Source organism: Ruminococcus sp. RTP21198st1_G1_RTP21198_201120, assembly GCF_040924265.1.
GTDB lineage: Bacteria > Bacillota > Clostridia > Oscillospirales > Ruminococcaceae > Hominimerdicola > Hominimerdicola aceti.
This window is the reverse complement of sequence record NZ_JBCOMH010000008.1, coordinates 1-99,509: the sequence shown is the minus strand read 5'-3', so window position 1 is coordinate 99,509 and position 99,509 is coordinate 1. Positions and strand designations below refer to the sequence as shown.

89 protein-coding genes, 1 tRNA gene and 2 pseudogenes are annotated in these 99,509 nt (G+C 46.2%); 36 read left to right on the top strand and 56 right to left on the bottom strand.

The annotated features are described in order from the left end of the window. Window positions 1-2,366, bottom strand: a pseudogene (locus AB5627_RS06895) (hypothetical protein); the annotation flags it as partial. A 225-nt stretch (window positions 2,367-2,591) separates the two neighbouring features. Here AB5627_RS06895 and AB5627_RS06890 point away from each other — a divergent pair. Continuing rightward, window positions 2,592-2,668 (top strand) — tRNA-Pro (locus tag AB5627_RS06890). Window positions 2,669-3,061: 393 nt separating this feature from the next. Then, a complete protein-coding gene (locus AB5627_RS06885; protein ID WP_022288043.1) occupies window positions 3,062-3,307 on the top strand; it encodes a hypothetical protein in 246 nt (81 codons plus the stop codon). Between the two features lie 223 nt (window positions 3,308-3,530). On the opposite strand, the gene cas13d is transcribed toward AB5627_RS06885, so the two are convergent. Beyond that, window positions 3,531-6,299 carry a type VI-D CRISPR-associated RNA-guided ribonuclease Cas13d gene (cas13d, locus tag AB5627_RS06880; RefSeq protein ID WP_368369751.1) on the bottom strand — a complete coding sequence of 923 codons (2,769 nt, stop codon included), beginning with the start codon at window positions 6,297-6,299 and terminating at the stop codon, window positions 3,531-3,533. Window positions 6,300-7,070: 771 nt separating this feature from the next. On the opposite strand from cas13d, the gene AB5627_RS06875 reads away from it, so the two are divergent. Then, window positions 7,071-8,249, top strand: coding sequence for a hypothetical protein (locus tag AB5627_RS06875; RefSeq protein WP_368369750.1), 1,179 nt, complete (start codon window positions 7,071-7,073; stop codon window positions 8,247-8,249). Between the two features lie 226 nt (window positions 8,250-8,475). Here the strand turns inward: AB5627_RS06875 and AB5627_RS06870 are convergent, their stop codons facing one another. The 6 genes from AB5627_RS06870 to AB5627_RS06845 form a co-directional block, all read right to left on the bottom strand. After that, window positions 8,476-9,243, bottom strand: coding sequence for a glycoside hydrolase family 16 protein (locus AB5627_RS06870; protein ID WP_022288047.1), 768 nt, complete (start codon window positions 9,241-9,243; stop codon window positions 8,476-8,478). Between the two features lie 114 nt (window positions 9,244-9,357). After that, window positions 9,358-10,119 (bottom strand): helix-turn-helix domain-containing protein, encoded by a 762-nt coding sequence (locus AB5627_RS06865; protein WP_117864394.1) that lies wholly within the window; start codon window positions 10,117-10,119, stop codon window positions 9,358-9,360. 119 nt (window positions 10,120-10,238) lie between these two features. Further along, window positions 10,239-11,663 (bottom strand): ABC transporter substrate-binding protein, encoded by a 1,425-nt coding sequence (locus AB5627_RS06860; RefSeq protein WP_022288049.1) that lies wholly within the window; start codon window positions 11,661-11,663, stop codon window positions 10,239-10,241. A gap of 17 nt (window positions 11,664-11,680) precedes the next feature. Continuing rightward, entirely contained in the window at window positions 11,681-12,538 is an 858-nt protein-coding gene (locus AB5627_RS06855; RefSeq protein ID WP_368369749.1) for a hypothetical protein, read from the bottom strand. 421 nt (window positions 12,539-12,959) lie between these two features. Continuing rightward, window positions 12,960-13,982 carry a glycoside hydrolase family 5 protein gene (locus AB5627_RS06850; RefSeq protein ID WP_278461360.1) on the bottom strand — a complete coding sequence of 341 codons (1,023 nt, stop codon included), beginning with the start codon at window positions 13,980-13,982 and terminating at the stop codon, window positions 12,960-12,962. A gap of 307 nt (window positions 13,983-14,289) precedes the next feature. Continuing rightward, complete coding sequence (locus AB5627_RS06845) at window positions 14,290-15,783, bottom strand: M81 family metallopeptidase (protein ID WP_330019572.1); 1,494 nt, start codon at window positions 15,781-15,783, stop codon at window positions 14,290-14,292. A 296-nt stretch (window positions 15,784-16,079) separates the two neighbouring features. Between AB5627_RS06845 and AB5627_RS06840 the strand changes: the two genes are divergently transcribed. The 18 genes and pseudogenes from AB5627_RS06840 to AB5627_RS06755 all read left to right on the top strand — a co-directional run bounded on the left by AB5627_RS06840 (window position 16,080) and on the right by AB5627_RS06755 (window position 33,833). Continuing rightward, window positions 16,080-16,418, top strand: a complete 339-nt coding sequence (locus tag AB5627_RS06840) for a P-II family nitrogen regulator (protein WP_195551258.1) — start codon at window positions 16,080-16,082, stop codon at window positions 16,416-16,418. Between the two features lie 18 nt (window positions 16,419-16,436). After that, window positions 16,437-17,558, top strand: a complete 1,122-nt coding sequence (locus AB5627_RS06835) for an ABC transporter ATP-binding protein (RefSeq protein WP_022288053.1) — start codon at window positions 16,437-16,439, stop codon at window positions 17,556-17,558. Continuing rightward, the gene (locus AB5627_RS06830) at window positions 17,559-18,422 is read left to right on the top strand and encodes an ABC transporter permease (RefSeq protein WP_022288054.1); all 864 of its coding nucleotides are present in this window, start codon (window positions 17,559-17,561) and stop codon (window positions 18,420-18,422) included. Next, window positions 18,423-19,205, top strand: a complete 783-nt coding sequence (locus AB5627_RS06825) for an ABC transporter permease (RefSeq protein WP_022288055.1) — start codon at window positions 18,423-18,425, stop codon at window positions 19,203-19,205. It begins immediately after the preceding gene. Window position 19,206: 1 nt separating this feature from the next. Continuing rightward, window positions 19,207-20,280 (top strand): PotD/PotF family extracellular solute-binding protein, encoded by a 1,074-nt coding sequence (locus tag AB5627_RS06820; RefSeq protein ID WP_022288056.1) that lies wholly within the window; start codon window positions 19,207-19,209, stop codon window positions 20,278-20,280. Window positions 20,281-20,294: 14 nt separating this feature from the next. After that, complete coding sequence (locus AB5627_RS06815) at window positions 20,295-21,617, top strand: M28 family peptidase (RefSeq protein WP_265290787.1); 1,323 nt, start codon at window positions 20,295-20,297, stop codon at window positions 21,615-21,617. Window positions 21,618-21,632: 15 nt separating this feature from the next. Beyond that, the gene (locus AB5627_RS06810) at window positions 21,633-22,295 is read left to right on the top strand and encodes a cyclase family protein (protein WP_022288058.1); all 663 of its coding nucleotides are present in this window, start codon (window positions 21,633-21,635) and stop codon (window positions 22,293-22,295) included. A gap of 19 nt (window positions 22,296-22,314) precedes the next feature. Beyond that, window positions 22,315-23,217 (top strand): agmatinase, encoded by a 903-nt coding sequence (gene speB, locus AB5627_RS06805; protein ID WP_022288059.1) that lies wholly within the window; start codon window positions 22,315-22,317, stop codon window positions 23,215-23,217. 63 nt (window positions 23,218-23,280) lie between these two features. After that, window positions 23,281-24,477 (top strand): PucR family transcriptional regulator, encoded by a 1,197-nt coding sequence (locus tag AB5627_RS06800; protein ID WP_265290786.1) that lies wholly within the window; start codon window positions 23,281-23,283, stop codon window positions 24,475-24,477. Between the two features lie 125 nt (window positions 24,478-24,602). Further along, window positions 24,603-25,967: an aspartate aminotransferase family protein gene (locus AB5627_RS06795; protein ID WP_022288061.1), complete on the top strand. Its 1,365-nt coding sequence runs from the start codon at window positions 24,603-24,605 to the stop codon at window positions 25,965-25,967. 28 nt (window positions 25,968-25,995) lie between these two features. After that, entirely contained in the window at window positions 25,996-27,126 is a 1,131-nt protein-coding gene (locus AB5627_RS06790; protein ID WP_265290807.1) for an iron-containing alcohol dehydrogenase, read from the top strand. A 23-nt stretch (window positions 27,127-27,149) separates the two neighbouring features. Further along, entirely contained in the window at window positions 27,150-28,631 is a 1,482-nt protein-coding gene (locus AB5627_RS06785) for an aldehyde dehydrogenase family protein (protein WP_256322361.1), read from the top strand. A gap of 291 nt (window positions 28,632-28,922) precedes the next feature. Then, complete coding sequence (locus AB5627_RS06780) at window positions 28,923-29,729, top strand: hypothetical protein (RefSeq protein ID WP_302837705.1); 807 nt, start codon at window positions 28,923-28,925, stop codon at window positions 29,727-29,729. A gap of 50 nt (window positions 29,730-29,779) precedes the next feature. Continuing rightward, window positions 29,780-30,676: a TFIIB-type zinc finger domain-containing protein gene (locus AB5627_RS06775; RefSeq protein WP_265290783.1), complete on the top strand. Its 897-nt coding sequence runs from the start codon at window positions 29,780-29,782 to the stop codon at window positions 30,674-30,676. A 97-nt stretch (window positions 30,677-30,773) separates the two neighbouring features. Beyond that, a pseudogene (locus AB5627_RS06770) lies at window positions 30,774-30,878 on the top strand (AbrB/MazE/SpoVT family DNA-binding domain-containing protein); the annotation flags it as partial. Between the two features lie 170 nt (window positions 30,879-31,048). Further along, complete coding sequence (locus AB5627_RS06765) at window positions 31,049-31,999, top strand: hypothetical protein (protein WP_265290781.1); 951 nt, start codon at window positions 31,049-31,051, stop codon at window positions 31,997-31,999. Beyond that, on the top strand, window positions 31,993-32,739 hold the full coding sequence (locus tag AB5627_RS06760; RefSeq protein ID WP_265290779.1) for a hypothetical protein: 747 nt from the start codon (window positions 31,993-31,995) through the stop codon (window positions 32,737-32,739). Before AB5627_RS06765 ends, AB5627_RS06760 begins: the two co-directional genes overlap by 7 nt. A 134-nt stretch (window positions 32,740-32,873) precedes the next feature. Further along, a complete protein-coding gene (locus AB5627_RS06755; protein WP_265290778.1) occupies window positions 32,874-33,833 on the top strand; it encodes an SEC-C metal-binding domain-containing protein in 960 nt (319 codons plus the stop codon). 210 nt (window positions 33,834-34,043) lie between these two features. Here the strand turns inward: AB5627_RS06755 and AB5627_RS06750 are convergent, their stop codons facing one another. The 4 genes from AB5627_RS06750 to AB5627_RS06735 are packed head-to-tail and all read right to left on the bottom strand — an operon-like array spanning window position 34,044 to window position 39,842. Further along, window positions 34,044-34,970, bottom strand: coding sequence for a site-specific integrase (locus AB5627_RS06750; protein WP_022286823.1), 927 nt, complete (start codon window positions 34,968-34,970; stop codon window positions 34,044-34,046). 15 nt (window positions 34,971-34,985) lie between these two features. Continuing rightward, the gene (locus tag AB5627_RS06745) at window positions 34,986-35,534 is read right to left on the bottom strand and encodes a restriction endonuclease subunit S (RefSeq protein ID WP_288177711.1); all 549 of its coding nucleotides are present in this window, start codon (window positions 35,532-35,534) and stop codon (window positions 34,986-34,988) included. A 49-nt stretch (window positions 35,535-35,583) separates the two neighbouring features. Beyond that, window positions 35,584-38,778: an HsdR family type I site-specific deoxyribonuclease gene (locus tag AB5627_RS06740; protein ID WP_368369748.1), complete on the bottom strand. Its 3,195-nt coding sequence runs from the start codon at window positions 38,776-38,778 to the stop codon at window positions 35,584-35,586. Window positions 38,779-38,789: 11 nt separating this feature from the next. Then, the gene (locus AB5627_RS06735; RefSeq protein WP_333635031.1) at window positions 38,790-39,842 is read right to left on the bottom strand and encodes a restriction endonuclease subunit S; all 1,053 of its coding nucleotides are present in this window, start codon (window positions 39,840-39,842) and stop codon (window positions 38,790-38,792) included. Between the two features lie 326 nt (window positions 39,843-40,168). On the opposite strand from AB5627_RS06735, the gene AB5627_RS06730 reads away from it, so the two are divergent. Both AB5627_RS06730 and AB5627_RS06725 read left to right on the top strand, forming a co-directional pair. Then, entirely contained in the window at window positions 40,169-40,870 is a 702-nt protein-coding gene (locus AB5627_RS06730) for a type I restriction-modification system subunit M N-terminal domain-containing protein (RefSeq protein ID WP_333635032.1), read from the top strand. An 81-nt stretch (window positions 40,871-40,951) separates the two neighbouring features. Beyond that, a complete protein-coding gene (locus tag AB5627_RS06725; RefSeq protein ID WP_333635033.1) occupies window positions 40,952-42,508 on the top strand; it encodes a hypothetical protein in 1,557 nt (518 codons plus the stop codon). Between the two features lie 55 nt (window positions 42,509-42,563). Here the strand turns inward: AB5627_RS06725 and AB5627_RS06720 are convergent, their stop codons facing one another. From AB5627_RS06720 to AB5627_RS06505, 44 genes are all read right to left on the bottom strand, one after another. Further along, window positions 42,564-44,135 carry a recombinase family protein gene (locus AB5627_RS06720; protein WP_368369747.1) on the bottom strand — a complete coding sequence of 524 codons (1,572 nt, stop codon included), beginning with the start codon at window positions 44,133-44,135 and terminating at the stop codon, window positions 42,564-42,566. After that, window positions 44,120-45,892, bottom strand: coding sequence for a recombinase family protein (locus tag AB5627_RS06715; protein ID WP_333635035.1), 1,773 nt, complete (start codon window positions 45,890-45,892; stop codon window positions 44,120-44,122). The genes AB5627_RS06720 and AB5627_RS06715 overlap by 16 nt, the downstream gene beginning before the upstream one ends. Window positions 45,893-45,944: 52 nt before the next feature. Then, window positions 45,945-46,115: an SHOCT domain-containing protein gene (locus tag AB5627_RS06710; protein ID WP_178737709.1), complete on the bottom strand. Its 171-nt coding sequence runs from the start codon at window positions 46,113-46,115 to the stop codon at window positions 45,945-45,947. Next, a complete protein-coding gene (locus AB5627_RS06705; protein ID WP_256321886.1) occupies window positions 46,115-46,531 on the bottom strand; it encodes an RNA polymerase subunit sigma-70 in 417 nt (138 codons plus the stop codon). The genes AB5627_RS06710 and AB5627_RS06705 overlap by 1 nt, the downstream gene beginning before the upstream one ends. A gap of 133 nt (window positions 46,532-46,664) precedes the next feature. Further along, the gene (locus AB5627_RS06700) at window positions 46,665-47,612 is read right to left on the bottom strand and encodes a LysM peptidoglycan-binding domain-containing protein (protein ID WP_333635037.1); all 948 of its coding nucleotides are present in this window, start codon (window positions 47,610-47,612) and stop codon (window positions 46,665-46,667) included. A 1-nt stretch (window position 47,613) separates the two neighbouring features. Continuing rightward, the gene (locus tag AB5627_RS06695; protein ID WP_333635038.1) at window positions 47,614-48,027 is read right to left on the bottom strand and encodes a holin family protein; all 414 of its coding nucleotides are present in this window, start codon (window positions 48,025-48,027) and stop codon (window positions 47,614-47,616) included. Window positions 48,028-48,083: 56 nt separating this feature from the next. Continuing rightward, window positions 48,084-50,165, bottom strand: coding sequence for a DUF859 family phage minor structural protein (locus tag AB5627_RS06690; protein ID WP_337398868.1), 2,082 nt, complete (start codon window positions 50,163-50,165; stop codon window positions 48,084-48,086). A gap of 12 nt (window positions 50,166-50,177) precedes the next feature. Then, window positions 50,178-51,260: a hypothetical protein gene (locus AB5627_RS06685; RefSeq protein ID WP_195388619.1), complete on the bottom strand. Its 1,083-nt coding sequence runs from the start codon at window positions 51,258-51,260 to the stop codon at window positions 50,178-50,180. 12 nt (window positions 51,261-51,272) lie between these two features. After that, on the bottom strand, window positions 51,273-52,430 hold the full coding sequence (locus AB5627_RS06680) for a hypothetical protein (protein WP_337398861.1): 1,158 nt from the start codon (window positions 52,428-52,430) through the stop codon (window positions 51,273-51,275). 14 nt (window positions 52,431-52,444) lie between these two features. Then, on the bottom strand, window positions 52,445-54,259 hold the full coding sequence (locus tag AB5627_RS06675; RefSeq protein WP_337398859.1) for a phage tail spike protein: 1,815 nt from the start codon (window positions 54,257-54,259) through the stop codon (window positions 52,445-52,447). Continuing rightward, window positions 54,256-54,981 (bottom strand): distal tail protein Dit, encoded by a 726-nt coding sequence (locus AB5627_RS06670; RefSeq protein WP_337398858.1) that lies wholly within the window; start codon window positions 54,979-54,981, stop codon window positions 54,256-54,258. The genes AB5627_RS06675 and AB5627_RS06670 overlap by 4 nt, the downstream gene beginning before the upstream one ends. After that, window positions 54,978-57,473 (bottom strand): phage tail protein, encoded by a 2,496-nt coding sequence (locus AB5627_RS06665; RefSeq protein ID WP_337398856.1) that lies wholly within the window; start codon window positions 57,471-57,473, stop codon window positions 54,978-54,980. The genes AB5627_RS06670 and AB5627_RS06665 overlap by 4 nt, the downstream gene beginning before the upstream one ends. A 208-nt stretch (window positions 57,474-57,681) precedes the next feature. Beyond that, a complete protein-coding gene (locus tag AB5627_RS06660) occupies window positions 57,682-58,065 on the bottom strand; it encodes a hypothetical protein (protein WP_337398854.1) in 384 nt (127 codons plus the stop codon). A 15-nt stretch (window positions 58,066-58,080) separates the two neighbouring features. Continuing rightward, the gene (locus tag AB5627_RS06655) at window positions 58,081-58,677 is read right to left on the bottom strand and encodes a major tail protein (RefSeq protein ID WP_337398853.1); all 597 of its coding nucleotides are present in this window, start codon (window positions 58,675-58,677) and stop codon (window positions 58,081-58,083) included. A gap of 3 nt (window positions 58,678-58,680) precedes the next feature. Further along, window positions 58,681-59,022 carry a hypothetical protein gene (locus AB5627_RS06650; protein WP_337398851.1) on the bottom strand — a complete coding sequence of 114 codons (342 nt, stop codon included), beginning with the start codon at window positions 59,020-59,022 and terminating at the stop codon, window positions 58,681-58,683. Next, window positions 59,019-59,450: an HK97 gp10 family phage protein gene (locus tag AB5627_RS06645; RefSeq protein WP_337398850.1), complete on the bottom strand. Its 432-nt coding sequence runs from the start codon at window positions 59,448-59,450 to the stop codon at window positions 59,019-59,021. Before AB5627_RS06645 ends, AB5627_RS06650 begins: the two co-directional genes overlap by 4 nt. Continuing rightward, on the bottom strand, window positions 59,437-59,778 hold the full coding sequence (locus tag AB5627_RS06640) for a head-tail adaptor protein (protein WP_337398849.1): 342 nt from the start codon (window positions 59,776-59,778) through the stop codon (window positions 59,437-59,439). Before AB5627_RS06640 ends, AB5627_RS06645 begins: the two co-directional genes overlap by 14 nt. Beyond that, entirely contained in the window at window positions 59,775-60,086 is a 312-nt protein-coding gene (locus tag AB5627_RS06635; RefSeq protein WP_337398847.1) for a head-tail connector protein, read from the bottom strand. Before AB5627_RS06635 ends, AB5627_RS06640 begins: the two co-directional genes overlap by 4 nt. Window positions 60,087-60,104: 18 nt before the next feature. Beyond that, entirely contained in the window at window positions 60,105-61,289 is a 1,185-nt protein-coding gene (locus AB5627_RS06630) for a phage major capsid protein (RefSeq protein ID WP_337398845.1), read from the bottom strand. Between the two features lie 17 nt (window positions 61,290-61,306). Beyond that, window positions 61,307-62,050: a head maturation protease, ClpP-related gene (locus AB5627_RS06625; RefSeq protein WP_337398843.1), complete on the bottom strand. Its 744-nt coding sequence runs from the start codon at window positions 62,048-62,050 to the stop codon at window positions 61,307-61,309. Then, entirely contained in the window at window positions 61,947-63,311 is a 1,365-nt protein-coding gene (locus AB5627_RS06620) for a phage portal protein (protein WP_337398841.1), read from the bottom strand. Before AB5627_RS06620 ends, AB5627_RS06625 begins: the two co-directional genes overlap by 104 nt. Window positions 63,312-63,328: 17 nt before the next feature. Next, window positions 63,329-64,930 carry a terminase large subunit gene (locus AB5627_RS06615; RefSeq protein ID WP_368369746.1) on the bottom strand — a complete coding sequence of 534 codons (1,602 nt, stop codon included), beginning with the start codon at window positions 64,928-64,930 and terminating at the stop codon, window positions 63,329-63,331. Between the two features lie 108 nt (window positions 64,931-65,038). Further along, on the bottom strand, window positions 65,039-65,482 hold the full coding sequence (locus tag AB5627_RS06610) for a hypothetical protein (protein ID WP_337398838.1): 444 nt from the start codon (window positions 65,480-65,482) through the stop codon (window positions 65,039-65,041). 13 nt (window positions 65,483-65,495) lie between these two features. Continuing rightward, window positions 65,496-65,756 carry a hypothetical protein gene (locus AB5627_RS06605; protein WP_270763685.1) on the bottom strand — a complete coding sequence of 87 codons (261 nt, stop codon included), beginning with the start codon at window positions 65,754-65,756 and terminating at the stop codon, window positions 65,496-65,498. 133 nt (window positions 65,757-65,889) lie between these two features. After that, on the bottom strand, window positions 65,890-66,066 hold the full coding sequence (locus AB5627_RS06600; RefSeq protein WP_256321905.1) for a DUF5049 domain-containing protein: 177 nt from the start codon (window positions 66,064-66,066) through the stop codon (window positions 65,890-65,892). Then, window positions 66,059-66,289 carry a DUF4314 domain-containing protein gene (locus AB5627_RS06595; protein WP_256321906.1) on the bottom strand — a complete coding sequence of 77 codons (231 nt, stop codon included), beginning with the start codon at window positions 66,287-66,289 and terminating at the stop codon, window positions 66,059-66,061. Before AB5627_RS06595 ends, AB5627_RS06600 begins: the two co-directional genes overlap by 8 nt. Next, window positions 66,280-66,951: a virulence protein gene (locus AB5627_RS06590; RefSeq protein WP_337398834.1), complete on the bottom strand. Its 672-nt coding sequence runs from the start codon at window positions 66,949-66,951 to the stop codon at window positions 66,280-66,282. The genes AB5627_RS06595 and AB5627_RS06590 overlap by 10 nt, the downstream gene beginning before the upstream one ends. Before the next feature lie 109 nt (window positions 66,952-67,060). Continuing rightward, on the bottom strand, window positions 67,061-68,296 hold the full coding sequence (locus tag AB5627_RS06585; RefSeq protein ID WP_337398832.1) for a site-specific DNA-methyltransferase: 1,236 nt from the start codon (window positions 68,294-68,296) through the stop codon (window positions 67,061-67,063). Beyond that, window positions 68,290-69,075: an S-adenosylmethionine synthetase N-terminal domain-containing protein gene (locus AB5627_RS06580; protein ID WP_337398830.1), complete on the bottom strand. Its 786-nt coding sequence runs from the start codon at window positions 69,073-69,075 to the stop codon at window positions 68,290-68,292. Before AB5627_RS06580 ends, AB5627_RS06585 begins: the two co-directional genes overlap by 7 nt. A gap of 1 nt (window position 69,076) precedes the next feature. Further along, window positions 69,077-69,616 (bottom strand): P27 family phage terminase small subunit, encoded by a 540-nt coding sequence (locus AB5627_RS06575; protein ID WP_337398829.1) that lies wholly within the window; start codon window positions 69,614-69,616, stop codon window positions 69,077-69,079. Between the two features lie 120 nt (window positions 69,617-69,736). Beyond that, window positions 69,737-70,084, bottom strand: coding sequence for an HNH endonuclease (locus tag AB5627_RS06570; RefSeq protein ID WP_256321937.1), 348 nt, complete (start codon window positions 70,082-70,084; stop codon window positions 69,737-69,739). Window positions 70,085-70,194: 110 nt separating this feature from the next. Then, complete coding sequence (locus AB5627_RS06565) at window positions 70,195-70,620, bottom strand: hypothetical protein (protein WP_337398827.1); 426 nt, start codon at window positions 70,618-70,620, stop codon at window positions 70,195-70,197. Next, a complete protein-coding gene (locus tag AB5627_RS06560) occupies window positions 70,610-70,801 on the bottom strand; it encodes a hypothetical protein (RefSeq protein WP_337398825.1) in 192 nt (63 codons plus the stop codon). Before AB5627_RS06560 ends, AB5627_RS06565 begins: the two co-directional genes overlap by 11 nt. Window positions 70,802-70,858: 57 nt before the next feature. Continuing rightward, on the bottom strand, window positions 70,859-72,223 hold the full coding sequence (locus AB5627_RS06555; RefSeq protein WP_337398823.1) for a DEAD/DEAH box helicase: 1,365 nt from the start codon (window positions 72,221-72,223) through the stop codon (window positions 70,859-70,861). Beyond that, a complete protein-coding gene (locus AB5627_RS06550; protein WP_117979602.1) occupies window positions 72,204-72,485 on the bottom strand; it encodes a VRR-NUC domain-containing protein in 282 nt (93 codons plus the stop codon). Before AB5627_RS06550 ends, AB5627_RS06555 begins: the two co-directional genes overlap by 20 nt. Window positions 72,486-72,619: 134 nt before the next feature. After that, on the bottom strand, window positions 72,620-74,878 hold the full coding sequence (locus AB5627_RS06545) for a phage/plasmid primase, P4 family (RefSeq protein ID WP_270763712.1): 2,259 nt from the start codon (window positions 74,876-74,878) through the stop codon (window positions 72,620-72,622). After that, window positions 74,875-75,297, bottom strand: a complete 423-nt coding sequence (locus AB5627_RS06540) for a DUF4406 domain-containing protein (RefSeq protein WP_337398818.1) — start codon at window positions 75,295-75,297, stop codon at window positions 74,875-74,877. The genes AB5627_RS06545 and AB5627_RS06540 overlap by 4 nt, the downstream gene beginning before the upstream one ends. Before the next feature lie 69 nt (window positions 75,298-75,366). Continuing rightward, window positions 75,367-77,349, bottom strand: coding sequence for a DNA polymerase (locus AB5627_RS06535; protein WP_337398817.1), 1,983 nt, complete (start codon window positions 77,347-77,349; stop codon window positions 75,367-75,369). Window positions 77,350-77,416: 67 nt separating this feature from the next. Continuing rightward, a complete protein-coding gene (locus tag AB5627_RS06530; RefSeq protein ID WP_186488785.1) occupies window positions 77,417-77,635 on the bottom strand; it encodes a hypothetical protein in 219 nt (72 codons plus the stop codon). Between the two features lie 13 nt (window positions 77,636-77,648). Continuing rightward, window positions 77,649-78,221 (bottom strand): DUF2815 family protein, encoded by a 573-nt coding sequence (locus tag AB5627_RS06525; RefSeq protein WP_337398813.1) that lies wholly within the window; start codon window positions 78,219-78,221, stop codon window positions 77,649-77,651. A gap of 1 nt (window position 78,222) precedes the next feature. Then, window positions 78,223-79,347 carry a DUF2800 domain-containing protein gene (locus tag AB5627_RS06520; RefSeq protein WP_337398811.1) on the bottom strand — a complete coding sequence of 375 codons (1,125 nt, stop codon included), beginning with the start codon at window positions 79,345-79,347 and terminating at the stop codon, window positions 78,223-78,225. Next, on the bottom strand, window positions 79,340-79,648 hold the full coding sequence (locus AB5627_RS06515) for a DNA ligase (protein WP_337398809.1): 309 nt from the start codon (window positions 79,646-79,648) through the stop codon (window positions 79,340-79,342). The genes AB5627_RS06520 and AB5627_RS06515 overlap by 8 nt, the downstream gene beginning before the upstream one ends. Before the next feature lie 286 nt (window positions 79,649-79,934). Continuing rightward, window positions 79,935-80,435 carry an RNA polymerase sigma factor gene (locus AB5627_RS06510; RefSeq protein WP_337398807.1) on the bottom strand — a complete coding sequence of 167 codons (501 nt, stop codon included), beginning with the start codon at window positions 80,433-80,435 and terminating at the stop codon, window positions 79,935-79,937. A gap of 238 nt (window positions 80,436-80,673) precedes the next feature. After that, entirely contained in the window at window positions 80,674-80,868 is a 195-nt protein-coding gene (locus AB5627_RS06505; RefSeq protein ID WP_279002169.1) for a hypothetical protein, read from the bottom strand. 310 nt (window positions 80,869-81,178) lie between these two features. Between AB5627_RS06505 and AB5627_RS06500 the strand changes: the two genes are divergently transcribed. From AB5627_RS06500 to AB5627_RS06440, 13 genes are all read left to right on the top strand, one after another. Further along, window positions 81,179-82,075 carry an NBR1-Ig-like domain-containing protein gene (locus tag AB5627_RS06500; RefSeq protein ID WP_337398803.1) on the top strand — a complete coding sequence of 299 codons (897 nt, stop codon included), beginning with the start codon at window positions 81,179-81,181 and terminating at the stop codon, window positions 82,073-82,075. A 1-nt stretch (window position 82,076) separates the two neighbouring features. Continuing rightward, window positions 82,077-82,298 (top strand): helix-turn-helix domain-containing protein, encoded by a 222-nt coding sequence (locus AB5627_RS06495; protein ID WP_196059920.1) that lies wholly within the window; start codon window positions 82,077-82,079, stop codon window positions 82,296-82,298. A 79-nt stretch (window positions 82,299-82,377) separates the two neighbouring features. After that, window positions 82,378-84,390 carry a class I SAM-dependent DNA methyltransferase gene (locus tag AB5627_RS06490; protein ID WP_337398800.1) on the top strand — a complete coding sequence of 671 codons (2,013 nt, stop codon included), beginning with the start codon at window positions 82,378-82,380 and terminating at the stop codon, window positions 84,388-84,390. Beyond that, on the top strand, window positions 84,383-85,786 hold the full coding sequence (locus AB5627_RS06485) for a restriction endonuclease subunit S (RefSeq protein ID WP_337398798.1): 1,404 nt from the start codon (window positions 84,383-84,385) through the stop codon (window positions 85,784-85,786). The genes AB5627_RS06490 and AB5627_RS06485 overlap by 8 nt, the downstream gene beginning before the upstream one ends. 2 nt (window positions 85,787-85,788) lie before the next feature. Continuing rightward, window positions 85,789-88,845 carry a type I restriction endonuclease subunit R gene (locus AB5627_RS06480; protein ID WP_337398796.1) on the top strand — a complete coding sequence of 1,019 codons (3,057 nt, stop codon included), beginning with the start codon at window positions 85,789-85,791 and terminating at the stop codon, window positions 88,843-88,845. 23 nt (window positions 88,846-88,868) lie between these two features. Continuing rightward, window positions 88,869-89,804: a DUF1837 domain-containing protein gene (locus AB5627_RS06475; protein ID WP_337398794.1), complete on the top strand. Its 936-nt coding sequence runs from the start codon at window positions 88,869-88,871 to the stop codon at window positions 89,802-89,804. After that, window positions 89,801-92,440 carry a DEAD/DEAH box helicase gene (locus AB5627_RS06470; RefSeq protein ID WP_337398792.1) on the top strand — a complete coding sequence of 880 codons (2,640 nt, stop codon included), beginning with the start codon at window positions 89,801-89,803 and terminating at the stop codon, window positions 92,438-92,440. The genes AB5627_RS06475 and AB5627_RS06470 overlap by 4 nt, the downstream gene beginning before the upstream one ends. Window positions 92,441-92,464: 24 nt before the next feature. Next, window positions 92,465-93,025: a DUF262 domain-containing protein gene (locus AB5627_RS06465; RefSeq protein ID WP_368369745.1), complete on the top strand. Its 561-nt coding sequence runs from the start codon at window positions 92,465-92,467 to the stop codon at window positions 93,023-93,025. A gap of 3 nt (window positions 93,026-93,028) precedes the next feature. After that, window positions 93,029-94,288, top strand: coding sequence for a DUF1524 domain-containing protein (locus AB5627_RS06460; RefSeq protein ID WP_368369744.1), 1,260 nt, complete (start codon window positions 93,029-93,031; stop codon window positions 94,286-94,288). Then, complete coding sequence (locus AB5627_RS06455) at window positions 94,285-95,052, top strand: restriction endonuclease (protein ID WP_337398788.1); 768 nt, start codon at window positions 94,285-94,287, stop codon at window positions 95,050-95,052. The genes AB5627_RS06460 and AB5627_RS06455 overlap by 4 nt, the downstream gene beginning before the upstream one ends. A gap of 184 nt (window positions 95,053-95,236) precedes the next feature. Then, window positions 95,237-97,231, top strand: coding sequence for an N-6 DNA methylase (locus AB5627_RS06450; RefSeq protein WP_337398787.1), 1,995 nt, complete (start codon window positions 95,237-95,239; stop codon window positions 97,229-97,231). Next, on the top strand, window positions 97,224-97,733 hold the full coding sequence (locus tag AB5627_RS06445; protein ID WP_265290774.1) for a restriction endonuclease subunit S: 510 nt from the start codon (window positions 97,224-97,226) through the stop codon (window positions 97,731-97,733). Before AB5627_RS06450 ends, AB5627_RS06445 begins: the two co-directional genes overlap by 8 nt. A 335-nt stretch (window positions 97,734-98,068) precedes the next feature. Further along, window positions 98,069-99,103 carry an AAA family ATPase gene (locus AB5627_RS06440; RefSeq protein WP_118053137.1) on the top strand — a complete coding sequence of 345 codons (1,035 nt, stop codon included), beginning with the start codon at window positions 98,069-98,071 and terminating at the stop codon, window positions 99,101-99,103. Window positions 99,104-99,509: the final 406 nt, after the last annotated feature.

The window sequence follows — 99,509 nt, the reverse complement described above, 5'->3', positions numbered from 1 at the left end:
TCCTTGTATGAAGTACCGCAAACAGAACACTTGTGGAGTGTGTAGCCGTTAGTAGTGCAAGTAGGTGCAACAACTGTGTCAGCATATTTGTGTGAAGTCTTTGGTATAGTTTCTGTAACTGTCGCATTGCACTTTGTGCAGGTCTTTATAGCAGTACCCTCTGATGTGCAGGTCGGTTGTTTTGTTACAACAGAATTTCCGTAGCTGTGACCTGGTGCTTTTGTTGTGCTATCCTTGTATGAAGTACCGCAAACAGAACACTTGTGGAGAGTGTAGCCGTTAGCAGTGCAAGTAGGTGCAACAACTGTGTCGACATATTTGTGTGAAGTCTTTGCTATAGTTTCTGTAAATGTCGCATTGCACTTTGTACAAGTCTTTATGGCAGTACCCTCTGATGTGCAGGTCGGCTGTTTTGTTACAACAGAATTTCCGTAGCTGTGACCTGTTGCTTTTGTTGTGTTGTCCTTGTATGAAGTACCGCAAACAGAACACTTGTGGAGTGTGTAGCCGTTAGTAGTGCAAGTAGGTGCAACAACTGTGGTTGTGTAGCTGTGGGAAAGCTTTGCAATTGTTTCTGTTACTGTTGCTCCGCACTGCGTACAAGTTTTTGTTTTTGTACCTTCTGATGTGCAGGTCGGCTGTTTTGTGATAACAGCACTGCCATATGTGTGGCTCGTGCATCCGCAGGTGAATTTGTATGTCTTTGCTACAGACGGATTGTATGTAGGATAAATTTTTACAGTGAGTGAACCGCCGTTTTTGAATGTGATACGTCTGATATCATTAGCATAGTTTTCAAGCTTATTTACACTTACCATGCTGCGATCAGAAAATTCAACTGTGTAGTCTGTATCGTCATAAAGCCAGAAATCAATGCTGTCGCCCACACTGAACTGAGTTTTGCTCAATACGCTTGAAAAGGACGTATTCGAAAGGTCTGTGCGCCAATAAACAGTGGTAGAGGTCGGAACTGTGAACTTATTCACATAACCGCAAGACTTGCAGGTCTGTGTTACAGTGCCGTCAGTTTTTGATGCGTACTTTGTTTCGTAGTCATGACCTGTTTTGACGTCAACCGTCTTTATATCGTCAAGATTTGAAAGGTTCAGGGAGTTGAAGGTCACGTTATTTTTATCGTAAACATACCATACTGCTCTGCCGTTTTTGATAACAGGCTGGCAATCTGAAAGGCTTCCCTCAAAGGTGTGTATACCGCCGTTTACTGTGCCGTCAGCGTTTAGCTTCACACAGCTTACCTTTGTATCTCTGGACCACAATAGCAAAAAGCTGTTATTATTTATCTTCACAAGCTGTGGAGCAGAAGCAGAAGCTGTACCCTCTGCATAAGAAGTTATCTTATTGAGCTTGTTTGTGGAAAGATCCTTTGAAACAGCGGAAACGTAGACGTTTCGTGTTTCTGACGTATTGATATAATCAAGGTCAACTGTACTCTGTGCCACGATATAGCTTGATGATGACACATCAAAGCCGCCTATAGCCGCACCTGTATAGTTATAGTGACCGGCGGTATATTCAGGGTATGTTACAACGTCGATATTGCTGACCTGTTCAAAATAGCTTGGGAAAAATTTGCCTGTAGTAAAATCAGAATTATACTTCACCAGAACGGCGGAACGTGGATGAGCGTCACCATGGTCGAGGGCGACTATATGGTTGCCGTCGGTTTTTATAAACTGATTGAAGGAGTGGCTAACATAGCCATAATCAACGTTCATGACGCCGGTATATGAATCAGTGATAGTCATCGAAGGCATATCCACTTCAATGGTAACATTAGCCTGATGATTATTGCCGTCGCTTGATTTATACATTTCGTGGCAGGTCCTCACAAGCAGGTGGTCACCGCTATGGGTCATTCTTGCCGAGCCTGCATCGAATGGAACTGTAGTGTTAGCTCCATACAGACCGCAGGACTTTATTTTGTTCCAATTCTTATCATACTTCGTGATACGGAAAACCTCGAGGGAGTCGTTTTGTTTCGGATTTTCCTGACCGCTAAGTACATAATAATTATTGCCGGAGTCATAGAAAGCACCAAAGATCGGCAGTTCATTGTCGATAAGCTTAGTGCTGAGCGGTTCAAAATCAGAGCTGTAATATTCCACAAGGAGCTTGCCCTCGATAGCGCCTGACTGGACACGCATATAATTGCCGTTGTCGCACACTGTCAGGTAAGATTTCACTGTGTCAGACCATTGCACATAGTCCTGATCATTCACATTAGAGCCTGAATATGCAACACATTGCGCCACGGCAAAGGCACCGAACGATCCAGCAGACACAGCAGTAGAAACAGCCATTGCGCCAGACAGGACAATGCTCAACATTCTTTTCTTCATATTCATCGATTTCATCACCTCATACAAAAACTTTCAAACGAGAACACCTTTATATATATAATATCACAACGCAAGGCATATGTCAATGAAAATAAGTTACAATGAGAATGATTTCAATAAATTCGTCAAACACCAAAGGTCAACGCAGTAAAAAAGAGCAAAGAGGATACAAAACAAAAAAAACGCCTTGACAAGGTTTGATGGGTGTGATATAATATTACAGTGGTATTTCGAGGTGTGGCTCAGTTTGGTAGAGCGCTGCGTTCGGGACGCAGAGGCCGTGGGTTCAAGTCCCGTCACCTCGACCAGTCACTCGCCGTGACGGGCATTGTCCGTCATGGCTTTTTTTATTATCAGAACTTAACGCCGCAGGGGGAGTTTTTGTATTACCTAAAAAAGTAGGGTTATGCTTTGAGAAACCGAAAAGCGTAACTATTTTTTTGTATGTTCCACATAGCAAAAGTGCCTTATGACTAGCATTAAGGCACTTTATCGATTCAATCTTTCCCCAACCTCTCCGAAATCTCCAACACAAGCTTCTGATCCTTCTCAGAAAGCCTCGATACGCTGTCCACGATCTTCTGTGTGAGAGCTGGATTATTGCTGCCATCGTCGAAAAACTGCTGATGATAAAGATATAGAGCAGATAAAACGAACCATGCTTGAACGTGTCGAAAGTATCGAGCCTAGAATAAGAGATTATGCAGAAGAATGGCATATCAACATATTCAGACAAAAAGATCTCCGTTGGAGATATAAGAAAAACTCAGCTTATCACTACATATGGTATTGGCGCTATAGTTGACTTTAAGAACGATACTGTTGTTATCGCTTCTACAGACGATTGGGACTATTCCCCTAATGACGCTGATGAGGTAGAAAATCGAAAAATATTCAGCTTTTTAAGGAGCTTCATCAGCTTTTTGGCTTCTTCTTTTGTGATATGAGTTGTTACATCTTTAGATATCTCGCCGTCTTTATCCAACAGCTTTATGCTGCTAAGCGTTTGTAGATATCCGCACCATATTGCATACAGTGCTCTGATTTTCACTTGTCTTACTTCTTCTTTCCAAAAAAACAAATCAAACAGAATATCCACCACGTCTTTTACAAGAATGAATATCACCGCCGCCTCCTGTCCCCCAAGAGAGCGGCGGTATCTACACTACGCTACTTTTCAGTAAGATATTCATTTCTGTCAAACAACTGCTCAATTGAAAGATTTTTAAACCTCGGAATGTTGTATCCAAACGGCGAGTTGAGAGCCTTTACAAAGTCTTTCGTATAGCCGTGATTTTTTAAAAGATCGTCCTCATACTTTATTTTCTCTTCTTGCTTTGTGTCATCTCCCCTTTTCGTGATACAACGCTGCATAACATAATGATAAATGGAGAAGTAAGAATCCACTGTACGAATATCTCCTATGTATTCTTTCAGTTCACGAACTACAGTAAGATGAGCAATACAGTTGCGGTATTTTCTTGTCATGCTGCTGTCTGCATTATTGATATCAACTTCAACGCACTTGCGCAGCCGCTTGTTCTTTTTCAAGAACAAATTCGACGACTCATTACGATCATCACAAAGTTCACAAAGCGTCTGTGAAAGTATCCTGTAGTCATTTTTCAAGTTCTTTGAAGCCAACTCAGGAATTATCTCCTTATACAGCCCAAAATCACGTTCAAGGCAGTGTATCGCAATAACATACCTTGCATTGACATTCACAAGATTTTTCACCAGCAGATACATGACCGTAAGATAAAGCCCGATAACAGCCTTTGCCCTCTCCTTAGCCACGTTTTCTCTGCCCTTTGCCTGCTGTTTCACATTTTTGAAATCATCAAAGCTGATGTTCTTTATCATTCTCGCAAGCTCACTGCGCTTTGCTTCCAAAGAACTATTCATGTCAGGAAACTCCACACAACTCTTGTAATAACGCTCTATCTGCGTGTCAGGGATACCCCCAAGAACAAACATGACAACTTTCTCATTCTTAGCCACTTCTCTTATCTTCTGAGCGTTCGCATACTTGATAAGGTATACAAACCGAGAGGACTCGATAACATTGTTTGTTATAAAATTTCTCAGACCATGTATGCCCTTGCCTTTTTCTTTAAGTTTTAGAATCTCGCTTATCCTATCGTCCGTGATATTGTCGTCTATACCGAGTATAGTCAGTGCGTCACGGAACATCGTAAGCTTCGCTGAAGCCGCAGGCTTTCTCATGGAAGCAATGTTCTTTACGATAAAAAGCTCGTTGGTTATCCTCTGGCTGTCATTGAACAGCTTGTAGCCCGCCGTAAGCTCACACTCAACATCAACAGCAGAGCTTTTCATTATCTTCAAAAACTCCTTGATGTTATCAAACTTGCTGATAAGCGTTGTAAGAAGATCGTTTATCTCCTTGCCGTCAAGAAAATATGTGAGCATATATATCATTTTGGAGAAATACAAAAGGTCAGACGCATTCTTCTTTTCACTGTCAAGAATTTTCTCATCAAAATCCATGTCAGCCTTGCCAAGCTCCTTGATAACGTCACCGTTCATGTGGTCGGCGATATTTTCAAAATCATTCCTGAATTTGCCCCAAAGCTTTGCCGCTTCATCAGCATATATCCCCTCTTTTTCATCATCGGTCATTGAAAAACGCAGTTTACGCACAAGAGCTTCGCCTGCGGCAACGTCATTTCTGTAGTAGTTGCAGAAAAGCAGGAAATCCATAAGCTTGTACATCTTTGAGCGCACAGAGTCATATTGCTTGTCCTTAAATCTGAAACCGTATTCCTCCAGCATTTTCTCACGAAGCTTTTTGATAGAAAAGCCGAGATTTTTCTGAGATTTAAGCACAATGAAATCGTAATAAAGGCGTATTATATCATCAGCCTCATAGCCTTTCATCATATCAATAAGCAGGCTGATATTGACCTTGTTACCCTCGATAAAGTCCTTGTTTATGGACTTTAAACGCTCCTCAACAAGATAGTCAAGAGTATCTCTGTATTCGGGATCAATATTGTTAATAAAACTGTAAAGGTCAAATCTTTTTGCACCCGATTTATCATGAAAAACACACTGTCTTATCTGCCCCACAATTGCAAGCATATGATAAACACGCTTTTTGTATGCTTCCGAAGCTCTTGTGTCTTTTGTCTTTGGCTCTTCAAGGCCGAAATAGCCAAGGCGCTTAGTTTTCAGCAAGTCATTAAACTTGCTAAGGCTTTTCTTGATATTACCCTTTACCTTATCGGAAAGATTGCTTTTGTCAGGGTGAGTAAAAACTTCATAAGTATTTCTTGCAGAAAGATACTCCATAAAATCATCATAACTTTCAGAATCCTTTATACCAAGCATATTGTTCAGCGCATAAACGATATTCGTTACATACACCGCAAGTATCTTTTCGATATCCAGAATGTTGTAAATAAGCTGGATATGTATATTATCATCAAAAGTTTTGCCGAAAAAGCGCTTTTCAAGCTCCGATTTAAGCCCCAGCATATCCCCTCTTACAGGCGAGCTTTCACCGCTTCTGTGAGTAGGGTTTGAAGTATTTATCTCCACTCCGCTCCCAAAGCCATGCTTGCTTGAAAAAGTGATGTTTACCTCGTTTACATCACCAAGCTCGATATTGCTGTTGTCCTTTGAAGAAAGCTGAGTTTTGTTGTAGTCATTATTGTCCACCTCATATTCAAGCACAGCAGAATTGCCCTTGCCGAAAGAGGTTATGTACATTTTATTTTCGCTGACAAGAATAGACTTCATTCCTGCCGCCTTTACGGAGGATTTTTTCTTCTCTGCCACAGGTGCAATGACCTCTGCAGCAGGCATGGCAGCGATCGCAGGAGCAGCGTTATTATTTATCTCAGCCGCTTTGAGCTGTCTGGCTTTTTTCTGAGCCTCACGCAGCTCTCTAGGCTTCATTTTATTCTTTTTTGCCATAAATATTACTCCTTATATTAGTTATCCCTTAGCGCATTGAGCGTTAAGGGATTTTTTTATTTGTTGGTTTTGATGTTAAACTTTGCCAGCTAGTGCAAATTTGCACCAGTGTAGTAGCTATACTTATGCGGTGTATAAAGGCTCTCAGTTTTAGACTAGCGCAAATTCGCACTAGTGTAGTAGCCCCAATCGGCACATACAAGGTAATCGAGGAGTTTTAGACTAGTGCAAATTTGCACCAGTGTAGTAGCGAAATGACAGCAATCGAAAAGTTGAACAGGTTTTAGACTAGTGCAAATTCGCACTAGTGTAGTAGGTCAAAGTTGACAAAATAATCAACGATATTCTGTAATAAAACACCAAACTTATCTTATCAGCGCTTTAATACATAAATATTATACCATTTTCAGACACAAATGTCAATAGAAAGTGGCTGTTTTACATAAAGCATTTTCATCACCTCCCGTCTGTCGTTATTTCATCTCATTCCCCAATCTCCTTGACAGCTGCGATAGCGCAGTCAAGTACAGCTACAATGATAGCCGTAAGGATCGTCTTTCCCATTTTTATCACCTCCTGTCCTTTGTTCTGTATACATTATACCACCTTATCATCGTCAACAAAAGTGTAATTTTCAAAAACTTTTTTATCTATGTTTTTGCACATTTATCACGTTTTTACGGCATTTATGTCACAATTTCAGCAAAATAATTTTCTATGATATTGACAAAAAGTACATTTGTGATATAATGGATACAAGAGGTGATAAAAATGCTCATACCCCCAAGCACATTTCTGCCCAAGCGTGACAAAAACGTACCATATATCGCAGAGGTGCAATCCATACCCCTCTCACCCTCTGCATATTCCGTCATTATCAAGGACAAGTCCATATTTGAAACAAGCCTTTCCCCTAACGGCAGCGTATCAATGTCCTCATTTCTCACAAGTATATTTGATTCAGCATATATCGCATCATTAAAATACAAGAGTGACGATAACTATAAATATATTGGTATCCCACTTCTGAACGCATTCGTAGAATGGCAGATCGAGGAGATCGATGACAGCCTTGATGATAAAAGCAAGGAGATAATAAAAAGCTATCTTATCTCAAAGCTCTCTGCAAAATACGAAAAGACCAAGACCGAAAATGCAGTGCGAGTAAGGCTCAGCATATGCCGTGACCTTTACGATACACTGAGCAGTGATGACCTTTATTATGAAAACAAGGTGTACAGCTTGACCCTAAGAAGATTTCTGAAAGCCGTGTATGAGGACTATGCCCTGCTGTCAGATTGCGAACGTGAAAGGCTCATTTTCGCCGACAATATCATAAAAATAAATGAAGTCATCAAACAAAACGGCAGCAGATATTACAGCTTCATTTACGCATATTCTAATATGTACAGCCGTGAAAAGCGCCGCATAAGGCTTATCCCCTACCGTATCGTCAGCGACGAATATAAGATGTATAATTATCTTGTCTGCCTGTCCGACGAAAAAAGCGCAGGCAAAGAGTTCAAAGCCGACAGCTATCGCATAAGCAGATTGAGCGGACTAAGCATCGCAGAAAAGCTCAGCCAAAAGGAATACTCCTCCGTCACCGAATACGAACGGCTGAAAGAGGGTCACGTCAAGTCCGTGAAGCACCTACTCAGCGACCCACGTTTTGGCAGTGATGAGAGCGATATCTCCAAAGTGTACCTCACCGAAAAAGGCGTTGAAATGTTCGGCAAAATACTCTATCAGCGCCCCATACTGAAAGGCAATGAAAAGCCCAAGCCCAACACTGTCAACGAGTTCATCTCCCCGCCTATCCAAGTCAAATACTATTTCAATAAGTTCGGCAAAGACGGTGTTATCCTATCTCCAAGCGACTCGTTTGAAGAAATGAGAACGCTGTATGTCGAGGGAGCTGAGGCGTATAACCGAGAAGTTGAGATATGAGAATAAAAATGAAAATTATAGCAAAAAAACACCCCTATGCAGAAATATACTCACGATATCATAAATTGTCAAGCTCTGAGAAGAGTGAATATATGAGTTTATCTTTGTAAAATAAACCGACCCCATTCGCTAGACTTTTTGACCTAGCAAATGGGGTCGGTTCAAATATCAATATCATTAAGTAAAAAAATCAAGACATAAGAGCAAGCATAATATGCGGATCACTTTACTTTTCTGCCGTAAACCTTGCCCACTCATATTCCGCTGTAAGCGGAACTGTGCCGTCAAAGGCTTTCAGCCAGCTGTCAACGCCAATGCCGTTCCACGCATTCATCATTATTTTACCTGGTGTGACAGGCAGATTTTCCGTTGCCTTGTATGCTTCCTTTCCGTCAACATACCAAGTTATGCCGTCCTCTTTCCACTCAAATGCGTAAGTGTGAAAATCCTCAGAAGCGTCAAAACCAAGATCATACATATATTCGTGCTTGCCAACACCATTGGTGTAGTAATTGAACTGCACCTTTGTTGTGTCCTTGCCAAGGACTTCAACATCTATTTCGTCCCAAGGATTATCCTCCGATGGACCTGTGTATGTAAAGAATGATGATACAACGCCGTCATTCTTTATGGCTTTCATTGAAACCTCATAAAGTCCATAGCCATAGTTCTCCTTTGAACGATACTCGCCGCCTCTGTACGCTTCGGAATCGCCCATACTGTCAATGGTAAGCTGCATTTTCCCGTCATTGAAAGTTACGTTATCTTCGCTCCACGAACAGTTGAACGGATCACCATTTGACCAGCCTGCTGAAATGGAAAAATCATTTGACGCACCCTTGCTGAAATCCGCCTCAACCGTGTATGGAGAATTGCTTTCCGTTTCCGCCTTGCTGCTGACATCTTGCGAAGAACTGCTGTCAGATGAAGCACCACAGCCACCCATAGACATAACTATCATTGTGAGAATCGACATAGCCAAAACTTTTTTCATTTTTCATTACCTCCGAATAAATATCAGAATTTTATCTTCTATAAGTATTATAATTCAACAGATGTGATATTTATATCATAAAAGTAATGCAAATATTATAATATTAATATCAACTTATATTTTCGATCTGCTTGTGCTATGCTTGTTCCAGTTTGCACGGAAAAACTGATCTCTATACTGTTTCGGCGTAAGTCCTGTCTGTTTCTTAAAGCAGGCAATAAAATGGCTGTGCGAGCTGAAAGCAAGATAATTGGCTATATCAAGCGGACTATATTCAGAATATCTCAGCATATTTTCAGCCGCTTGTATCCTTTTTGACATAATGAAATCAGAGATCTTTACGCCAACTTCCTCTCTGAAAAGCTTTGAAAGATACTGAGGCGTTATGTTCAGTTCATCAGCTATCTGATTGACGGTCACGCCCTTGTAAATATTATCGAAAATGCAGTCAAAGCACATAAGGATATGCTTCGAGTAAACGTTCTGTGACGCAGCCTTTTTCATTTGCTTTGTATAATAAACGATGACTTCTTTGTGTACAGCCATAACGCTTTCTTCATTGCGGCACTCATCACATTTATTAATGTATATATCGCTTATGGTATACGCAGTTTCCGGGTCAAGTCCACCCTCGATGCAAAACCTGCACAGCATAGCTATGGTTATGACAAGATGATACTTGACGTTTCTAAGGTCGTCTTTGCTGAGCCTGCCCTTTCCGTTTGTATCCAGCGGCGTATACAAACGTTTGACCGTTTCAAGGTCGCCCTCCCGCACCGCAGAATAGAATTCCAGTTCCGTTTCATATGGTGAATGATGATAGTCATTTTCCTTTTGCATAAACTGCCGCTTAGACAATTCTCTGTTTATTTCCATAGCTTTCACCCCCTGCTTTTTAGCTTATTATATCATATTTACAGACACAAGTAAAGCCTCATATTTATAGAAAAAGGACGGCAAATCACCCTGCCGCCCTTTTTTCTGATAATTAGATATTATTTAGCCTCTTTCATTGAAGTCATAGCCTCGTCGATAAGATAATCTATAGCCTTTTCATTTTCCTGAACGACCTGTGACCAACTCTTTGACTCCTGCGGATTCATTGTTCCTCTTATTGCAGTATCGCAAATAGAGTTAAGGTCGGCAGATACGCCCTGTTCAAAGTCAAATACAGGATTCTGTGCAGACAGATCATAGATAGTTTCTCTCATTTCAAGCATCTCATCTGTCCAGCCGTAATCGTCCTTGTACTGATCGAGGGTTATCTGATGTGCAGCCTCGTCAAGCTCTGCATAACGGCAGCATTCAAGGAAAGCTGCCACGCCCTCAGGATTTTGAGCGTTCTTTACAATGCTAAAGCCGTGTACTCTTGAAGGGATATACTGTTTATCACTATCAGCTGAGCAAGGAACAGGAACGAACATTACCTCTCCCTTTGATACATCGCCATAGTTTACAGTTGTTGACGGAGCATTCTCAAGTGCCCAAAGTCCGATAGGATAGAAAAGCGTCAGACCTGTTGCCATTCCGCTGCCCTCAGCGTCGCCTCTGAGTTTCCAGTTATTCTCGTGCTTTGGATAAACAACATTGTTCTTCTGCAGCTCATACATCATATTCTGAGCCTTTGCTATCATAGGGTCAGAAATATTATTTACAAGCTTGCCGTCTGTGATACCGATGAGCGGCACACCTGAAGACTGCTGCAAAGCCTTTTCATAATACCAGCCGTCGAGAGCGTATTTATCGCTTTCAGCGTCAGTAAAATCAAGACACATTTCTGTGAATGTATCCCAGTTCCACTTGCCTTCTTTGAAAAGCTCAGCAGGATCGTCATAGCCGTTATCTTCCATTGTCTGCTTGTTGTATACAAAAACATACGCAGGGTCTGTTCTGATAACGCTCACATAATGCTTATCGCCAAGCATAAACTGATCTGTCGCACCCTTTATGTCTGTCCAAAGAGGCTTTGAAAGATCAATATAATCGTCGATAGGCTCTATCATTGACTTTATAGCACCCTTAGGGAAAACGTCCATATCATCAGCACCGATGAAATCAGGTGAATCATTTGACATTACAAGTGCCGCAAGATCGTCAAACTTAGTTTCCCAAGTGGTCTGCACCCAGTTTATCTTACCATTATACTTTGTCTTGAACAAAGCAAGGTCAGCACCTATCTCCTTGTCCTCTGCCTCAGTAGGGTTGATATCCCAATGTGAAAACCACTTTATTTCGTTGCTCTTGAGATCTCTCACATCTTTCATATCATCAGCAAGTCTTTGAACTATCTGCTGCTGATCTTCCTTAAGCTTTTTGTCAACTACCTTGCTTGATGAATCACTTGAACTTCCGCAAGATGCAAATGCTGAAAGCGAGCAAACCGCAAGGGCAAATGTCAAAACTCTTTTTGCATTATTCATAGCCATACCTCCGAATATTACTTTCTTCTCTTTGCAACGATCACTGCTGTGCCTGCAAGAGCGATAACTGCAAGTGCTCCGCCAACAGCCGCACCTGTTTCTGCTGCCTTAGATGTATCGTCAGATGCTTTTGAAGATGTAGCCGCTGCTGCAGAAGTCTTGCCTGCATCTGCCTTAGATGAAGAAACGTCTTTCTTTGACGTATCAGCCTTTGAGCTTGAAGCATCAGACTTTGAATCTGCCTTTGAAGCATCTGTTTTTGACTCTCCGCCCTCGGCAGATGCAACACCGAAATCAAGCGTCATTGAAAGTGTGCCGCCGTTGAAAGCGCCTTCCTTCTCCCAGCCTGCGACCTCAGGACAAGCTTTCTTTGTTACCTCGCCTGTTTCCTCATTGACCTCGTCAGTTGGTCTGATATGTATTCTTATTCCACCCTCTGCGTCCTCGTCCATTGAAGTGATAGAATTAAGCGAATCAAAAACTGTTGTTGTGCCGTCCTCGGCAACGAACTTTGCGTCAGATATCTTAACGTCCACAGGATAAACACCATCAGGAAGATTAGCCACCATAACGCCCATATCTCCAAGAGTTCCCTTTCCTGACATTGTCTTATCAGCGATAACTTTGCTTATCTTATATTCAACAGTTATCTTGCCAGCATCATCGATGCCTACCCAGTCGCCCTGATTCCAGGTCCAGTCCTGACCCATATAAAAGCCCATTGCTCCGATAGAGTAATATGAGTCATTCATTTTTGAGTCCTCCTCTGACGGATGAACAACATCGCCTAGCTTTGCTGCCGAAACAGAAACTGACATCATTGTTGCTGCGAGAACCGCTGCTGAAAGACCTGCTACAAATTTTTTGATCTTCATAACCTTTTCCTCCTATTTTTCAATAAAATTTTTTGCTAAAAGCAATTTATTTTGTTGTTTCTGTATATATTATAACTATGTAAACGTTTTGTTTATATCAAAAACGTAACATAAATATCATAAAAGTGTTTAATATCGAATTTATGTAAGATTATAAATATATGAAAACAGACCCACTTGATATTCAAGCAGGTCTGTTTATTCGGAAGTTATTATAAGAAAGTGACTATGAATTATTATGTTTATATTATACGCTTTGTTTTAAAACTATTATATCAATATTCAATTATTTATATCAAATAATTATCGTAAATAGAATTTTATGAGCAAACATCAATTTATGAAACTAAGCATAAAAAAACAAGCTCGGCAAACGTGACCGAGCTTGTCCAAAAATGGAGTTATATTAAGAAATGATCTATTAAAGATACTTTACCAGTTCATCAAGAACGCTGTCAAGATGTCCGTCAATAAAGCCATAGTCAACACCCTTGTATGACCAAGCCGCTCTTCCGATAGAACATTTCTCAAAGGCACTGCTTATATCCTTGTACCAGTTAAGAGTATTTTCAGCAGATGCAAGATTTATAACACCGTATTCTCCACAATACATAGGAACATTTCTTTCCTCTGCGACCCTTACAGCCTCAGCAAATCTTCCCATAAAATAATCAGGCGTAAATTTCTCTGTCTTGACCTCCTCGTATGTCTGCATATATTCAAGACCAAGACGCTTTACCTCACTTCTGTATTTTGGGACGCTTCCCGGATAATCGATCCTGAAATCTCTCGGCATCTCATCTACCCAATAGGCAGCCTGATGAGTGAAAAGAAATGGGTCATAGCAATGGAAAGTATAAACTATATGCTCGTCATAAGGCTTATCAAGATCTTTCATTGAATCAATAGAGTTGTTCCAGTAGCTGCCCACAATGATATTTATATCAGCACTATATTTTCTGATAAGCTTTATGGTATTTTCAATGATAGCATTCCACTTTGTGCTGAACTTAGGGTCAGTTACCTCATTGAGAAGTTCAAAAGAGACCCTGTCAGAATATTTGCTGAAACGCTTTGCAAACTCTTCCCAAAGGTCATAGAATTTCTGCTGAAGCTCAGCGTTATCAAAGAATCCGCTTTCAGCCTGAGCCTTGTCAAAGAAAAAGCCCATTGTCTTATGGAGGTCAAGTATCATATTGATACCGTTATTTCCGCACCAATCGATACACTTCTGAACATAGTCGAAGCCGCTCTCTATAAAGCCGTTTTCGTCCTGAAAGATATTATAATCCACAGGCACTCTAACGTGGTCGCAGCCCCAGCCCTTTATACGCTTGATGTCCTCCTCTGTAATAAAATTATCAAGATGTTCCTTACTGTAATCGCATTGTGACAGCCAGCCTCCGATATCGATGCCGTGCATATAGCCATTAAATCTTCTCATATTTTAACCGTCCTTTCTGATTCTAGTTTTGTTTGCAACTATATCGTAGTACTGTATGGCCAGAAATTATATCATAATTTTAATATTCGTGTAAAAATCGTAATGCTATTGTGGCGTTCTAAACATACATTTCCAACTATTGACGAGCATTATGTTGCACGAAAAATAATTGCACTCCTCAGATTGGCGGATAGACTGTACATAAAATAATGCAAGACCGCCGCAGGTCACGAATTAATGCGACCTGCGGCGGTGACTTCTTTTATTGTTATCTGTAATCTAATTACCTTGAAACATAGCTAACATACTATTTCATATCCAGCGGATAAACAGGTCTTCTTATCTTCTTAAATTCACCGATTTTTGTAACGTCAGGATTATTGACACCTATACTCTCTGCTGTAAAATATACATATTCCTTGTCGCTAAAATTTGCCTTGTATGAATGGCCGAAGCCTTTGAGAACGAGAACTGAATATTTGTTGCTGTCAATGTCAAGATGTCTAAAAATATTTATCATCTCCGTTGGAACTTTATTTTCAGTTACAACAATATCTGCTTGTTCCGTGCTAATAACAGCTATGCGACCATAATCAGTATATGTTTCCCCATAATCTGCAAATTCTTCACCATTAGCTTCGCACATTGGTATTGGTTTGCAAATGAGTTTAGTGACCACCGCCGTTATCGGTAAAGGTCGTCCGTGCTTATTATCAGTTTTTCCACCAAGAAGTCCCTTTATAACAGCACCCTCTCCTGCTGCAAAAGCCATTTCCGTGATCTCTCTATCACAGATAGTTGATACCCCTATTTTATTTATACCGCCCTCAATAAGTTTATCAAGAATATAAGTACCATCAGCAGGACCGCCGCCGAGCGGGTCATCACATTCATCGATAACGGCATATTTCTTTGAAGGTGCACTCTTTATTGTGCATATTATTTTGTCAAGTGGATCAAGGTGCACAAAGAAACTATCTTTTTTGTCTATAAACATATTTGATATGTCATTACATATCGCCTGTGCATCGGATACATCTGTTGTCACCGTACAAATAATAGACGGACCTGCATTATATTTGTCAGAGCCATAAAAGCCTGCAAATGGTGATACATTGATAACGCCTGCCTGTTTCTCATATTCAAAAGCTTGGGCTATAAATGGCGTCATAGCACCACCATTTGTATCTGTATTGATCGCAGGCAAAAGGAGCGGAGGCTGAGCATATGCCGTTTTCATTACAAAGCCTTCTTCAAGCTGTCTATGATATATCTCCACACATTCCGATTCACGTTTCCTTATATCAACGTGAGGTTCTGTATTATAACCCAGAAGAAGGTCTGCATTCTTCACCATAAGAGGAGATACATTTGCGTGCAGGTCAAGTACAGCATATATCGGCGTACCTTCTCCAACAAGTGCCTTGATTGAGCTGAGCAAGTCCCCCTCACAATCATCAAAGCCTTCAACTACTGCTGCACCATGGAGATTGAGAAACACAACATCAGGCTTAGTAAAAGCGATCCTTTCAAGCATTCTCTCTTTTATAGCGACATATACATCTTTTTCAATAAGTCCCGACGGCGTAGCAAACGCAGCTGGCAGAGGTAATACATCATCATTATACTTTGCCAATGTTCTCAAAAAGCCCGTTATCTCACGAGCGTCGTTGAAATACTCCGTAAACTCCTTAACATCATCAGTATCAATGTAATCACGAGCTTTAAAGCTGTCAAGGTCTGTGCGTATAGCACAGAATGTATTTGTTTCGTGAAAAAAGCCGCCTACCGCCGCTCTCATAAAAATCATCTCCAATAGTCATTATTAAGGGTTTAACATTACCTTATAAAAATTATATTAAATTATAAAAGAGATTTCAAGGTCATAACACCACAATTGTCTCTGTGTTCTTTGCACAATTACTGATTATTGTGCACTCGCAACAACATTATTTGTAACTTGCACAACTTGATTAATCTTGTTTATTGTGATATACTTAGGTCATAGAAAGACAAAACAGAATATTTCAAAGAACAAAGACGTTATTTCCTTTTTAAAGGCAAATGGCGTCTTTTTTATTCAGGAGGTTGGATTACATGAAAAAAATCGAAATTATCACAAGAACGGAAAAGCTAGAGATTATCAAGAAGATCCTTGTCAATCACAATTGCCTTGGTCTCACCGTTTATTCAGTAATGGGTTGTGGACGTCAGAAAGGTCATATCAGCAAAGCTGAAAATGATGATGTTGCAACTAATCTTCTCCCTAAGATATATGTTATGACAGTTGTAAAAGACAGTGAGCTAAAGCTCATTATGAACGACATCTACAATGAGATTGGTACAGGAACACACGGCGATGGCAAGTTATTTGTATCTAACATCGAAGATGCCATGAGAATCCGTACAGGAGAATGTGGAGAAAATGCTTTGTAAGCAGTAAGAGAGGTAACTATGAAAGAGAAAAAAGTAATAGTGTCCTTAAAAGGCATATCAAAAACATATGACAATGATGTCAAGGTCGTCAAGAATATTGATCTGGATATTTATGAGGGCGAGTTTTTGACTATTCTTGGAGCTTCTGGCTGCGGCAAAACCACCACGCTGCGTATGATAGCTGGCTTTGAGGACGTTTCCTCCGGCGATATTTGTATCGACGGCAGCTCCGTGATAGGTGTTCCGCCTTATAAAAGACAAGTAAATACGGCTTTTCAAAGTTATGCTTTGTTTCCTCATCTTAGCGTTTATGACAACATTGCATATGGTCTGAAATTAAAAAAAGTTTCCAAAGCAGAGATACACGAAAGTGTTTCACATATGCTTTCGCTTATCAGGTTAGACGGATATGAAAAAAGGAAGCCTGCTCAGCTTTCAGGCGGACAAAAACAGCGTGTATCTATTGCAAGAGCACTCATCAATAATCCAAAGGTATTGTTGCTTGACGAACCATTGGGGGCTCTTGACCTTAACCTCAGAAAGCAGATGCAGCTGGAATTGAAAACAATGCAGAAAAAGCTTGGCATAACATTTATATACATCACTCACGATCAGGAAGAGGCTCTGACGATGAGTGACAGAATTGCTGTAATGCACAAGGGCATACTTGAACAGGTCTGTTCCCCAAAGGAACTTTATATGAAGCCAAAAACAAAATATGTTGCAGAATTTATCGGTGAGTCAAATATCTTCGAGGGCGTAGTAAAGGACAGAAATAGCGACAACTGCACAGTTGCGATCGAAAGTGGAAACATCCTGTGCAGCGGTGATGGTTATGTTGCAGGACAAATGGTATATGTTTGCATTCGTCCAGAAAAAGTACGGATCACAAGAAAAGCAGGAAGCGGCAATTCACTGCCAGCCGAGATAAAGGAGCAGATATTTACTGGCAATATGATGAAACATATTGCCGTGCTTTCTAACGGACACGAGATAAAAGTTGCAGACATTGCTTCCTACAACGATATAAATATCGGTGACAAGGTATATCTTGAATGGGACGCAAAGGACGCTGTAATGATCAAAAATCCGACAGGCCCTATGGCCGAAAATTTTGACACATTGCGGGGGGTGCAGTAAATGACAACATCACGCAGCAGGTTCAATTTCACGGCACTTGTATATATTCTCCCACTAACTTTGGCACTTCTGCTGCTTGTGGTACTTCCACTTTTATATGTTGCAGCAATGAGTTTTATGGGACGTGGCGCATACGGCGGCACTATCAGAAGATTTACAGTTGACGCTTATGAGTCTCTTGCAGATTTTACTTATCTCAAAGCCGTAGGAAGATCAATATGTATGGCTCTTAAAAGCTCTGTATTATGCATATTGCTTGGATATCCATTTACCTTTATTGTGGCAAGAAAATGGAAAAAATCAGGCAAGCTGCTTATGTTTCTGCTCATGATACCTGTTTACACCAGTAGCCTTGCAAGACTATATAGCCTTGTTATAATGTTTAATTCATCTGGCTTGATAAATACTGCTCTTATGAAGCTTCATATCATAAGCTCACCTTTGCAGATACTTTATACAAACGGCTCGATCACAATTGGGCTTGTACAATATCTTCTGCCGTTTGCAGTAATGCCGTTATATTCATCTATAGAAAAACTTGACGAATCAACTATCGAGGCGTCTTATGACCTTGGAGCAGGCAAGGTAAAGACCTTCATAAAGGTAATTCTCCCTATGACTTTTCCGGGAATAATCGCAGCATTTATCATTCTTTTTGTTCCTGCTATAGGCACATATTTTATTACAGATGTTATCGGCGGTGGAACAGTATATATTATAGGTAACATTATATGCAACCAATTTCTCAGTGCAAGGAACTGGCCTCTCGGTGCAGCACTCTCAGTGTGCGTTGTAATATTCATTCTGCTTATGCTTTATCTTTACAGTAGGATAGGAAACCTTGATGATTTGGGGGCGATGTAAATGAAAAACAGCAAACTTGTAAATAAAATAACGAATGCTTATGTGATGCTGATATATGTGTTTGTATTTATTCCTGTAATAGTTATGGTCGCATTTTCATTCAACAGCCTGCCTTCAAATCAGCATTGGGAAAGCTTCACGCTTGATTATTACAGCAAACTGTTTTCTGATAGTGAAATGATCCAAGTACTTATAAACTCACTTACACTGGCAGTAGTAAGTACGCTTGCCGCTATCTTTATCGGCACCCTTGGTGCATATGCGCTTTGCAGGCTTAAATTCAAGGGCCGTTCGTTTCTGAATTTTATGGTTTTTGTACCTATGGTGATCCCAGAAATAGTTATAGCGGTAGCATTTCTTGGGCTTACAGGTGCAGCTGGTATATCAAAAGGCTTTGGGGTTATGGTATGTGCGCATACTATATTCATTCTTCCGTATATTATCGTTACGCTCAAGTCAAGATTTGCAGACTATGATGTTTCTATAGAAGAAGCTTCACTTGACCTTGGTGCAAACCAGATATATACATTCATACACATCATCTGTCCTATGATACTTCCAGGTATTTTTACTGGCGGACTTATGGCATTCTCGCTGTCATTTGACGATCTTATCGTATCAAATTTTCTCAGCAACACGGGATATACCACACTTCCTGTAAAAATATACTCAAATCTGAAGGTAGGTATCTCACCTGAATATAACGCATTGTTCACCATAATATTTGCGGTAATGCTTATAGCTACCGCGGCTATTGCAATAAAAAAGAAAAGAGGAAAGTAAAATGAAAAGAAGAAAATTTTTGGCGTTGACAGCAGCATTGGTATTGGCGGCAACAACCGGACTGGCTTCCTGTGGAAACAATTCAGGCAGCAAAGGCGACACAAAAGAACTTAATATGATTCTTTACCCTGACTATGTCCCTCAATCTGTCATTGACAGCTTTGAAAAAGAAACAGGCATAAAGTGTAATATCGACTATGTTGACAATGACACTCTCATCTATACCAAGTGGTCAGAAGATCCCAAGGGTTATGATATTGGTCAGCCTGCTATTTCTACTCTGCACGCACTTATCGATGCAGATATGCTTCAAGAAATAAGCTATGAAGATATTCCAAACAGCAAATATATTTCCACAGATAAATGTGATATCTCACTGAATGACAATGACAAGAAGTACTCTATTCCATATAACACCACCGGCGGTTACACTTGGATATACAACACAAAGACCTGTCCTGTCACTATCACAAAAATGGATGATCTTCTTGATGAAAAGCTTCGTGGTCAGATCGTTACAATGCCTTATTCGTTCATGTGGTATCCGTCAGCACTTATGCACCTTGGATATTCAGACTCCTCCACAGACGAAAAAGAGATTGCTGAAGCAACAGAATGGGTCAAGAAGCTTACTGCGAACGTAAAGGTGTTCGACGGTGCAACACCAAGTTCTTCTGTGAAAAATGGCGAATGCAGTGTGGCTCTTACATTTGCAAGTGACGCTTCAAGGGCGCTTCTTGATGACCCTGATCTTGATTACCTCAAGGTAGAAGACCAGACATTTATGCAATGCACACAGTATTGGGTTATTGGAAAGCAATCGCCTAACAGTAAGAATGCTGAAAAGTTTATTGATTATATATGCGACCCTAAAATTTATGCAGAGTGTTTGAATACATACCCCGCTATATCAAATAATGAGGAAGCGCTGAATTATGTTTCCGATGATTATAAGAAAATAGAAGGTATGTTTGAGATCCCTGATGATAAAAAATCATACATTCTCAATTCGGACCTCCCTACTGACGCACTTTCCACATATGATGAACAATGGAATAAGATCATGTCAAACTAAGGAGTGATCCTACAATGAGCAAAGATTATTCTGAGATAGCATACAAACATACACGTTTTTTTGTTGAAGAATGCGGAGAGCGTATCGCAGGCACTGCACAGATGAACAAGGCAGCAGAACACGCTGTCGAAGTGTTCAGATCTCTCGGCATGAAATATATCCAGCATCATTTTCAAGTACCTGTTTGCAACACTGAAAAAAGCGTTGTTGAGTTGATCTCAAACAAGCAAATCACACCTCTGCCACATACTAATGTGTGCTTCTGCACAGATACACCAGAGGGTGGCTTAACAGCGGAAGCTGTACTTATACATTCAGACGTCAAGAAAATGGGTGTTATCGGCGAGATCTATCCTATCAGTGACAAGTGTATAAAAACAGATATCAAAGGAAAGATCGTAGTTATAGAGCGAAGCGTTCTTATGGATTACCCAGATATAGACACCTACAAGGTACTTGAAAAATATAAACCCGCTGCCGTAATATTCACAACAGACGAGTCACAGCAAGGCATACCATATGTGTATTCAAATTTTGAGTACAGAGAAGCACAGTATATGCTGCCGTCATTCATAATGAACAAAAATGATGTGAATAAACTGTTCAGCCAAAATGATAAGGTCATACTGCACGTTGAACTAAAAACTCAGGTTCAGAAAAAAGAAAGCACCAATACGATAGGCGTGATAGAGGGTACAGACAAGCAAGATGAAGTGATCTTGATCTCAGGTCATCTTGACTCGGCAGTCAGCAGCAAAGGTGCTGTTGATGATGCAGGTGCAATAGGCACTGTTATGGCATTAGCAGAAAAATACAAGGCTCTATCCGACAAGGGCGTCAGAACACATAGGACCTTGTATTTTGCCTGCTGGTCGGGTCACGAACCTGGTCTGCACGGAAGCAAATACTTTTTGCAGCAAAACCAGGACATTTACAAACGTATAAAATATAATATCAATTACGATATCCTTGGAATGGCAACGCCTTATTCCATAACCTATGCAGGCGTAAAAGACTTTGAAGCGATATTTGAAAAAGTATTTGAAAAGTGCGGCTCAACGTTGGACATTTTTTCCGGACCTGTTCCCTGTGACACACTAAATCTCACATCAAACAAAATCCCTAGTCTTACTATGTCAAACGGTGGATTCGTATGGGGACATACGCCTGCTGATGATATGAAAAACATTGACAAAAGGGGCTTTGATCAGCCTATTGATTTCTCAAGTGAGCTTATAAACTATCTTGACAGCCTTGAAAAAATACCTCAGGGATACACTGATGATATTGAAAAACAGCTTGATATATATGCCACACGATATGGCTGGGATTTCTGACAGGAGGCATATGTTATGAAAATAATTGATCTGAGCGGCGAATATACAGAAAAAATGTGGTATTATGGTGAGCCATATACGCCATACAGCGTAAAAGATCTTGCGTGTGTCGATAAAAATGGCTATATCGCAAGAGAATATACACTGACAGCCCACACAGGCACTCACATAGAAAACAGCGCTCATTGGAGCGAAAACGCACAGGGAATAAGCGAGACCCCTATTGAGAAATTCGCAGGTAACGCTCGGTTACTTTACCTGCCGTTCTCAGAAAGCAAAGAGATAACAGTGAAAAGACTAAAAGCAGCAGGTGCTGATGATCTTGAAAAAGACGAGATATGTATTATCCGAACAAATTGGGATAGCTTTTGGAACAAAAAAGAATATGTATCTGAAAGCCCATATATTACAGTACCTGCGGCAGAATATCTTGTATCAAAGGGAATAAAACTCGTGGGAATGGACAGCCCTATGATAGGCGATCCGAATGACGGGATCTCATCAGTAGGAGCTGACCTCGTTCTTCCTGACTATAAGTTTTCAGAGGCAGGGATACCGATAATACTTGGTCTTGTAAATTTATCATCTCTGCCTGAAAAGTTCTTTTTTACAGCCTTTCCACTAAAACTGCATAACGGTGAAGGAAGTCCCTGCCGTGCAACTGCAATAACATTTTAAGATAAAGGAGCTATTTATTATGGAATATGAAATTCAGAAACATCTGCATTATGCAGGAATACCAAGTTTTAATCTTTATCCGTACACACAGGATACTGAATGTGCTGACATAACTATAATGGGTGTACCTTTCGATAGTGGTGTTACAAATCGTCCAGGTGCAAGACTTGGACCAAGAGCTATAAGAAATATGAGTCAGCTTACAAACTGCTTTGCCTACCCATGGAGCTACAAACTCAGCGATAACGCAAAGATCGTTGATTACGGCGATGTAGGATACTATGTGGGTGCAAATACAACGAAGGTAATGCTTGAGGAAACGTATAATACTGCCAAAAAAGTTTTTGAATCTGGCAGCAAACTTCTTACCCTTGGCGGAGACCACACTATTCCATATGGTATGGTCAGAGCTGCAAGCGAAAAGTTTGGAAAACTTGCTCTGCTGCATTTTGACTCTCATCAGGACAGCACTCCGTCCACTGATGGAAATGTATCCCACGCAAACTTCGCATATGACTTACAGGCTGAGGGGTGTATCGACCCGTCACATTCGGCGCAGGTTTTTATAAGAACTGAAATGACTAAATGTGGATATAATATTTTCTATGCTATGGACGCTGTAAATATGGATATGAAAGAGCTAGCTAGACAGTTGAAAGCCATTGTGGGCGATATGCCTGTATACATAACCTTTGATATTGACGCTCTCGATCCCTCGGCTGCACCAGGTACAGGTACGCCTGTTATTGGCGGTCCTACCTCAGCTCAGGCAAGGCGACTACTTTACGAACTGCGTGGTATCAATGTTGTAGCAGCAGATCTTGTAGAGGTGCTTCCCGCATATGACCACAGCGAGATCACCGCACTTGCGGCGGCAACGATCGCACAGGACCTTATGTATCTTATGTATAATAAAGGATAAATCTCGCATCTCCAGCCCATAGTTTTACCTATGGGCTAAAGGTGTTTTTAGGAGTGATAACAAATGAACTGCGAAGATCTAATGAACATTCCCAAAATATATTCAGGAATGAAGCTTATAGCGGGTGGGTCAGGAATGTACAGAAACATACGGTGGATATATTTTGCCGATTGTACACAATGTCTTTCAGATGATTTTAAAGTCTCACAGTTGATACACGGAGGAGAACTTGTTATTGTCACAAATGCAGCACTCACAGACAATGATGACAAAATGCTCAGTATGATTGTGGAAATGAACCAAAAGAATATAGCTGGGCTTGTTATAAATGTCGGACAGATATCACCTATGCTGACCGAATACTGCAATGACAACGAACTACCGCTGTTTGAACTGTCCTATGATCTGCACCTCATTGATCTTTCACAGATCGTATGCAAGGCATTGGTGGAAGAAGAAAGCAACACAAACTCGATAGATCAGCTTCTTGCTGCAATAATTTATTCCTCTAATATAAATGACGCTGATATAAAGATACGGGCAGGCTATCTAGGCACTAATATATCGGATAAAAATCACATAGTCGTGCTGAAGTTAAACAAAAACAACAAACTTCAGGACTCTTATGAAAATCTGCAAAGATATATCAGATATGAATTTAAAAACTATGGTTTGCAAAAAATGCTGATGCTCTGGCAAATAGATACAGGCATAATGCTTATCCCCTCGGAGTTATTTAGCCGCGATCTGCTCTCCAATATACTCACAAGGATAATAGACCACATTAATTCTTACTACGGCATTGACGCAAAGGCAGGGATAGGATCTGCATATGAATACATATCGGAATTAAAGAAAAGCTTTCAGGAAGCTCTGAACTCCATTAAAATATCACACTCTGAAAGTAAAAGTCAGAAAATATTCTTTTACGATAATCTCGGTATCTACTCGCTTATCGCGCAGATAAAAAATGATAAGTTTCTTGATGAATATGTAAATAATCATATAGGCAAACTGATACAATCTGATGTTTTGCAGGAGGGCGACCTTTGCAAAACGCTTGAAGCCTATCTTGATCATAACTGCAACGCTGCCGCCGCAGCAGAGCACCTGTTTATCCACAGAAATACAATGCGCTATCGTATGGATAAGATCAAAAAGATACTTTGCTGCGAACTTGATGATCTTGACGTCTATCTTGAACTTAAAATGGCGTTTGAGATCAAAAACTATCGTGAAAGTCAAAAAGATCAGTCATAATTTATTGTGTGCATACACCACAATAAAGATTATAAAGACAACACATTGCTGTTATACTGTTTTTTTCTTATAATTATATCAAAGGAAAAAACTTTCCGTAATAAAAGAACAGGAGTGACTTTATAATGCTAAGAAATTCATCACCAACTATAATTACAGATAAGGTTCCAGGACCAAATGCCTGTGTACTTTTGAAAAAAAGGGACAACGCACTGCCTAAAGCGCTCTGTGGCTATACATATCCTATATGTATCAAGCGTGGAGAGGGCGCAATGCTCGAAGATGTTGACGGAAACATCTTTCTTGATTTTATCGGAGGTGTCGGCGTTCTCAACATCGGCTACAGCAGACCTGAGGTCGTGAAAGCTGTTCAAGATCAGGCAGAAAAATATTTTCACTGCATTTTCAATGTGGTGGCACACAGTGGTTACATTGAACTTGCTGATAGGCTCAACAAACTTATGCCATGCAAAGGTGATAAACTGAAAACATTCTTTGCAAACAGCGGTGCAGAGGCAGATGAGAATGCAGTAAAGATAGCCAAAGCATATACAGGAAGAAAAGGCATCATCTGCTTCTCTGGTGCATTCCACGGAAGAACAAATCTTACAATGGCTCTTACAGCAAAAAAATCTTATGCAAAGGGAATGGGTCCTTTCCCGTCTGATATTTACAGAGCTGAGTTCCCTTACCTTTATCATGCACCAAAAGGATATTCTGAACAAGAAGCAATAGCATATTACCTAGACAAACTCAACACTCTTTTTGATGAAGCTGCACCTGCCAGTGATATTGCAGCAATGATAGTCGAACCTGTTCAAGGAGAGGGTGGTTTTGTCCCCGCACCTATCGAATGGGTAAAAGCCGTCAGAAAGATATGCGACGATAATGGTATTTTACTTATTGCTGATGAAGTACAGTGTGGAAACTGTCGAAGTGGCAGATACTATGCCTCAGAATATTGGAAGGAAGCAGGTGCTGCACCAGATATTATAGCAACAGCAAAATCTCTTGGCGGCGGCGTTCCAATAAGTGCAATAACCGCCCGTGAGGAAATTATGGATTCAGTACCTGTGGGAACTATTGGCGGAACATATTGTGGAAATCCTCTTGCCTGTGCTTCTGCACTCAAGGTAATGGATATAATGCTGGAAGAAGATTATGCAGGCAAAGCTGAAGAAATAGGTAAAAAGGCAACTATATTTTTCAGCGGTCTTAAAGAAAAATATGAAGAGGTAGGAGATGTAAGAGGTCTTGGCTCGATGCTTGGCGTGGAATTTGTAAAGACTAAAGCAGAAAAAGAACCAAACGGCGAACTTGTTTCTAAGGTGATACAGAACGCCCTTCAAATGGGACTAATGCTTGAAAATGCTGGCACACACGGAAACGTTATAAGATTTCTTGTCCCTCTGTGTGTAACAGACGAACAACTTGAAAAAGGCTTTGAGATATTTGAGACCGCTTTGGTAAAAGCAAAGTCTGATAAATAATACAAGAAAAGAGGTATTAAACGTGAGTATGGATTTTAATTACTACCTGCCTGTAAATATTGTTTTTGGAAGAGGAAAAGTCAGCTCTGTTGGAATCATCGCAAGCGATCACGGCAAAAAGGCACTTGTTGTCACAGGAAAAAGCAGCACAAAGCGCTCTGGGTTGCTTAACCGAATTTGCAGTCACTTAAAAAAATCAGGTATCGAATATACTGTTTTTGATAAAGTACCACAAAATCCTCTTACAACGACAGCTGAGCAAGCTGCACGAATAGCAAAAGACAACGGCTGCGATATGGTCATAGGCGTCGGCGGTGGAAGCGTTATGGATTGTGCAAAGGCAGCAGCATTTATCGCAGTAAATGACGGTGATATAAATGACTACATATTCAATCGTCTGAAAAGCGGCAAAGCTCTGCCGATAATACTTATCCCAACGACCTGCGGAACAGGCAGTGAGGGAAACGGATTTGCTGTATTAACAAACCCGGAAAACGGAGATAAAAAATCACTAAGATGCAATGCAATAGTTGCAAAGGCGTCTATCATTGATTCTGAATGTATGATGACTATGCCGAAAAATGTTTTGGCAAGTGTCGGTTTTGATGCCTTTTGTCACTGTATGGAAGCCTATATAAGCCGCATTGCTCAACCATTCACGGATATTATGTGCGAAAAGGCAATGAAGCTTATTGCAGATGATCTTCCAAAGCTTTTTAAGGGTGACAATAATCCAGAGTACTGGGACAAGATAAGTCTTGCAAGCACAATGGGGGGAATGGTCATAAATACCGCAGGTGTTACACTTGCACATGGTATGGAACACCCTGTCAGCGGTTTCAAGAATGCCGTACACGGCAAAGGTCTTGCAGCCATAACCCCTGCAGTAACAGAAGCAAGCATAAAAGGTGGCCCACAGAAACTTGCATTTATTTCAAAAGTGTTAGGCGGCAATAATGAGAATGATTGTGCAGAACAGATAACAAAATTTATCGACTCACTTCGTCTTACCTGTACGTTATCAGATTTTGGAGTAAAAGAAAGTGATATCGATATGCTGACAGACAGCTGTATGAAAGTTTCAGCAGCAGGTATATCCTATCATCCCGTAAAATTTGACAGGTCACACATAAGAGATCTATATTTAAAGTCACTGTAAATCAAGCCAAAGGAGTTCTTTCTATGCGCAGATATAAAACATACATTAACGGAGAATGGTTTGAAGGCGCTTCGGGAATCGTTCTGAGATCTGTTGATCCTTCAAATAACAAAGAGTTAGGCGAGATAGTGCAAAACAGCAAGGAAGATGTGGAATATGCAATAGAAAGTGCCTCACGTTCCTTTTACAAAACCAGAGAATGGCGTGATCTTGATGTTCAGCAACGAAGCGACAAGCTTCTAAAGATCGCTGATATGATAGAGAGCGAGATTGATGAAATAGCTAAGACAGAGTCAATGGACAACGGCAAGCCCTTGCGTGAAGCGCAGGCAGATGTTGACGATGCTGTGCATTGTTTCCGTTATTATGCAGGGCTTATCCGTACACCAAGCGGTCAAACTTACAATGTAAACAGCAATTTCGGCAATATGCACTCATACACAGTGAAAGAACCAGTGGGTGTCTGCGCACTTATCACACCTTGGAATTTTCCATTTTTGATGAGCGTATGGAAAATAGCCCCTGCACTTGCGGCTGGCAACAGTATAATTTTCAAGCCAAGCTCTGAAACGGTACTTTCGGCATTGAAGCTTTTTGAGATACTTGATAAATGTGATCTACCAAAAGGCACTGCAAATCTGGTCATCGGTTCAGGAAGCACAGTTGGAAATCTTTTAGCCGAAAGCAAAAAGGTAGATATGATTACATTCACAGGCAGCACATCCGTTGGGCAAGGCATAATGCGAGCTGCTGCTGGCAACGTAAAAAAAATAGGGCTTGAACTCGGTGGAAAGTCACCTAATATCGTCTTAGCAGACACGGATATCGACAAGACCGTTGAATGGGTAATGATGGGTATATTTTTAAATCAAGGAGAAGTCTGCTGTGCAGGATCAAGGCTGATAATAGAAAAATCGATAAAGGATAAATTTCTAAAAAAACTTGTCGAGAGAACTGATAAGCTTACCCTTGGCGCTCCTCTTGATAACCCTGATATGGGTCCGCTCATATCAAAAAAGCATATGCAGGACGTACTTGGATATATTGAAAAAGGAAAGGCAGAGGGAGCAAAACTTCTTTGCGGTGGATACAAATGTACAGATGACGATCTTGTCAACGGAAATTTCATCAAGCCTGCCATATTTGACGATTGCACCCCTGATATGTCAATAGTTCGTGAAGAAATATTTGGTCCTGTACTTACTGTGCTGACTTTTGAAACAGAGGAAGAAGCAATAGAATTGGCAAATGATACAGATTATGGACTCGCAGGTGCTGTTTTCTGCAATGATACCGCAAAAGCTCTAAGGGTGATAAAAGAAGTTCGTGCAGGTATAACGTGGATAAACTGCTATAACCCAGCCTTTTCAGAAGCCCCGTGGGGTGGCTACAAAATGAGTGGCATTGGCAGAGAACTTGGCACAAGCGGTCTTGATGAATATCAGGAAACAAAGCAGATAAACATAAATATATCTGGTACACCTCTTGGGTGGTATAACCACTAGATTATACAAACCGCCGCAGGTCACGAATTAATGCGACCTGCAGCGGAATTTTTTTATCCCCCTTATTTCAAAAACTCCCCACTTTTTGAAATAACACCCCTCGCTCCCCACTCCTTATTTCAAAAGCACCCCCTATCAACGTTTACATCTGCAAAATTTACACTTTGTTTACAAAATGTAATCGTTATCCTAAGCAGCCAGCTTAACAAATCGTGGAAATAATGTGGTATAATGACAGTACAAAATAAATAGTGTCAAAAAAAGCACTATAAGGAATATGGAGGATTTCTTATGAAGAATGGTTATTTAGTATTATCACTTGTTATTTCAACATTGATTTTAAGTTCTTGTGGAAACAATACTAAAAGCAGCAATGAATCAACCGATAATTCACAGCAAACCGATTTCACAACAACAGCGATCTCAACAACAACGTCAGATGAGGTTGCGACCACCACGCTAACCACAAGCGAGGTTACGCAAGATGTCCATGAAGATACATTTATAACAAATGTAAAAAAGAATTTAGATTATGCAAAAGAAAATATGTCTGTTTTTGATTATGACGAAAACAGCATTAATGAAACTGAAACGAGAAACATTGAGGTTATCTGCACTATAACTGTCAACAACACACCAACAAAACTTAAATGCACTATTACCGGCTCAGATGATAACAGCATTGAAAGTATGTCTATCATATATGATGATCTAGGAGAATGGATAAGGGAATATTACGAAGACGCAGACTGTACTATTGAAAAAACGAGCGATGAAATTTCGGAAGTTGACGCTTTAAATATACTCAGAATGTTTTATGCCAGTGCAATTTTATACACTGATGTTGGTCTTTCTTCTGAAGATATTAGCGATTCGTGTGATATTCTTGACACTTCTTTAGAAAGATATAGGTACACCGGAGATTACTTAACTGACGAGTCTGATTCGGTTTCGGTAAAATGCGGAAACTATGTCTACCTGTTATCCATAACACCAAATGGAAGTAATGCACTCGCATTGTCAGTATATAGTATTGATTATTATAACGAAAACATGGATTTAGCTGGTTTACCACATTATAGCGGACCAGAAATATAATAATTTTTTTAATCACGAAAATACAAATCACAGAAAGAAGATGTTAAAGCATGAAACAAATCGTATGCGAAGTTTGCGGTAGCAATGATTTAGTCAAAGAGGACGGCTGCTTTATCTGTCAGTATTGCGGTGCTAAATATTCACCTGAAGAAGCTAAACGTCTTATTGTCGAAGTTAATGGCAAGGTCGATGTGTCAGGAAGTAAAGTCACAGTCGATAACACCTCTTTTGTAGAGCGTTCCCTCGAAAACGCACGCCGTGCAAAAGCTAAAGAAGATTGGGAAGAATGTGAAAAATACTATAACATGGTAGAGCAGTATGAGCCAACAAATATTGAGGCTATTTTTTACTCCAGCTATGGAAAAGCAAGAATGGCACTTGTAGATTCTGACCGCTTTAAAAGAGAACAGAAAATTAAAGTGTTAAAAAATTCGATATCTGTAATTGATGACAATTATGACAACTCACCTGATAAATATGAAGAAAACAAAGTCTTGATTCAAAATATTAATGCTGATCTGCTTAGTATAATGAATAGTTCTTTTGTAATGAACACCGTAAACAACGGCAATTATACATCAAATGACAGTAGCTATACATTTGATATGTTTATCGAACTATCGTTAGGAATGATCGAATCTATTGAACATATAATAGGAGTTATAACTGATAAAAAGAAAACAATATATCTCTGGCAAATATTAAGGCAACAATATAGTTATATCTATTCAATTTACCGCAGAGCATCGTATAAGTATAGACAAAGGTCACGGTGGTTAGATGCTATTGCAAATATAGATAATCAACTGTATAGACTTGACCCATATTATCACGCCCCTTCACTTAAATCAAATAATAATTCAGCAAAAACTACAATACTTTCTATTGCTTTTATCATTGTATTCACAATCGTGATTGTTTTGTACTTCTATTTAACTAACCTATAACTCAGTTGACAACTATGCTCTCCATTTTCCTGCATAAATCCCACCGACCTGCAAATAATATTACTGCAATTTTGAAAAAACAACGGAGGTCATAAATATGAAAGCAACAGGAATTGTCCGCAGGATCGACGATCTCGGCAGAGTTGTCATACCTAAAGAAATAAGGCGCACCATGCGTATCCGTGAGGGCGACCCGTTGCAGACAACGTTGAAAAGCGAACTTGACTACCTGCTTACACTCCTCAGATTGGCGGATAGGCTGTACATAAAATAATGTGAGAAAAAATATGTAAACAGCTTGACACATTGATAAAAATATGTTATTTTATATTTGTAACTTAAAATACGTTACAAATATAAAAAGGTGAGCATATGAAAGAATACTTAGAAAAAACTTTAAGACAAAGAGTTACGATCAAAGAAAATAACGACTTGTACGATAAACTTCCGCTGGCTTTTAAGGGACGATATGATATCTTAAATGTCGAAACCAACGGAATGGGCTGGCTTGCAATTCAGCCAAAGAACGATATTGGGCTTATTGCACTCCGAAAAGACAGAGCTAAAGTACAGAATATTTCAGGGCTGAACTGTGCCTTATTTCTTAGATCCGCTACCACTTATATAAAGGAAAAACTTATAGAGGACGGTATCCCTTTTGTGCTGAAAGACAAGCAGATATATTTGCCGTTCATTGGCTGTCTGCTTTCAAATTCGGGCGAACGTGATATCGCACCTGTCGAGCTTATTTCATTTCTGACGCAAAAGCTGATACTTACTGCGATATATGAAAAGTGGGATAAAGTAACAGTATCAACAGCTGCCGAAAAATTGGGGGTATCAAAAACGTCAGCAAGCAGATGTTTTGATGAAATAGAATACCTGAATGTGAATATTCTCGACACAAAAGGCAAGTCAAGAGCTATTACCATTCCGCCTGATGTAAAGCAGTTGTGGAAACAGATACAGCATATTTTGAGAAAACCTGTTATCAGAAGATATGCTTTTCCAAGCGACATTCACTTGGAGAAAAAGGCCGGCTTTACTGCTTTGTGTGAGTATTCATTGTTGTCAGATAATGACTTTCCTACCTATGGGGTGATGAAAAAAGAGCTGGCTGACACAGAAATAAAAAAGCTTAAACAAATCCGCAGAGGAGAAGAAATTGGCTGTATTGTTCTTGAGCTTGGCTATTTCATTGACTATGGGCAGAAGTCGATACAAGACCCCTTGAGCGTAGCTTTATCATTGACCGATGAAGAAAAGCAGGACGAAAGAGTAATGATATCTATAAATGAAATGTTGGAGGAATATGTGTGGTAAAAGGATTAGACACTTTCAGAAATCATTTTGCTGGATATGAAGAACAGTATGTGCTTATAGGCGGTGCTGCCTGTGATATTGTATTTGAAAGCAACGACGCATCTTTTAGGGCGACAAGAGATCTTGATATGGTTCTTATCGTTGAGGCTCTCACTCCTGAATTTGGAGAAAAGCTTTGGGAGTTTATTGAGATCGGCAGATACAGAAACAAGGCCACGAATGGTCAAAAGCCGCAGCTTTACAGATTTGATAAACCTGAAGATGACACATATCCGAAAATGATAGAACTTTTTTGCAGAAATGATTTTGAACTCCGTGAGATGACAGGGATAACGCCGATTCACATAGATGATTCTGTTTCAAGCCTATCAGCAATACTGCTTGATGATGAGTATTACAAAGCCTTGATGGACGGAAGAGTTGTGCGAAATGGTTTATCCGTTCTCCGTCCCGAGTATCTTATTTTGTTTAAAGCAAAGGCATATCTTGATTTAAAGCAGAGAAAAGACAACGGTGAATCTGTTGATTCCAGCGATATCAAGAAACACAAAAAGGACATTTTGAGAATAGCTGCTGAACTTGTACTTGAAAGCATATCAGAATTACCTGCAACAGTAAAAGCAGATATTGACGCTTTTATCGGCACGCTAGAGCAAGAACCATTTGACAGCAATTCATTGAAAAGCTATGGGTTAGAAAATGATGATGTAATAGGGGTGTTACATAGGATTTTTGGATGATAGAGTGTTGCTGAATTGTTATATGGTTCATCGCCGACAATGTCAAAAAAATAGATTTTTACCGCTCCACTTGACTAACATTCTGATCTAATGTATAATCAAGTAAAGAATAAAAATATCGAGGTAAGATCACAATGAGTAGATTTCCTAGAATATACGCTGAAAGTACAATAACAAGAATGAATAAAAAGCTTGCCCTGCCGCAGGAAACTATGTCGCTCCTTTATGATTACTTTGAAACCTTTGCTAATCTGTACCAGCTATTGCCGCTAAAGGACGCTTACAAAATAATCAGCCGGCAGAATAAAGGCTTGATAACCTTGGACGAGTTCATTGCATTTTCTGAGATAGCACGTCACGAAAAGCATTATTACTACATTCTTGCCAAAGACGAATTGTATCTTGACGCACCTAAGGAAGAGCCTATCGACCGAGAGCTCGTTCATTCCTGCTTGGTTGATATTGATTATGAAGATTATTATAATATGGTCAAACATCAGGCAGGTAAGCCGCTAAAGATACTTCCAAAGCAGGAACTTCTTAAATACAAAGATGATATGTACATTGCCGACACACCATATGTCAGAGCAATGATGAACTTTTTGTGCACAAGGCTACAGCTGTCCGCACATAGGGCTGAAGATATAATATCCGATTTTATACTGATAATAACCTGTGACGACAGACCTTTTGATGCGGTATCTAAAATGCTTGATAGGGTGAAACTCAAAATGACAGAAAGCCAGCTCGAAGATTTTATCAAGCTATTCACCGATTTGAACAACAACACACGACTGCCGCAAAACAGAGGTTTTACTCCCCACGAGTTATCGACAAATCGTGGCGGACAAGAGGTTATCGACAGCATTTCCTTTGGACCAAATATAACTGCTGCATTTAAAAGCGGAGAAGCAGATATCGAAGAATACAGAAAAGAAATCCTTATGAGCGAACTGCCCGAAAAGGTCAAAATGGATATGCTCCGTCAGCTTTCTCAAATCGAGGGTAAGAATACCACTCAGAAAAAAGTCGGCAGAAATGATCCCTGCCATTGCGGCAGCGGAAAGAAATATAAAAAATGCTGTGGAAAATAAAATTGTGTTTTACGCAATATCACGTTAAAAAGTTCAGCCCATATGTACTGAACTTTTTAATATGCAACCGCCGCAGGTCACAAATCTATGTGACCTGCGGCGGTTTGTTGTATTTTGTATTTTCTATCTTTACTATGGTTTTTACATTCTATAACTTTTTCTCGCCTTATCACACTTCATCAACGCAAGCCGTTATTTACGTTTATATAATTAACTTAGTCCCGATAAAGAACGCATTACCAGATCAACGTCTTGATTTTCAAGTTCCTGAATGATATGCAGATATGTTTTTTGTGTTGTCGTCATACTGGCGTGACCAAGCCTGCGAGCAACGCTGGCAATAGACACGCCTGCAAACAACAGTAGCGATGCGTGAGTATGTCTTAAACCGTGAATAGATATTTCAGACAGATTCAACCTTTTGCAATGACGGCTAAGTATGTCATTCACAGTTGAGTTATAAACTTTGCCGTTTACGAATATGGGTTTATCTTCTGGCAGACTCTTTACCAATTCAGCAAATTGAATAACCGTTTGCCAATCTATTTGTATTTTCCTTACCGATGAATTATTCTTTGTTGGAAGAAAACCGCTGTTGCCTTTATAGTCCCAGGTTTTGCTTATAGAAAGCATTTGATGTGAAAAATCAAAATCACGAGGGGTCAAAGCAAGTGCCTCGGAAAAACGCATACCTGTTTTTGCGACCAAAAGAATAAACCAATCCCAGTTCACTCCGGACTTAAGATCAAGCGAAGTCAGCAGCGTGTGCAGTTCAAACTGATTAAGATACTTGATTTTCTTGACCGACGGCGTTTTACCTTTTATTATTGCTTTTCTCGTCGGATCACGCTCAATAAGCCCTTCATCAACCGCATCAAGTATCGCTCCTTTAAGCTGATGATGAAAGTCCATTGTTGTTTGTCTTTCGTGATACAGTGCATAATCATTAAGCAGCTGCTGATAAGCAATTCTGTTTAGATCACTCAAAACAAGTTCAGGCACAAGCCTTTTCAGCCAGGATATTGTCATTTTGTATTTATCCAATGTAACCTTTCTAATTGCTCCTTCTTTATATACTGCAACCCACCTTTCATAGTAATCACAGAACAAGTCTGTATGTTTAATGTTATTTAACATCACATTACCTCCATTTCAACAAAACGGCTTACGCTGATGAAGGGTGATAATGGAGTCGAGGTTGCGGAAGAAAGAGCCGATTGTAACCTGTTCTTCCATTGTTGTGGGCATCATAAGTTCCATATTTGCCATTTGCTTACCAGATACCTCGACAAAAGTTGAGCCAGCACCGACTGTCTCTCCATACCTTTTCATTTCCTCTGAGCGAGAAAAAATGAAATATGAGTCAAGTTCATTTATATGTGGAACAATTGATTGAAAGCCTTGATTAGTGCAGCCTTCCTTGCGTAAAATCGCCGTTTTTCCTATACCCGCACGAGATGTGAATAACACCGTTCCAACGGGTAGCATCTTGGCAGAGCTATTATCATACCCTTGCTGTGTAATCTTTCTTTCGCTTGATGAAACAAAAATTTGATCGGCAATTTCGGCAGGAGCATACCAATCAATATCACCGTCCCAATATTCAAAATTTGAGGTGCTGGGTGTTCCACCGCCTACAATATCAGCAAATTCTCCCAACTTATGCTGTTCCCAAGGAAAAGTAAAAGAGCTAAGGAAAATACCTTAACTCTTTTATAAAAACGTATATTTAGAGGGTGTTAAATACCTTTTATCCCTCATCAGGATCAAAGCCACCTGTTAAAATGAATTTTCTGAGGATTTTATCGACTTTCATATTTACTTTTGGCGGAATAATCACTTTACCCTCGATTTTTTCAAGAAAAGCTTTAGCAGCTGCTTTATTTACTGACTGTTTCAGCTTGTCAAATCTTCCGAATTCATCAATATTAGCCTCTGTAAGATTTAACTGCATCATATTTTTAAGCAAATCTTCGTCCAATCCGAAAGCAACAGCAAAACTATGGATCTGGTCATTTTTAGCCTTATATTGATACTCTGTGATATAGTCACGAAGTGTCTTTCCATCTTCAACAACTACTTCTCCACGCTGAACATCGTGCAGAAAGATCTCAGCATACTTCTGCTCGTCTTGTGTAAGCGTAGCAAAGGACTTGTGCAGTTCATCAAGCGACGCTTGCAGCTGCTCTTCAGTAATATCAGCTTGGTGCAGATTTTTTAAATATTTTTCAAATCTGCTGTTCATATAAGCTGCATCTATTCTTCCTGTGTCAATTTCAGTAATATAACCGACAAGATCAAATGGAACATCATCGCCGTCTGAACCACCATTACCGTTTTCGTCATCATTTCCGTTGGAGAGTTCTTTATAACGCTGTACCAATGCCATAAAATCGTTGCTGCCAAAGTCTAATTTGATCGTTTCATTTAAACCGGTTTCCTCATCATTAAATGTATAAATGTCCTGTTCCCAATTAAATCCTTGCAGCTTAGCAGCATCAAGATGGTGATTAAAGTCTTTGAAAAGCTGTGCAAATTTAGCTTTTTCTGCGTGATCATTAGGCAACTTTGTGAAATCAGATACTCCCGAAGATTTAAAAACTTCTGAAATATCCATATAGATCACATTAAGCTTTTTAAGATTATACGGCAGTTTCTCGACAAACAGAACCGTAGGCTTGTCACCTGAATAAGTCTTTACCGCTTCATCAATATAAGCTCTCATTGTAAATGGTCTGCGGTAATATTTTATCACACCATAAGGCTTTTCATTGCTTTTGAAAAGTCGATTTGTTCTTGACATTGCTTGAATAAGATTTTCATACTGGAGTATCTTATCCATATAGAGCGTGTTTACCCACTTTGAGTCAAAACCTGTAAGCATCTGATCAACTACAATAAGAAGATCAAGCATTTTCTCAGGTGTGCGTGTAATCGTTGAATATTTCTCTTTATGGGCAAGTCTTAAAGACACGTCTTTTTTGAAACTTGCGTGAGTAGGTATAGTAAAATCTTGTCCAAACATATCATTGTAATCGTTAAGGATCTTTACAAGCCCGTCCTCTTTAAATAACGCCACAGGTTTGCCCTTGTAAGTATTTTTGTATTCTCCATCCTCGTTGCTGATATGAGGGTCAAAAAGACAGGTCACTTTTAAGCTTGGCATTTTATCTTTAAAAAGCCCGTAATACTCAATAGCTTCAGGAATACTGCTTGTAGCAAAAATAGCGTGGAATTTCTTGTTTACACTGAGAATGCTCCAATTATCGCAAATATCATTAACAACTGCATTCTGATGTTCAGGTTCTATATACTGTGAATTAGGAAGATAGTCTTCAACGCCCTTGACATACTTTCCGTCATCATTTTCGTATCCTGCCATTGGAACATCATTCATATATTTATTGAAAACTTCTCGTTTCTTTTCATCAGCAAAAGCCTCCTCCACGTTGTTTGCTTTTGCCTCAGCAAGTGCAACCTGTTTACGAACGTCGTTTTCTTTAAAAGTCTGTACCATTCTAGGGTCAAATCCTAGAACATTTTTATCTCTGATTCCGTCCGCAAGTACATATCTATGAAGTTCTCCGCCAAATATCGTAGATGTCTGGCTCATTTTCTTCTGATTTTCTTCAAATATAGGTGTTCCGGTAAAACCAAAGAATATAGCATTTGGGAACGTACTTTTGATAGTAGAAAGCATTTCACCAAAAGTTGAGCGGTGACATTCATCAACAATAAAAACGATACGCTTTTTGCCTATTTCTTCAATATCATGAGCGTTCAGACCGTTTTCATCATTCTTGATATTGCTCATTTTCTGAATAGATGTCACTATCAAAGTATCAGCAGGAGCTGAGCTTTTCAGCTTTGTGATAAGAACATAGGTATCCTCAGTTTTCTGTACGCTTTCGCCATCATCAGCAAAATTATTGTATTCAATATATGACTGATTTCCGAGTTCTATCCTATCAGTAAGAAAAACTACTTTATCTGCATCCTTAGAGTTTGCAATAAGCTGAGCAGACTTAAAGCTCGTCATAGTTTTTCCCGAACCTGTTGTATGCCAAATGAATCCACCACGCTGATTGCCCTCGCCCCATTTAGTTTTTGAAACCTTGTCAGAGATCGCACTTGCGGCATAATACTGATAACTTCTCATAACTTTCAGAACGCCGTCAGTATCATCAGCCACAGTATAAAAGCCGATAAGCTGGTGAGCCATAGGGATAGAAATTAGATTTGATGCAATGCCTTTCCAGTCATTTATGACCTCGTTATTGAAATCTGCCCAATGAAAGTAAAAATAGGGGTTGAAAGCATCGGCACTTCCGGGATTTGCAAAGTAAAGTGTTTCGTCAGGTGTCATAGCGACAAATATCTGAACAAGAGAAAACAGCCCTGTAAAAACGCCCTCGTAAGAATATTTCTGTATCTGATTGCACGCCTCGCTTACAGGAACGCCGCTGCGTTTGAGTTCGATATGTATAACAGGCATACCATTTATCAAAAGCATTATATCCCCTCTGCGGTCATTCAATATTCTAGAGGACGCCTTGAATTTTGGCTGTCTTGCTATCTGATAACGGCTCTGACCTGCGGCGATCTCCTTGCGGTCGTATATCTTAAGTGAAACTTCCTTGCCAAAGTGAAGCTTATCATCGACATTATCACGAGTGATCGAGATAGTTTTGCCGTTTATAAATTTATTGAGCATAAGTGGAGTACGCAAAGTTTTTATTTGCTCCATTATCTGCTGCATTTCTCCGCTTGTCAGCGGACAGCCATTCAGACGATCAATGCTCTGATTATTGTTAAAGAGGATATTTGCCCAATTCTGTATCAGATCTTCCTCCGTTGGATACATAATAACTTCCGAAGACCAGCCCTTATTAAATAGGACTTTTATCAAAGCATCTTCAAATTTTGCCTCTTTTTTGAAGATCATACAAATACCTCCTATACAAACATCTTTTCAAGGCACGCTTTTTTGATATTTTTAAGCTTTTCAAGCTTACGCTGATGAAGGGTAATAAGGGTGTCGAGCTTTGCAAAGAAAGATCCGATTTGGTGCTGTTCCTTTACGTCGGACGGTACTGTAAGGACTGTTTCAAAGTAATCGGCAGGAGTGATATTGAGTAGTCCATGATTTCTTGCACCCTCGGCAGCAATAGCTTGAACTCCCTTATGCCAACAGTCGGTATCATAATACGAAACAAGAAAATCAGAGTCAATATTTCCGTTCTCTTTCAAAGCGAAAACAATGTAAAGTGTCGATAATACGCCCATTTCGTACCTATCAAGTCTCTTAACTGCACCCCACGGAGCATCAGATGATGTACTCTTATTGTAGGCAAATTCACCTTTCTTCAACAGGTAGTAACCGCTTACATCTCGGCTTGCTATACGCTTATCGAAGAACTCGTTTTGATCTATCAAGCCATACTGTGCTGATATGGTAAGTGGCAGCTCTGATTCACGGTTTTCGTTCTTTCTCGTCACTCTCTCGACCATATCAGACAACTTACGCTGTTCCCAAGCGTCAGTAAATCCCTTAAACCGAATTTCGGGATATGGGCTGCCATTTTCCGGAAACATTTTTTCAAGCATAGCCTTTTTGACTTTGGTCAATTTGTCATACTTACGCTGATGAAGGGTGATAAGGGAGTCAAGTTTATCGAGAAACGCTCCTATTTTTTTCTGCTCATCAATATGTGGTATTGGGATAGGCATTTCAAAAAAGACGGAGTCTTTAATCGAAAATCTATCCGACCTTGCCCCAGAGTCACCATTGAAATTCATAAATGAATGCCAGTACTTACTCTTGAAGAAATATTCAAGATATGTTGTGTCAATATCGTGTGGTCTAAAAACCGTATAAAGCGGTGACATTACGCCAATTCTGCCTAACTTATTGCGATTTATTGGTCCAACAGGCGCAGAAGTTGAAATACGAGGGTTATAAACAAAGTCCTCGCTTCTAACGATATAATAACCGCCTAAACTGCTCATCTTTGCAATATCGTGGTCGAAAAAATCTCGTTGACTGATTATTCCGAACTCTGCCGAATTAGTAAAGGTTTCAATATATTGTAGTCCAACATTTTTCTCGGTAACTTTATCTGCAATCGCACTTAACTTACGCTGTTCCCAAGTATGTTTAAAAGTAAATATAGACTAACATAGTGTATATTTCAAAATTCTTGTTTATTTTTTAGATTTTTAGCTGTGTAGTATTGAAATTTTGTACAAATTGTAGTATAATATTCCTTGCGGGAGTTTACACAGGTTTCAAGTGTAAGTCATAATCAAGCAAGAATATTTAGGAGAAGTTATATATGAACAAACAACAGCTGGCAAATAAAATTTGGGAATCCGCTAATAAAATGCGTTCAAAAATAGAGGCAAATGAATATAAAGACTATATTTTAGGTTTCATTTTTTACAAGTACCTGTCCGATAAGGAAGTAAAATTCTTGAAAGACGAGGGGTATGATGATGAATTGCTCAAAACCGTTACTGAGGAAGATGAGGAAACGGTCGAGTATATTCAAAAGAATATTGGATATTTTATTGGCTATAATGATCTTTTTTCAACGTGGCTCGAAATGGGCAATGATTTCAGTGTAGACAATGTTACTACCGCTCTTTCTGCATTTAGCAGACTAATTTCAAGCACTCACAAAAAGGTCTTTGATAAAGTATTTGATACTCTTGAAACGGGTCTTTCAAAGCTTGGAGATACTTCAGGTGCAAGAACTAAGGCTATCAGCGGGCTTTTACAGCTTATCAAGGATATTCCTATGGACGGAAAACAGGACTATGATGTTCTTGGTTTTGTTTATGAATATTTGATCGAAAAGTTCGCCTCAAATGCGGGCAAAAAGGCAGGCGAGTTCTATACGCCTCACGAAGTGTCTGTGCTTATGTCTGAAATAGTTGCTGAGCATCTCAAGGGAAAAGACGAAATAAAGATCTATGATATAAAAACACCGAGATTGATACAATTTAATTATTCCTCCGCCGGTTTTGCCGCTTGAGGGGTATGTTGGCGTTTGAGGGGTAAGTTGTGGAAGTCGGGTTGTCCCGGCTGTTTTCTAAAAAAGATAGGAAGTAGCAATATGAAAAATACAGAAATTCGCATTTTTTATTCGTGGCAATCTGATTTGCCAAATAGTGAAACTCGCGGGCTAATCCAAGACAGTATCTCATCAGCAGTAAAAATGTTAAGGGATACAGTTGAGATAGAAGCAGACAGAGATACTAAGGGGGAATACGGCTCACCAGATATCGTACAGACTATTTTTTCAAAAATTGATGAATGCGATATTTTTATTGCAGATGTTAGCATCGTAAATAAATACAGTTCAATAACCGATGAGGGCGAAAATGGCAACGTAAGATATGGTCCAAACCCTAATGTTATGCTTGAACTTGGATATGCGGCGAGTGTGGTTGGCTGGGAAAATGTAATTTGTATATTAGACACCGACTATGGTTTACCAGATGATTTGCCTTTTGATCTTGCTCATCATAGGCTTTCACCCTATTCCTTGAAGGAGAAGACAAAGAAGGATGTTAAAAAGTATATTAGGGACATTATAACAGATACGGTAAGTAATCTATTAGAAAATGGTCCCAGGGTTAAGAGCAATTTTTCAAATCTTGTTGTTGGTTGTTATAATCAAGAGAGCAATGAAATTACCAAAGAAGCATGGTCTTATAGTCCTTTTGAATATTTTGATAGTGTCATTAAGGATCGAGGTATTGCTGGTTGCAAACAATTGATATCTGAAATCAATGATATTCATCTGGAACCGTGTATAGTGGAGGAACCAAAAGAACAACCACAAGTTTCATCAAATATAAGCGAAATGCTCGGAAGCATTAATCTCTTTGGAGACACACCACAAAGAGTAATCATTACTGAAAAAGAAAAGGAATCGATTATTAGTTTTTCTATGGAGTACCCGGAAATAAAATTGATGGATGATTTTTTTGAATTGGGGAATTTAAAGAAAAAAGTATCATTTCATATAGGCGGTAGTGGAACCACATATGAGGGGACAGAAGAGGAAAAACTAAAGTACGAAAAGATCAATGAGCTTGATTACAGGATTGCTCAAATGCAAATGATGGAGATGTATTCGAGAACTTTTGACGACTATTTTTTGTTTCCTTTGGCAATTCGTAATGTATCCACAATTGCAGATGATGAAATCAGTATTTCGGTTATTATCAGTGGGGCAAATACAGCAACACCATCTCGCAAAATTATTAATCCTGACTTGCAGGGTATTGAGGGCTTAATTTATGAAGATGGGATTATTAAAGAATTTCTGTTGATGAATGAAAACTCGAAAATAAAGTATGAAACCAATATTAGCTATTCGATATCTGACAGTATTGATTCGTTTAAGCTGTATGGCGTTAATGGTGCTCATTTCGATGCAAAGGATTATGAACGAGAGCTTTCAAAATATATAGCTGAACCACAGGGATTAGAAAAGAACGAGTATGAGTTTTATATTAAGGCACTTCGTCCAAAGGAAACATGCTGGCTTGGACCAATGATTATGTTAAAAAGAAGCGATGGAGATATTTGCATTAGGTATTCGATAAAATCGAACAAGTCCGATGGCAATTTATCAGGAGAAATAAAGTTTTCTGTAGTGTAACAAAGAAAGCGCCTCCGAGCCGATGTGGTTCAGAGGCGTTGCTGCGTCTATGGGATTATGCCTTGATCTCGGTGCCGTCCTTGAATGCCACCCGGATGTCATCCTTGCTGTGAACTGTGATGTAATCGACCATCGCCAGCCAGTCGGTTTCACGGAACTCCGTCAGCGGCTCCCGGCTCCGCAGGTTCTTCAGGTAGGTTTCGATCTGGTGCTTCCGGGCCATGCGCTCGGCAATCAAGTCGGTGACCTCGGTGTGTCGGGCCTTGGCCTTATCGAACCGGGCCACCAGAGCATCGTATCGTTTCTGGTATTCATCCTGATCGAGGGCGACGTGAGCGTTCTCCTTGATGCAATCCTCGATGAGCTCGGCAGCGATGTTGATTTCAGCTTCCAGATCCGAAAGCTCACTCTCAAGTGCCGTGGTGTCGAGGCTTCTTGAAAGGACCTGATCGTATATGGCTATAAACTGTTCCTTCTGGTCGATCACCTGATTGGCGGCCCGGAGGAACAGTTCTTTTATTTCATCCTCGGTGAGTGTCGGTGTGGCGCATTTCTGGCCGTCGAACTTGTGATTACACTGCCAGATGACCTTCCGGTAGGCGTCGTTGCTGTGCCACACCTTCGGCCCGTACCAGCTGCCGCAGTCTCCGCACTTGACCTTACTGGAAAAGATGCTGACCGAGCTCTTGCGGTTCCGGCCCTTGGTGCGGGTAGTCATCAGCGTCTGCACCATCTCGAAGGTCTCCGGATCGATAATGGCCTCGTGGTTGTCCTTGACGTAGTACTGCGGGATTTCACCCTCGTTGGTCTTTTTCTTCTTGGTCAGAAAATCTACAGTGAAGGACTTCTGCAGCAGCGCATCACCCTTGTACTTTTCGTTGGTGAGAATGCTTTTGATGTTGCTGGGGTTCCAGTGGTCCTTGCCGCCGGGAGAAGGAATGCCTTCATCGGTCAGCGTCCGGGCAATCTGGAATGGCGACTGGCCTTGCAGGAACATTCCGTAGATGCGCTTGACCAGCTTGGCCTGTTCTGGGTTTACCACGAGGTTGTGGTCCGGCCCCATGTCGTAGCCCAGAAACCGCTTGAACGGGACTGTGACCTTGCCGTCTGCAAACCGCTTCCGCTGGCCCCATGTGCAGTTCTCGGAAATGGACCGGGACTCTTCCTGCGCCAGCGAGGACATGATCGTCAGCAGAAGTTCACCATTGCTGTCGAAGGTCCAGATGTTTTCTTTTTCAAAATAGACCTCGACGTTGTGCTCCTTGAGTTTCCGGATGGTAGTCAGGCTATCGACTGTGTTTCTGGCAAAGCGGCTGACCGACTTCGTGATAATCAGGTCGATCTTGCCGTCAAGGGCATCTGCAACCATCTGCCTGAACTGCTCACGCTTTTTGGTATTGGTGCCGGTGATGCCTTCGTCAGGATATACCCCGACGAACTCCCAATCATCCCGGCCATTGATGTAATTCGTGTAGTAATCAATCTGCGCTTCGTAACTGGTCAGCTGCTCCTCGTTGTCGGTGCTGACACGAGCGTAGGCCGCCACACGTCGCTTCTTAGTGCTGTTGATCGGTGCCGCCGTGAAGCGTGACAGCGTCGCCGGTATCGTGGTTACGGATTTGGCCATTTCTTTTCGCTCCTTATTTTCTTGATTCTTTCACTCATTGCCTCCCTGCGCTCGTCTGTCCAAGCGGCCTTCATGGATTTTTTTGCTTTTTCCCGCCGTTCCTCGGTCCAAGGGGTGCCGTGCCGCTTATCCAAGAAGTCTCTGGATTCGATGTGGCCGTCCCTGAAATGGAACGTGACCATGTGGTCGAGGATTGTTGCACTTTCAATCTGAGCGTCCATCGCAGCCTCGTCGAACTCATCAAGGCCAAGGATCTCAGTCACCAGCCGCTTCATGGTCTCGTCCCTGATAGCCGGATTCCGACATTCGGAACGTGGACCGGTGCAATACCACGACCGTGTCGGGGTGCCGTCCTTACGCTTTCCGGATTGGCAGCGGTAATTGGCACCGCAGCAGCCGCATTTTATGAATCCGGTGAACTCGTAGAAGGTATTCCGGTTCGGATTGGTATCCTTGCGCTTGTGCCGTTCTCCCCAGAGCTTTCTGCGCTCGTCTGTCCACCAGTCGGTCTTGGCAGTAGATTGCCATTTGGTGGTGACCTCGTGGCCGTCGTAAAAGCGGAAGGTCAAGGTATCGTCTCCGATAACGATGACTTCCTCGATCTGCTGACTGAAAACGTCCTCGTCAAACTCATCAAGGCCCAGCACCTCCGCTGCGGTATTCTGGAGCATCTTCTCCGGGATGTTCTTCGAGGGGCAAGCCGACACACCTTTCTGGCTTTTCGTCTGACAGATCCAGATGTAGTAAACCTCACCGGCGGTATTCCGTTTTCCACTGTGGCGATAGTGTTTTCGGCAGCAGCCACAGGTGATCTTCGTGGAGAAAGCCGATAGTTTCAGCGACTTGTTTCCGAAGGGACCAAGGTCCCGTCTGCGCTTGAACTCGGCCTGTACCACTTGCCATTCGTCCATCGGGATAATTGCCTCGTGAGTGTCTTCGACAAAATACTGTGGCATCTCGCCGTAATTCTTCCTACGGTGCTTGGTGATCGGGTCTTCACAGTATTCCTTCTGGAAGAGCATGTTCCCGGTGTAGGTGATGTTTGTCAGGATGACCTTCACATTGGAGTCCACCCACGGCTTTCCCTGCCGGGTATAAATGCCTCGGTCCATCAAGGCCCTGCCAATCTCAATCCGGGATGCGCCTTTCATGTACTCGGCATACATCCAACGGATGATCTCTGCTTCCTCCGGTACGATGACCAGTTTGTCGTCCTGCCACTCATACCCGAAAATGCTGAACTTGCCGTTGGGAATGCCTTGCTTGAACCGCTTGATCGTACCCCATTTGACGTTTTCGGAAATGCTGCGGCTTTCTTCCTGTGCGAAGGAAGCAAGGATGGAAAGCATCAGCTCTCCGTCGCCGCTCAAGGAATTGATGTTTTCCTTCTCGAAGCGCACCTCAATGCCGAGGTCCTTCAGGTGCCGGACCGTGTTTAAAAGGTCCACGGTGTTCCTCGCAAAACGCTGGATCGACTTGGTGAGGATGATGTCGATGTTTCCGGCTTCACACTCAGCCAGCATGCGATTGAACTCTTCACGCTTTTTGGTGCCGGTGCCGGAGATCCCGTAATCCGCAAAAACGCCAGCATATTCCCATTCGGGGTTCTTTTGAATCAGTGCGCTGTAATAGCTCACCTGTGCAGAAAGCGAGTGCTGCATCCGTTCGGATTCCATCGACACTCTGGCGTAGGCAGCGACTCGCTTTCTTGTTTTCAGAACCGGCAGTTTTCGCTCGATTTTCTCTACTGTTTTCAATGATATCCCTCCTTCCGGTAGTGTCTATATATCACTCTAAAAGGCAGGAATATCAAGCGTTTTCGGATAATAATGTACCCAAATATGGTCGGTATTTTTCGAGCAGAATTGTATCAATTTCAGCGTATTCCTCCTCAGTGATCAAGCCCTTTTCGAGCATGGATTTCGCCATTGAAATCGCTGCATGGTAGAGCATATCGTTGTGGAGCTCCTCCTTGCTCATCAGGCATCACCGCCTTTGAACCGGGCCGCAATATAACAGACGTGGGAGCAGTACTTGCGCTTGGCGTTTCCGTAGGCCGTGAACTCCTTCCCGCACTCTGGGCAGATAAAGGTATAAACGGCCTTCTGCTTCACAGCATCCGGGTGAGCGTTCCACCATGCCGTCCGGCATTCCGGGCAGCAGAACTTTTTCTGTTTCCGTCTTGGGAACTGGATCAGCGTTTTGCCGCAGTTCAGGCAAAGCTGCGTGGGAACCTCCGCAAGGCTGTGGCTCTCTGCCTTCTCACCGGCGAGGCCGTGGGATCGACAATATGCTTTGACACTGTCCTTTGACAGTCCGACGCTGTTGGCGATGGCCGTATATCCAAAGCCCTGATGCCGCAGGGCCGTTATCTTTTCTCTTTGCTCATTTGTCATGAGATTGTCCTCCAGTCCGAGAGGGGCCCCTCTCACTACCCACTGGAGGGAAATGGCCATCTTGAACGAAAAAAGCGCAAAAAAAATAACGCCCTCCACGGAATGATCCGCAGAGAGCGTTGATAGGTTCGGTTTACTTATTCGGGATCTTCAGCTTCATACCGCTGTAGATGACATTGCTTTTCAGTCCATTCAGGCTGACGATTTCTTTATAGCGGCTGCCGTTGCCGAGATACTTCTTGGCGATTGCCCAGAGGGTGTCACCATGCACCACGGTGTGGATGCGGTAATCCTCGGAGGGTTTCGTGCCTGCCATGGCAAGTGCAGAAGTCTTGACCGGCGACATGATGGCGTACCTGCCGGATTCATCCTTATTGATGACCGCACGGTCGCCGCTGACCTCGACCACATACCAGCGGAGCTTCTTCACCCAGCCGGGAATGGTTTTGCCGCCATAATAGGTGCTGCCCGTGATGGTCACGAGGTCGCCAGCTTTGATTGTGCCGGTGGGCTTGGCGGGTTCGACCGGCTTCACCTCGCTGCCGAGAGCCGCCGTGACCTTGGATGCCAGACCACCCATACGGGCATACATCCAGTTGCCGGGGCAGGATTTGTTCGCAAACCATCTGTGAACAGTCAGAACCATCTCGTCAGATTTCGGGGTGTAGTTCAGCGTCTTGGCCTTATCGCCGAGCCAGAGCAGCTTGGTTTTGCCGTTGCGCCTGCAGATATCGGTGCAAAGCTCGATGAGTCTCTTGTACACCACATCCTTGAAAGCGTAAGGCTCGGTGTTGTCGCTGGCACACTCGATGGTGATAGCTCTCTGGTCGTTGGCTGCGGAGGAGGAGCACCAGGAGCGGTTTTTCTCTTCCACATACATCCAGATCCGCCCGTCGACACCGATGCCGTAGTTACTGCTTGCCTGCCGTGAGGTCGGCAAAAAGATGTTGCCCAGCGTTTCCACACTGCACTGACCCACCACGCAGTGCGGCGTGATGCGGTCAATGCTGTGGGTGCGCTGCCCGGAGTGGTTCGGGCTGAGTTTGGTGTAGGACACCAGGGGGCTGTTCGTGTAAGCCATGTTATTCATCCTCCTTTTCACTGCGGTCATGAAGCTGCTCCAGAACGGATTTCAGCTTCTGCGGAATGGGCAGTCCCAGGTATGCGGCGTTCTCCAACAGGGACACGCCCTCATTCGATAGGTAGAAGAAAATGACGGCGGTACGCATCACCGAACCGCTGCCGATGACGCGGGTGTCGAGAATATGCCCGACGCCGACCAGGGCGAAGATGAGCACCTTTTTGAAAATGCCCTTGAAGCCGACTTCGCTGGACAGCTTCTTGTCCACCACGGCACACATGATGCCGGTGATGTAGTCGATGACTACGAAAGCCAGAAGCGCATAAAGCAAGCCGTCACATCCTCCCAAGAACCATCCCAGCCAGCCGCCGATTCCGGCGAACACCACCTGAATGGTCGTCCAGAATTCTTTCATGTTGTTTGTCCTCCTTTGAGATTAAAAATGGGTATGAAAAAAGTGACGCCGGAGCGTCACGCTTTTCCGATAGCATAGATTGATACTTTGTAGGTTGCCGATGGTACCGTATTTGGTCTTACGGCAAATATCTTTCCGGGGTTGGTCGTTGTAGACCAGCTACTCGAACTGCCTCGCTCCACAAACATGGCGTAATTGCTGTTCTCCGTGGAGATATGGACATGAGGAATTTCCGCGAAGGTAAATGGAAAATTAGGGAGCGCAATTGCGCCGCTCTCATAGAGCACGCCCCATGCTGTCGAAATGGCGGTCGTAAAGGAATACTGACCCCAACATTCCGCTGTACCGCTTTTCCATTTACGGTAATTCCAGATGCCGCTTGTCCCTTGCTGAATGACAAAATCCGCAAGGGGTGAGCCATCCACCCGCATATCCCCGGCAACATCCAGCATGGCTTGTGGCTCCGGCGTGTTGATGCCGACCTTCTTTTTCCGAAGCGCAATGAGGGGCGTACCCTGCGGAACAGTAAAATACAGATCCAGACTGCTCAAAGAATAGAGCTTGTCTTGGATCTGTAGATGAAGGTCGTAGGAACTGTTGGCATCCAGACTGCACAGTTCCAAATTGGAGTAGCTGAAAGAGGTTCCGCTTTTTGTCGTGCCGGAATAGATGCTGGTGTAGCTGCCGTAGCTGCTCTCACTGGTTTTCTTGTAACGATACCGCACATAAACCACGCTGTTTTTCTGCGTCCCGTCTACGGTAACAGCAGAAATTGAGCCACTGAATTTGAGCTGCATTTCCGCTTCGATATCGTTGGTTCGCCGGAGCGTTATCGAGGATATCTTCGGCTTGGTGTACGGAATGACCGTCACCGTCTGTGAAGTTTCGGCGGTGTAGCCGCGGGAGTCCGTGACCGTGAGCGTGACCGTTACGCTGCCGGACTTGGCGATCTTTCCAACAGATAAGGCAGAGCCGGTAGTGTTAGAGGATGACAGCCCGTTGCAGGAAGCTGTGTAGTTGGAAATATTGGCACCGTTTTTTGCAGTTGCCGTTCCGGGCGTGACCTTGATGGTCGAGTAGTTCTGAACGAATAGCTGGTCGTTGCCTGTGAGGTTTTTCGTGGTCGTGTAGCTGTCGGCATAAGTGAATCCGCTTATGGTCGGAGCAGAATTGGTTGCCGTGGTCAGTACAGTGGCGGTCTTGCTTGAAGTACTGCCGATCTGCGTAGATCCGCTGTAGGACGAAACCGCAAAAGTGCCGGTGAACGACTTGATGGATGCCATAGCGTTCAACAGCGTTGTCCTCTGCGCCGATGTCAGCGTGACCGTGCGGTTCGCCGTGCCCTTCGACCAGGAAAGCCCGGAAATAGTCAAGATGGTCGTGCTGCCGTTTTTGAGCACCAGCGTATTGGTGTAGGAGGCTTCGTACACGGTCACATTGATGGTAATGGAAACCGTGGCATTGTCCGCCGTCACTGTGTTGACACTATTCACCACAGCACCGCCCAGCGTCTTGACCGTGGAACTGCCGGAAGTGCCGTAGACATGGTTGTACTGCCGCCTTGCTCTGACCCTCACCGTGTAGCTTGTATTCGGTGAGAGCGAGGTGATCGTCACACTGGCACTGGTGGATGCCGTCGTTGAGAACTGCGTCCAGCTCGAACCGCCGTTTGTGCTGTACTGCCAGATGTCCGCCGTGGCAGAGGATGTAGCGGAGATTTTGAACCCGTTTGCCGTGACATTCGATGTACTGAAGGTCACGGTAGGTGCGGAACGGTCGATGGTAGTCAGCGTCATGCTGCCGCCGTATTCCTGTGAACCGTAGATATAAACACGGGTCGAGAATCCGACCGCAATCGTTTTGCCGCCGTTGCTGTTGTGAGCTACAGTAATCGTGCCACTGACAGAACCTTTCTTTGCCGGGAAAACACGGTCATCCCAATAGGTACGGTCCTTTGAGTATACGGTCGTACCATTGATCGTTACAGTGGTCGTGTCAATGGTGTAATAAGTGGATGCGCCACCGGTAGAGGTCAGCGTCCAGGAAAGTGTCGAGCTGTTACCGACCACATTCACGCTTTCTGAAATGTCCAGTTGAAGATAGCGCCCATCGTATGCCGCGCTTTTCCAAGTTGCCATAGCTTTCCCTCCTTAATCCAGAATGACGATGTTCAGCCCTTCGGACGCCGTTGGCATCGGGACAAACTTCGTTTTACCCACGGTCAGTTCGCCGTCCACCGTGGTTTTCTTGGTCTGCGTTTCGTCCTTGTTCAGGGTGAAGATCACCTCGTCGTTGTAGTAACCGGCGAACTCCGTGTTCGTGATAACCGTCCGCTGGGACGATGCGCTGTTGGATACCTCAATGCCACGCTTATCGATCTTGACCTCCTGCGTGTAGATCTCGTTAGGTGCAGGCGTCCACTTTCGGGGGATCGCTCCTTCGGAGATCATGATGTCGGCGAGATAAATGGACGCATCCCGACAGTAGCAGTAAATGCGCAGCGTGGGGTCAGTCACATCCGTGAGCGTTACGGAGTAATCCGTCCAGTCAAACGCCGTGGACTTATTGAACAGGTACTTGGTTTTGTTTCCGTTGTAGGTCACATAGAAATATCCGGACATGGTCGAGGTTTTCTTTGCCCGGACCGAGATCGTATAAGTGCCGGGGACTACCCCTCGGATGTACTGCGACAACGAGGAATAGGCTCCCAACACAAAGCAAGAGTCGGAAATGGTGTTGTTCTGCGTATCGGTGGAGGTATCTGTTTTTACCGTACCGGAGTAGCTCCAATCATCCGTGATGCCGTTCAGCCCGGAGGAATTCTGCACATAGTTGATGCCGCCGATGTACTGCTCCTGCATGGTGACGGACAGTCCATCCACGGTGTGTTCCAGCTCCGAAACACGGCTTTCGGAGTTCAGTACCCGTTCCTCCAGGACGCCCTGGTCGTTGGACACCGTTTCCACCGTTTCGGTAAGGGTCGCCACATAGCTGTTCAGCCCGTCGATGGTCTGCTGGAACTGTGCGTCCTTCTCGGTCAGAATGGAAATGGTGGTGCGGATCGTTTCAATGTCGTTCTGCACCACCCATTCATTTCCGTCCCATATCTTCGTTTCCGGCGGGGTCACGGAAGTATCCACCCAGAGCTGCCCCTCATAGGGGTTTTCCGGCGGCGTGTCCGAGGTGACCACATCGCAGAGACTGATAATCGTGAACTGTGCTGATGCGATCATCTCACCACCTCCTCAAAGCGCCACAACGACCATAAAGGTTGCCTTGGTATCCACATCGGTGCTGGACACCGACAGGGTCTTGCCGGTCTTGCTGCCATTGGTACCCCAAGAGGTATCGATTGCGCCATCCTTGTTGTACTTTGTCCAGGTGTAACTGCCGTTTCCGGCTGCGTCGACCTCGGAGCCCGCCTGATAGCAGACGGCGGTCAGCACAGTCGTGCCCTGGCCGTTCTTGAACACATCGCCGCCCGTGGAGGTGACGATGATCTGCAACGGGTCGGAGTTGTCGATGAAGGTCGCCACATCGAAAAACTTCGTGTTATAAGAAGCGGATGCGGAATCCGTGTCCTGGGCACAGCACTTGAACACAGCGTAGCTGTCCACCGCTGCGGCGTAGACCGTGAGGGTATTGGTGGCCGTGCCGGAGTATTTGTCGGCGGTATCCGAGAGCTTGCGCCAGCCGATGCCGAAGTCTGCATCATAGCCGGTGGAAGAAGTAGCGGTGACGGAAGTGTCCATGACCGCCCACTTGTAGCTGACCTTGGTGGTGTCCACCGTTGAGCCACGCCACAGTTCGGCCTTGGCGGCCAGACTGGCGACCTCCTCGTTCTTGAACACATTTCCGTTGGGTGTGGTGACCAGCAGGTCAACGATGCCGGAGCCGTTGACCACGCGGGAGAAGGAAATGGTCAGCGGATGGGTCAGCGACAGACCGGTGCTTTCGTCCTTGTAAGTGATGACACAGCGATAGTCGATGCCGGGCAGCTCCGCCATGACATTGGCCTTGACCGTGAGGATGTGGCTCTTGGCACCGCTGAGGGCGTAGTTCGTGCCTGCGGTGATGGCGGTGTTGCTGTCACCCACATACCACTTGACCGAGGTGACATTGGCGGTGGCAATCTGGTCGGCAGTGGTGCCGATGACATACAGACTGGGCGTCAGAACGAGGTTCTTCGTTTTCCAGTCCGGGGTGTAACTGCCGTTGTCGGGGTTATACATCTGGGTCTTGGCGAGGTTCGAGCCGATGTACCCCGTCAGCGTCAGTGCGTCGTTGTAGTCGATGATGGTAAACTGGCCTTGTGCTTTGCTCATGTGAGAAGCCTCCTTTGAAGTTGTTGTATCTGAACCGGACACTGTACCGGCTTCTGTTGTGGGTTCTGCGGTTGCCATAGTGAATTCCTCCGTTATAACAGGCTCTGCCTGGTCGTGGTGTCGATGAGGTCACAATAAAAAGTGGCGCGGATTTTAACATCCGCACCGGTAATGACCACGGACTTTGCACCGCCGAAATGCTGTTCATTCCAGACTTTGTCCGCTTCCGTATCCTCCGACACCCTTGTCCAGATAAACTGGTTGGCATCCAGCGTATCGGTGATGTCCTCGTCCCAGGAGTACACCTTAGCGGAAAGCAGCGTTTTCACATTACCGTTCTTGAAGATGTTCCCGTTGGATGAGATGATGACCAGTCGGAGCATTTTCTGCTCCTCAATGGTGGTAATGCGGTCGCTGACCTCGGTGACTTCCTTGCGGGTGGCATACGCACGGAGTACCACTTCGCCGCTCTCCAAATCCCACCATGACGAGCCGTCCTGCGACTGGATGACACCAGCCTTGATGATGTTCGCCACCAGTGAGCCGGAGGTGATGAAGTCTGCGACGATCTGACCGTCTGCCGTGATGGCGGTTTCATAGGGACCGTTGTAGCCGTTATGGGAAAAGCCCAGACCGCCCACATTCCAACGCCAGACATTTACGGCTTCGTCAATGGAGGGTGTGTCCAGAATGAGCAGCTCATAGGGCTGACCGTTCTCTTCGCTGGTGTGAATGACCACATAGCCGCCGCTCTGACCGGTGATAAGCCCGGTGGCTTTACCGATGGCGGTTTGAAGCAGCTTTGGAAAGCGTCCCACCGTGGACTCCACCTTGTCGACCGTGGACTGCACCTCGGAAATGGTGGTGATCATACTGGACTTGCTCTGACCGAGGGAAATGCTCACATACCGTTCGGCAAGAGTGTCGTATACGGTTTCGATGACCATAGCCGACACGCTGACACCCAGAAGCGAGTGCCGGATGGTGACGGTATCGCAGAGGTTGACCCGCTCCAGGAGTGCCGAATACTCCGGTTGTTTCCAGAGCGGCTCAAAGGACACCTTCACCGTGGGGATGGTCGCTCCCAGCGGATTGGCTTTGATGTAGCTGTTGGCTTTCGCTCGGAGGGCATCCTCGGTCACAACTCCGTCAAATTGGTCGGAGAAATCCATGATGAGCGTTTTTGCCCGGACGATCTCCGAGGTCACAATGGGGAGCGTTACCTCCGGCAGCGTGACCACCGTTTCGGTGTCCGAGCCTTCCGGGGTGTACACGGCATACGGGAGCAGTGCGGTATATACACCGCTGTTGTCCTCGTCCTGCTCCAGGGCGGTGAGGTTCTTGCCGTATTCAATGATTACGCCGGTCTTCTGCCCACGGTGCGAATGGAACTTCACCGTGAAGTTGTCCCATTCAAACTCGCCGTGCCATTTGGAGAGCATTGAGCCTTCCGTACCTCCGAGGCAGGCACGGACGCTTTTCGGCTGCGTGACGGAAAACGCCTTTGCATCCGAGTAGTCCGTCCAGCCCGTGAAGCGTGTATCTCCGGCAAGAAGCTGCGAGAGGATAAGCTGCGGAGAACGGCTCTCCGTCGAAAACGGCATCACCGGAATATTGGCGAGGTCATACGAGATGTGCTGACCGTAGATGGTGACGATGCCGTTTAAGGGCTTCGTGATGCGATAAATGCGGAACGCCTGGTCGGCGGCGGTGTCATTGGGCTTTGCCTTGATGATGCACTCCTTGGTGATTAGCCCGTAGTGCTGACCGCTGACAGGGTATTTGAGCAGACACTCAAACACACCGTTGCGCTCCTCGGTGATTTCGCAGGAAATGGTATCCGTCAGCGCACCGTGGCCGAATGAACTGAAGTCCGTGGCGTTTGCAGCGTAGAGTACAGGAATCATAGACAGCACCACCTCGGAATGACCTCGATCCTCGTCACATTGCCGGTGCAGTTGATGGTGCAAACACCTGGTTTGAGAACCGGGAACTCCGCACCTTTGACGGTGTCATTTTTGAGGGCGGTGCCTTTGAAGCAGTTCATCAATTCACTGTCGATTTCGATGTGCTCATCCAGATCGGAAATCATCATGCCTCGACCTTGGGGCTGTATCATTATTACCACCGCACCGCTGCCGTATAGCTTGATGTACGGTCGGCTCTCAAAAGCGGTCGGATTGGTAATCGTCAGTTCGGAAGCGTCAGCCGCCACCGTCTCCTGTCCTGTAAAGCTGTATTTATACGGCTTGCAGTTGAAGGTTACGGTGAAACTGCCGACCTTGTTTAGCTGCTCCTCAATGTCCAGATTGCCGGAGATGACACCGTAGCGGAAATACTCCGCATCGTAAGAGTCGGTGATTTCGTGGTATCTGTCCGGTTCGGAATACAGCCAGCCTTTGATGTCCCGCAGGACAGAGGCAAGTGCAGCTATATTCTTCCGAGCGAGGAACACGGTATAGGTGACCTTGATGTTGGCAAAGCGGCGGTTGGGATTGATGATGTCGCCGCTCCGACCGGGAATGGAGATGAACTCCGCATCGTACTCCGGTGCGGAGAACACGTCCTTCTTCTCGATATGCAGACCGAAATCAGCGGAACTGCGGCCGTTGTAGGTAAAATAGGTCATGCGAATACCACTCCTTTCCGCTGGGCGAACTGGTTCGCCGTTTCCATGACTTCGTTGGTGAGCTGACGGATATCCTCGCTGCTGTAATTGTTGAAGGTGGCGATGTTCAGAGCGATGGTGAAAGCGGACGCCGCCTTGCCGACCACGCCGTCCACGGCGGAGCGAATCGAGCCGTTCACATCAAAGTCGGTGGGCAGAGCCGTCTGCATATCGTGAGCAAGGTCACCCATGACGCCGTTGATGTCCTCGGCCATACCTTCGGCGGCTTTGACCGCTTCATCGCCGTTGTCGTCAATGGAGCCTGCAAGACCCTTGACCAGCATTTCACCGACCCATGCCATTTCCTTTGAGGGCGAATGGATACCGAAGAAATCGCAGATACCGTCCCAGATGGAAGAGATCCACCCGGACACCTTGTCCCACAGCCATGAGGCAAGCTGGGTAATACCGCTCCACAGACCTTTTACGATGTTGCCGCCGATTTCCACGATTTTATACATCAGAGAGCCGAAGGCTTTCACGATACCCGCAATGATCTGCGGCACGGCCTTGACGATCTCCACGATGATGGTGGGCAGGTTTTCAATCAGTGCAACGAACAACTGCACACCTGCCATGATGATTTTATCGATGTTTCCGACCAGAGCATTGACAATGCCGGAGATGATTTGCGGAATCGCCTGCACGATGGTGGTGATGATCTGCGGCAGGGCTTGAATGAGAGAAATCAGCAGGTCGATGCCCGCTTGAATAATGAGCGGTATCGCATTCAGCACCGCGTTGATAATACCGTCAATGATTTTCGGAATGGCTTCCACGATTGCCATAATGATATCCGGCAATGCGGCAACAAGCGAGGTCAGAAGCTGAATGCCTGTTTGGATGATCTGAGGAATCGAATCCAGTAAGAAGGTAATGATACCGTTGATGATCTCCGGCAGAGCGGCGATCAACACGGGGATTGCGTCCAGAAGTCCTTGCGCCAGTCCCGTGATAAGTTGTAAGGCTGCGTCAAGGAGCATCGGCAGGCTGTCCACCAGTCCTTGTACGATGGTGACGATAGCCTGCACCGCTGCCGGAATGAGCGTGGGCAGCGCATCCGCAATGCCGGTCACCAGCGTGGACACCAGCTGAACCGCTGCCTCGATAAGCAGTGGCAGATTCTCGATCAGCGTGTTCACGATGGTCATGAGAGCAGACACCGCCGCCGGGATAAGCTGCGGAAGCAAAGAAAGCAGCGTTTCCAGCACCTGCGAGAACAGTTCGGTGACTGCTTCCAGCAGTGTGGGCAGCAGTTCACCCACAGCCGTCAGCAGAGCGTCCAGCGCCGTGGGCAGAGCCGCCACGATGTTCTCAATAACCGGGGTGATGTTCGCCACCACGGTCTTGAAGGCATCCACCATGTTGTTGCACAGCAGCTCCATGTCAGCGTCCGCATCGCCGAAGCCCACGATGAGGTTCGACACGGCTGATTTCAGCGCATTGACAGAGCCGGAAATAGTGGCTTCCGCTTCCTTGGCAGTCGTACCCGCAATATCCATGCTCTCCTGCATGACATGGATGGCTTCCACCACATCTGCGTAGGAGGATATGTCGTACTTGACGCCGGATATCTTCTCCGCATCGGCGAGCAGTCGCTCCATTTCCTGCTTTGTGCCGCCGTAGCCCAGCTTGAGGTTATCGAGCATCGTATAGTTCTGCTTGGCGAAACCCTGGTAGGCATTCTGAATGGAGGACATATCCGTGCCCATTTTATTGGCGTTATCGGACATATCCGTAATTGCCATATCCGCATACTTTGCGGCCTTTTCGGTATCGCCGCCGAGGGACTGGATCAGGCTTGCGGAGAACCCTGTGACCGTCTCCATGTACTCGTTGGCGGAAAGACCGGCCGTTTTGTATGCGTTGGCGGCATACCGCTGAATCTCCTGCGAGGAGTCTTTGAACAGAGTGTCAACACCGCCGACCAGCTGCTCATAGTCCGCATAGGCAGCGATGACCTCTTTTCCGAGCTTCACGGCGGCGGCACCTGCGGCGACGGCCACAGCACCGAGTGCCACACCTACGGTTTTGAGAACCTTGCCGAAGCCTTCAAACTTACTGCCGGATTCCTCAGCAGCCTTGCCGCCCTCCTTGATGGCTTTTTCGTTCTCGTCCAGCTCCCGGTTCATGTCATTGAGGGCGGCTTCGGCATTGTTGAGTTGGATCTGCCAGTTCTGGGTGCGATGGTCATTCTCTCCGAAAGAGGTGGCGGCATTCTGCAGGGCCTTGCGAAGGGTATCGATTTTTGTAGTCTGCTCATCGATCTCTTTTCGCAGCACCTTATTCCGTGCGGCGAGAGCCTCCACGGATTTATCGTTCTTATCGAACTGAGAGGTGGCGAGCTTCATTTCGGAGCCGAGCACCTTGAAGGACTGGTTGATGTCCGCCAGCGCTTTTTTGAACTCCTTTTCACCCTCAAGACCGATCTTCAGTCCGAAACTATCTGCCATGTACCGTCACCTCCTTAAATGCCGTCCGGGATAATATCGTCGATGTAGTGTTCGTGAGCAGGAATAGCCTGCCCGTTATACTGCTTGTGACACTCCCATAAGTCCAAAAGCAGTCCAAACGGCATCAGCCACACCTCATCCTGGCTGAGATGAAGGTGGGCAAGGCCGTAATAAAGAAGCCGGGTAAACAGTTCCGCATCGGAGACCGTTACCCGACTTGTGCGTTTTTTGAGTCTTTCTCGCTTTCCACATTCCGCCTGGTGCCCTTGTAGAGCGCTTCCGTAATGGCGGTTTTGTATCCGGCGAGGTCGAGGGGCGTGGTCAGAAGCTCCACCACATCCTCCGTGAGCAGCTCCTTGGGGTGCTCCTTATCCTTGAGGTTGTGAATGAGGATGCTCTGATTTGCCAGAAGCGTGATAAGCCACACGATCTCTCCGATGGCCATTTCAAAGTTCTCGGACTTCATCAGCTTCTCGCCGAGGTTTTCCAGACCGCCATAGCGACCAGCGATTTCCTTGGTAGCCTTGGTGGTAAGCAGGAGTGTGTATTCCTCGTCACCGATGGTGATGACTGCAGTTCTCTCATTATCCATTGTGTGTTACCTCCATTAACCCTGTTTTTCGGCTGTCGTGGTATAGGTCGGCTCATAGACTTCCTTGTACCAGTTCGTGATAGTCGTAGCGGTCACATCGCCCTCCAGCGCCTCCGCTTTCCACGGGTGCTTGCCGCCTGCGTCTGCTTTGTTGCGGCGCAGAATGGTACCCTCGATGGTCGGCGTAGAAAAGGTAATGCTGTCGCCCTTGGTGGCAAGGTTCGTCGCCGGAATACCGAATTTCACACGGTACAGCCAGTAATACTTGTACTTGCCGTTGGATTTCTTGGCGCGGAAGCCCACCGCCACAGGGTCGCCGCCGTCCTCGGATGCGGAAATCAGCACCTTGTTTTTGTCGATGGTCGCGCCGGTGAGGTCGGATGCTGCCGCAGAGCCGATATCATCAATGCCAAGGGAGAGTGTGCCGGATTTGAATTCCTTCACGATCTCCGAAGCACCGTCGTCGGCATAGAGCGTTGCCTCCGCCAGTTCCACCGAAAGGTCAGCGGAGATGGCTTTGGCAAGCTGGGACGGCGTACCGTAGGTTTCCTCTCCGGCGTCGTTCTCGGTGATTTTTGCGTAATACAGTCTGTCAAGACCGATGGTCGCCATAACTTATTCCTCCAAATCGTAGATTTGCGCCACATCAATGGCGTAGTGATGGTAGCCGGTCTCGGTCTCAAAGCCGATGTACCGGCGGTCGGTAATATAAAAGTCCGCACCAAGCAAGGCACGGACAAGTGCATTTTTCAGTTTGGTGTAGCTGCCCTTCGTGAAGAGGGACAGCCGTGCCTCCTGCGTTTCGCAGCCGGGAGCGTTGTCGGCGTGGAGCTCAAAGCTGTCCGACAGCGGAGTGATGACCAGATAGGTGTCCGGGGCTTTGCCGGAGAACACACCCGTTTCCACTGGAACACCGCAATGCTCGGCGATGGTTTGTAAATCGGATAGCAGGCTCACAGCTTTTCCACCTCCTCATCCAGTGCCTTGGTCATGGCATCGATACACTCCTGCCGGGATGCCGTTTTTGCGGGTTTCAGAAAGGATTTTGCAGACTGACCGTGCTTGCCGTATTCGAGAATGTTGGCAAGTTTGGCATTGCTTCCGCCGTCCGGGCGTGGCTCAGCGAAACCGACCTTGATGTCGTGGTTGCCGTCCCGGTTCAGCTTGGAGGGAGAAAGGCCGAGTGCGCCTTCCAGTTCGCCCGTGGTGCGGGATTTGAACTTTGTCCCTCTGCCGATAACGGAGGAAAGATTGCTCTTGACTCTCTTCAGCACGACCTCACCACCGGCCTGCAGGACGGTATCCGCCACGCTGTCAAAGTTGCTGCCGAGCTTGGAAATCTTCAGGAGGAAATCCTCCGGCATTTTCATTTCAGCTTTTGCCAATGGTAGGTTCACTCCTTTTCGCTAAAACCTCGATGTACATTCCACGACCTTTGACATCCTCTACGGACACAATATCGTAGCGGCAGTCATCGCAGATGAGAAACTGGTCGGTAGTGACCGTCAGCCCCGGAATACACCGAAAGCGGAAGAGGTCGGTCGCTTCGCTGAATGCGGCAAGGTTCGCCCAACGCTGACTGCCGTGCCGGCCTTCCCGGTACACACGGACGGAAGCGAGGACTTCATTCTCGGAATGGGTGAAGCCCTCGCTGTCCTTGATTTGACGGATTTCTACGATGTCGGCAAAGCCGTTCATTTTTCCAAAACTCATACCTGCCACCGCCTATCCAAGCGGAGCAGCAGATTGACCGTGTTCCACACCTGCTGTGCCGCTCCGGTGTTATCCGCAAAAAAGCCGCCCGTGCTGCCGTCCCGGCTTTCGTAGAAGTGGGACGACAGCATGATAACGGCTTGCTCTGTGGTGGCTGGCATGGGATTCTCCTTATAGAACCCCTCCGGGATGTGCTGGTAGCTTTCGGCGTAAGAAACAGCGGCGGTGATGTAGCCTTTCAGCAGCTCATCATCCGCCGTATGTTCCAGGATAAGGTTGGCTTTTACTTTGGAAAGAAGCTCGTCCATCACCGCCGCCTCCTTTCATCAAGACGCCTTCATCTTCAGAAGCTGGATACCCTCCGGCAGGATGATCTTGCCGTCCACACGCTCGGTGGCAACAAAGCCGACCTGACCGTTGGTGGAATACAGCTCGTTCAGACGCTGAACGGTTCTGCCGGTGCGGTCAGCGATCCAATAGCTCTGGAAATCGCCAAAGGCAATGGAGAGCGCACCTGCCGCCAGCGTGGGAGCATACGGGCTGGTGTAAATCTCGTAACCGAGCAGTCTGTCCGGCTGACCCGCCTGCAGAGAGGGCTGCCACAGATACTGACCGTTGGAATCCTTCAGCTTACGAAGTGCGGAAACAGTAGCATCGTTCATCAGGAACTTGGCATTCTTGCGGTAAGGTGCTTTCAGCGCATAAATTAGGGAAATCACCTCGTCGGTGGTGACGGCGGTCGCACTGGCTGCGGTAACGCCGACCGTGCCACCGTTGGTGGTGAACAGGCCGGTGGGCTGACCCGTACCGGTGCCGACGCAGAATGCCTGTTCCTCGGCAGCACCGAAGGCGTAGGCAAACTCACGGGCGATATACTCTTCCAGATCGAAGGCACTGTCGTCCAGAAGCTCAATGCTTACCTTCACAAGGTCGGTCAGCTTGTAGGCATCAATGGTCTTCTGTGCGAAGGTGGGATTGCTCTCGGTGTAGGCAGCATTTTCAGCAGTCCACGCAGCGGTGGAATGGGTCGCTGCAACGGGGATCTTACGCTCATTGTCGGTAGTGATGACCTTGCACAGACGGCGCATCACATTTTCCTCCTTGAGCGTGTCCACGATGAACTTCTCAAACTCCGTGGGGACGAGATAGCCGCCGTTGGCGTCCACGCCCTCGGAGAGCACATTGTGGAGCATACGTTTGCCGCGCAGATGCAGACCGAAATCCTCGCGGTAGGCGTTAGACGCTCTGCCGGTCTTGGCTTCGCCGGTCGCTTTCTGGGGCTGCTCGGTGATAGGAGAGGATACGGGTTTGGCAAGCTCTGCGGCAATAGCGTCGCGGCGCTCCATGCGTCTGACCTCATTGGTGAGATCGTTCAGTTCCTTCTCCATATTGGCGTAAACGGCATCGTCCTCGGCAGACAGAACGCCTTTTCGGTCGCGGTGGGTGTCGAGGAAGCCCTCCATCGTAGCCCACAGCTTGGCGCGCTTTTCGCGCAGTTCAACGATAGTCATATTGAAATACCTCCATATTAAATGTAGTTTTTGATGGTGTTCAGCTTGGCTCTGAGTTCATCTACAGAGCGTCCCGTGCGCTCCGGCACAGCGGGTTTGGGTTCAATGGCACACTTTGCGGCGATCTTCTCCATGAGAGAGTTCACCACATTTGCCTTGGAATACAGCATGGAAACGGCAGAAGTGGTCACCTCTTCGGATTCTGAGCTCCTCTGCATGATTCCGTCCGCAAAGCCAAGCTCCACAGCCTTGTTGGCATCCATCCAAGTTTCCGCATCCATGAGATGAGACAGTTTTGCACGGGAAAGCCCCGTCTTGATATCATAGGCATTGATGATGGAATCCTTAACGCTTGAGAGCATCTCGATAGCTTTCTGCATCTCGTCCGAATTGCCGAACGCCGCCGTCATAGGGTTGTGAATCATGAGCATGGACACGGGAGACACCAGCACCTTCGTGCCTGCCATAGTGATGACGGACGCTGCGGATGCGGCAATCCCATCAATCTTGACCGTCACATCGCCCTTGTAATCCATGAGCATATTGTAGATTTGAGCCGCCGCCACGCAGTCACCACCGGGCGAGTTGATCCACACGGTGATGTTTCCGCTGCCGGACATGAGCTCATCTTTGAAAAGCTGTGGAGTGACATCATCGTCAAACCAGCTTTCCTCGGCGATGGTTCCGTTCAGGAGCAGGGTTCTTTCCTGTGTCTCCGAGTTCGTCACCGTTCGGCTCTTCCAATTCCAAAATTTCTTCATCGGTTTTTTCCTCCTTTCCGTCATCGGTAGGTGTATTTGCAAAAGCCCCGGCATTTTTCAGCGGGAGCATATTGCCGTTAATGAGGTACAAATCGCCGCCATCCTCTGCTGGGATACGGTCGAGGTTTTCCAACTCTCGGATGTCGTTGGCGGACATCCAGCCGTTCTGCCGCCCGATGGCGTACCCGTTCATGCGGCTCTGATAGTCGCCGCGAAGCAGACCTTCCACATTGAATTTTGCAAAGCACTTCTTCTTTTCCTCGGAGTTCAGCAGGGAGCGTTGAATGGACTGCTCCCAGCGGATGACCCACGGGTCAAGGGTGTATTTCACGAACTCCAGGGACTGCTGCTCGATATTAGAAAAGCTCGACTTTTCCAGATCGCCGACCATGTGGGGAGGGACTCGGAAAATTCGAGCAATTTCATTGATTTGGAATTTGCGTGTTTCCAGGAACTGTGCCTGCTCCGGCGAGATGCCGATGGGCGTGTACTTCATGCCTTCTTCCAGTACGGCGATCTTATTGGCGTTGCCGCTGCCACCGAAGGTGGACTGCCAGCTCTCCCGCACCCGTTGCGGGTCTTTGATCGTGCCGGGGTGTTCCAGCACACCGCCCGGAGCGGCACCGTTGGCAAAGAACTTTGCTCCGTACTCCTCACAGGCGATTGCCATGCCGATGGCGTTCTTCGCCATAGCGATGGGACTGTAGCCCACCAGACCATCAAAGCCCAAGCCGGGGATGTGAAGAACATCCGAAGGCTGAAGCGTTACGGAGAATTCCTTATTTTTTATAGCTTCGTCCGAGCCACGGTAATAGGTGTAGTACAGCCGACCGTTTTCGTCTCTGTCCACCGACATCTTGTTCGGCATAAGCGGGTACAGAGCTACGATCTCGTTCTTTCCGTTGCGGATGATCTGCGCATAGGCGTTGCCCCAGAGGAGCAGGTGCGTCATGAGGGTTTCCCGGAACACGAAAGAACTCATCTCCGGGTTCGGCTCATCATGGAGCAAGCGGTAGAGCGGATGATCGAGCGCCATTGCCTTGCCGCCGCTGTCTGTATATTTATATAGGTGTAGTGGCAATCCCGCGACAGCCTCCGATAGAATTCGAACGCAGGAATACACGGCGGTCATCTGCATGGCACTGCGTTCTGTTACCGTTTTTCCGGAGGTGCTGCCACCCATGTAAAAGGTGTAGCGAGAGCCGACTGTGCTGTCGGTGGGCTTGTCTCTGGATTTGAATAGTCCACTGAAAATACCCATATCACATCACCGTCCTTTCATAAAAATAAAAGACCACGAGTGTCATAGACGCTCTCGGTCGTATCGTTGCCGCACCGGATGGCACGGTCCAAGGCCATGACAGTTGCCACGGCACCGTCGATTTTCTCTGTAGACTTTTCCTTGTCCGGCTTGATGTTACCGGCGGGATCAGTCCGCACATAAATATTGTCCATCATCCAGCGAAGCACCGGATGTCCGCCGTGGGCGATGCGCTCTTCCAAGACCAGCTTCATCAGCTCTTTGGTCGGAGGGCTCATATCCTTAAAGCCCTGTCCGAAGGGGACGACCGTGAAGCCCATACCCTCAAGGTTCTGGACCATCTGCACGGCTCCCCAGCGGTCGAAGGCGATCTCACGGATGTTGAACCGTTCGCCAAGCCGTTCGATGAACTTTTCGATATATCCATAATGGACCACGTTGCCCTCGGTGGTTTGCAGGAAACCTTGTCGTTCCCACACATCGTAAGGGACGTGATCCCGATTGACCCTCTGGCCCATGTTTTCTTCTGGTATCCAGAAGTACGGCAGGATCATGTACTTGTCGTCCTCGTCCAGCGGAGGAAAGACCAGCACGAAAGCGGTAATATCTGTGGTAGACGAAAGGTCCAGTCCACCATAGCAGACACGGCCTTCGAGGTCATCTTCGTTTGTAGCAAAAGCGCAGCGATCCCATTTATCCATCGGCATCCATCGCACAGCTTGCTTGACCCACTGGTTAAGTCGGAGCTGCCGAAAGGAGTTCTCCTCGGCAGGGTTCTGCTTTGCCGACTCACAAGCCGCTCGAACCTTGTCGATGCCGACCGTGATACCGAGCGAGGGATTCGCTTTCTTCCAGACCTTCGGGTCCGTCCAGTCGTCATTTTCATCGGCACCGTAGATGACCGGGTAAAAGGTCGGGTCAATCTTGCGGCCCTCGATGATGTCTTTTGCCTTCTGGTGCGTTTCGTAGCAGATGGATTTGGTATCCGTACCGGCTGTGGTTATAAGGAAGTAAAGCGGCTGCATACGAGCATCACCGGAGCCCTTGGTCATAACATCAAAGAGCTTCCGGTTGGGCTGGGTGTGCAGCTCATCGAACACCACGCCGTGGATGTTAAAGCCGTGCTTCGAGTATGCTTCTGCTGACAGCACCTGATAGAAACTGTTTGTCGGCAGGTACACGATCCGCTTTGTGGCCGTCAGGATTTTGACCCTACGGTTGAGGGCCGGACACATTCGGACCATATCGGCTGCGACCTCAAAAACAATCGATGCTTGCTGTCTGTCCGCAGCGCAGCCGTAGACCTCCGCACGTTCCTCACCGTCGCCGCATGTGAGCAGAAGTGCGACCGCAGCCGCAAGCTCCGATTTACCCATCTTCTTGGGTATCTCAATGTAGGCGGTGTTGAACTGCCGGTATCCGTTGGGCTTGATGATTCCGAAGATGTCCCGGATAATCTGCTCCTGCCAGTCGATCAGCGTGAAGGGTTTTCCTGCCCATGTACCTTTGGTGTGACAGAGGCACTCGATGAACGAGACAGCGTAGTCAGCCTTGGCCTTGTCATAGACGGAGTCTTTTGTCTTGAACTTCGTCGGTGTGTATTTTTTCATTCGCCTCAAGTGTTATCACCTCCAAAAAAGCATAAAAAATAGCCGCCTGAAGCGACCGTCATAACGAGGAACAGAGCCGAGCGGCTCATGTCCCAAGGGTATTTACTTTACCGTGGTTTAGAAGTTTTCGGTATGTACCAATATTTCGTAGGCAAATTGAGTGTCTTCGTCGACCGGCTGAACATCCCAGCCCCTGTCGTAGTTGCAAACGATCTCGCCATTGCGCTTAAGCATCAGCTTGGAAATCCTGCCGCCGTTGATTCCGAACTCGGAGCCTTCGTCGTACTGCTTGAACCAGTAATGGAAGATGCTGCCGTGGACCCGTAGGCTGCCTTCGTGCCAGAGACGTTTTTCCTCGTTTGCGGGGACCGGGTTGACTTTGATCTTGAAAAGGAAGTCGCCGGTGTTGGATACGCAGAAGTCTTCGACTATGCAGTTGCTGAAATGGTCCGGAATGTCTCGCATGCTGCCCTCAAAGAAGGTGGTGTCGAGCTGGCGGTTTGTCAGCGTCACCGTGGCATTGCGGCTGATCAGATCGTAAAACTTTTCCAGTCTAATCATCGTCGGTCCCTCCTTAATATTTCGTGGCCTTGTGGCTGTCGAGGTTCTTGAAGAAGGCGTCAACCTCAGCGAGGCTGGAAAGGACGTCTCCGTAGGCTCCGAGGCCGCTCTTCTTGACGATCCTGTAGTAGCCCTGACGGTTCTTCAGAACTCCGAGGCCATTTGCTTCGGCAATCTTGGTGGCCGTGCGGGTGAGCTTTCCAAGGCTCTGGATCTCGTGGTCTTCGCCCTTTTCAAAGGCTTTCTTGCAGTTGGTATGGTCGATGTAACGCATCGTGGTTTCCTCCGTTTGTGTGTATTTCCTTTCGGTAGTGTATATATCACTCTAAACGCCTGAAATAGCAAGTCATTTCTGCGATATAAACCGAAGTATTCTACACAAATATTCGGGCATGGAATTGTGTACTTTATGCCTCTCCGTAGAGGATGAAATGCACATATTCCTTGCGATGTTCCTCGATGAAAACCACCAGCTCATAGAAGTCTCGCTCGTAGGCCAGCCGCTGCACCATGTTTGTATCAAACATATTCGTCAGGCCGGTGTCCCGGATGGCGAGGATCTGCTTTTTGATCGTCTCATTCATCGCCGCTCACCACCCTGCAAAGGTCTGCGCCGTATGCGACTGACAGGCCGGAGCCATTGTCCCATGCGACCATGATGGAACCGATGTCGTCCACGCCGAGGACCGTTCCTTTCGTCCCGATGGGAGGAGCCTGAACATCGTCCATCTGCAGGAGCTCCACTCGTGTACCGGGCTTGTACCGGCGACGTAAGCCCTCAAGGGCCGCTTTTGAAATCACTCGCATGATTCCACCCCTGTTTTCTTTGCGCCGCTCTTGAAGGCCGAGGAGCCGGAGAGGTTGCGGAGCAGGATTTTGCGCTCGGCCTTGTAGTCCTCACCGATGAAGCCCAGCCTCAAAAGGAAGCAGCGGAATGCGTACTTGTCGTTGTCGACCGGCTTTTCCTTAGCGGTGATGCGCTTCTGGTTTAGTGCCATCTCACACAAGGCTGCGATGAAGTGCGAGTAGGCTTTGATCTCTTCGGGAGAGGGCAGCTCTTTAAACCACGGGAAGGCGATGCGATCTTCCTTGAGCTCAATGCGGATGTCCTCGACGCCGAGGGCCTTTTTGATCAGCTCGCCTTTTGCGTCCAGTAGCTTGGTGAGGATTCCGACCGAGACCTTTTCGAGCGGGATCTCAATCGTAAGGCCTGTCTCTTCGGTTTCGGCCTTGTCTTTGACCGGGTTGAATCCGGCTGCGGCAAGGGCGATGATGACCGCCTCAATGGTGTCCTGATCCGTGCGCTCGTCCCAGACCATCGTGCCGTCTTTCTCAACGGTGATGTTGTTGATGACGAAGGCGCAGGTGGGCATGAATTTGTAGACGGCCTTCATGCCGACCACCTTGGAGATGATGCCGACCAGTTCTTTGCGGTCTTGCCCGGTGACGTTGTAGTGTAGTTCTTTCATGGGATTACCTCCTTGTTTTTTTGGTACTGTATATATCACTCTGAAGCTACAGAATAGCAAGTCATTTCAGCGAAATATATGTACCGATTATCGTAGAAAAACAGGAGCCTCAATTGTCTACATTAGCTACTTCGTCGAAGCGGAAAGTCACGCCGTCACGCTGCACCGTCACACCATCCGAGGAGCCGACCTGTTCGATGTATCGCTTCACGATGACGTCGCAGAACTTTTCGTCCAGCTCCACGGTATAGCAGATGCGATCCGACTGCTCACAGGCAATCAGTGTGCTGCCGGAACCGCCGAAGGGGTCCAGAACCACAGCGTTGCTCATGGAGGAGTTCATGATCGGATATGCCAAAAGCGCAATCGGCTTCATGGTCGGGTGATCGCCGTTCTTCTTGGGCTTGTCAAACTCCCATATGGTGGTTTCCTTACGGCCCGTGTACCACTGGTGCTTGCCGTTTTTCTTCCAGCCATAGAGCACCGGCTCATGCTGCCACTGGTACGGAGAGCGTCCGAGCACCAGCGACTGCTTTTTCCAGATGCAGCAGCCGGAGAGGTAGAAACCTGCATCAGCAAAAGCCCTGCGGAAGTTCAGCCCTTCGGTGTCCGCATGAAACACATAGATGGAAGCATCGCCGGTCATGACGGCTTCCATATTGGTGAAGGCGTCGAGCAGGAACTGATAGAAGGCGTCATTTGCCATGTTGTCGTTCTTGATCTTCCCGGCAGAGCCTTCATAGTTCACGTTGTACGGCGGGTCCGTGATCACGAGGTTGGCCTTGACGTCGCCCATCAGGGTGTCGTAGGTTTCCTTTTTCGTGGAATCTCCGCAGACCAGACGGTGCCGACCGAGCGTCCAGACGTCGCCAGCCTTGGTAAAGGAGGGCTTTTTCAGCTCCTCATCCACATCGAAATCATCGTCATGCATGCTGTCCTTCAGGCTGTCCTTGAAAAGGTCGTCGATCTCGGCAGGGTCAAAACCGGTGAGGGAAACATCAAAGTCCTCACCCTGCAGGTCAGCGATCAGCAGGGTCAGCTTGTCCTTATCCCAATCGCCGCTGATCTTGTTCAGGGCGATGTTGAGCGCTTTTTCCTTGGCGTCGTCCATTTCAACGACCACACAGTCAACCTCTGTGATGCCAAGGTCGATGAGGACCTTGAGCCTCTGGTGCCCACCGACAACACGACCGGTCGTCTTATTCCAGATGACCGGTTCGACATAACCGAACTCCTCGATGGAGCGTTTCAGTTTTTCGTATTCCTCGTCACCGGGCTTCAGGTCCTTGCGAGGGTTGTATTCGGCAGGAAGCATCTCTACCGTTTTCTTTTTCTCAATCAGCATATAAGACCCCACTCAGCGAACCTCTCGAAACCGCCGATGCGGTCGATGAAGGTCCTCGCTGTTTCTACGATTCTCTCGTATGGAATACCGTCCACAGCATCGTCACCGATGGCACAGACAAGCTCGACCGGCGTGCCGGTTTCCTGCGCCTTGAGCCATGCGTAAATGTTGATGCTGACGTCGGCTTTGGAGAGGTCCTTGCCGTGCAGACCACCGCCGGTCACGGAGTCTCCCATATCGGAGCCGAGCTTCCGGTTAGTGGCACCGGAGTCGACATTCGTGCCGCCGGTCCAGTAACCGAGAGGGTTGATCTCAGCATCCGGGAAGACTTCACGCAGATTGTCCGTCTTGGCGTTGCTCTGGCAGAGGATCAGACGGTCGCCGTCCAGAATGTATTTACCGTCGCTGCCATAGGTGTCATAGAGCTGCTTGGCGATGGCGGTGAGCTTTTTCTGCTCGTCAGTCACCGGGACACCTTTGAAGATGCCGTTGTCGCCGCAGTGGATGCCGTCGATCTGGTTGTCGGCCAGATGCTCATCCTGCGAAACCTCACGGTAGTCCACCAGCAGGTTCCCGGCGATACGGGAAACAGCAGCCTTTACCTCATCAGGAGAGAGGGCTACCGAGGTTTCGCTGATAATATGGCAGATGCCGTGGCCAATCAGGACCTCGACGGCGATCTTCGGATTATTCTCTTTTTGATACGCAAGGTTGACAAGAGCACCGGCAATACGGTCGGCCACCTTGTCGGGATGCGCCGGGTTTACTTTTTCAAACATATCAGTTTCCTTTCCGAGCGGTGAGCAGCCGCTCCATCAAATCGTCTTGTGGATTTCTGCCGCCGTACTCCACGGCACAGTTTTCTTTCACGATCTGGTAAATCTGATACCAGACCTGATTGACCTGCTTCATGTAGGTCTGGCTCATTGCAACATACGGTGAAGCAATGGCATTGCCGGTGGTGGGATGCTTGGCCAGAAAGCCGAACTCGGATATCGCTTCCTCGCACTGAATCCATCGGGAGACTGACATGGCGTACTGCTCAATCAGCTGGTTGTTTACTAACATTTCACAGCCACGAGCCTTGAGCCAGTTCCAAGTATCCCGGTATACCTCTTCGGCACACAGGTCTTTGCCGTTCTTCTGAGCGGCTTTCAAGTATTCTTTGACTGGAGGAACATCCGCTCCTTCGATTTCTGCCGGTTCCGGGAGCACCATCGCACCGTTCAACCTGCCGTCAGTGATTTTATCGGTCAGAGCCTTGGACTTTCTCCCGGCACCGACACGCTGACCGCCTCTCATAGTTCCGTCTTTTGCCACACATTTCACCTCGCTTTCCGGGCTGGGGGTTAATACCCCGTTTGATTTCTGATTTTTGCGCTCGTGACCCCACGCCGCTGTCCGGGTAGAAAGGTCGTAGAGATTTGACCCGCCCCACGGTCACCGATCACCGAGCTCATGGTGGATCTTCGTGTGGCACGACTGGCACAGGCTCATCAGGTTGCTGGCATCGTGGGTGCCACCTTGGGAAATAGGAAGAATATGATGAACTTCCTCGACCGGTGTTAACCGACCTTCCTTGAGGCACTGCTCACACAAAGGGTGGGCCGCTGCATACCTGTCACGGATACGCTTCCAAGCCCTGCCGTATTTGCGGTTGACATCCGGGCTACGCTCGTACTTGTTGTACCGATCCCGGTCCAGCTTCTCGTGCTCCGGGCAGAAACGTCTATCAGTAAGTCTTGGACAGCCGGGGTAAGCACAGGGCTTCTTTGGACTCCTTGGCACATAATCACTTCGCTTTCCGGGCATAACAAAAGCCCTGCGGGAGGGGTGCTCCCACAAGGCTTCCGTATGTTTTACTTTGTCCATCATAATACTATCATAAGAGGCGACTCTCAATCTCTCTCATTTACTCTCATGATGGCTGACACACAGGAAAGGGCCGTATCGTGCATCCGGTAAATGTGCTGGATGCTGTAATGCATCTCAACCGCAATCTTCTCCCACGAGAGGAAGCACAGATAACGCTTCTCCAGCAGGGTTTGCAGTTCAACATCCGAAACGGCCTGTATTGTGGCCATGATTTCTTTTTTTAGCTCAACCAGATCCTCGATGTCGTGTTTCAGGCTTTCCTCAACCTCGATTATCTTCAAAACGGCCCGTTCTACTTTGGAGCCGCCACGATTCGGGTTTCTCGGCATATCGCTATAAACGACGGTGCAGGATGTGGCCAGTTCATTTAAAGACTCGATTTGCTGGAGCTTGGATTTAATCCGCATATCCAGCGTCCGGGCCTGTGACAGATATTCTTTAGCGGTCATTTCGCTTCTCCTTCCGTAGCTCTTTAATGAGGAATTCCGGATCGACTTTTGATAGGACACTGAACCAGCCGGAGCGGAAGAAACGCTCGATTTCCTGAAGCTCCCGCTCGTCGTCGGTCAGCCGGTAATCCTTGACCGCTTGCAGAATGATGGCATTTGCCAGTTCTTCATATGGGTTCAAAGTCGCACCTCCGAATTTGTGTTCACTCGGATTGGCGAAGATTGTCGATTTTTGTCGTTAGATTTTCAGATTTGCCTTGACCGCAGCGATCAGAGCCGACTGCGTTTTGTCTTTGGCCTTAAGTGCCCGGAGAATCTGCTCATCAATGGTGCCGTTCGTCACGATATGCTGAACGACCACAGTTTCGGCAGTCTGACCTTGCCGCCAGAGCCTTGCTATGGTCTGGGAATAGAGCTCCAAGGACCATGTGAGGCCGAACCAGACGATTGTGTTGCCGCCGGTCTGGAGATTGAGGCCGTGTCCAGCAGAAGCTGGGTGGATCAGGGCTACTGGGATTTCGCCGTTGTTCCATCTGCGGATACTGTCGGCTTTGTCCAGCTTGGAAAACGGGATATGCCGATCATGCAGCCGTTTCATGATCCTCTCCAGATCATGCTGGTACCAATAGGCCACCAGAAGAGGCTTACCGTTTGCCGACTCGATGATGTCCTCCAGAGCATCCAGCTTCTGCTCATGAATGGGGACCGTATTCCCGGCATCGTCGTAAATGGCACCATTGGCCATCTGGGAGAGCTTACCGGAGAGGGCTGCGGCATTGGCAGCAGATATTTCGCCTTCGGGCAGGTCCAGAATGAACTGTTTTTTCATCTCGTCGTAGGCATCCTGCTCATCGGGGCTGAGATAGACCTTATATTCGCTGGATATGAGCTCCGGCATTTTTAGGTGGTCCGTGGATTTCATTGAAATGGTGATATCCGAGATTTTCCGGTATATGGCTTGCTCGGCACCGGGTTTCGGACGGTAGCTGTAAACAATCTGGCCGTTCATGGCGTCCGGCACGAAATACTCCTGCCGATAATAGGTGATAAACCGACCGAGTCGTTTTCCCATGTCTATGACCTTGAACTCTGCCCACAGATCCATCAGTCCGTTGCTGGCCGGAGTGCCGGTGAGCCCAACGACACGCTTGATTCTGGGCCGCACCTGCATCAGAGCCTTGAAGCGTTTTGACTGGTGGTTTTTGAAGGAAGAAAGCTCGTCAACTACGATCATGTCGTAGTCAAACGGGAGCTTGCTTTTCTCGATGAGCCACTGGACGTTCTCACGGTTGATGATGTAAATATCGGCTTTCTTCGTCAGGGCCGCTTTTCGCTCAGCCTCGCTTCCGACCACCACCGAATAGGTCAGGTGGTGAAGCTGGTCCCACTTTTGAAGCTCTGCGCTCCAAGTGTCACGGGCTACTCGAAGCGGAGCGATGACCAGCACCTTGTGAACCTCGAAGCTGTCGAACAGCAGGTCCGCAATAGCGGTCAGTGTGATGCTCGTTTTGCCAAGGCCCATGTCCAGCAGCACGGCAGCGAAGGGATGGTCCTCGATATAGTTGATTGCGTACCTCTGGTACTCATGCGGTTCGTATTTCATCAAGTATCCCTCCAATCTGCTCAGGGGCATCAAGGACATATACCTTGAAGCCCAGCCGCCGCAGTAATCCGTGTCTGGCTACCTGCAAAGGTCTCGGTTCCTTGCCCGGTGCCTTGACCTCCACGAATCCGATCTTGCCTCCGGGCAGCAGCACCAGTCGATCCGGCATCCCATCAAATCCGGGACTCACCAGTTTCGGTGCAATGCCGCCGCTGTTTTTCACGGCTTTGACTAAGTGTTGTTCTATGATTTTCTCTCGCATAATGTTCCTCCATCAGGAATTAGAGTGGGTGGTGACGGTCGATGACGGGTAATTCCGTAACTTTTCTTAGGCCTTGTTTTTTAGTGCTCTAAGAATAGTTTCTGTAAAGACTGTCATCGACCGTCACCCTTGGTTCAATCAAGGAAATCCGACTTAAGCTGCAGGCCAAAAAGCAGCCGTGCAGATTTGCTTCTTTTCCTTTCAAAACCGGCGCATTCCAGCGCAGTGTAGAAATCAGTCGTGCTGCGGATATAGTCGCCCACCTGCATGCAATAGCTGCGGTATGCGTTGTAGACGTCTCCGGATTTAGCGGAATAGGAGCTGTCAGTCTCACAGCATTCATCGAGGAACTGCGAGAGCCAGTCGTTATTGTCCTTGTACTTCTGGATCGCAGCTTCCACCACGGCTGGCTTTACGATGTGATAATCCTTTTCGATCACACGCTTGGCACCGGTCATGATCCATTTCAGGATTGCACCGCCAGCTTTGTTGAAAAGGTAATCGGCATAGTTCTTGATGTCAGAGGAACCTTCAATCTTGGCGTTAAACGGAATGACAATCAGCCTACGCCATGTTCCGGCATCAATCGCACCGACCTTCGGCAGATGGTTCGTGTAAAGCACAAGGGTGTGGCTCGGTACAAAACTGAACGGGTCCTTGTACTTTTTCTCCGCATAGATTTCGTCCGTTGAACAGAGCTGTTTGACGTTAGATGTGTTCAGGCGCATGCCTTCCTCAAGCTCGGCGGCAATAATTATCCGTTTGCCTTTGGCTTCAGCCAGCTCCGGCTTTACATTCCGCTTACATCCGACAGTCAGAGTATCTGCGGACATGTTGCCGCTATAGGTGCCCAGCACACGGGAAAGCGTATTCCAGAAGGTGGATTTTCCGTTACGGCCTTCACCGTAGGCAATGATCAGACCCTCGACACAGACCTTCCCGATAGCGGAAAGACCAGCGATCTCCTGAACATAATCGATGAGCTCGTTGTCGCCGCAGAAGAAGGTCTCCAAAGCGTCCTGCCAGATATCCATACCTTCATCGGACGGGTCAACCGTGGTCTGCTTGGTGATGAAATCCGCAGGAGTGTGCTCATGAGCGGAAGGAAGGCCAATACGAAGGTCATAAGTAGCTGACGGGGTGTTGAGCAGAAATTCGTCTGCGTCAAGCTGCCGCTGGTCAATCTCAACCATCGGATGTGCTTCCTTTAAGGCAGCGGTGATGTATTTGGAATCTCTGCGCTTGATGGCATAGTTGCGGTAGGTCGTGGCGTTCTCGTACTTTTGGAAAGAACGAGCCTGTTCCGAGCTGAAAGCCATAGCCGCTTTCTTTGGACCCATCGATGCCAGCAGCTCCCATGCGCCGTTTTTCATCATTTCGTCGGTTGCCTTCTTAATCTCGGTTTCGGCCTCCTCAAGCTGGCGAGTGGTGAGCTCCTGCGCTACGGCCTGAGCCTTGGGCTTGGATTCCTCCCAGAACCGACCGTTGTAGACCAGAAAATCAGTCGAGGGTGAATAGCGGAGCTTTCCCTCATATTCTCTTGCCAGCACCGTGGCCTGTCCAACGTCGGAATAGTCGGAGGGCTTGAGCTGAAGGTCCTGATTGTATTGCTCCGGAGGAATGTATCCTTCCTGTGCAGCGACCTTCCCATAGAACCGCTGTGCGCTGCGCCAGATGCTGTCGAGCTCCGATTGCTCCAAAGGCGGCTGACAGCAAGCGGCCACTTCCGCAAAATGCTTATGTGCCTCATCGGTATTGCCGAAGCGTTTCAGGATGCGTCCAGCATAATGGGACAGCGTGGCGTTGCGGCTGCCTTCGGGAATGACGATGTCGCCATAGCTGCCGGAGTCCATGTTGGCGTCAAAATCGTCGTCAGCAAGGAAGGTAGTAAGCGTCATCGGGCCGTCGAAGATTTCGACCTCCGGCTCCTTTGTACCGAAGAAGAACCGAGCGGCATCGAGTGCCTTGGTGTCAAAGTACGGGAAGATGGTGTTTACCAGCTTTTTCATCTCGCTGTACTGGCCGGGTTCGGTGACTCGATCAATGGCGAAGAAGACGTGGAACTTCGGCCGTGCAGCTTTGCCGCCTTTGGTTTTCATGTGATTGCGGCTGTAATGAACCGCAAAGGCAACACTGGGAAAAGCAGTAGCAACGTCTGAGGGATAGACCCATTCTTCCGGATCGTCGCTGTGGTCGTTATCACAATCGACCGGCAAGCAGTCGGAGCCGATGAAATTGTCGTTGCTGCGGTAGTTGCCCTGATACTCAGCACAAACATAATCGTGCTTTACAGCTTCGATGAGGCTGTCCTTCCCGGTGACCTCGACCTTATGAGGGTAGGTACAGTTTTCAGGCACCTCCAGACAGTTGGAACGGTATAAAGTGAATCTCATCTTGTTACCTCCTCGCAGGTCTCGCTGAAGTAGCGGATTCGGTGTCCCTTCCAAGTCGCTCTCTTGATCTCGGCCTCCATGCCCTCGGAGATCCGGTCACCGAAGACCCACATTTCGGCGCATTTACTCAGGATGGCATTCCCAAAAAACAGACCCAGCTCACGCTCCTTGGGCTTGTTGTCGTCAAGGAACTGCGGAAACAGCGGGTGCGGTGCGATGGGAATGTATCCGGCCTCTATCGCAAAACGGCTGTAGCGTCTGGCGGCAGCGGTGTTGCGTTCGACATCTCCGGCATACGGACTGCAGATATACACGATGGGTCTGAATGCCCGGAGAGCTTTTTCTTCTTTTTCAATGGCACAGAAGGCTCCGAATGCTGTGGGATCGGCATAACCTTCTGCGTTTTTGTATTCGGCCATGATAGGCACCTCCAATCTAAAGTTCTCACTACCCACTGGAGGGGTTAGTGGTATTTGAACGAATCAGAATCAGTCTTTTTTATAAAACATGGTCTCGTAGCCATCAGCACGGAGCTTGAGGCCGTCTGCCCACGGTGGGGTCCGGCCCATCTGTTCGCAGAGGACCTTCAGGTCGACGCCGGGGCTGGCTTCGATGACCAGCTCGTCGTGAATGTGCATGGTAATGAAGCAGTGCGACAAGGTCCGCATTGCGTAGCAGAGAATGTCACGGGAGGTAGCTTGGACGATGTTCTCCACGAGCTTCGGCCCGTAGGTCTCCAGCCGCGCCCACTTCTTTGTACCGCCGATACCCTCGTAGGTGATACACTCGCTGCCGAACTGATTTGTACCGAGCTTAGGCTTTACATAGGAAAGGCGTCTGCCGGACGGGAGCGTAATGAAGAGCATCCCGCTCTGGTAGCAGAACTTGACTCCGCAGACCTCGCCGTCCATGTGATACTTCACGGCATTCATAGCTGCCCGGTCGATGTCCCACCAGAACCTCACAATGTTTTGGTTCGAGTTGCGCCAAGCAGTGACCAGCGGCTGAAGCTCGTCTTCCGAAAGGCCCATCTCCAAGGCTCCCATCGCTTTGAGAGCTCCGATAGAGCCGCCATAGCCGAGGGCGAGTTCAGCGATTTTGCCTTTTTGCCGCAGGTGGCCGTTCACGCCGTGCTTTTCAACAGGGACCTTGAACATCTGCGATGCGGAAGCGCAGTAGATGTCTCCGCCTTTTTCAAAGACCTCCTGACGCCAGATTTCACCGGCAAACCACGCCAGCACTCTGGCCTCGATTGCTGAGAAGTCGGAGACGATGAACTTGTATCCCGGCTTCGGCACAAAGGCGGTGCGGATCAGCTGCGAGAGCGTATCTGGCACATCTTCGTAGAGAAGCTCCACGCCTTCAAAGTCGCCGCTGCGGACAAGACCACGGGCCTCTGCCAGATCCGGAAGATGGTTCTGGGGCAGGTTCTGCATCTGGATAATGCGTCCGGCCCAGCGACCGGTCCTGTTGGCACCGTAGAACTGAAACATCCCACGAGCACGGCCATCGGCGCAGACGGCCTTTTCCATCGCCTGATACTTCTTGACGGACGACTTGGCCAGCTGCTGCCGGAGAAGGAGGACCTTCTGGAGCTCTGCCGGAGCGGTCTTGAGCATTTCAGCGACTTCTTTCTTGCCGAGGGAATCGACCTCCAGCCCGTTGTTCGAAAGCCACTGCTTCATCTGCTGCACGGAGTTGGGATTGTCCAAAGCGGTCAGCTTCTTCATGGCAGCAGTGAGCTCCGCACGAGAGCGGGTGTCCATAGCGATGGCTTGATGCACCAGCTCCATATCGAGGGCGACACCTCTGTCGTTAATTTCCTGATCGATGTGATACTGCTCCCAGACCATTTCCGGCACCGGAAACTTGGCGAGCTTTTCCTGAATGGACATTTCGACCTCGACATCACGGATGTTGTACCGTTTGAAGGCAGCCCACTTGTCCGGAGCGTTTTCCGGCAGGTTGCGGGTTCGACCACCATTGGCCTTTGTCGGCGCACAGGGCTGGCAGAAATACTTGATGAGCTCTTTGCCTTCGGTCAATTTCTGCTTTTCGAGGCCCAGAACGGCACCGACACCTTCCAGCGACAGTGGCAAGCCCATGTAAGCGGACCAGATCATGGTGCATTTCCATGAGGCTGGATCGAGGTAGTTGCCGACGGTGTCTTCCGGGATGCTGTAGTAGGCATTATCAAAATCGCCGTGATCTCGGAGCCAGCGGGAAAGGCATATCCTCTCGAACTGAGCATTGAAGGCCCACTTCGTCACATCATCGTTTGTAAGCGCAGCGATGACCTCCGGAGGGATCGTCTCTCCACAGGCGAGGTCGACCACCTGCACAGGATTACCGTCTGCGGAATACCCGAAGAGAAGAATATCGAAATCTGTCGCCTCGGTATATTTGTAGACGCCACACTTGGCAAGGTCCACACTGCTGTAGGTTTCAATATCAATACTGAGTGTTTTCATATACACGAATCCTTTCTATAGCCCGAATGGGCGGCAGGAACATTCCCACCGCCCACGGGATCGGAGATTACTCTTTGTTGAGTTCTTTCATACGGGCTTCGTGATACTCCACCTCACGAAGGGCGTGTTCCTTCTCAAGCTGTCGGCGCTCTTCCTCCCATGCCGCATTGCGCTTATCGCGTTTGCGGTCATCGACGGCGTCAATGATGGATCTGACGATCCAAAACACCGCCAGGAGCAGATACAGGGACAGAAGCAGAATGCAGAGAATCGTGGTAATACTCATGCTGCACACCTCCTCAAGATAGGAAATCTTCGTCCACATCGGTGGCGAAATCGGACGCTGCACTGGACTTGCCGCCGAGGGGTTCGCCGTCACGGATCTTCTGCAGGTTGTTCAGCCCACAGGCGATGCCCTTGTTGCCGTTGGAGTTGAAAGCGTAGAAGTTGATGCTGGCACGACCGTACACACCGGAGTAAACCTCGGAGCGGGTCAGGATCGGATTGCAGTCAGCGTCTACGATTCCGGGAGCCGTAGCGGAGTTGGCATTGATGAAGTAGCTGCCAGCGTAAGCCAGATCATCCGGACGCTCGGTGTCGCCGTCACGGAGAGGCGTCTTGATAGCCGTGAGGGGCGGTACGGTGCGACCGTTGCCTTTGAGCTTGGCCTGACCTTCCTCATAGGCCGCCTGAATCGCTGCCTTGATCTTCTGAACGGTCACGGTGTCAGTCTTCGGAATGATGAGACTGACGCTGAACTTCGGTGTGCCGCCGTTGATGGACTTGGCTTCCCAGACATTGGCGTAGGACCAACGGGTGTCCTTGCCGGTGATAACCTTCATGGGGTTTGCGAGTTTAGTAGAATTTGACATATTAGTTGTCCTCCTTGAAATCATCGATAATGGTTGTCATTGCCGGTCTCTTATCGCTGTCCGGCACCAGCGTGGGTTTGCCTTGAGGCTTGGTGATCAGGCCTCCAAGAATGTCGTTGAACTGTTTCTTTCCGAGAAGCGAGGTCATGGCGGTGACGCCGAGAATCTTGTGTTCGTAGGGGTCGTACCCGGCAGCTGTTACGGCTGCGATGACGGCATCCTCGTTTGTGTACTTGCGGTTGGAGCGGCCCTCGACCAGCTTGTAGCCGGACCACTGTTTACCGCTGATGGCTGCCTGAAGCGCATAGTCCTTGATGTCGGAGGCCCAAGCGATCAGCTCGTCGATGCGACCGAGGATTTCTTCGACCTCTTCATCTGTCAGCAGAGGCGGCTGCCTGAACTCGAACTTGGCAAGCTCCATGTTGGCGTTGGCTCTTTCACGGCAGTCAGCTTTGGCCTTGCAGAACTGGCACCATTCGCCGCAGTGGTATTCACCGTCTCCGTTGAAGGCAAGCTCTGCAGTCGGGGCCAGAACCTGATCGGCCCACTCGCAGAGTTCGCCCTTCGAAATGGTGAAGGTGCTGATGTTGGAGCGTCTGGGCTGGTAGATGGTCATGCTGACGGTGTCGATGTCGTAGATGCAGTCGAATAGCTCCAGCGCACCGAGAGCGTACAGTTTCATCTGCGGGTTGTCGTCAGCCTCGACCAGAACGCCTCTGCCGTGCTTGTAGTCCACAATGTGAAGCGTCCCGTCAGCAATGATGACGCAGTCGCCGGTGCCGAAGCCCTCCTCGACATACTTGGAGTAGTCGAGTCGCTGCTCGATCAGGACCACGGGGTCCGGGCAGGTCTTCTTGGCTTCTTCAACCAGCTCCATCACAAAGGCCATATAGCCGTTGGCGCATTCCTCCATTTCGGAGTTGTACCAAGTGAGGGCTTCGGTCGGGTCATTTGCCTCCATGCCGAGTGCCTTCCGGAGCTTGTACTCACAGAGGGCGTGGGCGTCGGTACCTTCGGCTGCGAAATCGCTGTCTTTGTCGTCGTAGCCTTCACAGAGCCTTGCCGAAGGTGGGCAGTTGAGCCACCTGTGCGAGGACGATGCAGAGAGAAGTGCGTGGTTAGCCATTGCCGAGCACCTCCGCATCCGCTACCAGAGCCTTGTAGCTTGCCGGGTCAACCTCGGAGAGCTTCTTGGCACCGTACTTCAGGAGAAGGTCACGGATCTGAGCGGTGAAGCCATCACGGGACTTTTCTGCCAGAATCGCTCTGACCTCTTCGAGGGTGAGTGCCTTTTCCGGTTCCGGAGCAGGGGCCGCTTCCTCGGTACCGCTGAATGCGCCGGTCAGCCAGTTGGCGATGTCGTTAATAGAAGATGCAATATCCCGCAACTCCCTGATGGTCGCTTCCATTTCGCTCATTTTGCTCATCACGTTTTCCTCCTTTCTGAGATTGGCTTGTCTGGTTAAGCTGGATCAGCTTCCTCGCCAGACGTCTTGACACTACGCTGATTGCCGTAAGCACTCCGATGAGCTCTTCATCAGTGACGGCCTTGTTGGGTCTGGACTCACTCATTGGCGGTTCCTCCTTCCTAAGGACCTGTGTTGTTTTGCTGTCCTCAGTACCCACTGGAGGGAAACCGGTGTTTTGAACGAAAAAATCTGAAAAAATTTTTGACCGCCGCAGAATTGCTTCCACGGCGGCCTTTGTTGGGTATTAGATGAAGTCCTTCAGGGCTTCACGCAGGATGGAGAACACCTTGTTCTTCTGGTAGTTGATGGTCGACTGGCGTTTGCCCATGTCGGCAGCGATTTCACGCTCCGTCTTGCCCTGCATGATAAGCTCGCAGATGCGTCTGCCGTCCGGATCAAGACGGTTAAGCTCGTCGTATAGAGCGTCGAGCAGTCCCTTGTCCATAAGGATGGACTCCGCAGACGGTGCGTCATCGGCCAGCGTATCGCCAAGGGTAAGCTCGTCCTCCTCGCCGCCGATAGGCGTGTCGATGGAAACCTTCTTACCGGCAGCGTAGAACGGGCAGCCGGGGCAAACACCGTCACACTTCCAAAGCTGGGCCTTGGTGCAGCGGCACTCGCCATTCTTCTGGGCATGGTAGCGGGTGTTCCAGATGGGCTGGTAGTATGCCCTGTAAACTTCCTCGCTGACCTCGATAGGGGTCCCGTCGACCGGGATAAAGTACTTCTTGTCGTTGTTTTGCATGAAAATTTCCTCCGTTCGATTTGCTTGGAACGGAGGAAACCTTCATGGTCAGCTGCAAAATGGGTATAGAAATCCAACCACAGTCCCGACGGAGATTTCTCCGTTCCGGTCTGCAGCTTCCCGCTCAAAAGGCAGCTGTTGATATTTACTTGTGCCGTCAAGCACCGTTGAGCCACCGGTGATCAGTCGGTGCAGTCCCTGACGGTGAGCAGTTTTCTGTCTTGCTCAGGACAGTTTTTTAGTCGAGATCCACTTCGATGGCGTACAGTTCGCTGAAAATTTCAGGCAGGTCGCTTGGGTTAAGGTCCCAAGTGCCGTGTGCGCCGTAGCGTTTGAAAACAGATTCAACTACTGCTGAGCCCAACTGAGACTCGATGGCAGCAGCGGTGTTTTCAATGTTCACGATCCAGTTGTTACGTTCACGCTTTGTCACTGCTTGTCCCTCCTTGTCAGGTTCAGCTTCCTAATCCGGATAGTAGGCTGTTGATGCTGCCGACCACTCAGCTCCGGATCGTTCATGGCCGGTGAACGAGCTGAGAGGCGGCTTCTGTTGAATGGCGATTGCTTGAAAGTGAGTTTGTGCCTGTTTGTGCCTGTTATTGCCCAATGCTATTGATTTTTGGACTCGAGTGTGATATAATAAAATATCAAGGTCCACAGGCCGACGGCTCAGTCTCTCTCATCTCCGCCATCCACTAATAAGATACCGAGATGAAAAAGGACTTCCTATAAGCGCAAGGACCATGAAAAAAGGACTTTCAGGACTTTTGATAGGACTTTTTCTGAAAGGGGTGATTTGCATAGATTTCGCTCATTTTTGCAAAGGAATATATGGCTCCGTTGAAGGAGTGGCAAATCAGGACTCCTTCGTCATTGAAGCCTTTAAGGCGGCAGGGAGCAGCTATACTTTCACGAAAAAAGGTGCCTACAGCTCATCTAACTACGGGGCCAAACTATTCAACGGCGGTAAGCCCTTGTCGAAGAAGCATAGGGACTCTTTCCCAGATCCGATAAACACGACCGGCCTTGCGAAGTACCTGTCGGAGCACATAAAAAAAGCGTCCATCAGAACCGTGATGAACTACTTCACGATCCCTACGGACGCAGATATAAACATTCCGGCTTTGGCGAAAGCCCTCGCAGACCAGCTTCAGATAATCATACACGAGCCGGATTCTGATGCCGACATCATAGCAACGAACTATCAGCAGTATTTGTCGCAGCCGGAAACAGACGAGCCGTCATTCCATAAGCCGCTCTATGATGGAGATGCTTTCTGGATTGAAACGGCACCTGCCGACCGGCGACATGTCGTTGATTTTTACGAGCACTTCACCCACACATGGAAACTACTTAACTCCGGTAAGGTCGCATGGACGGGCCGAAGGCTTATCTGTATAAACGAGGATTCTATCACTCCTTGTGCCATGCAGCTGTCAATTGACATACCGGATACGCCTCCAAATGGACGAGCTGTTGTGCCGGTTGAATTCGATGCCCGTGGCAACGAGGACACTTTTGAAAGTAAATGGGTTATGGTCGATAAAGACAATAAAGATTGCTATCCAGACTATTCAAGCCCATTCAATGTAACAATTGTAGTCGAGAACAAGACGTTTAAGAGATCTGGAGGTAACTAAATTGGGTAACGAGAACATTGAAAAATGGTCAACATTAAAAGAAGTCCAAGCATACCTTGGCGTTGGCAGAGAAACCATTTTGCAGTGGATCGCTAAAAGAAATATGCCAGCCTATAAAGTAGGTAAGCTGTGGAAATTCAAGCTGTCAGAGGTGGACGATTGGATTCGTTCCGGCGGTGCCGCTGACGACAAAGTTGATGATAAGGAAGATAAGGCCGAATAAGTCCGTTTTTTGGGACAGCACATTTGGTGCGATCATAATGGCTTAGTGCCGAAATCAGAGTCAAGAGAGGAAAATCTATATGGACAATCAGGTGCATAATTCAATAGTTAGCTTTATTTGGGGGATTGCGGATGATTGCCTTCGTGACGTTTATGTCCGTGGTAAATATCGTGATGTTATTCTCCCTATGACGGTTATCCGTCGTCTGGACGCTTTGCTGGAGGACAGCAAGGATGCGGTCCTCGAAATGAAAAAACGGCTTGATGCCGCAAAGATTGATAATCAGTGGCCAGCCCTCTGCAATGCTGCAGGACAGGCTTTCTGCAATGCTTCTCCGTACCGTCTGCGTGACCTCACCAGTCGTGCCAAGAAGCAGACGCTTAAGGCAGACTTCATCGCTTATTTGGATGGTTTCTCACCGAATGTGCAGGTTATTCTGGATAAGTTCAAATTCCGCAATCAGATCGACACGATGGTGGATGCCGATATCCTCGGTGCTGTCATTGAGAAGTTTGTGTCTTCTGACATTAACCTGAGTCCGAATCCGGTGTGGAAGGACGAGGCCAAAACCATCATGCGCCATCCGGGTCTGGATAACCACGGCATGGGCACCATCTTCGAAGAGCTGATCCGTCGCTTCAATGAAGAAAACAACGAGGAAGCCGGTGAACACTGGACGCCTCGTGACGTAGTTGAGCTCATGGCTGACCTCGTTTTCATACCCATTGCGGACCAGATTCAAGACGCTACATACTCCTGCTACGACGGAGCTTGTGGAACCGGCGGTATGCTTACCGTTGCACAGGACCGTCTGCTTACGCTTGCCCACAGACGTGGTAAGGATGTCTCGATCCATCTCTTCGGGCAGGAAATAAATCCGGAAACCTATGCCATTTGTACAGCTGATATGCTTCTGAAAGGTGATGGAGAGCAAGCTGAGCACATCGGTTTTGGATCCACGCTCTCTTTGGATCAGCATTCCTCACGTCAGTTTGATTTCATGCTTTCCAATCCGCCTTACGGTAAGAGCTGGAAAACCGACGCCGAAAAGATGGGTGGCAAAAAAGAGATCCTTGACACCCGCTTCAATACCTATCTTGAAGGTGGCGAAGAAATGGCTATGATTCCTCGTACCAGTGACGGCCAGCTCCTTTTCCTTCTTAATAACATCTCCAAGATGAAGAAGGACTCTCCGCTTGGTAGCCGCATTGCTGAAGTTCATAACGGCTCGTCTCTCTTTACGGGGGATGCTGGTAGCGGTGAAAGCAACGCAAGGAGATATATGATAGAAAACGATCTTGTGGAAGCCATTATCGCACTACCAGATAACATGTTTTACAACACTGGTATCGGAACCTTTATTTGGGTTTTAACAAACAGAAAGGAAGACCGACGTGTTGGGAAAATACAGCTAATCGACGCAACAAAAATGAAATCCCCGCTTCGAAGAAACATGGGAAAGAAAAACTGCGAGTTTACCGAAGATATTCGTAAAGAGATAATGCGCATTTTCACTTCAATGGAAGAAAGTGAAATCAGCCGTGTGTTTGACAATAGAGAGTTTGGATATTGGTCTATTACGGTCGAACAGCCTTTGCGTTTGAGAGTTTTGCCGTCCAAGCACATACCTTCCAGCATATTCAGAAATGAAGCCGAGCAAATTTTATGTGAAAAAGCACTTAGGAAAGCAGCAGCTGTTGCAGCTCTTGATGATTGGACCGAGTTCTCAAAAGCATCGGGCCTTAAAGCAGCGTTGTTAAAGAAGATACGTCCTTTTATCACGGAAAAAGACGCTTCAGCTAAAGCGATAGATGGCGAAGCGGATGCTGATCTTAGAGATACTGAACTCGTACCGTTCACATACAAGGGTGGCATTGATTCGTTTTTACGCAACGAAGTGCTTACTTATGCGCCTGATGCGTGGGTCGATGAAAAGAAGACTTCTGTTGGGTACGAACTCAGTTTCACCAAGTATTTCTATCGACCGGTAGAACTAAGAAATATGGACGAAATACTCGAAACGCTCCGTTCTCTTGAGAATGATTCCACAGGAATGCTTGAAGAAATAATAGGAGGAATAGCGAATGCCTGATAATTACTCCTCCTACCGTTCATTTGGTCAAAAATGGGCAAATGTGATTCCTGAGCACTGGAATTCAAAACGCCTTAAAGCAGTATTTGCAATGCGAAAGGAACGGAATAATCCCGTCGTTACCAGAAACATTCTTTCATTAACTGCCAAACAAGGTGTTGTGCCACTTTCTCAAAAAGAAGGCGTCGGAGGGAATAAGCCCAAAGATGATATGACCAAATATAATATCGCACACGAAAACGACCTGTTGGTTAATTGCATGAATGTTGTTGCGGGCTCAGCTGGCGTATCAAGGTATTATGGTGCAATCAGCCCTGTTTACTATGCTCTTTATCCTCGTGAAGATGAAAATGTGTGGTATTACCACTATATCTTCAGGCTATTAACGTTCCAAAGAAGCCTTGTAGGATTGGGCAAAGGTATTCTGATGCATGAAAGTGAAAACGGAAAGCTAAACACGGTACGCATGCGAATTTCAATGGACTATTTAGGTAATGTGCTTCTCCCTGTCCCTCCAAGAAGTGAACAAGACAAGATTGTGGATTATCTTAATTGGAGGGTTTCACAGATTAATAAACTAATCAAGCTAAAGCATAAAGAAATCAAATCCATTGAAGAACTCAAGAAATCTGTTGTCAGTACAGCAGTTACCCGTGGGTTAAACCCAGACACCGAGATGAAATCAAGCGGAGTGTCGTGGCTTGGCGATATTCCAAAACACTGGAAACTGATCAAGCTACGTCAAATATTAAGAGCCGTAAGTGAAAAGAACCACCCGGAGCTTCCATTGCTTTCTGTAGTTAGAGAACAAGGTGTCATAGTCAGAAATGTAGAAGATCAGTCTTCGAACAGAAACTTTATACCAGACGATTTAAGCGGCTATAAAGTTGTTCGAAAAGGCCAGTTTGCTATGAACAAGATGAAAGCATGGCAAGGCTCCTATGGCATTTCAGACTATACAGGAATTGTGAGCCCTGCATATTTCATTTTTGACGTAGCGTTTGATAATCTTGAGTACTTTCATAATGCAATCCGAAGTAAAGTATACGTAAATTTCTTTGCTCAGGCCTCGGATGGCATTAGGCCGGGACAATGGGATCTTCAGATGGATAAGATGAAAGAGATTCCTTTCATTGTTCCACCAGAAGACGAGCAGATACAAATCGTCGAATACATCAAAGCGGCTCAGCAAAAGTATCAGTCAGCAATTGAACGATTAAAAGCTGAAATTGACGCTCTTGAGGAATTCAAGACACACTTGGTTTCTGACGTTGTAACTGGCAAAATTGATGTCCGTGACATTGAAATCCCGGAATATGAGTTTGTGGATGAAGAAGCAGATTCGGATGCTGATGATGAGGACGATTCGGACGATACCGAAGAACAGGAGGAGTGATTATGGCTTTTACCAACACCAGAGAAGAAGGGCTGGAATCCTTAATCGTAAAGTGGCTTGTTGAGCAGAACGGCTACGAGCAAGGCACCAACGACGACTATAGTAAGGAATACGCTCTGGATGAAACACGCCTGTTCCGCTTCCTGTCCGAAACGCAGCCGGATGAGATGGACAAGCTGAGCGTATTCAAATCTGACACCAAGAAGCGTCAGTTCCTGAACCGTTTGCAGGGAGAGCTGGCCAAGCGTGGCATTATCGATGTTTTGCGTAACGGCATCAAGGTTTATCCTGCGGACCTGATCATGTTCTATCTCACGCCGACCGAGAATAACCAGAAGCAGAAAGAAATGTACGAGAAGAACATCTTCAGCGTGACCAGGCAGCTCCGCTACTCACAGGACGCCGGAAAGCTGGCTCTGGATCTCTGCATTTTTATCAACGGTCTTCCGGTCATTACGATGGAGCTGAAGAATCAGCTCACAAAGCAGAATACGGAATACGCCGTTCAGCAGTATAAAGACGACCGTGATCCTCGTGACATTCTGCTCTCCTTCAAACGCTGCATGGTCCATTTTGCTGTGGATGATGCAACAATCAAGTTCTGCACGAAGCTGGCCGGTAAGGACAGCTGGTTCCTGCCATTCAATAAGGGCTATAACGACGGAGCCGGTAATCCTCCGAATCCGGATGGTCTGATGACAGACTACTTGTGGAAGGACATTCTCACCAAGGCAAAGCTCTCACGCATTATAGAAAACTACGCACAGGTTGTTGAGGAAGTTGACGAGGATACCAAGAAGAAGTCTGTCAAGCAGATATTCCCTCGTTATCATCAGTTGGATGTGGTTGAAAAGCTGCTGGCCGATGTTCGTGCCAATGGGGTCGGTAAGCGTTACCTGATTCAGCACAGCGCAGGAAGCGGCAAATCCAACTCCATCGCATGGCTGGCTCATCAGTTAATCGGCATTGAACAGAATGGCCGTCCGCTGATTGACTCCGTCCTTGTTGTAACAGACCGCCGTATCCTCGATAAGCAGATCCGCAACACCATCAAGCAGTTTATGCAGGTGAAAAACACTGTGGTGTGGGCAGAACATTCGGGCGATCTCCGAAAAGCCATTCAGGACGGGAAGCGCATCATTGTGACAACGGTCGAGAAGTTCCCGTATATCGTTACCGAAATCGGGCAAGAACATAAAACTCATAAGTTCGCCGTTATCATAGACGAGGCTCATTCCGGTCAGAGCGGTCGTAACTCGGCTCAGATGAACTTGGCCCTGTCCGGCCTCGCCTCTGAAGACGACATGGACAATGAGGATAAGATCAATGCCATGATGGAAGGCCGCAAACTCCTGACAACGGCCAGTTACTTCGCTTTCACCGCCACTCCGAAGAACAAGACCGAGGAAACCTTCGGTGTTGCTTATGAAGAGGATGGCGAGATCAAGCATCGACCGTTCCATGTTTATACCATGAAACAGGCCATTCAGGAGGGCTTCATTCTGGATGTGCTGAAGTATTATACGCCTATCGACAGCTACTATAAGCTAATGAAAACTGTTGATGACGATCCTATGTTCGACAAGAAAAGAGCTCAGAAGAAGCTGCGCTCCTTTGTTGAAAGCAACGAGGTCACAATCGCAAAGAAGGCGGCCATGATGGTTGACCACTTCCACGAGCAGGTAATCGCCAAGAAAAAGATCGGCGGTCAGGCACGTGCTATGGTCGTTACAGCCAGCATCCCTCGCTGCATTGAGTATTACTACGCTATCAGCAAGTGCCTCGCAGACAGACGGAGCCCATACAAGGCCATCGTCGCCTTCTCAGGTGAGCACAAATACAAAGGTCAGGAACCAGCACTTACTTCAGCTGCCATGAACGGCTTTTCCGATGCGTTGATTCCAAAGACCTTCAAGAAGGACCCGTACCGCATACTCATCGTTGCTGACATGTTCCAGACCGGATTCGACGAGCCGCTGCTTCACACGATGTATGTGGACAAGCCTCTATACGACATCGGTGCCGTGCAAACGCTGTCTCGCCTGAATCGTGCTTATCCCGGCAAGGATGACACCTTTGTTCTGGACTTTGCCAATAAGACATCTGTGATTGAGGAGTCTTTCTCAAAGTATTACCGGACCACAATTCTCTCCGGAGAAACCGATCCGAACAAGCTGTATGACTTAATCGCCGTCATGGAAGACTATCAGGTCTATAGCAACGACGATGTGGAGAGGCTTGTTGACCTGTTCCTGCACGGTGCAGAGCGAGATCGCCTCGATCCAACACTGGATGCTTGTACGGCGGTATATAAGCAGCTCGAAACAGACGATCAGATTAAATTCAAGAGTGCTGCAAAGTCCTTTGTGCGTACATACGGTTTCCTCGGAGCCATTCTGCCTTATGGAAACGTGGAATGGGAAAAGCTCTCAATCTTCCTGAATCTGCTGATTCCTAAACTGCCGTCGCCTCGTGAAGACGACCTGTCAGAAGGCATCTTGAGCACCATTGACCTTTCGAGCTATCGTAATGAAGCCCGTGAAATGATCTCCATTCGCTTGGAAGATCAGGATGCTGAAATTGCGCCTGTTCCTGCCGGAAAGACTGGCCACATTGTGGAACCGGAAATGGATCTGCTTTCCCGGATTATTTCTGACTTCAACGATATGTTTGGCAACATCAACTGGAACGACGCCGACAATGTCCAGCGGCAGATTCTCGAAATACCTGCAATGGTGTCCAGAGATAAAAAGTATCAAAATGCTATGCGCAACTCTGATGAGCAGAGTGCTCGGTTGGAAAGCGAACGTGCTCTGCAACAGGTTATCTTTGCAATCATGGCTGATAATATGGAGCTGTTCAAGCAGTTCCAAGACAATCCATCCTTTAAGAAGTGGCTTTCGGATCTGGTGTTCAACCTTACTTACAATCCGGAAGGCAAAGAGTACGTGATGCCGGGGCCGGGTGAAAAAACCGTCGCATACGATTTTCCCACGCAGGAATCTTTGATGGTTGCTGAAGACCATGCCACGTATGGCGACAAAAAGGATGAAGAGTAAACTGTAACAAGGTGGAGAATGCAATGAATGATTCTTTTGACAAGACTATAAGCGGAGGTAAATTTGACGAGGTTTTTACCGAGGTGTCTCACGCTGAGACCCTTGGCCTAAAAAACCCGGAACAACTGCGCCTATTTCACCTCAACGTCAATAACAATGCATTCTCATCCGATAAGCTTGAAGTGTTTCTCAGGAAGAACATCGGTCAATACGTTTTTTCTCGTGCTCAGATCGAGAACTATCATGTTGAGGGCGATGTGTACAGCGTAGGAATGGATGCCATCGACATCATGAAACGCAACGGGGCTCCGGGTCAGAAAGGCACCGGCAATGACCTCGGTGAAATCATGCTATATGTGTTTTTAGAGCAGGTTCTGGGAGCTCCCAAAATCATGAGCAAGGTAGAGCTTCAAACCGGAGCAAAACAATATGACAGTAAATGTGACGGAATACATCTTCTCTCGCTGGAGCAGGCCTTCGGCATGCCATACTACCACATGGTGTTTGGCACCTCCAGCATTGTGGGTGATATGAAAAAAGCTGTTGACACTGCCTTCGACGCCATTGTTGAGATCGAAAAGCAAAGCACACAGGAGCGCACCCTTGCTGAAAACACGGTATTCAGCAAGTCCTTTGATAAAGACACGGTTCAGAAAATCAAAGACCTGCTTATTCCGAGTAAAGGACAGTCGGTCCCGTATGATACAGCCTATGGCGTTTTCCTTGCGTATAATCTCGGCCTCAATCCTACTAATTACAGTGCGGTAGACTTCCGACGTGCACTGACTCAGAAAATGGATACAGATATTCGCAATCATGCGGCATATATAGCCAGCAAGATTAATGCCCTTGGCCTCGGAAACCACTCGTTTTATTTCTACATTCTGCCACTCAACGATGCAGATGCTGAAAAAACACAAATCATGGACCGTGTGATGAATGGGGGTGGCAGACCTTGAGCAATCAAATACTGCATAACCTTGGCGATGCCATTTTCGGGGACATTGACAACAATCCCTTCCTGAATGAACTCTACGACAACATCCTTTATAACTATGCCATCACCAAATTTAACCTCACTGATAAACGGCAGATGCGGGAAATTGATGTTGTGTCGGCCTTGCGGTTTGCCGACTTGCTGTCCAAGTCGACACATGCGGTGAACCGGGACAAGCATAAAATGTGGGCGCAGGAGATAATCATCCTGCTGTATTCTCTGTACCCGGACAATCCTGATGTAAAGTTCTATGCCGGATCAGTGTTCGCGAACACCGGGAACTATCAGGCAAGAAAGATGATCGATAGCGACTTTTACGGCACGACTGCATTAGAGCGTTTCTTCGCTGAATACCAGAATGATTATTTGACAATTCCTGCAGCACCGGAACTTCGGTTCTTCGGCGCACAGAAAAATGCTTACGATCATCTCTCGGATGATCACTTCAGCTATTCCGGTCCGACATCTATGGGTAAGTCCTTCCTCATGAGAATGTACATCAAGGACCGGATACAGCATGGGGTAAAAATGAACTTCGCCCTGATTGTCCCAACAAAGGCACTGATCAATGAGATCTACAAGCAGGTCATTGACGAGGACCTTAAGAACCTTTTGTCGGAGCACAATTATAAGGTGGTCACTGCCGCCGGGGATATCGCTTTGGAGGGCAAGCATAACTTCATACTTGTGCTGACTCCGGAACGACTGTTATATCTGCTCATCAGCAAACCGGATTTGCAAATCGACTATCTATTCATCGATGAAGCGCACAAACTGTCCGGAAAAAATAGCCGTGGGCCGTTCTACTATAAAACCGTGGATATGCTTCTCAAAAGGAAGAAGAAGCCGCACTTCGTCTTTGCCTCACCTAATATTCCAAATCCAGAGGTATATCTAAAGTTGCTGACAGACATCGAAACCGACGGTGATGATAGCCACCTACGTTCCACTTTTTCACCGGTGGCCCAGATTAAGTTCAGCATCGACCTCAATAATTTCACAGTCAGCGTATATAACGACCATACCGGTGAGTTGGATTACCTTGCGGAAATCAAAGACAGAAACGCTTCTCTGGTTTCGTTCCTTCTGATGTTTGAAAGGATAAACCGGGATCTCCCCTTTGAGCGAAAGCAGCAGACCATCGTTTATTGCAACGGTAGAAGTAAGGCGATTGAAAATGCGCTTGCTTTTGCAGATCAACTTTCGGAAATTCAGGATAATGACCTGAATGCACTGGCAAGGGATATCACGAATGAAGTTCACGGCGACTACTATTTGGCCCAGATTATAAAAAAGGGCGTCGCATATCACATTGGATACCTACCAGCTGCCATCAGAATGCGTATCGAGGACATGTTCCGTCGTGGCAAAATCACGACTATGTTCTGTACCAGCACCTTACTTGAGGGTGTCAACCTCCCAGCGGATAATCTGTTCATTACCGATAACAAGATTTTCCGAAAGGTGATGACGCCGGTTGACTTCCGAAACCTGATAGGACGTGTCGGACGCATCCGTTTCAACCTTTACGGGAATGTATTCTTCGTCTCGCAGGGTGAAAAGCTGAAACAGGAAGACTATGTGGACCTTTTGAAAAAAGAGGTCCCGAAGCAAACGCTTTCTATCGAGGCTGGACCGAAGAGCCTAACAAACGCCGAAAAGAAATATGTCGTCGAGGCACTACTGCAGGGCAATATTGAACTCGTAAAAAGAAATGACGCACAGTCAGAGGAAGCCTATGTAATGATGCGTAAGTTTGCCCTCATTCTTTTACGGGATATTATGCAGGACAACGACAGCCTTGTAAGGCGTGAGTTCTCTAATCTGCTGACACCCAAGGACGAAGCGAAAATACGAGAAGCCTTTACTGATCCGTTCACAGAACCGGATGATGATATCAACACGTCGGTGGATCAGACGAAAAACCTACGTGCAGCTATCGCAATGGGACTGAAATACCCTGACCGTGTAGATGGGAAGTTCAATTATGACGACGTTTTGGCTTTCCTTGAAAAGCTGAGTCGGATCTTCAAATGGGGAAAGTATGAGGCATCCACGCTCGGAAAGCCGACGCTTCTGCGTTGGTATGCGGTTGTTCTTATTCAATGGATGGAAGGTACCGGCCTTAGCAATATCATGAAAAAGGCACTGGAGTACCGGCAACAGCACCCTGATAACTTCTGGGTGAACCGAGGCCAGAAAGAATACTACGACGATGGACTCCGGCACCGCAATATCGTATTTGCCGACACCTTGGAGGTCATTGATAACATTGTGCTGTTCAGTATTTCAAACTACTTCCTTCGCTTCTCGAATGAGTATAAGACGGTCCATCAGCTGAAGGAGTTTGATAACAACTGGTACGAATTTGTAGAATACGGAACGACGAATCCAATAACAATCCTTCTTCAGCGGAACGGATTCTCTCGTGAGGTATCCACATATATCCGGAACAACAAGGATGAGTTTATTATCGAAGGGCCGGATGGAAAATGGCATCTGAGCACGGCATTGCTTGAATGCTCAAATACTAACGCTCGAACAGAGGCGTCGAGTGTACGATACAACATGCCGGAATTGTTTGCAGAGAAGATATAAACCAATCAGGAGGAAGAGTTACCCGTGAAGAAGATTGAAGGTTCTCCTAAGAGCTTAAAGCAGCTTTTACAGAATACAAAGTACTCGATTCACTATTATCAGCGTGAGTATATGTGGCAGAGAAAACATATCGAGGAACTGATCGATGACCTTACATCGGAGTTCTTGGATTATTATGTTCCCGGTGATGATCGCAAGGATGTGCAGGACTATGGTGCATATTTCATGGGGTCCATTGTTCTTGCTGGTCGTGAAAATGCAATCATAGACGGCCAGCAGAGATTCTCATCGCTGACGCTCCTGCTAATGTATCTAAATAATCGGCTCCGTTCACTTGGTCAGAACTATAGCATGATCGAACAGATGATTTTTTCTGAGGCGTACGGAACTAAATCCTTCAATATAAATGTTGAGGATCGAGCTGATTGCATGAATGCAATTTTTAATGATCAGCCGTTTGACACGACCAATGTCGGAGAGTCCGTGAAAAACCTCTATGGCAGATATACCGATATCATTGATGTTTTTCCCAATGATGATATTACTGACAACATGCTCTTGCATTTCTGTGACTGGCTGGCCTAGAAGGTGTTCTTTATAGAGATTGTGGCCACCACAGAACAGGATGCCCATAAAGTCTTTGTAACCATGAACGATAGAGGTCTGAGTCTCACATCAACAGAAATGTTGAAAGGATACCTACTATCAGAGATAAAGGATGATTCCAAGCGTGAAAAACTCAATAATATTTGGAAAGACAAAGTTCTCTCCCTCAAAAAAGACGACGATAAGGGAGATGAAACATTTATCAAAGCATGGCTAAGAGCTCAATATGCCGAAACCATCCGTGAAACGAAAGCCGGTGCCGTGAATCAGGATTTTGATATCATTGGTGGTTCTTTCCACAAATGGGTACGTGATGAGCGAGACAAGCTCGGCCTATCCACAACAGATGATTTTGAGCTCTTTATTATGAAGTTTTCTAAATTTGCGGATGTTTACAGGAAAATCCGTGAAGCTGAGAACACATTTGCAGAGGAAACAAAGTATATCTATTACAATGCACAGGTTAATTTTACACTTCAGCCGCAGTTGCTACTGGCTCCTATTTGTTATGAGGATACGTGGCCGGTTATCATTGAAAAGATTAATTTGGTCGCTCGATTCATTGATCTGCTGATCACTGCCAGAGTAACGAATTATAGGTCTGTAGACTATAGCACTATCAAGAATTACGTGTTTAACGTAACAAAGAATATTCGTCGCTGTTCTATTGATGTGCTGAAGGCTCGTTTGAAAGCCCAATCTGACAACCTCGCATATGATCCGGCAGCAGCCCTTCCTGAGCTGCGTTTGAACAGCTTTACCAAGAAATACATCAAGAATATGCTTGCTCGCATCACGGGCTATATTGAGGAGCAGACCGGTGTAGCTTCGAATTACTGCAACTACATGAATACGCAGACAAAGAATCCATTTGAAATCGAGCATATTATCACGGACCATTACGAGTGGTTTACCAGCGAATACTCCGATCAAGAAGAATTCAGACGGTGGAGAAATAGCTTCGGCGCACTATTACTTTTGCATAAGAGCATCAATGCCAGTCTGAATGACTCAAAATATGATTACAAGCTCTCGAAGTATTGCTCCAATGAAGGAAACATTTATACCGAGTCGCTGGGTGATCAGGCCTATCAGAATAATCCAAAGTTCAAGAAGTTTATTGCTGACAATGGTCTGGGCTTCAAGCCTTATGCACAGTTCGGAAAAGCAGAAATCACTGAGCGAATTCAGCTTCTTGTTCAGCTTGTTAATCTGGTGTGGAATGCGGAGATGTTTGCATGATGGAGCTTATAGAAGATGTTTTTATCCGCTGTGGTAGATGCGGGAAGATTACCGGAATACACAAAGAAGATTTTGATTTTGAGTCCTATGTATATGATCGTGGCGATAATAGGATGGGTGAAGAAATTGAATTCCGTCACGAAGGATACATTGAATGTGATCAATGCGGGAATGAAATCTCCTTCAGAATATCTGGCTACGAGTATCCTATAGGTGCATTCAACTATGAAGATAGCGAAATAGCTGGGGGTCGGTTTGAGGAAGAACCGCACATGGGAGTCATATATAGCCGAGATGATTTTGACCCCGATGATGCATACCCTACATTTACACGAGTGGAGCAAATCATCATGGACATCGCCCAAAACCGTGAGTTGATCTATGACATCTCTCCCAGAGAGTTTGAGGCAGTTATCGAGCGGGTGCTTCAAGATGAGGGCTTTGAAACAAAGTTGACACAACAAACCAGAGATGGTGGTCGTGATATTGTCGCAACAAAGTATGAGATGGGAAAGCCGGTCGTTTTCTATATAGAGTGTAAACGGTACGGACGCCAGAACTCTGTGGGTGTAAATATCGTTCGTTCTCTATATGGTGTTCAGTCGGCTGATCAAATAAATAAAGCGATTCTCGTAACAACTGGACATGTTACCCGTGGCGCTCGCAGATTTGTAGATGATCAGAATACGATGATGAGCGTCATCGATGTAGAGGAAATACACGAGCTGATTCAAAGAAGCGCAAGGAAATATAGAGGCTACTGAACCTTTTAATTATTCCACACTTTCTAATTATTCCTTCGACTGTCGGTTTTGAGGGGTAAGTTCCAAAGGCCACAGAACCGGCCAGCAACAATCGAATAAACAGAAAAAAGGGCTTCCGAAGCTCTGCTGTAAAACACAGCGGAACCTCGAAAGCCCTTTATTTCATTCCTTTTTCAGCTCTTGTGTGCCGGAGAAGGCTTTTTCTGTTTGTATCAAAGACAGCGTTTTTATAGACCCGACAAGTGGTTCTGGTTCGCTGCTGATAAACATTGGCAAGAGCGTTTCAAAGTATGTTACAAATTCTGATAATATCAAATATTACGCACAGGAACTCAAGGAAAATACATACAATCTCACTCGTATGAATCTTGTTATGAGAGGAATCAAACCGTCAAACATCACAACACGCTGTGGTGATACATTAGAGGAGGATTGGCCTTATTTTGATGACAGCAATCCGTCGGAAACTTACGAGCCTCTTTATGTAGATGCAGTCGTCTCAAATCCGCCTTATTCACAGCCTTGGGATCCGTCAGGGAAAGAGGCAGACCCTCGTTATGCAAGGTTTGGTCTAGCCCCAAAGGGTAAAGCCGATTATGCGTTCTTGCTGCACGATCTTTATCATATTCGTCCTGAGGGTATTATGACTATCGTTCTTCCGCACGGGGTGCTGTTCAGAGGCGGAGAGGAAGGCATAATCAGAAAAAATTTGATTGAGAATAATCATATTGACACTATTATCGGACTTCCGGCAAATATATTTTTTGGAACTGGAATACCGACAATTATTATGATACTGAAACAAATGCGTGATAATAACGACGTGCTTATTATAGACGCCTCCAAAGGATTTGTGAAAGACGGCAAGAACAATAAGCTTAGAGCGTCTGACATCAAACGTATTGTTGATACGGTATCTTCAAGAACAAGCGTGCCGAAGTTCTCAAAGGTCGTTTCTCGTGAGGAGATAAGACAAAATGATTACAATCTCAATATTCCAAGATATGTTGACTCTTCTGAAAGTGCGGAGACTTGGGATATTTACGCCTCTATGTTTGGCGGTATCCCTGTGAATGAAGTTGATGGTCTTGTGGAATATTGGAACGCTTTTCCGAATTTAAGAGAAGAATTGTTCAAGACGAGCGATACACCATATCTTCAGCTTGCCTGCGATGATATTAAATCAGCAATTTGCAAGAGCAACGATGTAATAAAATTTGAGCAGGCATATGAGCAGGCATTTAACGGATTTGAAGATCATCTGCGTAAAGAGCTTATTGAAAATGCTGAGACTGTTGAGGTATCAAAAGAGGAAACCGCAATAAGCGAGAATATCTTTGCACGGTTGGCAGACATTCAGTTGGTCGATAAGTATGAGGCTTATCAGCTTCTTGATGATGAATGGGGAAAGATAGCCGTAGACCTTGAAATAATCCAAACAGAGGGCTTTGAGGCAACCAGAAAGGTTGACCCGAACATTGTGATAAAGAAAAAAGACGGCAAGGAACAGGAAACGCAAGAAGGTTGGGTAGGACACATTATTCCTTTTGAACTTGTTCAGACAACACTATTGTGCGAGGAGTATAACGCTCTTAAAGCCAAGGAACGCTGCCTTGCTGAGATCCCGTCAGAGTATGAACAAATTATTGAGGATATGACGGAAGATGAAAAAGAGACCTGCAAAGAACAGCTGACTGAGGACAATAGTGCATTTATCATCAAGGAAATTTCTAAAAAGATAAAGGCTTTGAAGAGCGAACCTAAGTCAGATGAAACTCTTGCACTGATTGAAAAGCTTTCAAAGGTCGAGGCTTTTTCTAAAGAAGAAAAGGCGTTGAAATCGCAGATAAAGACCGAAACTGCGGAACTTCACGCAAAAACCAAAACCACTATCGAGGGGCTTTCTGACGAGGAGGTCAAAACACTGCTTGAGATAAAATGGATAAAGAGCCTTGTCGATAACCTTTATTCTATCCCTTCGACGATCGTTAACGGCCTTGTTTCTAAGATCACGGCTCTTGCTAAAAAATATGATACCACATATTTTGATATTGAAACTGAGATATCAGAAACGGAAAAAGAGCTGTGTTCTATGATTGACGATCTGTGCGGAAATGAATTTGATATGAAAGGTCTTGGTGAGTTCAAGAAACTGTTGGGAGGTGTGCAAAATGACTAAAGAAAAAGTCATACCTCAGATAAGATTTTCGGGTTTTACTGATACTTGGGAACAGCGTAAGCTAGGAGATATTGCTTCTGATATGGTTGCAGGAGGCGACATCGACAAAGACTTAATTCTTGCTGAAGGTCAGTACCCGGTAATCGCTAATGCCCTCACTGGCGATGGAATTGTCGGGTATTATGATAAAGAATATAGAGTTAATGCTCCGGCTGTTACGGTTACTGGTCGTGGAGATGTTGGACACGCAAAAGCAAGATTGGTTAATTTTACGCCAGTTGTAAGGCTTTTATCAGTGAAATCAGAACACGATGTTTTCTTTTTAGAGAACGTCATCAATACTTTGAAAATTGTTATTGAGTCAACTGGCGTGCCACAATTAACTGTACCGCAACTCGCAAAATATGAAGTGGCATTTCCTCGGCAACTTGATGAGGAAGAACATATCGGAGCTTTTTTCAAGCAACTCGACCACCTTATCACCCTTCATCAGCGTATGTAAATCCCAACGTAAATAAAACCAATTATTACACACCACTTCAGCGTAAGTTAAAAATAATTACAAAAAATACAAGCTATTGACAACCACATCGTTATATGTTATAATACACAAGGAAAAGTTTTAAAATATAACGATCTGCCTACCACATACATAAAAAACATAATCAACCACTTAGAGCTATAAGCTCGTACATATTATCAGGCACGATTTAAAACAACAGGATAACTATATCCTGTTGCCAAATCGTGAATCTGAAATATGTGCGAGCTTTTTTGTTTGCATAAATTACATATATAATAACGGCAACTTGAAAATAGAATAGGAGGTCTGGTAGCGTGAAAAAACTCATCACTCGATCCTGCGAAGAAATAATGACAACTGTGTACAAGCCAATAGAGTTCGTTATAGACGGCTTGATCGCACAAGGTCTGTATATCTTAGCAGGTGCACCAAAGGTCGGAAAGTCTTGGCTGGCACTGGATATGTGCCTGTCAATAGCGAAAGGAGAAAAAATTTTAGGTCTAAAAACTTCACAAGGAACTGCTCTGTATCTGTGTTTAGAGGACAGCTACGCAAGAATACAAAACAGACTCTATGAGCTGACCGATGAACCAACTGAAATGCTTTACTTCTCTGTTATGTCTGACCCGATAGGAGGCGGTCTTGAAGAACAGATCGAAGGCTTTGTGAGTGAACATCGTGATTTGAAAATCGTTTTTATCGACACGCTGCAAATGGTTCGTGGTTCAACAGATTCAGGCTATGGTTCAGATTATAAAGAGCTCTCTGTGCTGAAAGCACTTGCGGACAAGCTTGAAATCGCAATAATAGTTGTACATCACACTAGAAAATGCAAAGATATCGACCCGTTCAATATGATTTCGGGAAGTACAGGAATCAGCGGTTGTGTTGACGGAAGTTTGGTGCTTATTGAAAACAAGCGTGGCAGTCGCAATGCTAAACTATTCTGTGTCGGTCGTGACATTGAAAACGCAGAAATTAATTTGCAGTTCGATAGTGATTTGAAAAAGTGGGTCGTTACCGATGAGCCGACCGCTCCAAAAAGTAAGGACAACATTTTTCTTGCGGCATTGTATGTTTACATCAAAAAGAAAGTTGATTTTTCAGGTACGGCGTCAGAACTTATAGAGAAACTGAAAAGTGTTTCTGATGAAACATTTTATCCCAACAGAGTAACAAGAGATCTGGTTCGCAACGGTTACACGCTGAGAAAATACGGCATAGATTTTCAGTACAAGCGAACTAGAAACGGCAGGCTGATAATTCTTCATTACGACCGTGAGCGTGACAGTAGTGACAGTAAAAACACTAGCGAAGTTACTGTCAACAAGCTAACTTCAAAAGTGTGAAAAGCCTTGAAATTACTTGCTTTGCAAGGTGTGACGGTAAAAATTAAATCAATGTTTACTGTCAACCCCAATCAGCGAACGTGAGGCGATTTGTGGGCTTGAAAAATCAGTCGGGTAGATTTAGCAGAAACGAACCCAAACCCAACACAAGCGATTTGTGAGCCGTTGTGGGCGATAGAATCAACCAAAATAAATTGTCAAAGCGAATAGCCAGTTTGAGACCTTCGGCAATCTGCACAAATACCTGATACGCAGAAGTTAAAGTAAACCGAATTATTCTCTTGCAAGTTAAAGTTTCGGGGTCGCAGCCCCCGAAACACTCACAGCGGACGAGCAAAGCTCGCCGCAAAAGTGCCGAAAATACGCAGTTTCAGCAAAATGATTGTGCATAATTTTTATGGGGTCA

Coding starts and splice junctions, on each gene's coding strand:
- AB5627_RS06885 (WP_022288043.1), top strand. CDS start 3,062: ATGCAGAAGAATGGCATATCAACATATTCAGACAAAAAGATCTCCGTT.
- cas13d (WP_368369751.1), bottom strand. CDS start 6,299: ATGGCAAAAAAGAATAAAATGAAGCCTAGAGAGCTGCGTGAGGCTCAG.
- AB5627_RS06875 (WP_368369750.1), top strand. CDS start 7,071: ATGCTCATACCCCCAAGCACATTTCTGCCCAAGCGTGACAAAAACGTA.
- AB5627_RS06870 (WP_022288047.1), bottom strand. CDS start 9,243: ATGAAAAAAGTTTTGGCTATGTCGATTCTCACAATGATAGTTATGTCT.
- AB5627_RS06865 (WP_117864394.1), bottom strand. CDS start 10,119: ATGGAAATAAACAGAGAATTGTCTAAGCGGCAGTTTATGCAAAAGGAA.
- AB5627_RS06860 (WP_022288049.1), bottom strand. CDS start 11,663: ATGAATAATGCAAAAAGAGTTTTGACATTTGCCCTTGCGGTTTGCTCG.
- AB5627_RS06855 (WP_368369749.1), bottom strand. CDS start 12,538: ATGAAGATCAAAAAATTTGTAGCAGGTCTTTCAGCAGCGGTTCTCGCA.
- AB5627_RS06850 (WP_278461360.1), bottom strand. CDS start 13,982: ATGAGAAGATTTAATGGCTATATGCACGGCATCGATATCGGAGGCTGG.
- AB5627_RS06845 (WP_330019572.1), bottom strand. CDS start 15,783: ATGAGAGCGGCGGTAGGCGGCTTTTTTCACGAAACAAATACATTCTGT.
- AB5627_RS06840 (WP_195551258.1), top strand. CDS start 16,080: ATGAAAAAAATCGAAATTATCACAAGAACGGAAAAGCTAGAGATTATC.
- AB5627_RS06835 (WP_022288053.1), top strand. CDS start 16,437: ATGAAAGAGAAAAAAGTAATAGTGTCCTTAAAAGGCATATCAAAAACA.
- AB5627_RS06830 (WP_022288054.1), top strand. CDS start 17,559: ATGACAACATCACGCAGCAGGTTCAATTTCACGGCACTTGTATATATT.
- AB5627_RS06825 (WP_022288055.1), top strand. CDS start 18,423: ATGAAAAACAGCAAACTTGTAAATAAAATAACGAATGCTTATGTGATG.
- AB5627_RS06820 (WP_022288056.1), top strand. CDS start 19,207: ATGAAAAGAAGAAAATTTTTGGCGTTGACAGCAGCATTGGTATTGGCG.
- AB5627_RS06815 (WP_265290787.1), top strand. CDS start 20,295: ATGAGCAAAGATTATTCTGAGATAGCATACAAACATACACGTTTTTTT.
- AB5627_RS06810 (WP_022288058.1), top strand. CDS start 21,633: ATGAAAATAATTGATCTGAGCGGCGAATATACAGAAAAAATGTGGTAT.
- speB (WP_022288059.1), top strand. CDS start 22,315: ATGGAATATGAAATTCAGAAACATCTGCATTATGCAGGAATACCAAGT.
- AB5627_RS06800 (WP_265290786.1), top strand. CDS start 23,281: ATGAACTGCGAAGATCTAATGAACATTCCCAAAATATATTCAGGAATG.
- AB5627_RS06795 (WP_022288061.1), top strand. CDS start 24,603: ATGCTAAGAAATTCATCACCAACTATAATTACAGATAAGGTTCCAGGA.
- AB5627_RS06790 (WP_265290807.1), top strand. CDS start 25,996: ATGGATTTTAATTACTACCTGCCTGTAAATATTGTTTTTGGAAGAGGA.
- AB5627_RS06785 (WP_256322361.1), top strand. CDS start 27,150: ATGCGCAGATATAAAACATACATTAACGGAGAATGGTTTGAAGGCGCT.
- AB5627_RS06780 (WP_302837705.1), top strand. CDS start 28,923: ATGAAGAATGGTTATTTAGTATTATCACTTGTTATTTCAACATTGATT.
- AB5627_RS06775 (WP_265290783.1), top strand. CDS start 29,780: ATGAAACAAATCGTATGCGAAGTTTGCGGTAGCAATGATTTAGTCAAA.
- AB5627_RS06765 (WP_265290781.1), top strand. CDS start 31,049: ATGAAAGAATACTTAGAAAAAACTTTAAGACAAAGAGTTACGATCAAA.
- AB5627_RS06755 (WP_265290778.1), top strand. CDS start 32,874: ATGAGTAGATTTCCTAGAATATACGCTGAAAGTACAATAACAAGAATG.
- AB5627_RS06750 (WP_022286823.1), bottom strand. CDS start 34,970: ATGTTAAATAACATTAAACATACAGACTTGTTCTGTGATTACTATGAA.
- AB5627_RS06740 (WP_368369748.1), bottom strand. CDS start 38,778: ATGATCTTCAAAAAAGAGGCAAAATTTGAAGATGCTTTGATAAAAGTC.
- AB5627_RS06735 (WP_333635031.1), bottom strand. CDS start 39,842: ATGAGCAGTTTAGGCGGTTATTATATCGTTAGAAGCGAGGACTTTGTT.
- AB5627_RS06730 (WP_333635032.1), top strand. CDS start 40,169: ATGAACAAACAACAGCTGGCAAATAAAATTTGGGAATCCGCTAATAAA.
- AB5627_RS06725 (WP_333635033.1), top strand. CDS start 40,952: ATGAAAAATACAGAAATTCGCATTTTTTATTCGTGGCAATCTGATTTG.
- AB5627_RS06720 (WP_368369747.1), bottom strand. CDS start 44,135: ATGGCCAAATCCGTAACCACGATACCGGCGACGCTGTCACGCTTCACG.
- AB5627_RS06710 (WP_178737709.1), bottom strand. CDS start 46,115: ATGAGCAAGGAGGAGCTCCACAACGATATGCTCTACCATGCAGCGATT.
- AB5627_RS06705 (WP_256321886.1), bottom strand. CDS start 46,531: ATGACAAATGAGCAAAGAGAAAAGATAACGGCCCTGCGGCATCAGGGC.
- AB5627_RS06700 (WP_333635037.1), bottom strand. CDS start 47,612: ATGGCTTACACGAACAGCCCCCTGGTGTCCTACACCAAACTCAGCCCG.
- AB5627_RS06695 (WP_333635038.1), bottom strand. CDS start 48,027: ATGAAAGAATTCTGGACGACCATTCAGGTGGTGTTCGCCGGAATCGGC.
- AB5627_RS06690 (WP_337398868.1), bottom strand. CDS start 50,165: ATGGCAACTTGGAAAAGCGCGGCATACGATGGGCGCTATCTTCAACTG.
- AB5627_RS06685 (WP_195388619.1), bottom strand. CDS start 51,260: ATGATCGCATCAGCACAGTTCACGATTATCAGTCTCTGCGATGTGGTC.
- AB5627_RS06680 (WP_337398861.1), bottom strand. CDS start 52,430: ATGGCAACCGCAGAACCCACAACAGAAGCCGGTACAGTGTCCGGTTCA.
- AB5627_RS06675 (WP_337398859.1), bottom strand. CDS start 54,259: ATGATTCCTGTACTCTACGCTGCAAACGCCACGGACTTCAGTTCATTC.
- AB5627_RS06670 (WP_337398858.1), bottom strand. CDS start 54,981: ATGACCTATTTTACCTACAACGGCCGCAGTTCCGCTGATTTCGGTCTG.
- AB5627_RS06665 (WP_337398856.1), bottom strand. CDS start 57,473: ATGGCAGATAGTTTCGGACTGAAGATCGGTCTTGAGGGTGAAAAGGAG.
- AB5627_RS06660 (WP_337398854.1), bottom strand. CDS start 58,065: ATGGATAATGAGAGAACTGCAGTCATCACCATCGGTGACGAGGAATAC.
- AB5627_RS06655 (WP_337398853.1), bottom strand. CDS start 58,677: ATGGCGACCATCGGTCTTGACAGACTGTATTACGCAAAAATCACCGAG.
- AB5627_RS06640 (WP_337398849.1), bottom strand. CDS start 59,778: ATGAGTTTTGGAAAAATGAACGGCTTTGCCGACATCGTAGAAATCCGT.
- AB5627_RS06635 (WP_337398847.1), bottom strand. CDS start 60,086: ATGGACGAGCTTCTTTCCAAAGTAAAAGCCAACCTTATCCTGGAACAT.
- AB5627_RS06630 (WP_337398845.1), bottom strand. CDS start 61,289: ATGACTATCGTTGAACTGCGCGAAAAGCGCGCCAAGCTGTGGGCTACG.
- AB5627_RS06625 (WP_337398843.1), bottom strand. CDS start 62,050: ATGAAGAAATTTTGGAATTGGAAGAGCCGAACGGTGACGAACTCGGAG.
- AB5627_RS06620 (WP_337398841.1), bottom strand. CDS start 63,311: ATGGGTATTTTCAGTGGACTATTCAAATCCAGAGACAAGCCCACCGAC.
- AB5627_RS06610 (WP_337398838.1), bottom strand. CDS start 65,482: ATGATTAGACTGGAAAAGTTTTACGATCTGATCAGCCGCAATGCCACG.
- AB5627_RS06605 (WP_270763685.1), bottom strand. CDS start 65,756: ATGCGTTACATCGACCATACCAACTGCAAGAAAGCCTTTGAAAAGGGC.
- AB5627_RS06600 (WP_256321905.1), bottom strand. CDS start 66,066: ATGAATGAGACGATCAAAAAGCAGATCCTCGCCATCCGGGACACCGGC.
- AB5627_RS06595 (WP_256321906.1), bottom strand. CDS start 66,289: ATGCGAGTGATTTCAAAAGCGGCCCTTGAGGGCTTACGTCGCCGGTAC.
- AB5627_RS06590 (WP_337398834.1), bottom strand. CDS start 66,951: ATGAAAGAACTACACTACAACGTCACCGGGCAAGACCGCAAAGAACTG.
- AB5627_RS06585 (WP_337398832.1), bottom strand. CDS start 68,296: ATGCTGATTGAGAAAAAGAAAACGGTAGAGATGCTTCCTGCCGAATAC.
- AB5627_RS06580 (WP_337398830.1), bottom strand. CDS start 69,075: ATGTTTGAAAAAGTAAACCCGGCGCATCCCGACAAGGTGGCCGACCGT.
- AB5627_RS06565 (WP_337398827.1), bottom strand. CDS start 70,620: ATGACCGCTAAAGAATATCTGTCACAGGCCCGGACGCTGGATATGCGG.
- AB5627_RS06555 (WP_337398823.1), bottom strand. CDS start 72,223: ATGAAATACGAACCGCATGAGTACCAGAGGTACGCAATCAACTATATC.
- AB5627_RS06550 (WP_117979602.1), bottom strand. CDS start 72,485: ATGCGAGAGAAAATCATAGAACAACACTTAGTCAAAGCCGTGAAAAAC.
- AB5627_RS06545 (WP_270763712.1), bottom strand. CDS start 74,878: ATGAGATTCACTTTATACCGTTCCAACTGTCTGGAGGTGCCTGAAAAC.
- AB5627_RS06540 (WP_337398818.1), bottom strand. CDS start 75,297: ATGGCCGAATACAAAAACGCAGAAGGTTATGCCGATCCCACAGCATTC.
- AB5627_RS06535 (WP_337398817.1), bottom strand. CDS start 77,349: ATGAAAACACTCAGTATTGATATTGAAACCTACAGCAGTGTGGACCTT.
- AB5627_RS06530 (WP_186488785.1), bottom strand. CDS start 77,635: ATGAGTATTACCACGATTCTCTGCATTCTGCTTCTGTCCCTGTATCTG.
- AB5627_RS06525 (WP_337398813.1), bottom strand. CDS start 78,221: ATGTCAAATTCTACTAAACTCGCAAACCCCATGAAGGTTATCACCGGC.
- AB5627_RS06520 (WP_337398811.1), bottom strand. CDS start 79,347: ATGGCTAACCACGCACTTCTCTCTGCATCGTCCTCGCACAGGTGGCTC.
- AB5627_RS06515 (WP_337398809.1), bottom strand. CDS start 79,648: ATGAGCAAAATGAGCGAAATGGAAGCGACCATCAGGGAGTTGCGGGAT.
- AB5627_RS06510 (WP_337398807.1), bottom strand. CDS start 80,435: ATGCAAAACAACGACAAGAAGTACTTTATCCCGGTCGACGGGACCCCT.
- AB5627_RS06500 (WP_337398803.1), top strand. CDS start 81,179: ATGAAAAAAGGACTTTCAGGACTTTTGATAGGACTTTTTCTGAAAGGG.
- AB5627_RS06490 (WP_337398800.1), top strand. CDS start 82,378: ATGGACAATCAGGTGCATAATTCAATAGTTAGCTTTATTTGGGGGATT.
- AB5627_RS06485 (WP_337398798.1), top strand. CDS start 84,383: ATGCCTGATAATTACTCCTCCTACCGTTCATTTGGTCAAAAATGGGCA.
- AB5627_RS06480 (WP_337398796.1), top strand. CDS start 85,789: ATGGCTTTTACCAACACCAGAGAAGAAGGGCTGGAATCCTTAATCGTA.
- AB5627_RS06475 (WP_337398794.1), top strand. CDS start 88,869: ATGAATGATTCTTTTGACAAGACTATAAGCGGAGGTAAATTTGACGAG.
- AB5627_RS06455 (WP_337398788.1), top strand. CDS start 94,285: ATGATGGAGCTTATAGAAGATGTTTTTATCCGCTGTGGTAGATGCGGG.
- AB5627_RS06445 (WP_265290774.1), top strand. CDS start 97,224: ATGACTAAAGAAAAAGTCATACCTCAGATAAGATTTTCGGGTTTTACT.